This window comes from Paraburkholderia steynii (assembly GCF_900100565.1).
Taxonomy (GTDB): Bacteria; Pseudomonadota; Gammaproteobacteria; order Burkholderiales; family Burkholderiaceae; genus Paraburkholderia; species Paraburkholderia terrae.
Genome location: NZ_FNDI01000001.1, coordinates 395,013 through 510,355, shown reverse-complemented (window position 1 = coordinate 510,355; position 115,343 = coordinate 395,013). Strand labels below are relative to the sequence as shown.

Annotated in this window: 91 protein-coding genes and 2 tRNA genes (1 of these 93 only partly in view); 56 read left to right on the top strand and 37 right to left on the bottom strand. The window is 62.9% G+C overall.

Features of this window, described 5'->3' with window-relative positions; genetic code table 11:
* The 6 genes in view from BLT65_RS02275 to BLT65_RS02250 are tightly spaced (at most 30 nt apart) and all read left to right on the top strand, a layout consistent with a single transcriptional unit that may run on beyond the window.
* A protein-coding gene (locus tag BLT65_RS02275; RefSeq protein WP_091774423.1) for an iron-containing alcohol dehydrogenase crosses the window boundary here: on the top strand, positions 1-175 show its 3' end. The gene continues 974 nt to the left of window position 1, outside the view; 175 of the gene's 1,149 nt are visible here — the last part of the coding sequence; its start codon lies off the left edge, out of view; the stop codon is at positions 173-175.
* A gap of 30 nt (positions 176-205) precedes the next feature.
* Positions 206-670, top strand: a complete 465-nt coding sequence (locus BLT65_RS02270) for an acyl-CoA thioesterase (RefSeq protein ID WP_091774421.1) — start codon at positions 206-208, stop codon at positions 668-670.
* Between the two features lie 3 nt (positions 671-673).
* Complete coding sequence (locus BLT65_RS02265; protein WP_091774419.1) at positions 674-1,612, top strand: branched-chain amino acid ABC transporter permease; 939 nt, start codon at positions 674-676, stop codon at positions 1,610-1,612.
* On the top strand, positions 1,605-2,864 hold the full coding sequence (locus tag BLT65_RS02260) for a branched-chain amino acid ABC transporter permease (protein WP_091774417.1): 1,260 nt from the start codon (positions 1,605-1,607) through the stop codon (positions 2,862-2,864). The genes BLT65_RS02265 and BLT65_RS02260 overlap by 8 nt, the downstream gene beginning before the upstream one ends.
* Complete coding sequence (locus tag BLT65_RS02255; protein ID WP_091774415.1) at positions 2,861-3,640, top strand: ABC transporter ATP-binding protein; 780 nt, start codon at positions 2,861-2,863, stop codon at positions 3,638-3,640. Before BLT65_RS02260 ends, BLT65_RS02255 begins: the two co-directional genes overlap by 4 nt.
* Positions 3,637-4,350 carry an ABC transporter ATP-binding protein gene (locus BLT65_RS02250; RefSeq protein ID WP_091774413.1) on the top strand — a complete coding sequence of 238 codons (714 nt, stop codon included), beginning with the start codon at positions 3,637-3,639 and terminating at the stop codon, positions 4,348-4,350. Before BLT65_RS02255 ends, BLT65_RS02250 begins: the two co-directional genes overlap by 4 nt.
* Before the next feature lie 898 nt (positions 4,351-5,248).
* Here BLT65_RS02250 and iolB read toward each other — a convergent pair.
* The 7 genes from iolB to BLT65_RS02215 form a co-directional block, all read right to left on the bottom strand.
* Entirely contained in the window at positions 5,249-6,055 is an 807-nt protein-coding gene (iolB, locus tag BLT65_RS02245) for a 5-deoxy-glucuronate isomerase (protein WP_091774411.1), read from the bottom strand.
* The gene (gene iolE, locus BLT65_RS02240) at positions 6,052-6,972 is read right to left on the bottom strand and encodes a myo-inosose-2 dehydratase (protein WP_007750008.1); all 921 of its coding nucleotides are present in this window, start codon (positions 6,970-6,972) and stop codon (positions 6,052-6,054) included. The genes iolB and iolE overlap by 4 nt, the downstream gene beginning before the upstream one ends.
* A 10-nt stretch (positions 6,973-6,982) precedes the next feature.
* Positions 6,983-8,920 (bottom strand): 3D-(3,5/4)-trihydroxycyclohexane-1,2-dione acylhydrolase (decyclizing), encoded by a 1,938-nt coding sequence (gene iolD, locus BLT65_RS02235; RefSeq protein ID WP_091774409.1) that lies wholly within the window; start codon positions 8,918-8,920, stop codon positions 6,983-6,985.
* Complete coding sequence (locus tag BLT65_RS02230; RefSeq protein ID WP_091774406.1) at positions 8,917-10,929, bottom strand: bifunctional 5-dehydro-2-deoxygluconokinase/5-dehydro-2-deoxyphosphogluconate aldolase; 2,013 nt, start codon at positions 10,927-10,929, stop codon at positions 8,917-8,919. The genes iolD and BLT65_RS02230 overlap by 4 nt, the downstream gene beginning before the upstream one ends.
* A gap of 50 nt (positions 10,930-10,979) precedes the next feature.
* Positions 10,980-11,783 (bottom strand): ATP-binding cassette domain-containing protein, encoded by an 804-nt coding sequence (locus BLT65_RS02225; RefSeq protein WP_091774404.1) that lies wholly within the window; start codon positions 11,781-11,783, stop codon positions 10,980-10,982.
* A gap of 13 nt (positions 11,784-11,796) precedes the next feature.
* Positions 11,797-12,978 carry an ABC transporter permease gene (locus BLT65_RS02220; RefSeq protein ID WP_091774402.1) on the bottom strand — a complete coding sequence of 394 codons (1,182 nt, stop codon included), beginning with the start codon at positions 12,976-12,978 and terminating at the stop codon, positions 11,797-11,799.
* A 193-nt stretch (positions 12,979-13,171) separates the two neighbouring features.
* Positions 13,172-14,227, bottom strand: coding sequence for a sugar ABC transporter substrate-binding protein (locus tag BLT65_RS02215; protein WP_035990315.1), 1,056 nt, complete (start codon positions 14,225-14,227; stop codon positions 13,172-13,174).
* 281 nt (positions 14,228-14,508) lie between these two features.
* On the opposite strand from BLT65_RS02215, the gene BLT65_RS02210 reads away from it, so the two are divergent.
* From BLT65_RS02210 to BLT65_RS02195, 4 genes are all read left to right on the top strand, one after another.
* Positions 14,509-15,390, top strand: a complete 882-nt coding sequence (locus BLT65_RS02210) for a MurR/RpiR family transcriptional regulator (RefSeq protein ID WP_035990317.1) — start codon at positions 14,509-14,511, stop codon at positions 15,388-15,390.
* Positions 15,383-16,402 carry an inositol 2-dehydrogenase gene (gene iolG, locus BLT65_RS02205; protein WP_042307043.1) on the top strand — a complete coding sequence of 340 codons (1,020 nt, stop codon included), beginning with the start codon at positions 15,383-15,385 and terminating at the stop codon, positions 16,400-16,402. The genes BLT65_RS02210 and iolG overlap by 8 nt, the downstream gene beginning before the upstream one ends.
* Positions 16,402-17,421 (top strand): Gfo/Idh/MocA family oxidoreductase, encoded by a 1,020-nt coding sequence (locus BLT65_RS02200; RefSeq protein ID WP_091774400.1) that lies wholly within the window; start codon positions 16,402-16,404, stop codon positions 17,419-17,421. Before iolG ends, BLT65_RS02200 begins: the two co-directional genes overlap by 1 nt.
* A 127-nt stretch (positions 17,422-17,548) precedes the next feature.
* On the top strand, positions 17,549-17,779 hold the full coding sequence (locus tag BLT65_RS02195) for a sulfurtransferase TusA family protein (RefSeq protein WP_035537843.1): 231 nt from the start codon (positions 17,549-17,551) through the stop codon (positions 17,777-17,779).
* Between the two features lie 816 nt (positions 17,780-18,595).
* On the opposite strand, the gene galU is transcribed toward BLT65_RS02195, so the two are convergent.
* Both galU and BLT65_RS02185 read right to left on the bottom strand, forming a co-directional pair.
* Positions 18,596-19,477, bottom strand: coding sequence for a UTP--glucose-1-phosphate uridylyltransferase GalU (gene galU, locus BLT65_RS02190; protein ID WP_007576550.1), 882 nt, complete (start codon positions 19,475-19,477; stop codon positions 18,596-18,598).
* Positions 19,478-19,541: 64 nt separating this feature from the next.
* Entirely contained in the window at positions 19,542-22,415 is a 2,874-nt protein-coding gene (locus BLT65_RS02185) for a valine--tRNA ligase (RefSeq protein WP_091774398.1), read from the bottom strand.
* 214 nt (positions 22,416-22,629) lie between these two features.
* Here BLT65_RS02185 and BLT65_RS02180 point away from each other — a divergent pair, with 214 nt between their 5' ends.
* Together BLT65_RS02180 and BLT65_RS02175 are read left to right on the top strand one after the other, a co-directional pair.
* Complete coding sequence (locus BLT65_RS02180; RefSeq protein WP_042317009.1) at positions 22,630-24,996, top strand: UvrD-helicase domain-containing protein; 2,367 nt, start codon at positions 22,630-22,632, stop codon at positions 24,994-24,996.
* Complete coding sequence (locus tag BLT65_RS02175) at positions 24,993-25,781, top strand: 5'-methylthioadenosine/adenosylhomocysteine nucleosidase (RefSeq protein WP_091774396.1); 789 nt, start codon at positions 24,993-24,995, stop codon at positions 25,779-25,781. Before BLT65_RS02180 ends, BLT65_RS02175 begins: the two co-directional genes overlap by 4 nt.
* 24 nt (positions 25,782-25,805) lie before the next feature.
* On the opposite strand, the gene BLT65_RS02170 is transcribed toward BLT65_RS02175, so the two are convergent.
* Both BLT65_RS02170 and BLT65_RS02160 read right to left on the bottom strand, forming a co-directional pair.
* Positions 25,806-27,713, bottom strand: a complete 1,908-nt coding sequence (locus BLT65_RS02170; RefSeq protein ID WP_091774394.1) for a propionate--CoA ligase — start codon at positions 27,711-27,713, stop codon at positions 25,806-25,808.
* A gap of 1,077 nt (positions 27,714-28,790) precedes the next feature.
* On the bottom strand, positions 28,791-30,041 hold the full coding sequence (locus tag BLT65_RS02160) for an MFS transporter (RefSeq protein WP_042317320.1): 1,251 nt from the start codon (positions 30,039-30,041) through the stop codon (positions 28,791-28,793).
* Positions 30,042-30,500: 459 nt separating this feature from the next.
* Between BLT65_RS02160 and BLT65_RS02155 the strand changes: the two genes are divergently transcribed.
* A complete protein-coding gene (locus BLT65_RS02155; protein WP_091774389.1) occupies positions 30,501-32,168 on the top strand; it encodes a methyl-accepting chemotaxis protein in 1,668 nt (555 codons plus the stop codon).
* An 869-nt stretch (positions 32,169-33,037) separates the two neighbouring features.
* Here BLT65_RS02155 and BLT65_RS02150 read toward each other — a convergent pair.
* The 4 genes from BLT65_RS02150 to BLT65_RS02135 are packed head-to-tail and all read right to left on the bottom strand — an operon-like array spanning position 33,038 to position 37,925.
* Entirely contained in the window at positions 33,038-33,898 is an 861-nt protein-coding gene (locus BLT65_RS02150) for an efflux RND transporter periplasmic adaptor subunit (RefSeq protein WP_091774387.1), read from the bottom strand.
* 13 nt (positions 33,899-33,911) lie between these two features.
* Positions 33,912-34,112 (bottom strand): DUF1656 domain-containing protein, encoded by a 201-nt coding sequence (locus tag BLT65_RS02145; RefSeq protein WP_091774385.1) that lies wholly within the window; start codon positions 34,110-34,112, stop codon positions 33,912-33,914.
* The gene (locus tag BLT65_RS02140; protein WP_091774382.1) at positions 34,102-36,330 is read right to left on the bottom strand and encodes an FUSC family protein; all 2,229 of its coding nucleotides are present in this window, start codon (positions 36,328-36,330) and stop codon (positions 34,102-34,104) included. The genes BLT65_RS02145 and BLT65_RS02140 overlap by 11 nt, the downstream gene beginning before the upstream one ends.
* Positions 36,331-36,344: 14 nt before the next feature.
* Positions 36,345-37,925, bottom strand: a complete 1,581-nt coding sequence (locus tag BLT65_RS02135) for an efflux transporter outer membrane subunit (RefSeq protein ID WP_091774380.1) — start codon at positions 37,923-37,925, stop codon at positions 36,345-36,347.
* A 163-nt stretch (positions 37,926-38,088) separates the two neighbouring features.
* On the opposite strand from BLT65_RS02135, the gene BLT65_RS02130 reads away from it, so the two are divergent.
* Both BLT65_RS02130 and BLT65_RS47090 read left to right on the top strand, forming a co-directional pair.
* Positions 38,089-39,027: a LysR family transcriptional regulator gene (locus tag BLT65_RS02130; RefSeq protein ID WP_054934275.1), complete on the top strand. Its 939-nt coding sequence runs from the start codon at positions 38,089-38,091 to the stop codon at positions 39,025-39,027.
* 171 nt (positions 39,028-39,198) lie between these two features.
* On the top strand, positions 39,199-39,360 hold the full coding sequence (locus tag BLT65_RS47090; RefSeq protein ID WP_167306437.1) for a hypothetical protein: 162 nt from the start codon (positions 39,199-39,201) through the stop codon (positions 39,358-39,360).
* Between the two features lie 18 nt (positions 39,361-39,378).
* Here BLT65_RS47090 and BLT65_RS02125 read toward each other — a convergent pair whose 3' ends face one another.
* The 4 genes from BLT65_RS02125 to wrbA all read right to left on the bottom strand — a co-directional run bounded on the left by BLT65_RS02125 (position 39,379) and on the right by wrbA (position 42,824).
* On the bottom strand, positions 39,379-40,212 hold the full coding sequence (locus BLT65_RS02125) for a metallophosphoesterase (RefSeq protein ID WP_091774378.1): 834 nt from the start codon (positions 40,210-40,212) through the stop codon (positions 39,379-39,381).
* A 27-nt stretch (positions 40,213-40,239) separates the two neighbouring features.
* Positions 40,240-41,667, bottom strand: a complete 1,428-nt coding sequence (locus BLT65_RS02120) for an FAD-binding oxidoreductase (RefSeq protein WP_091774376.1) — start codon at positions 41,665-41,667, stop codon at positions 40,240-40,242.
* Positions 41,668-41,796: 129 nt separating this feature from the next.
* Positions 41,797-42,225, bottom strand: a complete 429-nt coding sequence (locus tag BLT65_RS02115) for a DUF2069 domain-containing protein (protein WP_091774374.1) — start codon at positions 42,223-42,225, stop codon at positions 41,797-41,799.
* Positions 42,222-42,824 (bottom strand): NAD(P)H:quinone oxidoreductase, encoded by a 603-nt coding sequence (wrbA, locus tag BLT65_RS02110; protein ID WP_091774372.1) that lies wholly within the window; start codon positions 42,822-42,824, stop codon positions 42,222-42,224. Before wrbA ends, BLT65_RS02115 begins: the two co-directional genes overlap by 4 nt.
* Before the next feature lie 109 nt (positions 42,825-42,933).
* Between wrbA and BLT65_RS02105 the strand changes: the two genes are divergently transcribed.
* Positions 42,934-44,250 (top strand): YihY family inner membrane protein, encoded by a 1,317-nt coding sequence (locus BLT65_RS02105; RefSeq protein WP_091774902.1) that lies wholly within the window; start codon positions 42,934-42,936, stop codon positions 44,248-44,250.
* A gap of 67 nt (positions 44,251-44,317) precedes the next feature.
* Here the strand turns inward: BLT65_RS02105 and BLT65_RS02100 are convergent, their stop codons facing one another.
* The 3 genes from BLT65_RS02100 to BLT65_RS02090 form a co-directional block, all read right to left on the bottom strand.
* A complete protein-coding gene (locus BLT65_RS02100; protein WP_042311265.1) occupies positions 44,318-44,641 on the bottom strand; it encodes an Mpo1-like protein in 324 nt (107 codons plus the stop codon).
* Between the two features lie 133 nt (positions 44,642-44,774).
* Positions 44,775-45,620, bottom strand: a complete 846-nt coding sequence (locus BLT65_RS02095; RefSeq protein WP_091774370.1) for an alpha/beta fold hydrolase — start codon at positions 45,618-45,620, stop codon at positions 44,775-44,777.
* Positions 45,617-46,966 carry an O-acetylhomoserine aminocarboxypropyltransferase gene (locus BLT65_RS02090; RefSeq protein WP_091774368.1) on the bottom strand — a complete coding sequence of 450 codons (1,350 nt, stop codon included), beginning with the start codon at positions 46,964-46,966 and terminating at the stop codon, positions 45,617-45,619. Before BLT65_RS02090 ends, BLT65_RS02095 begins: the two co-directional genes overlap by 4 nt.
* Positions 46,967-47,274: 308 nt before the next feature.
* Between BLT65_RS02090 and BLT65_RS02085 the strand changes: the two genes are divergently transcribed.
* The 4 genes from BLT65_RS02085 to BLT65_RS02070 all read left to right on the top strand — a co-directional run bounded on the left by BLT65_RS02085 (position 47,275) and on the right by BLT65_RS02070 (position 52,627).
* Positions 47,275-47,742 (top strand): CBS domain-containing protein, encoded by a 468-nt coding sequence (locus tag BLT65_RS02085; RefSeq protein WP_035991317.1) that lies wholly within the window; start codon positions 47,275-47,277, stop codon positions 47,740-47,742.
* A 169-nt stretch (positions 47,743-47,911) separates the two neighbouring features.
* Positions 47,912-49,849 (top strand): MFS transporter, encoded by a 1,938-nt coding sequence (locus BLT65_RS02080; RefSeq protein WP_091774366.1) that lies wholly within the window; start codon positions 47,912-47,914, stop codon positions 49,847-49,849.
* A gap of 143 nt (positions 49,850-49,992) precedes the next feature.
* On the top strand, positions 49,993-51,093 hold the full coding sequence (gene aroC, locus BLT65_RS02075; RefSeq protein WP_091774364.1) for a chorismate synthase: 1,101 nt from the start codon (positions 49,993-49,995) through the stop codon (positions 51,091-51,093).
* A gap of 70 nt (positions 51,094-51,163) precedes the next feature.
* On the top strand, positions 51,164-52,627 hold the full coding sequence (locus tag BLT65_RS02070) for a tetratricopeptide repeat protein (protein ID WP_091774362.1): 1,464 nt from the start codon (positions 51,164-51,166) through the stop codon (positions 52,625-52,627).
* A 78-nt stretch (positions 52,628-52,705) separates the two neighbouring features.
* Here BLT65_RS02070 and BLT65_RS02065 read toward each other — a convergent pair whose 3' ends face one another.
* The gene (locus BLT65_RS02065; protein WP_091774360.1) at positions 52,706-54,379 is read right to left on the bottom strand and encodes an electron transfer flavoprotein-ubiquinone oxidoreductase; all 1,674 of its coding nucleotides are present in this window, start codon (positions 54,377-54,379) and stop codon (positions 52,706-52,708) included.
* A gap of 187 nt (positions 54,380-54,566) precedes the next feature.
* On the opposite strand from BLT65_RS02065, the gene BLT65_RS02060 reads away from it, so the two are divergent.
* Together BLT65_RS02060 and BLT65_RS02055 are read left to right on the top strand one after the other, a co-directional pair.
* Positions 54,567-55,343 (top strand): SDR family oxidoreductase, encoded by a 777-nt coding sequence (locus BLT65_RS02060; RefSeq protein ID WP_035990385.1) that lies wholly within the window; start codon positions 54,567-54,569, stop codon positions 55,341-55,343.
* Positions 55,344-55,549: 206 nt separating this feature from the next.
* Entirely contained in the window at positions 55,550-55,978 is a 429-nt protein-coding gene (locus tag BLT65_RS02055) for an acyl-CoA thioesterase (protein ID WP_091774358.1), read from the top strand.
* 67 nt (positions 55,979-56,045) lie between these two features.
* Here the strand turns inward: BLT65_RS02055 and BLT65_RS02050 are convergent, their stop codons facing one another.
* Positions 56,046-56,591 (bottom strand): PAS and helix-turn-helix domain-containing protein, encoded by a 546-nt coding sequence (locus tag BLT65_RS02050; protein ID WP_042311283.1) that lies wholly within the window; start codon positions 56,589-56,591, stop codon positions 56,046-56,048.
* Positions 56,592-56,905: 314 nt separating this feature from the next.
* Between BLT65_RS02050 and BLT65_RS02045 the strand changes: the two genes are divergently transcribed.
* From BLT65_RS02045 to BLT65_RS01970, 15 genes are all read left to right on the top strand, one after another.
* Positions 56,906-57,610: a CoA transferase subunit A gene (locus BLT65_RS02045; RefSeq protein ID WP_007585457.1), complete on the top strand. Its 705-nt coding sequence runs from the start codon at positions 56,906-56,908 to the stop codon at positions 57,608-57,610.
* A gap of 2 nt (positions 57,611-57,612) precedes the next feature.
* Positions 57,613-58,254 (top strand): CoA transferase subunit B, encoded by a 642-nt coding sequence (locus tag BLT65_RS02040; RefSeq protein WP_042311285.1) that lies wholly within the window; start codon positions 57,613-57,615, stop codon positions 58,252-58,254.
* A 192-nt stretch (positions 58,255-58,446) separates the two neighbouring features.
* Positions 58,447-59,367: an alpha/beta fold hydrolase gene (locus BLT65_RS02035; RefSeq protein ID WP_091774899.1), complete on the top strand. Its 921-nt coding sequence runs from the start codon at positions 58,447-58,449 to the stop codon at positions 59,365-59,367.
* 106 nt (positions 59,368-59,473) lie between these two features.
* Positions 59,474-59,827 carry a RidA family protein gene (locus BLT65_RS02030; protein WP_035990403.1) on the top strand — a complete coding sequence of 118 codons (354 nt, stop codon included), beginning with the start codon at positions 59,474-59,476 and terminating at the stop codon, positions 59,825-59,827.
* 61 nt (positions 59,828-59,888) lie between these two features.
* Positions 59,889-62,129, top strand: coding sequence for a RelA/SpoT family protein (locus BLT65_RS02025; RefSeq protein WP_042311355.1), 2,241 nt, complete (start codon positions 59,889-59,891; stop codon positions 62,127-62,129).
* A 98-nt stretch (positions 62,130-62,227) separates the two neighbouring features.
* Positions 62,228-62,304 (top strand) — tRNA-Val (locus BLT65_RS02020).
* A gap of 282 nt (positions 62,305-62,586) precedes the next feature.
* Positions 62,587-64,494: a threonine--tRNA ligase gene (gene thrS / locus BLT65_RS02010; protein ID WP_042311288.1), complete on the top strand. Its 1,908-nt coding sequence runs from the start codon at positions 62,587-62,589 to the stop codon at positions 64,492-64,494.
* A gap of 48 nt (positions 64,495-64,542) precedes the next feature.
* Entirely contained in the window at positions 64,543-65,067 is a 525-nt protein-coding gene (gene infC / locus BLT65_RS02005; RefSeq protein ID WP_079482295.1) for a translation initiation factor IF-3, read from the top strand.
* Between the two features lie 251 nt (positions 65,068-65,318).
* Complete coding sequence (rpmI, locus tag BLT65_RS02000; protein ID WP_006052501.1) at positions 65,319-65,516, top strand: 50S ribosomal protein L35; 198 nt, start codon at positions 65,319-65,321, stop codon at positions 65,514-65,516.
* Between the two features lie 29 nt (positions 65,517-65,545).
* Positions 65,546-65,905, top strand: coding sequence for a 50S ribosomal protein L20 (gene rplT / locus BLT65_RS01995; protein WP_004192938.1), 360 nt, complete (start codon positions 65,546-65,548; stop codon positions 65,903-65,905).
* A 160-nt stretch (positions 65,906-66,065) separates the two neighbouring features.
* Complete coding sequence (gene pheS / locus BLT65_RS01990) at positions 66,066-67,079, top strand: phenylalanine--tRNA ligase subunit alpha (RefSeq protein WP_167306436.1); 1,014 nt, start codon at positions 66,066-66,068, stop codon at positions 67,077-67,079.
* 169 nt (positions 67,080-67,248) lie between these two features.
* Entirely contained in the window at positions 67,249-69,681 is a 2,433-nt protein-coding gene (pheT, locus tag BLT65_RS01985) for a phenylalanine--tRNA ligase subunit beta (protein ID WP_091774354.1), read from the top strand.
* A 54-nt stretch (positions 69,682-69,735) separates the two neighbouring features.
* Positions 69,736-70,146 carry an integration host factor subunit alpha gene (locus tag BLT65_RS01980; protein ID WP_042311292.1) on the top strand — a complete coding sequence of 137 codons (411 nt, stop codon included), beginning with the start codon at positions 69,736-69,738 and terminating at the stop codon, positions 70,144-70,146.
* 54 nt (positions 70,147-70,200) lie between these two features.
* Positions 70,201-70,605, top strand: a complete 405-nt coding sequence (locus BLT65_RS01975) for a MerR family transcriptional regulator (protein ID WP_090835402.1) — start codon at positions 70,201-70,203, stop codon at positions 70,603-70,605.
* 72 nt (positions 70,606-70,677) lie between these two features.
* Positions 70,678-70,754: transfer RNA gene (locus BLT65_RS01970), tRNA-Pro, on the top strand.
* Between the two features lie 154 nt (positions 70,755-70,908).
* Here the strand turns inward: BLT65_RS01970 and BLT65_RS01965 are convergent.
* Complete coding sequence (locus tag BLT65_RS01965; protein ID WP_091774352.1) at positions 70,909-71,193, bottom strand: DUF3303 domain-containing protein; 285 nt, start codon at positions 71,191-71,193, stop codon at positions 70,909-70,911.
* A gap of 802 nt (positions 71,194-71,995) precedes the next feature.
* On the opposite strand from BLT65_RS01965, the gene uvrA reads away from it, so the two are divergent.
* The 3 genes from uvrA (at position 71,996) to BLT65_RS01950 (ending at position 80,116) form a co-directional block, all read left to right on the top strand.
* Positions 71,996-77,905, top strand: a complete 5,910-nt coding sequence (gene uvrA, locus BLT65_RS01960; RefSeq protein ID WP_091774350.1) for an excinuclease ABC subunit UvrA — start codon at positions 71,996-71,998, stop codon at positions 77,903-77,905.
* Positions 77,906-78,337: 432 nt separating this feature from the next.
* On the top strand, positions 78,338-79,297 hold the full coding sequence (tehA, locus tag BLT65_RS01955) for a dicarboxylate transporter/tellurite-resistance protein TehA (protein WP_091774348.1): 960 nt from the start codon (positions 78,338-78,340) through the stop codon (positions 79,295-79,297).
* A 114-nt stretch (positions 79,298-79,411) separates the two neighbouring features.
* On the top strand, positions 79,412-80,116 hold the full coding sequence (locus BLT65_RS01950) for a glutathione binding-like protein (RefSeq protein WP_091774346.1): 705 nt from the start codon (positions 79,412-79,414) through the stop codon (positions 80,114-80,116).
* 71 nt (positions 80,117-80,187) lie between these two features.
* On the opposite strand, the gene BLT65_RS01945 is transcribed toward BLT65_RS01950, so the two are convergent.
* The 5 genes from BLT65_RS01945 to BLT65_RS01925 form a co-directional block, all read right to left on the bottom strand.
* Entirely contained in the window at positions 80,188-82,305 is a 2,118-nt protein-coding gene (locus tag BLT65_RS01945; RefSeq protein WP_091774344.1) for a phosphocholine-specific phospholipase C, read from the bottom strand.
* 76 nt (positions 82,306-82,381) lie between these two features.
* Positions 82,382-82,720: a hypothetical protein gene (locus tag BLT65_RS01940; protein ID WP_091774895.1), complete on the bottom strand. Its 339-nt coding sequence runs from the start codon at positions 82,718-82,720 to the stop codon at positions 82,382-82,384.
* A 465-nt stretch (positions 82,721-83,185) separates the two neighbouring features.
* Positions 83,186-84,040 (bottom strand): alpha/beta fold hydrolase, encoded by an 855-nt coding sequence (locus tag BLT65_RS01935; protein WP_208545718.1) that lies wholly within the window; start codon positions 84,038-84,040, stop codon positions 83,186-83,188.
* Between the two features lie 8 nt (positions 84,041-84,048).
* Positions 84,049-85,647 (bottom strand): benzoate-CoA ligase family protein, encoded by a 1,599-nt coding sequence (locus BLT65_RS01930; RefSeq protein ID WP_091774340.1) that lies wholly within the window; start codon positions 85,645-85,647, stop codon positions 84,049-84,051.
* Between the two features lie 70 nt (positions 85,648-85,717).
* Positions 85,718-86,197: a DUF4863 family protein gene (locus BLT65_RS01925; protein WP_091774338.1), complete on the bottom strand. Its 480-nt coding sequence runs from the start codon at positions 86,195-86,197 to the stop codon at positions 85,718-85,720.
* 281 nt (positions 86,198-86,478) lie between these two features.
* Between BLT65_RS01925 and BLT65_RS01920 the strand changes: the two genes are divergently transcribed.
* The 4 genes from BLT65_RS01920 to boxA all read left to right on the top strand — a co-directional run bounded on the left by BLT65_RS01920 (position 86,479) and on the right by boxA (position 92,088).
* Complete coding sequence (locus BLT65_RS01920) at positions 86,479-87,441, top strand: helix-turn-helix transcriptional regulator (RefSeq protein WP_042311312.1); 963 nt, start codon at positions 86,479-86,481, stop codon at positions 87,439-87,441.
* Positions 87,442-87,588: 147 nt separating this feature from the next.
* Positions 87,589-89,259: a 2,3-epoxybenzoyl-CoA dihydrolase gene (gene boxC, locus BLT65_RS01915; protein WP_208545726.1), complete on the top strand. Its 1,671-nt coding sequence runs from the start codon at positions 87,589-87,591 to the stop codon at positions 89,257-89,259.
* 115 nt (positions 89,260-89,374) lie between these two features.
* Entirely contained in the window at positions 89,375-90,802 is a 1,428-nt protein-coding gene (boxB, locus tag BLT65_RS01910; RefSeq protein ID WP_091774334.1) for a benzoyl-CoA 2,3-epoxidase subunit BoxB, read from the top strand.
* 35 nt (positions 90,803-90,837) lie between these two features.
* Positions 90,838-92,088: a benzoyl-CoA 2,3-epoxidase subunit BoxA gene (boxA, locus tag BLT65_RS01905; RefSeq protein WP_091774332.1), complete on the top strand. Its 1,251-nt coding sequence runs from the start codon at positions 90,838-90,840 to the stop codon at positions 92,086-92,088.
* A 13-nt stretch (positions 92,089-92,101) separates the two neighbouring features.
* Here the strand turns inward: boxA and BLT65_RS01900 are convergent, their stop codons facing one another.
* Entirely contained in the window at positions 92,102-92,824 is a 723-nt protein-coding gene (locus BLT65_RS01900) for a TetR/AcrR family transcriptional regulator (RefSeq protein WP_091774892.1), read from the bottom strand.
* Between the two features lie 366 nt (positions 92,825-93,190).
* Here BLT65_RS01900 and BLT65_RS01895 point away from each other — a divergent pair, with 366 nt between their 5' ends.
* From BLT65_RS01895 to BLT65_RS01845, 11 genes are all read left to right on the top strand, one after another.
* On the top strand, positions 93,191-94,468 hold the full coding sequence (locus BLT65_RS01895) for a Zn-dependent hydrolase (protein WP_091774330.1): 1,278 nt from the start codon (positions 93,191-93,193) through the stop codon (positions 94,466-94,468).
* 108 nt (positions 94,469-94,576) lie between these two features.
* The gene (locus tag BLT65_RS01890; protein ID WP_091774328.1) at positions 94,577-95,926 is read left to right on the top strand and encodes an NAD(P)-dependent oxidoreductase; all 1,350 of its coding nucleotides are present in this window, start codon (positions 94,577-94,579) and stop codon (positions 95,924-95,926) included.
* 61 nt (positions 95,927-95,987) lie between these two features.
* Entirely contained in the window at positions 95,988-97,301 is a 1,314-nt protein-coding gene (gene preA / locus BLT65_RS01885; protein ID WP_091774326.1) for an NAD-dependent dihydropyrimidine dehydrogenase subunit PreA, read from the top strand.
* 39 nt (positions 97,302-97,340) lie between these two features.
* Positions 97,341-98,840, top strand: a complete 1,500-nt coding sequence (locus BLT65_RS01880; RefSeq protein WP_091774324.1) for an NCS1 family nucleobase:cation symporter-1 — start codon at positions 97,341-97,343, stop codon at positions 98,838-98,840.
* 49 nt (positions 98,841-98,889) lie between these two features.
* A complete protein-coding gene (gene hydA / locus BLT65_RS01875) occupies positions 98,890-100,341 on the top strand; it encodes a dihydropyrimidinase (RefSeq protein WP_091774322.1) in 1,452 nt (483 codons plus the stop codon).
* Positions 100,342-100,689: 348 nt separating this feature from the next.
* Positions 100,690-101,472 (top strand): amino acid ABC transporter substrate-binding protein, encoded by a 783-nt coding sequence (locus tag BLT65_RS01870; protein WP_042311329.1) that lies wholly within the window; start codon positions 100,690-100,692, stop codon positions 101,470-101,472.
* 21 nt (positions 101,473-101,493) lie between these two features.
* Positions 101,494-102,171: an amino acid ABC transporter permease gene (locus tag BLT65_RS01865; protein WP_007585514.1), complete on the top strand. Its 678-nt coding sequence runs from the start codon at positions 101,494-101,496 to the stop codon at positions 102,169-102,171.
* A 3-nt stretch (positions 102,172-102,174) separates the two neighbouring features.
* Positions 102,175-102,942, top strand: coding sequence for an amino acid ABC transporter ATP-binding protein (locus BLT65_RS01860; protein WP_007740224.1), 768 nt, complete (start codon positions 102,175-102,177; stop codon positions 102,940-102,942).
* A gap of 128 nt (positions 102,943-103,070) precedes the next feature.
* Positions 103,071-103,520: a hypothetical protein gene (locus BLT65_RS01855; protein ID WP_042311361.1), complete on the top strand. Its 450-nt coding sequence runs from the start codon at positions 103,071-103,073 to the stop codon at positions 103,518-103,520.
* 124 nt (positions 103,521-103,644) lie between these two features.
* Entirely contained in the window at positions 103,645-103,875 is a 231-nt protein-coding gene (locus BLT65_RS01850) for a hypothetical protein (protein WP_007585520.1), read from the top strand.
* A gap of 501 nt (positions 103,876-104,376) precedes the next feature.
* Positions 104,377-106,482, top strand: coding sequence for a YadA family autotransporter adhesin (locus BLT65_RS01845; protein WP_091774320.1), 2,106 nt, complete (start codon positions 104,377-104,379; stop codon positions 106,480-106,482).
* 91 nt (positions 106,483-106,573) lie between these two features.
* On the opposite strand, the gene BLT65_RS01840 is transcribed toward BLT65_RS01845, so the two are convergent.
* Both BLT65_RS01840 and BLT65_RS01835 read right to left on the bottom strand, forming a co-directional pair.
* Complete coding sequence (locus BLT65_RS01840) at positions 106,574-107,893, bottom strand: DUF3443 domain-containing protein (RefSeq protein WP_091774318.1); 1,320 nt, start codon at positions 107,891-107,893, stop codon at positions 106,574-106,576.
* An 11-nt stretch (positions 107,894-107,904) separates the two neighbouring features.
* Positions 107,905-108,384 carry a DUF2844 domain-containing protein gene (locus BLT65_RS01835; protein ID WP_091774316.1) on the bottom strand — a complete coding sequence of 160 codons (480 nt, stop codon included), beginning with the start codon at positions 108,382-108,384 and terminating at the stop codon, positions 107,905-107,907.
* Positions 108,385-108,872: 488 nt separating this feature from the next.
* Here BLT65_RS01835 and bamC point away from each other — a divergent pair, with 488 nt between their 5' ends.
* A complete protein-coding gene (gene bamC / locus BLT65_RS01830; protein ID WP_042311338.1) occupies positions 108,873-110,096 on the top strand; it encodes an outer membrane protein assembly factor BamC in 1,224 nt (407 codons plus the stop codon).
* Positions 110,097-110,853: 757 nt separating this feature from the next.
* Here bamC and BLT65_RS01825 read toward each other — a convergent pair.
* The 4 genes from BLT65_RS01825 to BLT65_RS01805 all read right to left on the bottom strand — a co-directional run bounded on the left by BLT65_RS01825 (position 110,854) and on the right by BLT65_RS01805 (position 115,060).
* On the bottom strand, positions 110,854-111,828 hold the full coding sequence (locus BLT65_RS01825; protein WP_091774314.1) for a DMT family transporter: 975 nt from the start codon (positions 111,826-111,828) through the stop codon (positions 110,854-110,856).
* Positions 111,829-111,957: 129 nt separating this feature from the next.
* Positions 111,958-113,556, bottom strand: a complete 1,599-nt coding sequence (locus tag BLT65_RS01820) for an L-lactate permease (protein WP_091774312.1) — start codon at positions 113,554-113,556, stop codon at positions 111,958-111,960.
* Between the two features lie 352 nt (positions 113,557-113,908).
* Positions 113,909-114,526, bottom strand: coding sequence for a hypothetical protein (locus tag BLT65_RS01815; protein WP_091774310.1), 618 nt, complete (start codon positions 114,524-114,526; stop codon positions 113,909-113,911).
* A gap of 321 nt (positions 114,527-114,847) precedes the next feature.
* Positions 114,848-115,060 carry a glycine zipper 2TM domain-containing protein gene (locus BLT65_RS01805; RefSeq protein ID WP_091774306.1) on the bottom strand — a complete coding sequence of 71 codons (213 nt, stop codon included), beginning with the start codon at positions 115,058-115,060 and terminating at the stop codon, positions 114,848-114,850.
* Positions 115,061-115,343 lie beyond the last annotated feature (283 nt).

The following is a 115,343-nucleotide window of genomic DNA, read 5'->3' as shown; positions in this document are numbered from 1 at the left end:
GTTGCACGACATGACTGCGCGCCTCGGACTGCCGACGGGCCTGAAGCAAATGGGCGTCGACGAAAGTGCGTTCGACAAGGTCATCAAGGGCGCGCTCGCCGATCATTGCCACAAGACGAATCCACGCGAAGCGACGGCCGACGATTATCGGCGGATGCTGATCGAGTCGATGTAAGCGCCGTTCCTTCATCCAACCGCACACGACATGAACAAACCCGCTCCCGCGCCGCGCACGGCTTATCCGCACTTCCTGTCCATTGCCACGCGCTGGATGGACAACGACGTCTACGGTCACGTGAACAACGTCGTCTATTACAGCTACTTCGATACGGTCGTGAACGAGTATCTGATCCGCAGCGGCGTGCTTGATATCGAGCACGGCACGACGATCGGCCTCGTCGTCGAGACGCAGTGCAACTACTTCGCGCCGATCGTGTTTCCGGATCGTATCGATGCGGGCCTGCGCGTCGTGCGGCTTGGCACGTCGAGCGTGCGTTACGAAGTGGGGCTTTTCAGGGAAGGCGACGCCGAGCCCGCTGCGCAAGGGCATTTCGTGCATGTCTATGTGGATCGCGAAACGCGGCGTCCTGTTGCCTTGCCCGACAGGCTGCGCGCGGCGCTCGAACCGTTGCTCGTCGTGGAAGGCGTGCAAGACGCGCAAGCGGGCTGACGCGTGCAGTCGTTCGTCATCGATGTGCTGAATGGCGTCAGCTACGGCTTGTTGCTGTTCATGTTATCGGCGGGATTGACGCTGATTTTCAGCATGCTCGGCGTGCTGAACTTCGCGCACGCGAGCTTCTACATGCTCGGTGGGTATGTCGGCTTTTCCGTCGCGGCGCGCGCGGGGTTCTGGTGGGCGCTCATCGTCGCGCCGCTCGTCGTCGGGCTGATGGGCGCGGCGCTCGAACGGTGGCTGCTGCGGCGTGTGCGGCCTCACGGGCATCTGGCAGAGTTGCTGCTGACATTCGGCGCGGCCTATCTGATCGGCGAAGGCGTCAAGCTCGTCTGGGGCTTGCAGGCGCTGAGCGCCACGGTGCCGACAGCGCTCGATGGCCCGCTGCTCGATGTGTACGGCGTCGCGTTCTCGCGCTATCGCGCGTTCATGATGGCCGTCGCGATTGCGATGCTGGTTGTGTTGCACGCGGTGCTGCGCGTGTCGAAAGCGGGGTTGATCGTGCGCGCGGCGCTCACGCATCCGCACGCCGTCGAAGCGCTCGGCCACGACGTGCCGCGCGTCTTCACGGGCGTGTTCGCGGCGGGTACGGCGCTCGCCGCGCTGGCGGGCGTGATCGGCGCGCCGCTGTTCGTGCTCGAACCGGCGATGGCTGAATCGGTGGGGTCGATCGTGTTCGTCGTGGTTGTGATCGGCGGGCTGGGGTCGCTCGGCGGCGCGCTGGTGGCGTCGCTGGTGATCGGCTGCGTGCAGACCTTCGCGGTCGCTACCGATATTCCGCTTGGCGAGCTGTTCGGCGACTTCGACAACGCATTGCCCGCTGCATGGAGCGCGCTGACGCTCGCGCAACTCGCGCCGCTCGTGCCGTATCTGCTGCTCGTCGCCATGCTGGCCGTGCGCTCGCGCGGCTTCTTCGGACAACGCGACGACGATGCGTGACGTAAATCAGCCACACGACGTACAGCCCGCTTCGCCGCGTAGACCGACATTGCGCGCCGCGTTGCCGTGGGCCGCGCTCGCGGCGCTGCTCATCGTGCCACCGTGCATATCGACGCAAAGCTGGCTCGTCGCCTGGCTCGCGCAGACGGCCGCGATGATCGTGTTCGCGCTGTCGTACAACCTGCTGCTCGGCGGCGCGGGGCTGTTGTCGTTCGGGCATGCGGCATCGTCGGGCATCGGCGCGCTGATCGCCGCGCATCTGTTCAATCGCGTCGGCGTGCCGTTGCCGCTGCTGCCGTTGATGGGCGGCATCGGCGGTGCGCTGTTCGGTGCGCTGTATGGCCTGGTTGCGACGCGCCGCGCAGGCACCGCGTTCGCGATGATCACGCTCGGCATCGGCGAACTCGTCGCGGCGGCCGCCTGGACCTTGCCCGACTGGTTCGGTGGCGAAGCAGGTGTCGCGATCGACCGCACGGCGGGCATCGCGGTGCCGGGTTTTACGTTCGGCCCCGCGCGCGAAGCCTATGCGCTGATCGCGTTGTGGTGCGCGCTCGCCGTGATCGCGATGTACCTGCTGTCGCGCACGCCGTTCATGCGGCTCGCGAATGCCGTGCGCGACAACCCGGTGCGCGCGGCGGCTATCGGTTGCTTTCCGCGTCGTGTGCGTTACGACGTCGTTGTGTGGTCGTCGTTTTTTGCGGGCATCGCGGGGACGCTCGGGCTGATCAATGTCGAACTGGTATCGACGGAAAGCGTCGGCATGTTGCGCTCGGGTTCGGTGCTGATCGCGACGGTGATCGGCGGAAGCGGGGCGTTTTTTGGGCCGGTGGCGGGTGCCGTCGTGCTGACGTTTTTCAGCGTCGTCGTGGCGAGCACGACGCGCGCGTGGCTGCTGTATCTCGGGTTGTTCTTCGTGGTCGTGGTGGTGTGCGCACCTGACGGCATCGCGGGTTGGATGCGGCGTCAAACCGCCCGTATTTCACGCGATGGCTGGCGCGTCTGCCTGCCGTGGTTTGCTTGCCGGATGGCGAGCGTATGCGCGTGGTCGCTTGCCGTCGTGCTGTGCGTGCAATGGGCGTACGCGCAACGCTTCGACACGGACGAGCGCGCGAGTCTTTTCACGACAATCGATCCTCTGTGGCTCACGGCATCCGTGCTGTGCCTCGCCGCGATTGGCTGGCTGACGATGCGCGTGGCTGCGCGTATCGGCGGAAAGCTCAACGACGAAACGCGCGCGGAGGTCAGCGAATGATTCCCGCCATCGCCGTGCGACGTCTCGACAAGCGCTTCGGCGCAACGCGCATTCTGCGCGGCGTCGATCTCATGGTCGAGCCGCACGAACGTCACGCGCTGATCGGTCCGAACGGCGCGGGCAAATCGACGCTCTTCAACCTGATCGCGGGCGCGGTGCGGCCGAGCGCGGGCCGCATCGAACTGTATGGCGCGGACATCACGCGCCTCGCGCCTGCGGCGATCTGCCGTCGCGGACTCGCTCGCAGTTTTCAGACGACGAGTTTCTTCGCGAAGCTCAGCGTCTTCGACAACCTGCGTTGTGCCGCGCAGATCGCGAATCGCGACCGCATGCGCTGGTGGCAGCGCTATACCGCGACGCGCGAGGGTGACGAGCATGCCGAGCAAGTGCTGGACGCTGTCGGTCTGGGCGAACGTCGCGACGTGATCGCGGGCACGCTGAGTTACGCGGACCAACGTGCGCTCGATCTGGGGCTGGCGCTAGCGAGCGGCGCGCATACGCTGCTGCTTGACGAGCCGACGGCGGGCATGAACCGCGCCGAGGCGGCGCGCGCCGTCGAGCTGATCCGCGCGGCGACGGCGGGCCGCACGCTGTTGATGGTCGAGCACGACATGGACGTCGTGTTTGGTCTCGCGGATCGCATCAGCGTGCTCGTGCAAGGCCAAGTGATCGCGACGGGCGCGCCGGACGCGATTCGCGCCGATCCCGCCGTGCGTGCGGCCTACCTGGGCGATATCGGCGACGCTGGTGACGCCGCTCGGGCAGCCGCGCGATGAACCCATTGCTGGAGATTCGCGATCTGCGCGCATGGTACGGCGCGAGCCAGGCGTTGCACGGCGTGGACTTGCATATCGAAGCGGGCGAAGCCGTCGCGCTCGCGGGCCGCAACGGTTCGGGCCGTTCGACGCTGGCGAAGGCGATCATGGGTTTCGTGCGTACGCAAGGCGTGGTCCGTTTCGTCGGACAGCCGCTTGAAGGCCGGCGTGCGTTCGAGATCGCGCGGCTCGGTATTGGCTATGTGCCCGAGCAGCGCGATGTATTTCCGACGCTGACGGTCCACGAAAACCTGCAACTGGGCCTCAAGCCGCGCAACGGCAGACGCGCTGCGCGCTTCACACTCGACGACGCGCACACGCTCTTTCCCGTGCTGCGCGAACGTGCGCGAACGAAGGCGGGCACGTTGTCGGGCGGCGAGCAGCAGATGCTTTCGGTGGCGCGCGCGTTGCTGGGTGACCCTGATCTGATCGTGATCGACGAGCCGACGGAAGGACTCGCTGGTCTGGTCGTTACGCAGCTTGCAGCGGCATTGGAGCTGCTGCGCGAGCGCGGGGTCGCGATGTTGTTGATTGAGCAGCGGCTTGTGATTGCAGATCGGATTGCTAGCCGTATCGCCGTGATGGGGCATGGTGAGATCGTGTTCGACGGATCGCTGGAATTGTTTCGGGCGCGGCCCGACGTGGCGCGTGAATGGCTTGGCGTGGGGTGATTTCGGATCGCATTACTTCGGTTCTCTGTTTTGGCTTGCACGGCCGTTTGGTTTTTGCTGGTATTCGCGATGCCGTTGGGTTTATTTGATGTTTCGCTGGGATCCGCGTTATGCCTCGTGGTGCGGCGGTTTGGTTGTTCTAATCTGTGCGCTGGCATCCGCGCTTTGTTAGCGTGCTTCACGCGTCGCCCCTGTGCGGGGCGGCACCTACTTTTCTTTGCCGCCGCAAAGAAAAGTAGGCAAAAGAAAGCGGCTAACACCGCCAATTTTTCTTCTTGCCTGAGGGCCCCCAACCGGCCTTACGCTTCACACGGCAATCACGTGACTCATGTTCGTTGCCAACGCTGTGAATGAACGCCTCACCCACGTCACACACATCCGTACACGTGTTAGCGGCAGCGAATGGTATGTGCCGCCCAGGTGGCAAACTGTGTGTAGGTTGTCGCGGCGTATAGCTCGGCGCTCTTACATCAAGGCGTGCGCTATCGGTCCGAAGTGATGCGTGTGGAGCACAAGGGGCCGACACACAGTTTGCCACTTGGGCGGCGGTGGACTATCTGGCATGGCATGGTGTCGTGCGGGTGTCTGAAGCGGGTGAGGCGCACCGCAGGAGCGCTGGCAACGAACGTGGGTCACGTGATTGCCGTGTGAAGCGTAAGACCCTTTGGGGGCCCTCAGGCAGGAAGAAATGTTGGCGGTGTTAGCCGCTTTCTTTTGCCTACTTTTCTTTGCGGCGGCAAAGAAAAGTAGGTGCCGCCCCGCACAGGGGCGACGCGTGAAGCACGAAGGCAAAGCGCGGATGCCAGCGCACAGGCTAGAACGACCAAACAGCCGGGCCGCGAAGGCAAAGCGCGGATGCCAGCGAAAAACCAAACCAAACAGCGTCGCAGACCAAAACCTAACCCTTAGCATCCCGCTCAACAATCCACTCATGCCTCGGATCATTCTTGAAATGCCAGGTACGAGTCGGCCCAGCCATGACATTAAGATAATAAGAGTCATACCCATAAGGCACAACGACAGGATGATACCCACGCGGCACCATCACGACATCGTGATCCTCAACTGCGAGAGACTCATCGATATCCCGCTCATCGGTATATACACGTTGGAAAGCAAACCCTTGCGGCGGACTAAGCCGATGATAATAAGTCTCTTCAAGAAAGCTTTCCGCAGGAATATTATTGGTATCGTGCTTATGCGGCGGATAGCTGGACGAATGCCCACCCGGCGTACGCACCTCAACCACGAGCAGCGATTCAGCAGTCTCAGTCTGCGGAAGAATATCGCACACATACCGCGTATTCGCGCCCTTACCCCGCACTGACCGCTTCATCTGCGAAGACTCGATCAATCGCGCAGGGTATTCGCCCTTGGCAGGCGCACTAGCCACACCCACCTCCGCACGCCGGTTAGCGCGAACAATAGCCCGCACACCAGGCGGCAAATAAACCGCCACAGGCGCGCTGTCCTCGAACACGCTGTCACGCGAACCAAGCCCAGTCCACGTCTGCGCATCGGTTTCAATATCGACGGCACCCGCCATCACAACAATACACACCTCACGCGACGCTTCCAGCACATGCACGACCTCGTTCGGCTCCATCCGGTAAGCGGCGAAACCAACATACTTCCAGCCCGCCGTTTCAGGCGTCACGCGCGCGATCGTCTGGCCCTCGCGCTGTGCCTTCACAAGCAAACTCATGCTGCCTCCTGTGCGACATCGAGGGGCGCATCGACGAGCGTGCGCAACGTGCGATAACCCTTCTGCGCATAAGCATACGACGGCGCGACGGCCGGGTCCTGCTCCGCCTCGACGACAAGCCAGCCGCGATAACCATGACGCTTGAGCGTATCGATAATCGCGGAAAAATCGACGGCGCCGTCACCTGGCACCGTGAACGCGCCCGCAATCACCGCATCGAGAAAACTCCAGTTGCGATTGCGCGCGAGCTTCATCACGGCAGGGCGCACGTCCTTGCAATGCACGTGACACACACGGCCGACATGCCGGTTGAGCACCGCAAGCGCGTCGCCGCCCGCAAACGTGATGTGGCCCGCGTCGAACAGCAGGCCGACATCGTCGGTAGTCAGCGCCATCAGACGATCGACGTCGGCGGCAGTTTCGACATACGCGCCCATGTGATGGTGATACGCGACGCGCACGCCCTTGCTCAATGTATAGCGTGCAAATTCATTCAGGCGCTTTGCGTACGTGTTCCATTGCTCATCGGTGAAAAAGCGCGGCCGCTGATACAACGGCAACGGCGAGCCCTGGATCGTGTTATGCACTTCGCCGTAGACCATCACCGTCGCGCCGTTCTTCGCGAGCAACTCCAGATGCGAATCGGCGGCCTTGCACTCGTCCTCGATGCTGCGGCTGAAATCCGCGAGCCGTCCCGAATACCATCCGGACACGAGCGACAAATCATACTGTTTGAACAACGCCTTCAACGCCTCAGGCTCGCGCGGAAACTTGTTGCCAAGCTCGAATCCCTGATAGCCGATTTCGCGTCCTTCCGTGAGCGCGACGTCGAGCGGCGTCTCGCCGCCGAGCGACGGCAGATCGTCGTTCATCCACGACAGCGGATTGATGCCGATGCGTACTTCGAACTGGCTCATGTGCGCTTCCTCACTCATTGTCTTTGCTACGCGCGCTGATATGCGCTTCGTAATCGGCGCGTGCCTTGCGCACGCCTTCGCGCTGCGACACTTCGGGCACCGCGACTTCCCACCACCAGCCGCCTTCGTCCGTCGTGCGCGCGGCGTCGGTGTCGATGCAGACCAGGTACGTGCGGTCCGCAGCGCGGGCACGTTGCATTCCCGCTTCGAGTTCCTGCACGTTCGCGACGTGCTCCGCTTGCGCGCCCATCGCACGCGCGTGCGCGGCGAAGTCGATGGTCGGTGCGCCGGGCGCGCCTTGCACGCAGTCGTCGAACATGTTGTTGAACGGCGCGCCGCCGCAGGCCTGCTGCAAGCGGTTGATGCAGCCATAGCCGCGATTGTCGAGCACCACGACGATCAGCTTCGCGCCCAGCATCACGGATGTAGCGATCTCGCTGTTCATCATCAGATAGCTGCCGTCGCCGACCATCACGATCACTTCGCGTTCGGGCCGCGCAAGCTTGGCGCCGAGTCCGCCGGCGATCTCGTAGCCCATGCACGAATAGCCGTATTCGACGTGGTACGCGCCGGGACGTCCGGCGCGCCACAGCTTGTGCAGTTCGGCGGGCAGCGTGCCCGCTGCGCAGACGACGATGTCGTCCGTCGTCGAGTGCTCGCTCGAACGCTGCACTGCGCCGATCACGTCGGCGTCGTAGGGAAGGGCGTTATCGCGTTGCGGCGCGTGCGTGAGCTTCTGCACGATGTCGCGCCATTCGTTCGCACGCTGCTGCGCGCGCGACGTCCACGCTGCGTCTGCTTGCCAGTCTTCGAGTCGTGAGGACAACGCTTCGAGCGCAAGCCGCGCATCGGCCTCCACGATGCAGCCACGATGCTTGATGGCGTCGAACGCATTCGCGTTGATGCCGATCACCCGCGCGTGCGTGAAGAGCGTGTTCGAACCCGTCGTGAAGTCCTGCAGACGCGTGCCGACAGCGAGCACGCAATCGGCTTCGTGCGCGATTTCATTTGCGCCGGGCGATCCCGTCACGCCGAGCGAACCGAGATTCAGCGGATCGTCCCACGCGAGCGCGCTCTTGCCCGCCTGCGTCTCCGCAACGGGAATGCCATGGCGCGTCGCGAATGCTTTCAATGCGTCGGTTGCATGGCCATAGAGCACACCGCCGCCCGCGACGATCATCGGTTGTTTCGCGTTGCGCAGAATCGCTAGCGCTTCGTCGAGTTCATGCTCGACGGGCGCGGGCGCATGCAGCTTCACCACGCGCGGCGCGAAGAAATCGGCGGGGTAGTCGTACGCGGTGGCCTGCACGTCTTGCGGAAGTGCCAGCGTAACGGGACCGCACAGCGCGGCATCCGTCAGCACACGAATCGCGCGCGGCAATGCGTTGAGCAGTTGCGCCGGATGCACGATGCGATCGAAGTAGCGCGACACGGGCTTGAACGCATCGTTCGCGGAAATGCCGCCGTCGTGGAAGTCTTCGACCTGCTGCAACACTGGGTCCGGCGCACGCGACACGAAGACATCGCCGGGCAGCAGCAACACAGGCAAGCGGTTCACATGCGCGAGCGCCGCTGCCGTGACGAGGTTCGTCGCGCCGGGGCCGATGGAAGTCGTGACGGCCATCATCCGTCGCCGGAAGTTCGCCTTCGCGAAGGCGATCGCGCTGTGCGCCATCGCCTGTTCGTTGTGCGCGCGATAAGTCGGCAGTTCATGTCGATACTGATAGAGCGCCTCGCCGAGGCCCGCGACATTGCCATGCCCGAAGATCGCGAACACGCCGCCGAACAGCGGCTCAGTGCCCGTGCCGTCTTCCGTCTCGACGCGTTGCGCGGCGAGATAGCGGACCACGGCCTGCGCGGCCGTCAGACGGATCGTGCCGTCCGCCGACACCTGCGCGGCCGTTTCAGGCGAGGTCGTCACATCGTGATGCAACGCACGTTGGTTCATGCTGCCTGCTCCTGACGGATGGTATGCGAACCCGCCGCATGCGCTGTGCCACGGCTTTCGCGCCACGACCGGATCAGCGTTTCGAACGTGCGGCGCACGCGGGCGATCACTTCGTCGTCGTCGATCTGTCCCGCGAGCCATGCCTGGCTCGCCTCGTAATGTATCGTGCGGCCGACCGTGAAGCCCTTACAGGTCTTCGATTGCGCTGCCGCGCGGAAGCCTTCGATCATCTGCTCGACGGGCGCCGACAGACCGAGCAGCACGACGCCGCGGCAGTACGGATCGCGTTCCTGGATCAGCGCATCGACAGCTTGCCACTGCGACGCTTCCATCGGTTCGAGCTTCCACCACTCCGGATAGAGGCCGATGTTGTAGAGCCGCTTCAACGCGCGATAGACGATATCCGGTCCGCCGGGCAAGCTCTTCGGCGGAATCACTTCGAGCAGCAGTTCGTGGCCGGACTCCTGCACGGCATCGTAGAGCGCGCGCAGTTGCGCTTCCTGTTCGAGGCGCTGTTCGATCGGCTCATCGGGATGAAACTGGACGAGGCACTTCACCACATGCTCGCGCGGCCAGCTGGCGAGCGTCGTGCCGATCGAGCGTCCGTGATCGAAGACGAGTGGCACGGAACCCGGCAATTCGACGGGCCGGCCGATCCACCAGCCGCGGCCTGTGGCTGCGTTCAACGCATCCTGGCCGTAGCGATCGTCGATCAGCACTGCCGCCTTGCCTTGCAAGCCGAGTGCCTCTTCGGTTTGCGCGACGGCTTCGACGAACAGGCTCTTCAGCTTCGAAATGCGCGAGAGGTCCGCGCCGGTCTGCTGCGCAAGTTCGAAGAACTGGTTGCGGTGATCGAAGGCGAAGCCGAGCACTTCGTCGTAGGTCTTGCGCGCGGGTGTCACGCGATGCAGTCGCGCGAGCGTCGCGTCGCGATCGGGGCGGCGCATGCGCGCCGGGTCCGCTTTCGCTTCGCGCAGGAAGTAGTCGAGTTCGGCGGGCGTCGGCATCGCGGGCGCGCAGCCGTGGCGTGACACGACCAAGGCGCCGCTCGCATTCGCCGCGCGCGCGCAGGCTTCGAGCGGCTCATCGCGCAGCCAGCCCGACAGGAAGCCGGATGCAAACGCATCGCCTGCGCCGAGCACGTTCAGCACTTCGACTTCGACGCCGCCTTGAATCGGCGCATCGTCGATCGAAGCGGGCACGTCGCCGTCGATGATCTGGCAGCCGAGCGGCCCGCGCTTCACGACGAGCGTCGCGGGCGTCACCTTGCGTACTTCCCTGAGGCATTCGATCAGCGAATCCTTGCCGCCCGCAATCCGGAACTCTTCTTCGGTGCCGATCACGAGATCGAAGAGGGGCAGGATGCCTTGAATGTGCGCGCTTACGCTTTCGTTCGCGACGAAGCGGGTCTCGCCATCGGCCTTGCCTGTGAGTCCCCACAACACCGGGCGATAGTCGATGTCGAGCACGGTGCGCACGTCGTTGCTGCGCGCGTATTCCAGTGCGCGACGGCTCGTGCGGTTCACCTGTTCAGTCGAGAAGTGCGTGCCCGTAATCAGCAGCGCTTTCGATGACGCAATGTAGGCATCGTCGAAGTCCGCTTCGTCGACGGCCATGTCCGCGCAATTCTCGCGATAGAAAATCAGCGGGAACGTGTCGCGGTCTTTCAGGCCGAGCAGTACGAGTGCTGTGAGCCGTTCCTGATCGACACGCACGTGGCTGACGTCGCAGCCTTCCTTCGTCAGCGTCTCGGTGAGGAAGCGGCCCATGTGGTCGTTGCCGACGCGCGCGAGCATCGACGCGTTCAGGCCGAGCCGCGCGCAGCCGAACGCGATGTTCGCCGATGAGCCGCCCAGATACTTCGCGAAGGTCGAGACGTCTTCGAGGCGTGAGCCAACTTGCTGCGCGTACAGATCGACGGCAAGCCGGCCTAGACAGATGATGTCGCGGCTGCGGCCCGCCGCGAAGCGGCTCGCGTTCTGAGGCGTGGGTTTACTGGTAAGAGCCATGAGTGTGTCCTGAGTGTGCTGGCAGCATATGAGTGCGACGTCTGCGTCAATCAGATCGTCGCGCCTTCGAGTTCGCCGATCATCTTCTGCATTTCGGCGCCGCCCGCCATCATGTCGAGCACTTCATCCTTCGTAATGGTTTCTTTCGTGTACGTGCCCATCGACTTGCCGCGGTTGAGCAGCGTGAACGAATCGCCGATCGGGTACGCGTGATGCACGTTGTGCGTGATGAAGATCACGGAGATGCCCTTCGCGCGCGCCTTGTGAATCAGCTTGAGCACGTTAAAGCTCTGCTTCACGCCGAGCGCGGCCGTCGGTTCGTCGAGAATCAGCACGCGTGCGCCGAAGTGAATGGCACGCGCAATCGCGAGACACTGCCGTTCGCCGCCCGACATCGTGCCAATCGGTTGATGCGGGTCGCGCACGTTGATGCCCATTTCAGCGAGCTTTTCGCGTGCGATGGTCGCGCTCGTTTCGAGGTCCATCACGTTGACGAGGCCGAAGAGCTTTTTCTGCGGCTCGCGTCCCATGAAGAAGTTGCGCGCGACGGAAAGCAGCGGCACCAGCGCGAGATCCTGATACACGGTCGCGATGCCCATATCGAGCGCATCGCTCGGCGATTCGAACAGCACTTTCTTGCCGTCCACCAGATAGTCGCCAGAAGAGGGCTGATGCACGCCCGCGAGCGTCTTGATGAGCGTCGATTTGCCCGCGCCGTTGTCGCCGAGCAGGCAGTGGACTTCGCCGCGCCGCAGGCGCAGCGTGACGCCCGAGAGCGCGATCACCTTGCCGAAGTACTTGCTGACGTTTTCGAGCGACAGGATGATGTCGTCTTGCTTGAGAGTGTCGGACATGGTCGTCTCCCGATTACGATTGCGCGACGCGACGGCGCACATAGTGGTTGAACAGCACCGCGATCAGCAGCATCACGCCGAGGAACACGCGGAACCAGTCCGAACTGACATTCGTATAGGTGATGCCGATCTGCACGACGCCGAATATCAGCGCGCCGAAGCAGGCGCCCACCACCGAACCATAGCCGCCCGTCAGCAGCGTGCCGCCGATCACCGCAGCGATGATCGCCTCGAATTCCTTTTGCAAGCCACGGTCGGCAGCAGCGGAACCGATGTCGCACACTTGCAGCACGGCAAACAGGCACGAGCAGAACGCAGTCAGCACGAACAGGGAAATCTTCACGCGGCGCACAGGCACGCCGACATTCTTCGCAGCGTTCGCATCACCGCCGACAGCGAGCACCCAGTTGCCATAACGCGTCTTCGCAAGGACGAACGCACCGACTGCCGCGAGCGCGAACCACCACAGCAGCACTTTCGGAATACCCGGCACGAGCGGCTGGCCGTTTTCGAGCAGCGAGCCGATGCCCATATGCGCGAGATTCGTGAAGAGTCCATGCAACGCCACGCCATGGAACAGGAAGTTGGTGATGGCGTCGGATTGCGCGAGATCGCCGACACCAGAGATGATCGTGCGGTCAGCGACCATGATCGACAGTGCAAGCGTCAGGCCACGCAGGATGAACAGGAACGCGAGCGTCACGATGAACGACGGCAGGCGCGTGCGCATCACCAGATAGCCGTTCAGTGCGCCGAGCGCCATCGATCCGGCGAACGCGAAAATGATGGCCGCCCAGATCGGCCAGTGAAAGTAGACGGACGGAATCGCGACCATCATGCCCGCGAAGCCAATCATCGAGCCGATCGACAGATCGAACTCGCCCGCGATCATCAGCAGGCACGCGCCGACGGCGAGAATGCCGAGGTAAGCGGAGACCTGCGACCAGTTCATCACGCCGTCGAGGTTGAACATCCCCGAGTTGCCGGCGCTGATCGCGAACACGAGGAACACGAGCACGGTGCCGGAGATCGCGGCAAATTCCGGCCGGTTCAGCAGATGCCCGAAGAACGATTCCTTGCGGACGCGCTCGTCGCCGGGCAATGCCGGTGCGGCGGATTGCGCATCGGCGCCCGGCGCATCGCTGCCCGGTGCGTCGTGACCATGCGTTGGATAGTGTTTGCCGGCTACGCCCATGATGTCTCCAATGTCGGCTTTGCTGTGCGTTCACTCGTGTGAGTGGCGAGAGGCGCAGAAAGCCGTTAAACGACGCGGTCGGGGCACCCGACGATGGCGGCTGAATCTGCACGAAAAAGCGTGCAAAAGTCCGCCGGGGTCGCGCTGTGCTGGCGCGCCCGGTACCGCGTATGACTGACTAGAGGAAAGGCCGTTAGCGGTACTGGCCCGCGTACTTGATGACCTTGTCGATATTCGCCTTCGTGATGAAGCCCGGACCGGAACGGATGTTCTTCGGCCCATACGACGGCTCGAGGCCGTAAGTCTGCAGGCGTTCCTTGAACTTCGGATTCGCTTGCAGGATTTGCCGGATCTTCGTCGGATCGGTCGTGTGTTCTTTCTTCACGATCGCCAGCACGGCGACGGCGATATAGCCTTGCAGATACGGCTGCTGATCGATTGCAAAATTGATCGTGCCGTCCTGGATGCCCTTCGCAATATCGTCCGAGAAGTCGAACGTGGCGAAGTAGATCTTGCCTGCGAGGCCCATCTGCTGCACGGCCTTGATCGTCGCCGAAGCGGGCGTCGGCCCGAGCGTCAGAACCGCGCCCGTATTCGGATGATTGCGCAGATACGCGCTAACCTTCGACTGGATTTCCGTCGGGTCCTGGCCGGAGTCGATGGTCGAGGTCTTGTAGTTCACGCCGAGCGCGTCGGCAAAGCCGCGGCAGCGTTCGAACGAAACGACGTTGGTGGCGAAGTGGTTCACGCACAGGAACGACTTCACGCCCGCAGCCTTGGCCTTTTCGCCTGCTGCCTTGCCTGCCACGTATTCCGGCTGACCGATATGCATGATTGCGCCGAGCTGCGCGCTCTGTTCTTCCGTACCGGAGTTGATCGTGACGAGGGGAATCTTCTTGCCCGTGACCTTGCCGAGCGAGCTCTTCAGCACGTCGAAGTCGGCGATGGTGACGATCACGCCGTCGTAGTTGCGCGCCGCAGCCTGTTCGATCAGGCGCGACATGTCGGCGAGATCGCCGTTAGGAGGGTTGCGGTAGTCGGTTTCGACGTTGAAATCCTCGTCGGCCTGCTTGATCGCATTCTTGATCGTGTTCCACCACGAGTCCGAATCGGGCGCATGGCTGATGAGCACGAACTTCGCGTCCGCCGCCTGCGCCGTCGATGCCGCCGTCATCGCGCCAATGCCCGCCGCCAGCGTCAGCGCTGCTGCCAGAACCTTGAACGAAGCCTTGCCATTGCAAAGTCTCATTGTCTCCACCTTTGTCTGTTCGTATTTGAAGGGAGCGTATGACGCTTTGCGAGGTGAGGCCGGTTCGCCGTTGCGTCATCGCTCAGGACCAAGATTAGGCCAACTTTTTGAGACTTGCAATGAAAATTTCATGTCAAAGAAAAATGGAAAATCCATTCCATTTGCTTTCGGTTGTGCCTATACTCCGCAACGTCGGGACAGTGCATTGCCATTCCCTGTAAGCCTTGCGGGACGGGATTTTGCGCTGCAAAAAAGCACACGGAAGCACAGAGGTAAAGACCATGGCGGAAGACAGCACAGAAGAGTTGCCGAGCGTCGAAGAATTGATGCAGCGCATCGCGGAAAACTACGAATCGTTGCCGCGTCAGTTGAAGAGCGTCGCGACGTATCTGGAGCAGCATCGATCGAGCGTGATGGTGGATCGCACCAGCGACATTGCGGCGAGTTGCGGCGTGCATCCGTCGGCCGTGGTGCGCTTTGCGCAGCGTTTCGGTTTTTCGGGTTTTTCCGATCTTCAGGCCGTGTTCCGTCAGGCTTACACGACGCAGGGCGCGTCGTCGCAGAGTTATCAGCAGCGCATTCGCAAGCTGATCGACGAAAAGCCGGGGCGGCTGTCGGGCGGCAGCGTCGCGCGCGAGTTCGTGGCGGCGTGCCGCGATGGACTCGACGAACTCGAAGGCTCGCTCGACGACGCGCAGTTCGACGCCGCCGTGAAGATGCTGCAGCACGCCGACAACATCTATGTGATCGGCGTGCGGCGTTCGTTCCCCGTCGCGAGCTACATCGTCTACGCGTTGCAGCACACGCCCAAGCGCGTGCATCTCGTGTCGGGTTTCGGCGGGATGTATCGCGAGCAGATTCGCAGCGTGAAGAAGGGCGACGTCGTGATCGCGATCAGCTTCGCGCCGTACGGTAAGGAGACGCAGCATTGCCTGCGCGTCGCGCATCACCATCAGGCAAAGACGCTCGTCATTACAGATAGCCAGCTGTCGCCGCTTGCGCGTTATGCGAGCACGCAGCTGTATGTGAAAGAGGGCAGCGCGTTTGCATTCCGCTCGCTGACCAGCACGATTTGCCTGTGCCAGGCGCTGTTCATCGCGCTCGCGTACAAGCTGGAATTGAACGTAGAAGAGTCGACAGACACTGGAGGATACGATGACTGATGTGGCAGGCAAGACAATCGACGTAGCAGTGTTCGGCGCAGGGCGCATCGGCAAGATCCATGCGTCCAATCTTGCGCGGCAGCCGGGCGTGCGGCTCAAGTACGTGGTCGACGTGAACCGCGATGCAGCGGCTGCGCTCGCGGCGCAATACGGCGCGCAGGTCGCGGATATCGATGGTGCGATGGGCGATGCGTCGGTGGGCGCGACCGTGATCTGTTCGAGCACCGACACGCACGCCGATCTGATCCTGCAATCGGCGGCACAGAAGAAGCATGTGTTCTGCGAGAAGCCTGTCGACCTGACGCTGGAGCGTGCGCGCGCGTGCGCCGATGCGGTCGCGAAGGCGGGCATCGTCTGCATGATCGGCTTTCAGCGCCGCTTCGATCCGACGTTTGCTGCGCTGAAGGCGCGCATCGATGCGGGCGAGATCGGCACGCCGGAAATGCTCGTCGTGACGAGCCGTGATCCGGGCGCGCCGCCTGTCGAGTACATCAAGCACTCGGGCGGCATCTTCAAGGACATGCTGATTCACGACTTCGACATCTTCCGCTGGATTCTCGATGACGAAGCGGACACGCTGCATGCGACGGGCAGTTGCTTGAGCGATCCCGCGATTGCCGATGCGGGCGATATCGATTGCACTGCGGTGACGATCCGCACGAAGCGCGGGCGTCTGTGCCAGATCAACACGTCGCGTCGCGCTGCGTATGGCTACGACCAGCGCTTCGAACTGCTCGGCAGCGAGGGCATGCTGCAGGCGGGCAATGTGCGTCCGACGGAAGTCACCGCGTATTCGAAGACGGCTGTATCGAGCGACGTGCCCGAGCATTTCTTCCTTGAACGCTATCGCGCCGCGTATGCGCTCGAAATCGCGCATTTCTTCGAGGCTGTCACGCAAGGCAAGCCGGTGCGCACGACGGTCGCCGATGGTCTGAAGGCGCTCGAACTCGCCGAAGCGGCGACGCGTTCGTGGCGCGAAGGGCGCGCCGTCAAGCTCAACGAGGCGCTGTGATGAGCGGCCCGCTGCGGATTGGTGTGGTTGGGCTGGGGCGGCTCGGCAAGCGGCATGCGGAGAACCTCGCGTATCGCGTGTCGGGCGCGGCGCTGGTGGCTGCGTGCAGTCCCGTCGAAGAGGAACGCGCGTGGGCGCGCGCCACGTTGCCGGCGCCGCGTCTTTACGACGACTATCACGCGTTGCTCGAAGACCGAGACGTCGATGCTGTATGGCTTGTGACGCCGTCCGCGTTGCACGCGCAGCAGATCATCGATGCGTTGCGCGCCGGCAAGCATGTGTTCTGCGAGAAGCCGTTGTCGCTTGATCTGGCGGAGTGTGAGCGGGTGATCGCGGAGGCGCAGCGTCATCCTCAGTTGCAGGCGACCATTGGCTTCATGCGGCGTTTCGATCCGAGCTATCGCAATGCGTTCGAGAAAATCGAAGCGGGTGCGATTGGCCGGCCTTTCATGGTGCGCTCGCAGACGTGCGACCAGAACGATCCCGAAGGGTTTTTCGTGCGCTTTGCGCCGACTTCGGGCGGGATTTTTCTCGACTGCACGGTGCATGACATCGATGTCGCGCGATGGCTGCTCGGCATGCCGAAGGCGACGCGCGTCTATGCGAGCGGCGTGATCGCGTTGCACGAAGGGTTGCGCGAATTCGGTGACGTCGACAATGGCGTCGCGATTTGCGAGTTCGAAGGCGGGCGCATGGCGATGTTTTACGCGTCGCGCACGCTGGCGCACGGCAACGATACGGGCAGCGAGGTGATCGGCACGGCGGGCGTGCTGTATGTCGGGCGCAATCCGCGCGCGAACCGTGTCGAAATCGCTGACGCGAGCGGGATTCGCAACGAATGCACGCCGACGTTCTTCGACCGTTTCGAGGATGCGTTTTTGTGCGAGGCGCAGGCGTTCGTCGCGGCTGTGCGGCAAGGCAAGCAGAGCGGGGCGACGTTGGCGGATGCGATGGAGGCGACTCGCATTGGGTACGCGTTGCGTGAGTCGCTGGCGAGTGGACGTTCTGTTGATCTGTAGCGGCGCGCACGCCCGGGCTGTTGCGGCTTGGGCGTGGGTTGAGCGCTTGCGTTAGAATTTGACCCTTCTGCATGAGCGCCGTAAATCCAGCACGAGCGCCGGCTTACGAAGGGCAACGTCGATGGAAATTCAGATTCACAAGGAAGTGGATGCACGCGGTCTGAACTGTCCGCTGCCCATTCTGCGCGCCAAGAAGGCGCTGGCCGATATGGAAAGTGGTCAGATTCTCAAAGTGCTGGCTACGGATCCCGGCTCGCAGCGGGATTTTGCTGCGTTTTCTAAGCAGACTGGGAATGAGATTGTTGAGGTGACGACTACGTCGGATAAGGTTTTTGTGTTTTTAATGCGGAGACGGTAGGGGTTTTTGCCTGCGGCGCGGTTGGTTTTTTGGTGGCATCCGCGAGTTGTCGTTTTGCTTCGGGCGTTGCCGTGTGGTGTATTGGCCTTTGCGGTGGCATCCGCGATTTGTTAGCGTGCTTCACGCGTCGCCCCTGTGCGGGGCGGCACCTACTTTTCTTTGCCGCCGCAAAGAAAAGTAGGCAAAAGAAAGCGGCTAACACCGCCAGCCCGTGTTCTTATCCACGGGCCCCCAACGTCCCCACGCTTCACACGACAGTGCCCTGGTCGGTGCTCGTTGCCAACGCTTCGAATGAACGCCTCACCCACTTCAGACACCCACACAAGAACTAGCGGCAGCGAATGGTACGTGCCGCCCAGGTGGCAAACTGTGTGTAGGTTGTCGCGTCGTATAGCGTGGCGCTCTTACAGGGTGGAGCGCGTGCGCTATCGGTCCGAAGTGATGCGTGTGGAGTACAAGGGGCAGACACACAGTTTGCCACCTGGGCGGCGGTGGACTATCTGGCACGGCATGGTGAAGCGCGGGTACGAGAAGCGGGTGAGGCGCACCGCAAGAGCGCTGGCAACGAACATGGGTCACGTGATTGCCGTGTGAAGTGTAAGACCGGTTGGGGGCCCTCAGGCAAACACAAGAATTAGCGGTGTTAGCCGCTTTCTTTTGCCTACTTTTCTTTGCGGCGGCAAAGAAAAGTAGGTGCCGCCCCGCACAGGGGCGACGCGTGAAGCACGAAGGCAAAGCGCGGATGCCGGCGCAGAGCCACAACGCGGATGCCTGCTCAAGAACAAACAAACCACCCAGCCGTCGCAGACAAAAAAATCAACCTTCCAGCACTGGCGACCGAGTCCGCAAATACTCTTCAAAGTCAGCAGCCACTTCCGGATGCCGAAGCGCAAACTCAACAGTAGCCTTCAGGTATCCCAACTTGCTACCGCAATCAAACCGCGTCCCGTGGTACTTATAAGCGAGCACCTGCTCATCAGCGAGCAACGACTGAATCGCATCGGTCAGCTGCAATTCACCGCCAGCGCCCGGCTTCAACGCCCGAATATGATCAAAAATGCGCGGCTTCAAAACATAGCGCCCAACCACCCCAAGGTTAGAAGGCGCAACCTCAGGCGCCGGCTTCTCCACGATGCCTGACATCTTGATGATGGCGTCTTCCCACTCCTTGCCATCGACGATCCCGTACGAGCTCGTCTCCGATGCCGGAATCTCTTCAACCCCGATCACCGAGCTGTGATAGTGATCGAACACCTCGATCATCTGCTGCATCACAGGCGGCTTGCCGTACAGTAAATCGTCCGCGAGGATCACGGCGAACGGGTTGTCGCCCACCAGCTTTTCCGCGCACAGCACAGCATGGCCCAGACCGAGCGCCTCCGGCTGACGTACGTAAAAACAGTCCACATGGCTCGGCTTGATGCTGCGCACGAGCTCCAGCAGCTTCGCCTTGCCGCGTGCTTCCAGTTCCGCCTCGATTTCATACGACTTGTCGAAATGGTCCTCGATCGCCCGCTTGCTGCGGCCCGTCACGAAGATCATCTCGGTGATGCCGGCTGCCATCGCTTCCTCGACCGCGTACTGGATCAGCGGCTTGTCGACGATAGGCAGCATCTCCTTCGGGCTGGCCTTGGTGGCAGGGAGGAAGCGGGTACCGAGACCCGCGACCGGAAAGACCGCCTTTGTAACTTTTAGCATGTGTGTACCCTGCGTCCTCTGGTTTGGGATGCGCGCCGGTGGCTCGGCGCGCATGCAGCGTCAATCAGGCAGGCAAACGCGACAGTTGTGCCGTCAGCTTGCCAATCGTGGTCTGGTATTCTGCCAGCCTTTTCTGCTCCTGCTCAACGACCGCCGGCGGTGCTTTTGCCACAAAACTCTCGTTCTGCAGCTTGGCGTTACATTTCGAAACTTCTGCGCTCAGTCTCGCAATCTCTTTTGACAGCCGCTCGCGCTCGGCGGCGACGTCGATCTCCACCTTCAGCACCAGCTTGTCCGTCCCTACGATAGCAATCGGCGCGCCATGTGCCTGCGCATCCAGCGTCGCTTCGTCGGCGATGATCTGCACTTCGGACAAACGCGCCAACGCCTGCGCGTAAGGCGCAAACGACGCCAGACGCTCCGCGTTGCCCGTCACCAGCAGCGGCACCTTCGTCGCCGGCGACAGATTCATCTCGCCGCGCAGGTTCCGGCACGCGTCGATCACGGCTTTCAGATCGGCGGTCCACTGTTCGGCCGATTCGTCGATCTTGCCCGGCTCGGCGATCGGGTAGGGCTGCGTCATGATCGACGCCTCGCCTTCCGCACGGCCATCCGGGTACTTCGCCGCGAGCGGCGCCACCTTTTGCCACAACGCTTCCGTAATGAAAGGAATCACCGGGTGCGCGAGACGCAGCACCGTTTCGAGCACGCGCAACAGCGTGCGGCGCGTGGCGCGCTGCTGCTCGGGCGTGCCCGTCTGGATCTGCACCTTCGCCAGTTCGAGATACCAGTCACAGTATTCGTCCCACACGAACTTGTATAGGGCGTTTGCCACATTGTCGAAACGATAGTCGGCAAAGCCCTTTTCGACGTCGGCTTCGACGCGCTGAAGCAGCGACACGATCCAGCGGTCGGCTTGCGAGAAGTCCGTGTAGCCGCCGGGGCCGCAATCGCCCGGTTGGCACGCGCCCGGCTTCGAGAAGCCGCAGTCGTGGCCTTCGCAGTTCATCAGCACGAAGCGCGTCGCGTTCCACAGCTTGTTGCAGAAGTTGCGATAGCCTTCGCAGCGCGCGAGGTCGAAGTTGACGTTGCGGCCGAGCGTCGCCATCGACGCCATCGTGAAGCGCAACGCGTCCGTGCCGAACGCGGGAATGCCGTCGGGGAATTCCTTGCGCGTCTTCTTTTCGATCGTCGCCGCCTGCTTCGGATTCATCAGGCCCGTGGTGCGCTTTGAGACAAGCGCATCGAGGTCGATGCCGTCGACGATATCGATGGGGTCGAGCGTGTTGCCCTTGCTCTTCGACATCTTCTGGCCTTCGGCATCGCGCACCAGACCATGCACGTAGACGGTGTCGAACGGCACCTTGCCGGTGAAGTGCGTGGTCATCATGACCATGCGCGCGACCCAGAAGAAGATGATATCGAAGCCCGTCACCAGCACCGACGAAGGCAGAAACGCCTTCAGTTCTGGCGTCTCGTTCGGCCAGCCGAGCGATGAGAATGGCACCAGCGCCGATGAGAACCACGTGTCGAGCACGTCTTCGTCGCGCTTGAGCGAGCCCTTGTAGCCTTGAGCGTCAGCCTTCGCGCGTGCGCCTTCTTCCGTCTTCGCGACAAAGATTTCGCCGTTCTCGCCGTACCACGCGGGAATCTGGTGGCCCCACCACAATTGACGCGAGATGCACCAGTCCTGGATGTTCTCGAGCCACTGGTAGTAGGTGGTCGTCCAGTTTTCCGGCACGAACTTGATCTGGCCGTTGCGCACCACATCGAGCGATGTTTCCGTGATCGACTTGCCCGGATTGAAGGTGCCTTCCGGCGCGGGCTTGGTCATGGCGACGAACCATTGGTCCGTGAGCATCGGCTCGATGACGACGTTCGTGCGGTCGCCGCGCGGCACCATCAGCTTGTGCGGCTTGACGGATTCGAGCAGCCCGAGCGCTTCCAGATCCGCGACGACCTGCTTGCGCGCGTCGAAGCGGTCCAGACCGCGATACTTTTCGGGCGCGTTGTCGTTGATCTTCGCGTCGAGCGTGAGGATTTCGATCTGCGGCAGCTTGTGGCGCTGGCCGACCTGATAGTCGTTGAAATCGTGCGCGGGCGTGACTTTCACGACGCCCGTGCCGAATTCACGGTCCACGTAGTCGTCGGCGATGATGGGGATTTCGCGGTCCGTGAGCGGCAGCTTGACGGTCTTGCCGATCAGATGCGCGTAGCGCTCGTCTTCCGGATGAACCATCGCGGCGACGTCGCCGAGCATGGTTTCAGGGCGCGTCGTGGCCACCGTCAGATGGCCCGAGCCGTCCGCGAGCGGATACTGGATGTGCCACAGGTGGCCGTTTTCTTCCTCGCTGACCACTTCGAGATCGGACACGGCCGTGAGCAGCACCGGGTCCCAATTCACGAGGCGCTTGCCGCGATAGATCAGACCCTGTTCATACAGGCGCACGAACACGTCGCGCACGGCGGCCGACATCTTGTCGTCCATCGTGAAGTATTCGCGCGACCAGTCGATCGATGCGCCCAGACGGCGCACCTGGCCCGTAATCGTCGAGCCGGACTGCTGCTTCCATTCCCACACGCGTTCGGTGAATTTCTCGCGGCCGAGGTCATGGCGCGATACGCCCTGCGCATCCAGCTGACGCTCGACGACGATCTGCGTCGCGATGCCCGCGTGGTCCGTGCCCGGCACCCACAGCGTGTTTTCGCCAAGCATCCGGTGGTAGCGGGTCAGGCCGTCCATGATCGTCTGGTTGAACGCGTGGCCCATGTGCAGCGTGCCCGTGACGTTGGGCGGCGGCAACTGGATCGAGAAATTTTTGCGGCCCGGCTCCATGGTCGGAGCGGCGTAGCCGCGTTTTTCCCATTCGGGGCCCCATTGGGCCTCGATCGTCTGCGGCTCGAAACTCTTGGCCAGCGTGCTGTCGCTTGTCGTCATCGTCAAAATCTGCCGGAAAATGCGTGGAAAGATGCCTGAAACCTTGAATTATAAAGGGATGCGGCAGCGGCGGGCCGCGCTCGCCTGCGCGCCTGCGCATTACGGGCGCGAGTGGCTGCGGAATCGGGGGCGAAAATCGCGCGGCGGGCAGCGTTGCCCCACGGTCTTATAATGACGGACCACCCGCCGCAACCGTAGTCTCTTCTCGTCATCCATGCCCGAACTGCTCGCGAACCTGAACCCCGAACAACACGCCGCCGTCACGCTGCCGAACGAACCGGCGCTCATTCTGGCGGGCGCAGGCAGCGGCAAGACGCGCGTGCTGATCACGCGGATCGCGTGGCTGATCCAGCAGGGTCTCGCGTCGCCGCCGACCATTCTCGGCGTCACCTTCACGAACAAGGCCGCGCGCGAAATGATGTCGCGCCTGTCGGCGCTGCTTCCCATCGACACGCGCGGCATGTGGATCGGCACGTTCCACGGACTGTGCAACCGGATGCTGCGCGCGCATTTCCGCGACGCCGGTCTGCCGCAGACCTTCCAGATTCTCGATACGGCGGACCAGCTTTCCGCGATCAAGCGCCTGATGAAGGGCCTGAATATCGACGACGAGAAATATCCGGCGAAGAACCTGCAGTACTTCATCAACAACGCGAAGGAGCAGGGGCTGCGGGCGAAAGACGTCGACGCGACCGACAACTTCAACCGCAAGTTCGTCGAACTGTATGAAGCGTACGACCAGCAATGCCAGCGCGAAGGCGTCGTCGATTTTCCGGAACTGCTGTTGCGCTGCTACGAACTGCTGTCGTACAACCCGCCGCTGCGCGCGCATTACCAGGCTCGCTTCCGTCATATCCTCGTCGACGAGTTTCAGGACACGAACAAGCTGCAATACGCGTGGCTCAAGCTGCTGGCGGGCGAGCACAACGCGATCTTCGCGGTCGGCGACGACGACCAGTCCATCTACGCGTTCCGCGGCGCGAATGTCGGCAACATGCGCGACTTCGAGCAGGAGTTCAAGGTTCGCAACCTGATCAAGCTCGAACAGAACTACCGCTCGCACGGCCATATTCTCGATGCCGCGAATCATCTGATCGCGAACAATTCGCGGCGGCTCGGCAAGAACCTGCGCACCGACGCGGGCCACGGCGAGCCGGTGCGGGTCTACGAGGCGGCGACGGATTCGCAGGAAGCCGGCTGGATCGTCGAAGAGATTCGCGCGTTGATCAGCACGGGCGCGTCGCGCAGCGAGATCGCCGTGCTCTACCGGAGCAACGCGCAGTCGCGGACGATCGAACATACGCTGGTGAACGCGGGCATTCCGTATCGCGTGTATGGCGGTTTGCGCTTCTTCGAGCGCCAGGAAGTGAAGCACGCGCTCGCGTATCTGCGTCTGATCGACAATCCGAACGACGACACGGCGTTCGCGCGGGTCGTCAATTTCCCGACGCGCGGCATCGGCGCGCGCTCGATCGAACAGCTGGCGGACGCGGCGCGTCTGTACAACACGTCGATGGCGGTGGCGATTCCGTACGTGACGGGCAAGGCGGGCACGAGCCTTGGCGGGTTCGCGAACCTGATCGCGAAGATGCGCGCCGAAACGGCGCAGATGAGCCTGCCTGAAACGGTCGAATACGTGGTGCGGGCAAGTGGCCTGTCCGAGTTCTATCAGAACGAGCGCGAGGGTCAGGACCGGCTCGAAAACTTGCAGGAACTGGTGAACGCGGCGACGGCCTTCGTCAGTGAAGAAGGCTACGGCCTCGACACGCCCGCGCGCTCGATTCCGCTGCGCCCGGGCGCGACGGCGGCGCCCGAACTGGTCGTTGCGACGGACGATCCGGGTGTCGACGTTCTCGACGCCGAGAATCCCGCCGATCCCGCGCAAAACCCTGACACGATGACGCCGCTCGCGGGCTTCCTGTCGCACGCGTCGCTCGAAGCGGGGGACAACCAGGCGCAAGCCGGCCAGGAAGCCGTGCAACTAATGACGGTACACGCGGCGAAGGGCCTCGAATTCACGGCGGTTTTCATCACCGGCCTCGAAGAAGGGCTGTTCCCGCATGAGAACAGCGCGATGGAAACGGACGGCCTCGAAGAAGAGCGCCGCCTGATGTATGTGGCGATCACGCGCGCGAAGGAGCGCTTGTATCTGTCGTTCGCGCAGAGCCGGATGCTGCACGGCCAGACGCGCTACAACATCCGCTCGCGCTTCTTCGACGAATTGCCGCAGGAAACGCTCAAGTGGCTCACGCCGAAAGTCGAAGCAGGCGCGCGCTGGGGCGGCCGTTCCGATAACGCGGGCTGGGGCCGCGACTGGTTCTCGCGGCCGGACCGCCAGCAGGGTTATGGCGGCGGCGCGTCGACGGTGCCGAGCGCGCCTTTGCCCGCGTTTGCGAACGAGCAGCGCGCGGCGGACACGGGTTTCCGCGTCGGCCAGCAGGTATTCCACACGAAGTTCGGCGAAGGCACGGTCACTGCACTCGAAGGCGGTGGCGCCGACGCGAAGGCGCAGGTCAAGTTCAAGCGACACGGCGAGAAATGGCTCGCGCTGGCCGTCGCGAAACTGCAGGCGGTCGAATGAGCGCGCTGCCGTCCGAAGCGACGATTCCGCGCCGTCCACTCGGCGTGATGGCGGCGCTACCGGAGGAACTCGGTGATCTCGTCGCGGCGATGCGCGCCGAGGGTGCAGTCGAAACGATCACGCACGGCAAGCGCGACTATCACATCGGCACGGTACACGGCGCGCCGTGCGTCGTGACGCTGGGGCGCGTCGGCAAGGTCGCGGCGGCGGCGACCGTGAGCGCGCTGATACATGCGTTCGATGTCGAGGCGGTGGTGTTCACGGGCGTTGCGGGCGGTGTCGGGCCGACGGTGCGAATCGGCGATATCGTCGTGGCCGAAACGTTGATGCAGCACGATCTGGATGCGTCGCCGCTTTTCCCGCGCTTCGAAGTGCCGCTGCTCGGCATCTCGCGCTTTGCCGCCGACGCGCCGTTGGCGGCCGCGTTGGTCAGCGCGTGCGAGCGTTTCGTCGAAGAAGAGGGCGCGGCGCTGTCGCAGCGTTTTCTGACGGAGGCGGTGCCGACGGTGCATCGCGGCTTGATCATCAGCGGCGACCAGTTCGTCGCCAGCGCGACGTCCGTCGATCTGTTGCGGGCCGCGTTGCCCGATGCGCTCGCTGTCGAAATGGAAGGCGCGGCGATTGCACAGGTCTGCTATGAGTACGGCGTGCCCTGCGCGATCGTGCGGACCATTTCCGATACGGCGGACGCGCATGCGCCCGCGTCGTTCGTCACGTTTCTGACCGAGCTGGCGGGCACGTATTCGAGCGGGATTCTCAGGCGGTTTTTGTCGGCGCGCGGTTGAGACGCGCGCCGTTTTTCACGCGACTTACTTCGCGCTGAACGCGGCGGCGACGGCATCGCGAATCTGCTGCAATGCCGATGGGTCTTCAATAGTCGGCAGATCGCCGGGATCGCGGCCTTCGGCGAGTGCCGCGATCGCGCGGCGCAACAGTTTGCCGGAGCGCGTCTTCGGCAGCATCGACACCAGCACGACATGCGCGGGCCGCGCGATCGCGCCGAGTTGGCGATCCACGGTCGCGCACAGTTCGGCGGAGAGTTTTACACGGGCTTCATCGGACTCGTACGCACCGGCGTCGCGCACGACGACGAACGCCACGGCTGCCTGTCCTTTCACCTGATCCGTCACGCCGACCACGGCGACTTCCGCGACCGCCTTGTGCGCCGACAGCGCCTCTTCGATTTCGCGCGTGCCGAGGCGATGGCCCGCGACGTTGATCACGTCATCGGTGCGGCCGAGGATCGTTACGTAGCCGTCTTCGTCCTGAATGCCCCAGTCGAATGTCGAATAGAGCTGCTGGTTCGGCACGCTTTCCCAATACGTTTTGACGAAGCGCTTGTCGTCGCCCCAGACGGTCGACATGCAGCCCGGCGGCAACGGATAGCCGAGCGTGATGACGCCTTTTTCTCCCGGCGCGCACGGCTCGCCCGTGTGCTCGTTGCGCAGCGTCAGGTCGTAGCCGTAGCAGGGCACGCCCGGCGAGCCGAGCTTTTGCGGCAGCGCTTCGACACCGCGCTGGATCGCGAGAATCGGCCAGCCGGTTTCCGTCTGCCAGAAGTTGTCGACGACGGGCTTGCCGAGGGCATCGGAGATCCACGAAGCGGTTGGCTCGTCGAGCGGTTCGCCAGCGAGGAAGAGCGTACGCAGGCTCGACAGATCGGCCTGTTTCAGAAGCGCCGGGTCCTGCTTTTTCAGCACACGGATGGCCGTCGGCGCCGTGAACATCAGATTGATTTTGTGCTGCTCGACGAGCCGCCACCAGATGCCGCCGTCGGGACGAATGGGCGTGCCTTCGTACATGACAGTCGTGAGGCCCGCGATCAGCGGCGCGTAGACGATGTAGCTGTGGCCGACCACCCAGCCGACGTCGGACGCGGTGAACATCGTGTCGCCCGGCTTGCCCTGGAAGATGTACTCCATCGATGCCGCGAGCGCGACCGCATAGCCGCCGACATCGCGCTGCACGCCTTTTGGCTTGCCCGTCGTGCCGGACGTATAGAGCACGTACGAAGGTTCCGTCGATTCAAGCCATTCGCATGGCACGTGCGCGTCGAAGAATTGCTCGCGCAGGGGCTCGTACGCGACGAGATACGGGGCGTTCAGGCGCTCGGGTGCCAGTTGCCGGTCGATCAGTAGCACCTTGGGCGTCTTGTGCGTCGCGCGCGATAGCGCTTCGTCGACGAGCGGCGTGTAGTCGATCACTTTGCCTGCGCGCGCGCCGGCATCGGCTGTGACGATCAGCGCGGGTTTTGCGTCGTCGATACGCGCGGCGAGATTTGGCGCGGCGAACCCGCCGAACACCACCGAGTGGATCGCTCCCAGGCGCGCGCATGCGAGCATTGCGAACACGGCTTCGGGGATCATCGGGAGATAGATGAGCACGCGGTCGCTGCGCTTGACGCCGAGCGAGCGCATCACGGCCGCCATCCGGTTCACTTCGGCGTGCAGATCGGCATAGGTGTAGCGGCGCTCGATGCCCGTTTCCGTCGATACGTAGACGAGCGCGTTCTGTTGCGCGCGCTGCGCGAGGTGGCGGTCCACCGCGTTGTGGCACAGGTTCGTTTTGCCGCCGACGAACCAGCGTGCGAAGGGCGGGTTTGAGCGGTCGAGGACGGTGTCGAATGGGGTTTGCCAGTGGATGCGGTTGGCCTCTTCGCGCCAGAATTCTTCGGGGGATTCGATTGAGCGGCGGTGGAATTCGCGGTAAGTGGTCATTGGGCGTGGCCCCTCCAGGCTGTGGCTTTTCGCTGGCGCGCGGGTTTGCACAGGATAGTGCAGGGGGGTGTTGGCGGCAACGCGGGTAGACCAGGGGTTCGGTTTGGGTTTTGGTTTTGGTTTTGTCTGCGACGCTGGGTGCTTGATGGGGCTCGTTGATGGTGTTCACGGTTTGGTTTTTTTGCCTTTGCGCTGGCATTCGCGAGTTGTCGTGCGGTGTATTGGCCTTTGCGCTGGCATCCGCGATTTGTTAGCGTGCTTCACGCGTCGCCCCTGTGCGGGGCGGCACCTACTTTTCTTTGCCGCCGCAAAGAAAAGTAGGCAAAAGAAAGCGGCTAACACCGCCAGCCCGTGTTCTTATCCACGGGCCCCCAACGTCCCCACGCTTCACATGACAGTGCCCTGGTCGGCGCTCGTTGCCAACGCTTCGAATGAACGCCTCACCCACTTCAAACACCCGCACACCTGCTAGCGGCAGCGAATGGTTTCTGCCGCCCAGGTGGCAAACTGTGTGTAGGTTGTCGCGGCGTATAGCGCGGCGCTCTTACAGGATGGGACGCGTGTACTATCGGTCCGAAGTGAGGCGTCTGGCGCACTTGGGCCGACACACAGTTTGCCACCTGGGCGGCGGTGGACTATCTGGCAAGGCATGCTGAAACGCTGGGGCGTGAAGCGGGTGAGGCGCTCCGCAAGAGCGTTGGCAACGAACATGGGTCACGTGATTGCCGTGTAAGCGTACGACCGGTTGGGGGCCCTCAGGCAAACACAAGAGCTGGCGGTGTTAGCCGCTTTCTTTTGCCTACTTTTCTTTGCGGCGGCAAAGAAAAGTAGGTGCCGCCCCGCACAGGGGCGACGCTTGAAGCACGAAGGCAAAGCGCGGATGCCAGCGCAAACGCCAAAACACCGAACGGCGAAGCGCGGATGCCAGCGCAAACGCCAAAACACCGAACGGCGAAGCGCGGATGCCAGCGCAAAGGCAAGCACGCGCGGGCAACACATGAAGCACGAAGGCAAAAAAACCAAACCGCTCGCGCCGCGAATCCACCCCGCGGCAAGCGAGCAAACAAAAAACCACCATCAGGCTTTGACCTTCTTCCCCTCAACATCCGGCAAAAACACAGTCAAGATCCCGAGCAACGGCAAGAACGAGCACACCTTATACACATAGGCGATGCTAGTCGCGTCAGCCAGTTGGCCAAGCACGGCGGCGCCGATCCCGCCAAGCCCAAAGGCAAACCCAAAGAACAACCCGGCAACCATCCCGACCTTACCAGGAATGAGCTCCTGCGCATAAACGAGAATCGCCGAAAACGCCGACGCCAGCACGATACCGATAATGACGGTCAGCACCCCCGTCCAGAACAGATTCGCATACGGCAGCAACAGAGTGAATGGCGCAACGCCAAGAATCGACACCCAGATCACATACTTGCGCCCAATCCGGTCGCCAACCGGACCACCAATCACCGTACCCGCCGCAACAGCAGCAAGGAAAACGAACAGATGCACCTGCGCGGCCTGCACGGGCAGATGGAACTTGTCGATCAGATAGAACGTGAAGTAGCTATTGATGCTGGTCAGATAGAAGTACTTCGAGAACACCAGCAGGACGAGAATGCTCATCGCGAACGCGACCTTGCCACGGGGCAGCGCCGCATGCGCAACCTGCCCGGCGCGCGCTTTCTTGGTCGCGGGATGATGCTTGTACCAGCGGCTGATATACGTGAGCACGAGAATCCCGACGAGCGCCGCCGCCGAAAACCACGCAATGCTGCGCTGGCCATGCGGAATCACGATCAGCGCCGCGAGCAGCGGCCCGAGCGACGAGCCAGCGTTGCCGCCCACCTGAAACAGCGACTGCGCAAGCCCATGCTTACCGCCCGACGCCATGCGCGCCACGCGTGACGATTCCGGGTGAAATACAGACGACCCACAGCCAACCAGCGCCGCCGCGATCAGCAGCACGCCGAAGCTCGGCGCCACCGACATCAGCAGCAGGCCCGACAGCGTAAAGCCCATGCCGACGGGCAGCGAGTACGGCTTCGGATGCTTGTCCGTATAAATGCCGACCAGCGGCTGCAGCAGCGAGGCCGTGATCTGATACGTCAGCGTGATCAGGCCGATCTGCCCGAACGACAGCGAGAAGTTCGCCTTCAGCATCGGATAAATCGCAAGGATCAACGACTGAATCATGTCGTTCATCAGATGCGAGAAGCTGATTGCGCCAAGGATCGAATAGACGGTCTTCGCTTGCGGCCGGGGGGCGGCAGGAGCTGAAGCTGAAGCGGCGGCGCCAGCCAGGGCGCCTTTGTCGAGGCTGGTTTCCATGAGGTCGGTCAGGAGAGGGTGGCTCGGAAGCAGACGCCGGCAGTTGCGGCAAGACCGTCGGCGACAGCAGATGTTTTTAGCGTTTGATGAAGTGTAGTGTGTCTCCCTTCAATTGTCCGGCCAAGTTTTGTCGTGATTCGGACATCTGTTGGCGCGTCAAATGAGCGATCGTGCCTGTTTTTTGTGCGGCGGATGCAGTCGGCGGCACCGGGATGGCGCGTCGCCTGCCGAATTAGAGCGAAAGCCATCGCGCAAAACGTGGGAAAACACGCCCAACGAATTTTGGCCAATGTATAAATCCGACGCGGCGCGCTACCCACAAGGCGGCGCGCGCAGGACCGGGAAAATTGCCGGACGGACGGCCTCAAGAACGCCGCCGGCGATGCCGTCAACCCGGAGAGAAAAGCAGCAATGCCGGAACTGACCTTTCCGGCAGCACGACAAGCGGGGACGAGAAATATGAAAGCAGTTTCGCTGGGTGGCCAGACGGGCGCGGGTTTCGTGCCGGATGGTGAAGCGGTGGGAGGACGGCCGGGTTCGGGCAAACGGCCGGCAGGCGGCAGGATGCGCGGCTGGTCGGTGAAGACGACCTTGCGGTTCGCCTTTGCGGTGCTGCTGGCGGGCACGCTGGCGATCGGCGTGTTTTCGCTCGCGCAGATCAGCCGGCTGAACGGGCAGATGCGCTCGATTTACGAGCAGGGCCATATCGCGAGCCGGGCTGCGGAGGAGGCGCGTGGCTACCTGTTGCGTTCGAGCCGAGCCCAGAAGATGCTGCTGACGGCGACGACCGCGAAAGAACGCGACGAGCTCGGTGCCGATATCGACAAAGGGCTGACGGGTCTGTCGGCCGAACTCAATACGCTCCAGCAATACGCCGATTCCGCCGCCGCCACGGCGCAGCAGAAGAAGTTCGCTGCCGCGATCGGCGTGTGGAGCGGGCATATGCGCGATTTCGTCACGCTCGTGAAGGCGCAGCCGCTCGACCTGTCGCAGATGAACTGGCAGGTCGGCACGACGGACGTGTCGCTGCTCGTCGAGACGGGCAAGCTCGAGAAGCTCGTCGATGAGCTGGTCGCGCAGCGCGGCACGGCCGCGAAGGCGACGATCGACGCGTCGTCGTTCATCTATCAATCGTCGTTCGTGATGATGGCCGTGATGACGATCGCGCTGATCGTGCTCGCGTTCGTCATCAGCGAGTGGGTCGTGCGGCGTCTCGCGCGCCAACTGGGCGGCGAGCCGGTGTACGCGAAGGAGATCGCGAGCCGTATCGCAGCGGGCGATCTGTCGAACGACATCGCGCTCGGCAAGCGCGACAACGGCAGCATGCTGTCCGCGCTGCGCGACATGCAGAACGGCCTGTCGTCGACGGTCTCGCATATCGCGGCGAGCGCGGAGGCGATCGCCGCCGCGTCGGGGCAGATCTCGATGGGCAATCTCGACCTGTCGCAGCGCACCGAGCAGCAGGCGATGGCGCTCGAACGGACGGCGAGCAGCATGGAGGAGTTGACGTCGACGGTGCGTCAGAACGCGGACAACGCGAAGCAGGCGCGCACGCTTGCCGACAATGCGTCGTCGATTGCGGAGAAGGGCGGCGACGTGGTTGGCCGCGTGGTCACGACGATGGGCCAGATCAACGACAGCGCGAAGAGCATCGGCGACATCATCGGCGTGATCGAAGGGATAGCGTTTCAGACGAACATTCTCGCGTTGAATGCCGCCGTCGAGGCGGCGCGTGCGGGCGAGGAAGGACGTGGGTTCTCGGTGGTGGCGGGTGAGGTGCGCAACCTCGCGCAGCGCAGCGCCGCGGCCGCCAAGGAGATCAAGACGCTGATCAGCGCGTCCGTCGAGCGGGCGAGCAACGGGTCTCAACTCGCGCAGGACGCCGGGCAGACGATGGACGAAGTCGTCAAGGCCGTGAAGCGTGTGACGGACATCATGGGGGAGATTTCGGCGGCTTCCGCCGAGCAGAGTTCGGGGATCGAGGAGATCAACCTCGCGGTGTCGCAGATGGATGCTGGAACTCAGCAGAATGCTGCACTCGTTGAGCAGGCTACTGCCGCTGCGCGGGCGTTGGATGATCAGGCGCAAGCGCTGAAGGTGGCGGTGGCGAAGTTTTCCCTGCGGTGAGGGGTGTTTTGTCTGCGACGCTTTGGTTTGCTTGTGTTTGAGCTGGCATTCGCGTTACGGTGTTTGCTGTTCAAGCGTCGCCGTTTGGTGATTTGGCCTTTGCGGTGGCATCCGCGATGCGTTAGCGTGCTTCAGGCGTCGCCCCTGTGCGGGGCGGCACCTACTTTTCTTTGCCGCCGCAAAGAAAAGTAGGCAAAAGAAAGCGGCTCACACCGCCAACATTTCTTCTTGCCTGAGGGCCCCCACAGGTTCTTATGCTTCACACGGCAATCACGTGACCCACGCTCGTTGCCAGCGCTCGTGCGTGCTCATCACCTGCTTCACTCATCTGCGTTACAGCATGCCATGCCAGATATTCCACCGCCGCCCAGGTGGCAAACTGTGTGTAGGCGTTCGCACCATAAACGCACCACTCCGGACCGATAGCGCACGCGTACCACCCTGTAAGAGCGCCACGCTATACGACGCGACAACCTACACACAGTTTGCCACCTGGGCGGCGCAAACCATTCGCTGCCGCGAGCCTAAGTTCGGGTGTTTGAAGTGGGTGAGGCGCTCATTCAAAGCGTTGGCAACGAACGCGAACAGCAATGCTGCCGTGTGAAGCGTAAGACCCTTTGGGGGCCCTCAGGCAAGAAGAAAAATTGGCGGTGTTAGCCGCTTTCTTTTGCCTACTTTTCTTTGCGGCGGCAAAGAAAAGTAGGTGCCGCCCCGCACAGGGGCGACGCTTGAAGCACGAAGGCAAAGCGCGGATGCCAGCTCAAAGGCCAAATCACCGACCGGCGACACTTGAAGCGCGAAGGCAAGGCGCGGACGCTAGCGCAAACAAACGCAAACCACCCAGCGTCGCAGACAATCAAATCAAAAGATCACGAAGGCGTAACAACAACCGTACACGTCGTCCCCGCCGAAAGCAGAACCCCTTCAGGCACAGAATCAATCTTCACCCGCACAGGCACCCGCTGCGCCAACCTCACCCAGTTAAAAGTCGGATTCACATCAGCCAGCAGCTCCCGGCTCTGCGGATTATCGCGATCATAAATCCCGCGGGAGATACTCTCGACATGCCCCTTCAGCGTGCCCCCGCTCATCAGCCGGATATCGGCCTTATCCCCGACCTTCACATGCGGCAGCTTCGTTTCCTCAAAATACCCATACACCCAGAACGAATTGCTATCCACGACAGCCAGCTTTGCTGAACCCGAAATCGCATAATCCCCGCGATACACGTTCAGATTCGTCACATACCCATCAACCGGCGACACAACACGAGTACGCTCCAGATTGAGCTTCGCCGCATCCAGCGCGGCAAGCGCCTGCTGATACTGCGCCTCGGCGGCAGACGCCGTATGCGTCGCGTTCTCGCGGTTTTCCTTCGACACCACGAGACTATCCATATCCGCACGCCGCTGCGCATCGTCACGCCGCATCTGCAATTCAGCCTTGCGCGCGGCAACAGCAGCCTGCGCCTGCTCGACGGCAATCTGATAGTGCGATGGATCGATCTGCATCAACAGATCGCCCTTGTGAACGAACTGGTTGTCGCGCACGGGAAGTTCGACCACGGCGCCCGATACATCCGGCGCAATGTTGACGACTTCGGCGCGCACGCGGCCATCGCGCGTCCACGGCTCGTCCATGTAATGCACCCACAGGGCACGCCCGATCAAGATCGCGACGACGAACACGATGCCCGTCGCGATAAACCCAATGATGTTTCTGATTGTCATGATTCGACTCGGATCAACGATAAACGGCGAGGCCCAGCACGCCGCACACACACACGAGCAAGCTCGCGCGGAACAGGGACGGGTGCCACACGACGCGATACAGGCCCGTCCACGCTATCGCGCGGTCGACCAGCCAGGTGATCGCGGCGCCCGCAATGAACAGCAGCACGATGGCGGGCACGTAGGCGTCCAGAACGGCAATCTCACGTGGCATGGCGAACTCCTTGTGGCGCATCGCTGTTCGTGTCGCTCGCGTCGTTGGCTTGCGCCAGCGGCGATTGCGGATCGAGCAGCGCGCTCCGGATGAAATGCAGGTGACTCAAAATGCGTTGCAATTGATGACGCTCGTCGCGCGGCGGTGTGAAGGTCGAAAGCGTCTGCTGTACGGCGGCGATCGCATCGGATGTCGCGGCCAGCGCGTTATCGAGGCGGGCGGCGCGAGGGCGCTCGAACAGGCGGCTCACGGCGGCGCAGGTCGCGCGCAGACTGACGCGCCACGGCATCGACGGCGCATAGCGCGCATCGCGCGGCAGCGTCGCGACTTCACTGCGCAAGTCGATCACGGCATTGCCGATCTCCAGCACCGCGAACATCCAGCGCATCGTGTCGCGCTTCACGTCGGGCTCGCTGGCCGCCAGCGCGTTGATCTGATGCATCAGGTCGCGCGCGCCGCTCTCGAAGCGCGTCCGTAGCCGCCACAAACGTCCGATCCGGCCGCGGCACGCCAGCACCACCTGCGCGCGCAGATCGGCGAGCAGCCGGTTGCGCAGCCACGGCGTCGACGGCGGCAGCAGCACCGCGAACGCGATCGACGCAACCAGCATCGAAAGCGCGAGCGCAATGGCATCGTTGATGAAGCCGCTCGGATCGTAATGAATCACGTTGTCCGGGCCCGCGAGAAAGCAGAAGAAAATGCAGTAGCCGACGCCGTAGCCCGCGAGCTTCGGCCGCGTCGTCATCCACACGCCGAGCGCGAGGAACGGTGTGAGCGCGGCGCACAGCAGCGCAAAGCCGTCGATATGCGGATAGATGCCGAACGTCAGCAACAGCGCGAGCGTCGACGACAGGATCGTGCCCGCCGCCATCTGGAACGCGGTGCGCGTCGGATACGGCGACGACGACGCGAGCGCGCACACGGCGGCCGCATTCAGCGTCAGCGTCGAGCCGCTCGGCCACGCGGTTGCGATCCAGAACGCGCCGAGGATCGCCATCACGATCGCCGCGCGCAGGCCCGCGACTCCCGCTGCGATGCCGTTCGTCTTCGGCTCGTAACGCTCGATCCAGCGCTCGCGCTCGTGTGTCGCGACAGCGAGCGATGCATACGTCGCTGCGTACGCGTGCAGATCGTCGACGAAGCGGTAGAGCAGTTCCGCGCCCGTGTCGAAATCGAGCAGTGGCACGTCGGCGTCGCTTTCGAGTACGGCGCGGGTCGCGCGCACGCGCTTCGGCAACTCTGCCTTGAACGCTTCGAGTTGCGCGGCTGCGTGCGATGCGTCGGTGGCCGTCAACACCGGCTCGCCCGACTTGCTCAGCAACGGCGAAATCTCGCGGAAGTACGGCTCGAGCGCAGCGACGGCGGCCGTCGCGCCCGCTGCGCCGGATGCACCGGACACACGCAGGCGGTTCATCAGCTGATGCAGCGCGTGAAAGCGCGTCGATACCGTCATGAACTCGCTGTTCAGGCGCGACAGCCGTCCGCTGCGCATCCGCGAATCGGGGCTTTCAAACACGGCGACGCTGCGCACGGCCTCGAAGCCGACGATATCGGCGACGAACTTCGCGTTGGTGTCCTCGATGCGCGCGCGATCGGCCTGGCCCGAGAGCGCCGCGCACACGTAATCGACGAATGACGAGAAGCGCGCGCGCACTGTGCTGCGCATCTGCTCGCCCGCGTGTTCGGGAAACACGAGCGCGCTGACGACGCCCGAGCACAGAATGCCGACCACGATTTCCGCGACCCGAGTCAGCGCCGACATGAACGCGCCATCGGGATGCTGCGAAGCGGGGATGCCGATCAGCGCCGCCGTATAACCGGCAAGCACGAAGCCGTACGAGCGAAAGTTGCGGTTGCGCGCCGCGCCCGCCGTGCAGATGCCGACCCAGATCGCCGTCGAAATGATGAACAGCTCCGGCTGCTGCGAAAACAGTCCGATCAGCGCCATCATCACGACGAGTCCGATCAGCGTGCCGCAAATCCGGTAGAAGCTCTTCGCGATCACCATCCCGCTTTGCGGCTGCATCACGATGAACACAGTCGTCATCGCCGTGCGCGGCTGCGGCAGGTCTAGCTTCATCGCGATGCCGAGCGCGAGGAAGCACGCGGCGAGCGCCTTGAAGAGATAAATCCAGGTGCGGCCGTCCGTGCGCGCCCAGTCGACGAACGCGGCGTAGAAAGCGCTGGGCGTGCGGGGCGTGGAAGGGTTCGAGGACATCGGCGGCGCTCCCGTCAGTGGGCGGCCGGCGTGCCGGTCGAAGCGCTGTTCATCGCGCTGGCGGTGGCTTTGTCGTCCGGTTTTGCGTCATCGCTCTTCTTGCCCTTGCCCTTGCCATGCGCAGGCAGCACGTCCTTTTGCGAAGGACCGTCGGCGGGATCGATCACGCCGCCGCCCAACGCCGTCACGAGCGTCGCGTGTGCCTGCAACTGTCCGGCCTGCACCTTCGCGACGCCTTCTTGCGCGCGCAGCAGCTGCGTCTGCGCAATCAGCACGTTCACATAATCGGTCAGGCCGCGCCGATAACCTTCGCGTGCCAGTTGATAGGTCTTGTTCGCCGTCGCGACGGAACGGTTCGCATCCTTCAATTGAGTATCGAGCGAACGCATCCGCACGACCTGATCGGCGATTTCCTTCAGCGCACCGACGATCGACTGGTTGTATTGCTCGACGGCCACGTCGTAGCCCGCCGAAGCCGCGCCCAGTTGCGAGCGCAGGCGTCCGCCCGTGAAGATGGGCAGCGACAGCGCCGGGCCCGCCGTCCAGCCGCCCGCCTGGGACTTCAGGAAGCCGAACAGCGGCCCCATTGCCGCATAGCCGCCAACTGACGCGAGCAGATCGATATTCGGATAGAAGTCTGCCTTCGCGACGTCGATGCCGCGCGCCTGCGCGGCGACCGTCCAGCGCGCCGCGACGATATCGGGGCGATGGCCGATCAGCTCTGCGGGCATCGTCGACGGCAGGCCGGCGAAGGCGGACAGCGCGATCTGCGGGCGCGTGATCGAATCGCCCGCGCCGGGGCCTTTGCCCGCGAGCGCGGCCAGCTGGTTGCGGCCGAGCGCGATTTCTTCTTCGATCGCGTCGATCTGGCGTTCGTACTCGGGCAGCGGCGTTTCTGCCTGCGCGACTTCGAGCTGCGTGCCGATGCCGCCTTTCAGCCGCCGGTTGGCGAGCGCGGCAACCTGTTCCTGCTGTTCGAGCGTCTGTTTCGCGATATCGAGCAACGCATAGTTCAGCGACATCTCGATATAGGCGCGCACGATGTTCGATTCGAGTTCCAGCTGCGCCGCGCGGTAATCGGCGGCACGCGCGTGCGCGATGTCGAGTGCTTCCTCGGCGGCGCTCTTATCCTTGCCCCACAGATCGAGGTGATACGACAGGCCGAGTTCAGCCGTGTTGTTCCACGACTGCTGGCCGGCCAGCTCGCCCGGACCGTAGAAGACGTTGTCTGGCCACTGCTTGCGCTGAATCTGCATGCTGCCGTTCACCTGCGGCAGCAGCGCGGACTTTGCGACGCCCGCGAACGACTGCGCCTCACGTACGCGTGCCTGCGCCGCCGCGAGCGTCGGACTGCCCGCCTGCGCCTGTTCGATCCACGCGTTCAGTTGCGGATCGTTATAGGCGCGCCACCAGTCGGCGGCGGGCCATTGCGCATCGGTATCGGCCGCGCGGATGGCGGCGCCGACGTCGAGCGAGGCGGGCTCGGTGCTGGTCGATTGGGGCGCGATGTGTCCCGTGCTCGCGCAGCCGGCGATTATCAACGAGATCGTAAGAACCGACAGCGCGGCGATCCCTTTTGTTACCGGAAACTGCACGATTTGCTCCCCAAATGGCTATAGAACCTTGTAGGGGATTATATTTTTTGATCAATTAGCGAATAACCCGCAAGGGTGTAACGCATACTTACGGAGAATGAGATAATCGTCTTTCCAAATCGTGCAACAATCCTTCCCGTACTGAAAGATTTGGGTGTAAATCATGGATACGCTTCAGAACATGCGCGTATTTGTCCGCGTCGTCGAAGCAGGCAGCTTCACGGGCGCGGCCCAGCATCTGAACACGACGACGGCTTATGCGTCGCGCGCCGTGTCCGATCTGGAGGCGCATCTGCGCACGCGTCTGTTGAACCGCACGACGCGCCGCATCGCGCTCACGGAGGCGGGCGAGCGCTATCTGCAGCGCTGCGAGCAGATTCTCGCGTACGTCGATCAGGCGGAAGCCGAAGCCAGCGACGCCCACGCGCGTCCCTCGGGCAAGCTGAAGGTTCACGCGATGACGAGCTTCGGCCAGCACTACGTAGTGCCCGCCGTGAGCCGCTATCAGCAGCGCTATCCCGACGTGCATCTCGAGCTGACGCTCGCGCAGCGCATGCCCGATCTGCTCGACGAAGGCTATGACGTCGCGGTCGTGCTCGCGCAGAGCTTGCCTGATTCGGGGCTGGTCTCGCAGCGCCTCGGCAGCGCGTTCAGCGTGGTGGTCGCGTCGCCGGATTATCTGGAGCGCAACGGCGTGCCGCAGACGCTGTCGGATTTGCGCGGCCACACGTGCCTGCAAATGATCACACCCGTGATGCCCGCCGACGAATGGACTTTCGACGGCCCGAACGGGCAGGAGACGCTGCACTTGGGCGCATCCACTTTCCAGATCAACGTCGCGGAAGCGATGGCCGTGGCGGTGCGCGAAGGCATGGGCGTCGCCGTGCTGCCTATCTATTCGGCCATTGCCGGCCTGCGCAGCGGCGAACTCGTGTGGATTCTTCCGGAATATATCTCGCAGGAAATGAACGTGTACGCGTTGTACCCGTCGCGGCAGTATCTGGACGCGAAGATTCGCACGTGGGTCGAGTTTCTGCGCGACGAACTGCCGCCGACGCTCGCCGCGGATCAGGCCGAACTGCGCAAGTTCGCGCGCACTTGAAATAGCGCGTGCATGGCGCGATATGGGTGGAGCAGCCTTTTGACGGACTGTTACATCCCGCTGTCGCGTCGCAACACTTCCTTACTTCCTCGCGGCATCGGGTTTGCTAACGTGTCATTCAAGGCCGGCATCTTTCGGCACGCAAGCACATCTGGAATCGAAGAGGACAACATGGATACGAATCTGCTGATGATCGGCGTCGCCGTCATGCTCGGACTGATTGGCGTTGCCGCGTCGCGCGATCTGCTGCGACGCCTGCGGCCGCAGCCGCGTCTCGTGCCGATTCGCGTCGACGAGCGGCAGCGTCGCGCGCGCGATATCAGCGGGCGTTGATCGCTGCTTACGACGCCTTTAGATTTCGACCACTTTGTCCCACGTGAACGCCGCGTTTTCGAGCGCCCGCGTGCGCCGGTCGAGATACCCGCGCGGGTTACACACGACGCGCGCGCCGTTTTCTACATAATCGAATGCCGTATGCGTATGACCGTGTATCCACAGCGTCACGGGCGCGCGCACCAGCGACGGCAGATCATTGACAAAGCCCGCTGACACGACGTCGTCCGCATAACGCTCGGCGAGACTGCGCCGGTGCGGCGCATGATGCGTGACGACAATCGTCTTGCCCGCGAACGGTTTCGCCAGTTCCCCTTCCAGCCACGCGCGCGCGTGACGGTGGAGCGCGATCGTATCGGCGGCCGTCAGGTTGCGCGGCGTGTTGTCCTGCAGCGCGCCCTGGCCACCCGAGTCGTTTCCCGCTGTCCATGTCACCTGAATCAGCCCGCGATAATCGAGCATCACGCGCTCGGCCGCTGCGATCGACGCGGCGCGCGATTCTTCATCATTGCCGTAAAGATCGAAGTCGGTCCACAGCGTCGTGCCGAGCACGCGCCACTGTCCGAGCGGATCGACGAGCGTCGCGTTGTTGAGAAAGTACACGTTGTCGACGCTCGCGGCGGCGTCGTGCATCGCCGCTTCGAGCGCGCCGAACTCGCCGTCGTAATACTCGTGGTTGCCCGGCACGTAGACGACGGGCACCGCGCCGTCGAACGTTTCAGCCGCCCAGCGCAGGCCTTCGGCGTGATTGTGGATGTCGCCTGCCAGCACGACCAGATCGGCGTCCGCATGCGGAATGATTTCCGGCTGGTCGGATTCGAGATGCAGATCGGACAGCACGCGAATTTTCATATACGCCTCTCGCCAGTTCGGATGCTATTAGCGTAGCACCTTGCCGGGATTCATCAGGTTCAGCGGATCGAACGCGGTTTTCAGGGTCTTCATCAGACGCACCTCGATATCCGATTTGTAATGCGCCGATTCGTCGATCTTCAACTGACCGATTCCGTGCTCCGCGCTGATGCTGCCGCGATGCCGATGCACGCTGTCGTAGACGATCTGATTCATCGTGTGCTGATACTGGTCGAGAAACTGCTTCGCATCGCCGCCTTCGGGCGCCTGCACGTTGTAATGCAGATTGCCGTCGCCGAGGTGACCGAACGTCACCATCCGCGCGCCGGGTGCGGCCTTCGCGATCAGCGCATCCGTTTCTTCGATGAAATGGCCGATGCGCGAAATCGGCACCGCGATATCGTGCTTGATGTTCAGCCCTTCTTCGGCCTGCGCCAGAGGAATGTGCTCGCGCAGATTCCAGAATGCCTGCGTCTGCGCGAGATTTTCCGCGACCACAGCATCTTCGACGAGACCGCTTTCGAGTGCCGTTTCCATCATCCGCTCGAAGAGCGCGCGCGCGTGCTCTTCGCTTTCGCTATCCGACAGTTCGAGCAGCACGATCTGCGCGTGCGGCTCGGCGAACGGATAGCGCATCTGCGGAAAATGCCGGTTCACGAGACGCAGGCAGAAATCCGACATCAACTCGAAGCCCGTCAGAAGCGGTCCGGCGTGACGCTGCGCGAGCGACAGAAAATCCAGCGCGGCATGCGCCGAAGGCAGCGCGGCGAGCGCCGTCACGCGCGCGGCCGGCTGCGGATGCAGTTTCATCACGGCCGCCGTGATGATGCCGAGCGTGCCTTCCGCGCCGATGAAGAGGTCGCGCAGATCGTAGCCGGTGTTGTCCTTGCGCAGTCCGCGCAGTCCATCCCACAGCTCGCCTTGCGGCGTCACGACTTCCAGCCCGAGACACAGCTCGCGCGTGTTGCCATAGCGCAATACCCCCGTGCCGCCCGCGTTCGTCGACAGATTGCCGCCGATCGTGCAACTGCCTTGCGCCGCGAGGCTCAGCGGGAACAGACGTGCCGCCGCTTCGGCGCGCGCCTGCACGTCGGCGAGTACGACGCCTGCTTCGACGGTGATGGTGTTGTTGTGCGGATCGACGTCGCGCACGCGATTGAGCCGCCTGAGACTCAGCACTGCTTGCGCGCCGCTGGTGTCGGGCGTGGCGCCGCCCACGAGGCCCGTATTGCCGCCTTGCGGCACGATCGCGACACGATGTTCGTTCGCGAGCCGCACGATCGCGGCGACTTCTTCTGCCGTCGACGGGCACAGCACCGCGCACGCGCTGCCCGTGTAGCGGCGGCGCCAGTCGGTGAGATAGGGCGCGGTGTCGTGCGGATCGGTAAGGACGTGCGCGGCGCCGATCGCGTCGACGCACGCGGCGATGAAGTTCGATGAAGCTGCGGAGTTCATGAATGGTCGGTCAGAGCGGGTAGGGCGTGTTCGGCTGGTGCGTGATTCGACGACGGCGGTTGATGCAGGTTGATGCATTGGATGCGCGGCGCGGCGCGGCCAGGGCTGTGGCCGCACCGCGCCGGACAATCAGACGGGCCCGCTGGCCGCGCCGTTTTCACTGCGCGCATGACGCTTCGCCGCGCGCTTGAACGGCGCGACATAAACGAGTGCGCAGACGAAGAACGCGACGGCGAGGATCACCTCGCACCAGCCGAGCCGGGCGCTCAGGCCACGATCCGACATACCGCGCACGATGCCTTCCATCAGATACAGCAGGCTCAGCATCGATGCCCACTGCAACGTGTAAAGCCGTTTGCGCCACACGCCGGGCAGCGCGAGCAGCAGCGGCACGGCCTTGAGCACGAACAGCGAGCCGCCCGCGCGCAACGGCGCGAGCCACCATTCCCACGCGACGCACAGCGCAATCAATGCAATGAGCGCAACCAGCGCGCCCGTTGCGGCGGCGCGGTTGCCCTGCGCGCTGTCACGGGAAGCTGCGTCGCGCGCCGTGTTCATGGCCGCTCGCTCATCGAGGCGGCAGTGCGCGCGATTCGCGAGCCAAGCGCAATTGCGAGTGTTTTTTCGTCGGCGGAAATGCCGTGGCCGGCCGAGTCCGCACGCGCGAAGTGCGATGCGCCATAGGGCGTGCCGCCCGTTTGCGTCGTCGTGAGCGTGCTTTCGGTATAGGGAATGCCGAGGATCAGCATGCCGTGATGCAGGAGCGGCAGCATCATCGACAGCAGCGTCGTTTCCTGGCCGCCGTGCAGGCTGCCCGTCGACGTGAACACGCACGCAGGCTTGCCCGCGAGCGCGCCCGACAGCCACTGCGGCGTGGTGCCGTCGAGGAAGTATTTGAGCGGCGCGGCCATGTTGCCGAAGCGGGTCGGCGAGCCGAGCGCGAGTCCCGCGCACTCTTCGAGATCGCGCAGTTCCACATACGGCGGGCCTTCGGCGGGAATGTCGGGCTGCGTGGCTTCGCAGACCGTCGAAACGGGTGGCACCGTACGCACGCGCGCTTGCATGCCGGAAACGCTATCGATGCCGTGCGCGATGGCCAGCGCGAGTTCGCGCGTGGCGCCGTGCCGGCTGTAGTAAAGCACGAGGATGTCTTTCATAGGCATTGGCAGTGAACGGGTATTATAGGGGTGGGTTCGCTGGCGGTGCCGCGAGATTGGCGACGCGCTCGATGCCGGCGCGTGCACTGAAGTGGAGGAGGTCGGTTTGTTGTCCAGGTTGCGTCTCGATCTCGACGCGCTCAAGCGTCTCGCGGAGTTTGGCGCGAAGCGCAGCGGCGAGGATCGCATTCCTCAGGTTGCGGGCAGTCTCACCTTCACGACGATGCTTTCGCTGGTGCCGCTCGCGACGGTCGCGTTCGCGCTGTTTACCGCGTTTCCGATCTTCGCGCAGTTCCAGATGTCGCTGCAGACCTTTCTCGCCGACCATCTGATGCCTGACCAGGTCAGCAGCCAGATCTTCAAATACCTGAACCAGTTTGCATCGAAGGCAAAGGGGCTGACCACGGTCGGCATGATCATCCTGTTCGTCACGTCCGTGATGACGATGATGACGATCGAATCCGCGTTCAACGTGATCTGGCGCGTGCGCAAGGCGCGCCCGTTCGCGCAGCGCGTGCTGGTCTACTGGTCGATCCTGACGCTCGGGCCGATTCTGATCGGCGTGAGCCTGTCGATCTCCTCGTATCTGTTCACGCAGTCCATGACGTACACCGCCGCGCAGCGAATCACGCCGCTGATCGAATGGGCGCTGGCGGGCGCTGCGTTGCCGCTGACGGTGCTCGCGTTCACGCTGATGTATGTGTTCGTGCCGAACTGTCGGGTGGAGTGGCGCGATGCCATCGTAGGCGGCGTGACGGCTGCGATCGCGTTCGAACTGGCCAAGCGCGGCTTCGGTTTCTACATCCGGCGCATTCCGACTTATACGGCTGTGTACGGCGCATTTGCCGTCGTGCCGCTCTTTCTTCTGTGGATGTACCTAAGCTGGTTCATCACGCTCGCAGGCGCGATGATCGCGTCGGCGCTGCCGGCAATCCGCACGGGGCAATTCCATCGTCCCGACTTTCCGGGCAGCGATCTGCTCGATTCGCTCGAATTGCTCGCGCGGCTCGTCGAAGCGCGCGATGCGGGCACGCACGGCTACACGGTGCCGGAACTCGCGCGCGCACTGCGCCGCGATATGGAAACGACGGTGCGCCTGTTGCAGCGGCTCGAAGCGATCGACTGGATCGTGCAACTCGATGAAAACGGCCAACGCCCGCGCTTTCTGCTGATCGCGAACCCGACCCAGATCACAGTGGAGCGGCTTTTCGACCTGTTCGTGATCGACCGCGCGGAACTTGCATATCAGCTGAATCTCGCTTCGACGCATGTGGATAGCGCCATGCTGCTCGCTGCGCTCGATAACGACGCGCTCAAGGTGAACCTCTCGACCTTGCTGGCGGCGCGCGCCGCTTCGCGCGGCGCTGCGCAACCGGATCAGGCGGGCGTGCATGACGCGGCTGCGTTGCCCCAGCAGACGGCTTGAGCGCTCTCGGGCTTTGGGGCGCTCGCGCATCGTTCGTGGTGCCTGAGCCGCGTTGCGCCGCTCGCCGCTATAGCGAAATGCGCCCCGTGCAGATGTCCTTGAACATCACCCAGTCGCCCATCAGGCTGTAAATGGGATGCCGGAAGGTCGCCGGCCGGTTCTTCTCGAAGAAGAAATGGCCGACCCACGCAAACCCATACCCGCATATCACGGCTGCCGGCAGCCATAGCCAGTCGCCCGTCGCGAGCGCCATCGCGACGAATCCGATCACGCCCAGCGATCCGACGAAATGCAGCCGCCGCGACACCGTGTTGCGATGCTCGGTCAGATAGTACGGATAGAACTCCGCGAAGCTGCCGAAGTGCTCGTCGTGCGTTGTCTGATGGCTCATGATCGCCTCCGTTGCCTGCCTGCGCGAGCGCCGTCGCGCTGCCCGATCCGGTCAGGCATGGATTCATTGTGCTGCTATCGTCAGACGCGCGCAACCTGGCCGTTCGGCATATGGTGCGCGCGCTTCGGGGCGGTTAGTGTGATGCCTGTACACGGTTCGAAGCGTGGGCTGTCGCAAACGCGTAAAGCGCGTCAAGTGTCGCGTCGGGCTGCTCGGACATCAGCGCATGGCCGGCGTCGAGCGTGATGGTGTCGACGGGCACGTTTGCGCCGCGCAGCGCGTCGGCGACGGCTTTGGCGGCGCGCGGCGGCGTCATCACGTCGCGCCTGCCGACGATCAGACGCGTGGGGCAGCTCACCTGCGCGGCGCGCGCGAGGCCGTCCGTGTACGCATTGCAGGCGCTGAAGTCGGTGTGAAAGAGTTGTGGCTCGCCTGTCGCCGAGACGCGCTCCATCAGCCGCTGGTTCATGCCGTGCAGCCAGAAGCCGGGCGCGGGGCAAGACGGTTTCGCAGCGAGCGTCGAATGCGACCACTGGTTGACCATGTCGATGGCTTCCGGCTCGCGCTCGCGCGCGGCATCGAGCAGCGCGTCGGAGACGGCCATCGGCACGGCCGTCGCGACGAGCGCCAGATGCGTCGCGCGTGACGGGTAGCGGGCCGCGAAGTCGAGGGCGACGAGCGAGCCCATGCTGTGCCCGGCGACGAACGCGCGCGCCACGCCCACTGCGTCGAGCAACGCCGCGAGCCAGTCGGCCATCGCGCCGATGCTGGTCAGCGCCGGGCCGGCGCTGCGGTGATGGCCGGGCAGGTCAACGGCCAGCACGCCGAAACCGTGATGCGCGAAATAGCGCGTTTGCAGCGCCCAGACGCTGTGATCGTGTTCGGCACCATGAATGAAGACGGCGGCGGGCAGGGCGGCGTCGAATGCCTTGCCGCCCGTGTAGACGTAGGCCGGTTTGCCGTTGACGTCGACGATCATGCGGACTCCTTGCGCGCCGGACCGGCGGGCTTCGAGGCGGCTTGTTGCGCAGCGCTGCCCGCGGATTTCTGCGCGGCTTTTAGCGCGCGCTTGAGATCGTCGATCAGGTCGTCGGGGTCTTCGAGGCCGATCGAAAGACGTATCGTGCCTTCCGCTATGCCCGCGGCGGCTAGCGCGGCGGCGTCCATGCGGAAGTGCGTCGTCGACGCGGGATGAATGACGAGCGAGCGGGCATCACCGACGTTCGCCAGATGCGAGAACAGCGACAGCGCTTCGATGAACGCGCGGCCGGCGGTGCGGTCGCCACGCAGGTTGAAGCTGAACACGGCGCCCGCACCGCGCGGCAGCAGGCGCTGCGCGAGCGCGTGATCCGGGTGGGTCGACAGTTCGGGATAGGCGACTGATTCGACAGCGGCATGGGCGGCGAGGAATTCGACCACCTTGCGTGTGTTCGCGACGTGGCGTTCCATGCGCAGCGGCAGCGTTTCGATGCCCTGCAGCAGTTGCCACGCCGCTTGCGGATGCAGACACGCGCCGAAGTCGCGTAACCCTTCGCGGCGGGCGCGCAGCAGGAACGGCGCAACGGTGCTTTCCTCGGCGAACACCATGCCGTGAAAGCCTTCGTACGGCTCGGTGAATTCCGGGAAGCGTCCGGACGCGTCGAAGTCGAACGTGCCGCCGTCCACAAGCACGCCGCCGATCGTCGTGCCGTGGCCGCCGAGGAACTTGGTCGCGGAGTGGTAGACGAAATCCGCGCCGTGGTCGAACGGCTTGAGCAGATACGGCGTCGTAAAGGTCGAATCGACCAGCAAAGGCACGCGATGCTCGTGCGCGATCTGCGCGACAGTAGCGATATCGAGCACGTCGAGGCCCGGGTTGCCCAGCGTTTCGCCGAACAGCAGTTTGGTGTTCGGGCGCAGCGCGGCGCGCCACGCGTCGATGTCGCCCGGCTTCACGAACGTCGTTTCGATGCCGAAGCGGCGCAGCGTGTAGTTGAGCAGGTTATGCGAGCCGCCATAGAGCGCACTCGACGCGACGATGTGCGAGCCCGCGCCCATCAGCGTTGCGATCGCGAGATGCAGCGCGGCCTGGCCGCTCGCCGTGCCGATCGCGCCCGCGCCGTTTTCGAGCGCGGCGACGCGCTCTTCGAATACGGCGACCGTCGGGTTCGAGATGCGCGAGTAGACATGGCCCGCGCGCTCCATGTTGAAGAGCGCGGCGGCGTGATCGGAGTCGCGGAACGTGAAGGACGTGGTCTGGTAGATGGGCGTCGCGCGCGCGCCCGTCGCGGGGTCGGGGGCGGCGCCCGCATGCAGCGCAAGCGTGTCGAAACGGTTGGCGGACATCGTGGACGGCCGGACCTCGACAGCCCGGCGAAGGTGAGAGTGGGGGCCATCGTATCATCGTGCCGCGCGCGAACCACTCGGTTATCGCCCGTATTACGTTTGTATGGAAGGGTGTGCCGGACAGGCGCGAACCGGCCGCCCGGCGCGCCCGCCGCAGCCGCCCGCAGGTCCGCGAGCGCCGCCTGCCGAGCGTTCGCTGGCGCGCTCCCGGCGGTGGTTGTGCGCTTTCTTTTTGTGGGCCTTTCCGCTACGATCGAAAGACAGTCAGGCCTTTTTTTGCTTCAGAAGGCTTCATCAGGAGACAAATCATGCGCGTCAGCGACATTCTCAAGCTCAAGGGCAACACCCTTTTTACCGTCACGCCCGATAGCCCGCTCAATGAAGCCGTCAACACGATGGCCGAGCACGATATCGGTTCGCTCGTCGTGATGGAATACGGCGATCTCGTCGGCATGCTGACGTTCCGCGAGATCATTCTCGTGCTGAGCCGCAATGGTGGCAGCGTCGGCGGCAGCACGATCCGCAAGATCATGGACGATCACCCGCTCACCTGCACGCCGGAAACGGATGTCAACGAAGTTCGCCGCATGATGCTCGAACATCACGTGCGTTATCTGCCCGTCATGGAAAGCCGCAAGCTGATGGGCGTGATTTCGTTCTACGACGTCGCGAAGGCGGTCGTCGAAGAGCAGGGCTTCGAGAACCGGATGCTGAAGGCCTATATCCGCGACTGGCCCGCGGAAGATGAGCCGCAGCAGGAGCAGCCGTCGCGCTGAGCGAGGCTCGGTGTCGGCTCAATTTGCAGATGAGGCCTGCCGGCATGCCGCTGTCGCATGACTGAACTATCCTCGAAGCGCGCGCGATCAGCGTGCGCTTTTTTTGTGTCCGCCAGTTCCGCAAAGCGGTTGTGAATCCGGGCAGAAACTGCCCAACATCCATCTCTCAATGAACGATCGTCCGTTGTCTACCGCCCAACAGCAAAGGCGCACCGCGCGTGAACACGGTTCGCAGTTCCGGCTGTTGCGCGAGCGCCGTTTCGCGCCGTTCTTCTGGACGCAGTTCCTCGGCGCGATGAACGACAACGTGTTCAAGATCGGCTTCACGTCGCTCGTCACGTATCAGGCCGCGCGCTTCTCAGGCGTCAATGCGGATACCGCGGCCTTTCTGATTTCCGCGATCTTCATTCTGCCGTTTGTCTTGTTCTCGGCGACCTCTGGTCAGATCGCTGATAAGTACGACAAGGCGATGCTCACGCGCTTCGTCAAGACATTCGAGATCGGCGTGATGCTGGTCGGCGGCGCAGGCTTCTGGCTGCACAACGCCGTGCTGCTGTATCTGTGTACGTTCCTGATGGGCGTCCATTCGACGGTGTTCGGCCCCGTCAAGTACGCTTACTTGCCACAGCATCTGGACAGATCGGAGCTGGTCGGCGGCAACGGCATGGTCGAGATGGGCACCTTCGTCGCGATTCTGTTCGGCACGATTCTGGGCGGCGCGGCGGCGGGCTCGGACGCGCACGGCGCGGCGATCCTCGCGTTCGGCTGCGTGGCGATTGCGCTGATTGGACGCGTCGCGTCGGGCTTCGTGCCGCCGTCGATGCCTTCTCAACCGGACTTGCGCATTAACTGGAATCCGATCAGCGAAACCTGGCGCAATCTGAAACTGGCGCGTCAGAACCGGACGGTGTTTCTGAGCCTGCTTGGTATTTCCTGGCTGTGGTTCGTTGGCGCGACGTTCCTGTCTTCGTTCTTCCGGTTCGCGAAGGACGTGCTGTCCGCCAATCCCGATGTCGTGACCGTGCTGCTCGCAACCTTTTCGATCGGCATCGGCACCGGGTCGCTGCTGTGCGAACGGCTGTCGAAGAAACGCATCGAAATCGGGCTCGTGCCGCTCGGTTCGATCGGCATCAGCGTGTTCGCAATCGACCTGTTCTTCGCGAGCCACGCGCTGCCGGGCGTCTCGCATCTGCTGACGGTCGGCGAATTCATGGCCTTGCCCGCACACTGGCGCGTGCTCGCCGATCTGTTCCTGCTGGCGATGTTCGGCGGCTTCTACAGCGTGCCGCTCTACGCGCTGATCCAGAGCCGCAGCCAGCCGAGCCACCGCGCGCGGATCATCGCGGCGAACAATATCCTCAACTCGCTGTTCATGATCGTGTCCGCGCTGATGGCCGTCGCGCTGACGTCGGCGGGTGTCGGCATTCCGGGGTTGTTCCTCGTGACGGCGCTGCTCAACGTGGTGGTCGCGATCTATATCTATTCGCTCGTGCCCGAGTTTCTGCTGCGCTTCGTCGCCTGGCTGCTGGTACACACGTTCTACCGGATGCGCCTCGTGCATGCGGAGCGCATTCCCGAAGAGGGCGCGGCCGTGCTGGTGTGCAATCACGTGAGCTATGTCGACGCCATTGTCATCATGGCGGAAAGCCCGCGGCCGATTCGCTTCGTGATGGATCACCGGATTTTCCGCACGCCGCTTGTCGGCTGGCTCTTTAGACACGCTAAGGCGATTCCGATCGCCCCCGCGCATGAAAACCCGGAAATGCTGAAACGTGCCTATGAGGCCTGCGCGAAAGCGCTCGACGACGGCGATCTCGTCTGTATTTTTCCCGAAGGCAAGCTGACACGAACGGGCGACATGAATCCGTTCCGCCATGGCGTGGTGGAGATTCTGCGACGCAAGGCCGTGCCCGTCGTCCCGATGGCGCTGCGCGGGCTGTGGGGCAGCTTCTGGTCGCGCAGCACCGATGCCCGTTTCCCGCGGCCGCTCCAGAAGGGCGTGATGAGCCGTCTGACGCTGGCCGTCGGCGAGCCGCTCGAACCGGCCGACGCGACGCCGGAACGTCTGCAGCAGGTCGTCACCGAGCTGCGCGGCGCGCGCAAGTGAGGCTGTGCGCCTGAACCGTCTGGCGGAAGGCGCGACGCTTTCGTCCATTCGTCCTATTACCACCAGCCAGGCCGCAGCGCGCCACGCCAGCGCGGCCGGGCTGGCATAATGACGGTCTCCCCGCATTTCTTTGGACGACGCTCATGTCCGGCAATACCCTCGGTACGCTCTTCACCGTCACGACCTTCGGCGAATCGCATGGCCCGGCCATCGGCTGTGTGATCGACGGCTGCCCGCCGGGCATGCCGCTCGTCGAGGCCGACATCCAGTTCGAACTCGACCGCCGCCGGCCCGGCACGTCGCGTCATGTGACGCAGCGCCAGGAAGAAGACAAGGTCGAGATTCTCTCGGGCGTCTTCGAAGGCAAAACGACGGGCGCGCCCATCGCGCTGCTGATCCGTAACACGGACCAGCGCAGCAAGGACTACGGCAACATCGTCGAAACGTTCCGTCCTGGCCACGCCGACTACACCTACTGGCAGAAGTACGGCATTCGCGACCATCGTGGCGGCGGCCGTTCGTCTGCGCGCCTGACCGCGCCGACAGTGGCAGCGGGAGCCGTCGCGAAGAAATGGCTGCGCGAGAAATTCGGCGTGGAGATTCGCGGCTATATGGCGGCGCTCGGCGAGATCGACGTGCCGTTCGTCGACTGGCAATACGTGCGCGAAAATCCGTTCTTCGTGCCGAATGCCGATATCGTGCCGCAGCTCGAAACGTATATGGATGAACTGCGCAAGGACGGCGATTCGATCGGCGCGCGCATCAACGTGGTCGCGTCGGGCGTGCCCGTGGGCCTGGGCGAGCCGCTGTTCGACCGCCTCGACGCCGACATCGCGCACGCCATGATGGGCATCAACGCGGTGAAGGGCGTCGAGATCGGCGCGGGCTTCGAAAGCGTTCGACAGCGCGGTTCCGTGCATGGCGACGAACTGACGCCGGAAGGCTTCGTGGGCAATCATGCGGGCGGCGTGCTCGGCGGCATTTCGACAGGACAGGACATCACCGTGTCGATCGCCATCAAGCCGACGTCGAGCATCCGCACGCCGCGCCGTTCGATCGATAAAAACGGCCAGCCCGCCGTCGTCGAAACGTTCGGCCGACACGATCCGTGCGTCGGCATTCGCGCGACGCCGATCGCCGAGGCGATGCTTGCGCTCGTGCTGATCGACCACGCGCTGCGGCACCGCGCGCAATGCGGCGACGTCACCGTCGATACGCCGAAGATCGCTGCCAGCGCGCCCTGACTTGCAACGCCATTCGGCGTAAGGTCGAAGATATCCGGCAAACTCGCTGGTTCCCGACGGGGCGGTCAACATGAACACTATCGATCCTACCGCCGCCGATCCGCTCGCGCCGCTGCGTGCGCGCACGGCCTTGCCCGACGCCGTCGCGACCGACTGGTTCGCGCTCGGCAACGCGCTCCTTGAACGTGCAAACGGCGACACGGCGCTGCTGCGCGAAGCCGTCGATGCGCTGATGCGGGCGCATCGGCTGGACGCGAATTGCGACGCCAGGCTATTGCACAGCATCGCGCAGACGGCTTTCATCCTGCGCGACTGGGCGCTTATCGAATCTTCCACCGCACTTCTGCTGGCGCGCGACGCCAACGATGCGAACGCGCTCGTCTGGCGCGCGGCCGCCGTCCAGGAGCGCGACGATTTCACCGAAGCACAGCGCCTGCTGCACGAAGCGGCGCGCGCGGCGCCCGGCAATCACATCGTCTTGCACAAGCTCGCGTTGTGCATCAAGGAACAAGGCCGTTTCGGCGAAGCGGAAGCGCTATTGCGCCGCGTGCTGGAGCTGACACCGAACAACGCGCACGCACTTTTCGATCTGTCGGAACTGGAAGTGCGCGCGGGGCGTTACGCGCAAGGCTGGCTCGACTACGAAGCACGCATCGCCTTCGCGCACGATTCGAACGCCGCGCGGGCTGCGCTCGCCGCTATTAGCCCGAACTGGCGCGGCGAGTCGCTGGCGGGGAAGACGCTCGTCGTCTATGGCGAGCAGGGTAACGGCGACTGCCTGTGGTCGGTGCGCTTTCTACCGCTGCTCGCCGAGCGCGCGCAACGTGAGGGCGGCCGCGTGATTTTTGGTTACGCGGGGCCGATGCAGCATCTGTTTGAACGCATGCTGCCGGATGGCATCAAGATCGAAACGAGCCTCGACACGAAGCCCGATTATCACTGTGGGTTGATGAGCTTGCCGCTGCGTCTGGGCATCAACGATCCGTCGGTGTGGGGACGGCCGTATCTGAGCGCCGATCCCGCGCTTGCCGGCGCATGGCGCGAGCGCGTCGCTGGCGCCACGGTGGCGGGAAATAAGAAGATCGGACTTGTCTGGAACGGCAATCCCGATCACATCCGCGACAGGCGGCGCTCGGTGCCGGCTCATGAGATCGCGCGAATTCTGGATGTGCCGGGTGTGACGTTCTTCGCGATTTCACCGGGGCGCGAGCAGACGGTCGGACAATGGCGCACGAAAGGCATCGATATCGTCGATCTGACGCCGCAGTTCACGGCCGGTTTCGACGACGTCGCCGCGCTGCTAGTCAATCTCGACGCGCTCGTCACCATCGACAGTGGTCCCGCGCATCTGGCGGGCGCACTTGGCGTGCCCACCTGGCTGATGCTCGATCACGTGTCCGCATGGTTTTGGGGCGAGGAGACGGAGCGTACGCCGTGGTATCAGACAGTCGAGCTGTTTCGTCAGCCGTCTGCTGGCGCGTGGGAGGCTGTGCTCGAACGCGTGCGTGCCCGGCTTGAAGCGCTGGCGGAGTGAGCCGGAAAATTTTCGCAACGTCATGTGAAAACGCCGCTCATCGAGCGGCGTTTTGCTTTACGGGCGACGCGGTTTGCGTCACATGTTCGGATAGTTTGGACCGCCGCCGCCTTCGGGCGTCACCCACACGATGTTCTGCGTCGGGTCCTTGATATCGCAGGTTTTGCAGTGGACGCAGTTTTGCGCGTTGATGACGAGGCGCTCGCTGCCGTCGTCGTTCTTCACGAACTCATAGACGGCGGCGGGGCAGTAACGGCTTTCAGGGCCTGCATAGGTTTGCAGGTTGACCTTCACCGGCACCGTCGGGTCCTTGAGTGTCAAGTGCGCAGGCTGATTCTCTTCGTGATTCGTGTTCGAGATGAACACCGACGACAGGCGATCGAACGTGAGCTTGCCATCCGGCTTCGGATACTCGATCGGCGTGCATTGCGATGCCGGTTTCAGCATCTCGTGATCCCAGTGCTGGTGGTGTAGCGTCCACGGCACGTTGCCGCCCAGCAACTTCTGTTCGATGCCGACCATCAACGTGCCGAGGTACAGGCCCTTGCTCATCCACTGCTTGAAGTTGCGCGCGCGATAGAGTTCGGTGTGCAGCCACGAGGTCTTGAACGACTCGGGATACGCGGTCAGTTCGTCGCTATGGCGGCCTGCCTGTACGGCGTCGAACGCGGCGTCGGCGGCGAGCATGCCTGTCTTGATTGCCGCGTGCGAACCCTTGATCCGCGACGCGTTGAGGAAGCCAGCGTCGTCACCAACCAGTGCGCCGCCCGGAAAAGCGAGCTTGGGCAGCGACAGCAGGCCGCCCGCTGTGATCGCCCGCGCGCCATACGACACGCGCTTGCCGCCTTCGAGGAACTTGCGGATTTCCGGATGCGTCTTGTAGCGCTGGAACTCCTCGAACGGCGACAGATACGGATTCGAATAACCGAGGCCGACGACAAAGCCCACCATCACCTGGTTATTGTCGATGTGATACAGGAACGAGCCGCCGTAAGTCTGCGTATCGAGCGGCCAGCCGGCCGTGTGGATCACGAGGCCGGGCTTGTGCTTTGCCGGATCGATTTCCCACAGTTCCTTGATGCCGATGCCGTAGACCTGCGGATCGGCCCCGTCGCGCAGCTTGAATTTGTCCGACAGTTGCCGGCCGAGATGTCCGCGCGCGCCTTCGCAGAACAACGTGTACTTCGCGTGCAGTTCCATGCCGAGCTGGAAATTTTCGGTCGGCTCGCCGTCCTTGCCGATGCCGAGATTGCCCGTCGCGACGCCTTTGACCGAACCGTCCTCGTTGTACAGCACTTCAGCGGCAGCAAAACCCGGAAAAATCTCGACGCCCGCCGCTTCGGCCTGTTGTCCCAGCCAGCGCGTGACGTTCGCGAGACTGATCACATAGTTGCCGTGATTTTTGAAATTGTCCGGCAGCGCCCAGTTCGGCACCGATTTCGCCCCCGTTTCGGAGAGAAACAAAAATCGGTCTTCCGTCACTTCAACGTCCAGCGGCGCGCCTTTTTCCTTCCAGTCCGGAATCAGTTCGTTCAGCGCGCGCGGGTCCATCACGGCGCCCGAGAGGATATGCGCCCCAATTTCCGAGCCTTTTTCGAGCACGCAGACGCCGATCTCGACGCCTTTTTCCGCAGCACGCTGCTTCAGGCGAATGGCCGCCGACAGGCCCGCCGGGCCGCCGCCGACGATCACCACGTCATATTCCATCGACTCGCGCGGGCCGTATTGCTCGATCAGACTTGCGGGGGTCATTGATGCTCCTCTTACCGTTAGAATGCTTTTTTCGGGATCGTATTGTCAGCGAACGATCCTTGCGCTGCAACACAATGAGGCGAGATTAGCACGATCGTTCTATTATTGTGAACTGGGAATTACGCCATGCCCTGCGCGATGCGTGGACATGTTATCCCGTCACATCCACGTTCCAAGGAAAACGACAATGGGCCGTTCGATCAATCTGGAAGGCAAGGTGGCGCTGATTACGGGCGCGTCGAGTGGACTCGGCAAGCGGTTTGCCATGGTGCTGTCGCAAGCGGGCGCCAAGGTCGTGCTGGCAAGCCGACGAATCGAACGCCTGAAGGAGTTGCGCGCCGAGATCGAGGCGTCGGGCGGCGCGGCGCACGTCGTTTCGCTCGATGTGACCGATTATCAGAGCATCAAGTCGGCCGTCGCGCATGCCGAGACCGAGGCGGGCACGATCGATATCCTCGTCAACAACTCGGGCGTCTCGACGACGCAAAAGCTGACGGAGGTGACGCCCGCCGACTTCGAATACGTGTTCGATACGAACACGCGCGGCGCCTTCTTCGTCGCGCAGGAAGTGGCCAAGCGAATGATCATGCGTTGTGGCGCCACTAACAAGCCGTCGTACCGGATCATCAATATTGCCTCGGTGGCGGGCTTGCGCGTGCTGCCGCAGATCGGGCTTTACTCGATGAGCAAGGCGGCCGTCGTACATATGACGAAGGCGATGGCGCAGGAGTGGGGCCGGCACGGCATCAACGTGAACGCGATCTGCCCCGGTTACATCGATACCGAGATCAATCATCATCACTGGTCGACCGATCAGGGGCAGAAGCTGATTTCGATGCTGCCGCGACATCGCGTCGGCAAGCCGGAAGATCTCGATGGGCTGTTGCTGCTGCTCGCCGCCGACGAATCGCAGTTCATCAACGGCTCGGTGATCGCCGCCGACGACGGCTTCGGCCTGTCGTGAAGGGCGCGAACCCGCTGAAAACCACGCGTTTCGCGACGCTCGGAGCAGAAAAACGCGAAACGCGCGATCATTGACACCCTTGTGCAACGTCCGCATCGCGCGGCGCGTTGCGCAGTCGAATCTGGCCGCCGCGCCATGCAGTGCGGCCAAAGCAGAGTGCGGCCCAGCCGTTCCGTTTCCCCGATTTAAACCGTAGAAGAAGTGCAATGAGCGATTACCACCCTGTTTTTGAGTTGTCGATGCCGATCCGTTGGGGCGACATGGACGCATTCGGCCATGTGAACAACACGGTCTATTTCCGTTACATGGAGCAGGTGCGGATTTCCTGGTTCGAGCAGCTCGGCATCGCCGGCGGCAATGGCGAAGGGCAGGGACCCGTGATCGTCAACGCATCGATGGAATTTCTGAAGCAGCTGCACTATCCGGGCGACGTGATCGGCCGCATGACGGTCGGCGTGCCGGGGCGCAGCAGCTTCGACACGGGCTTCGAGCTGTATCGCGCGGACGATCCTGACACGCTGTATGCGCGCGGCAATGCGAAGTGTGTGTGGATCGACTACGCGGCGGGCAAGTCGGTGCCGATTCCGGATCTGCTGCGCTCGACAATCGAAAGCGCTCATCTCGTGAAGGCCTGAGCGTCATCCGCGCGCGCCGGCTGTCACGACCGGCGCCGCTCCCCGCTCCCCGATTTGCAAGCGGAAGTCAGTTTCCGAGCAGGCGCTGCAACAGTTCCGTCGCGTTGCCCGTGTCATATTTTCGCATCAGCCGCGCGCGATAGACGTCGACGGTACGCGAACTGATGTCGAGAATCCGGCCAATCTGCTTACTCGTTTTCCCCGTCACCAGTTGCGCGGCGATTTCGCGCTCGCGCGGCGTCAGTTCGACGGCGACGCGCCGTGTCGCGCTGAGATCCTCGAAAGTCCAGACGCCCGCTGCGTGCGGCATCGCGCGGTCGAGCGAGCGGCCCGTCACGTGGCACCAGAACAGCTCGCCGTTGGCGCGCTTCATGATGCGGTCGTCGGCGTAGCTGCCTTGCGCGGTCATGATGGGCGGAATGCGTTCGCCGATGCGCTCAAACTCGTCGGGCGAGGGATACAGCACCGCGAACGATTGCCCCAGCAACGATTCGCGCGAGCGGCCGAAGATCGCGGCCAGCTGGTCGTTGCAGTCTTCGATGATCCGTTCGCGCGACAGGACGAGACCGATCGGCGCGAGATGAAAAGCGGTTTGGTAATCCAGTTCGGGCATGAAATCAGCGCAGAGTGCGGTACGAATACTTATGTATTTTTGCGTATTGTGCCGCAAGGCCGCCGCATCGTACCCTTTCGGCACATCACAAGATGCGCGGTTGGCGTGCGTGAGCACCGGTTTGCAATGTTTTGCACATGTCACGCCACCGTTCGCCGCAGATGACTAGAATGGCGTGTCGGGCCAGGCCTGAAGCGCCCCGGCAAGCGGTTCAGGTCGCGCGAAAGCGCACAGGAACACGCAGCCAGTCGATATAAGAACGGCGTCGCATCGATCCGGATTTTCGGGTATCCAATCAAGGAAGGGACACACTGATGAACAAAGTCTACGCAAGCGCGGCGTCCGCGCTCGAAGGCATCGTCAAGGACGGCCAGACATTCGCTGTCGGCGGCTTTGGCCTGTGCGGCATTCCCGAAGCGCTGATCGCCGCCCTGCGCGATTCGGGCGTCAAGGGCATCACCTGCATCAGCAACAACGCGGGCGTCGACGGCTTCGGCCTCGGGCTGCTGCTGGAAACGCGCCAGATCAAGAAAATGATCTCGTCGTACGTCGGCGAGAACAAGGAATTCGAACGCCAGTACCTGGCGGGCGAACTCGAGCTGGAATTCACGCCGCAAGGCACGCTCGCCGAAAAGCTGCGTGCGGGCGGCTCGGGCATTCCGGCGTTCTTCACGAACACGGGCTACGGCACGATCATCGCGGACGGCAAGGAAACGCGCCAGTTCGGCGAGAACCACTACGTGCTGGAACATTCGCTGACGGCCGACGTCGCGCTCGTCAAGGCATGGAAGGCCGACAAGTCGGGCAACCTGATCTACCGTCGCACCGCGCGCAACTTCAACCCGATGTGCGCGATGGCCGGCAAGATCACGGTCGTGGAAGTCGAAGAGATCGTCGAGACGGGTGAACTCGATCCGGACGCGATCCACACGCCGGGCATTTTCGTGCAGCGTATCGTGTTGAACGCGAACCCCGAAAAACGTATCGAACAACGCATCGTCCGCGCGAAAGGAGAATGACCATGGCTTGGAATCGTGACCAGATGGCCGCGCGCGCGGCGCAGGAACTGCAGGACGGCTTTTACGTGAACCTCGGCATCGGCCTGCCGACGCTCGTCGCCAACCACGTGCCCGCGGGCATGGAAGTGTGGCTGCAATCGGAAAACGGCCTGCTCGGCATCGGCCCGTCGCCGTATGAAGAAGAAGTCGACGCCGATCTCATCAACGCCGGCAAGCAGACCGTGACGACGCTGCCCGGTTCGTCGATTTTCTCGTCGGCCGATTCGTTTGCGATGATTCGCGGCGGCCACATCAACCTGGCCATTCTGGGCGCCATGCAGATCAGCAAGAAGGGCGATCTGGCGAACTGGATGATCCCGGGCAAGATGATCAAGGGCATGGGCGGCGCGATGGACCTCGTCGCGGGCGTGAAGAAGGTCGTCGTGCTGATGGAGCACGTCGCGAAGGGCGACCAGCACAAGATTCTCGAGGAATGCACGCTGCCGCTGACGGGCGTGGGCGTGGTCGACCGGATCATCACCGACCTCGGCGTGATCGACGTGGTCGATGGCGGCCTGAAGCTGGTCGAACTGGCCGACGGTGTCACTGTCGACGAGATCAAGGCGAAGACGGGCGCGCCGCTCGATACGAGCGCAGTCGGCTGATTTGTTTCATCCGGCTTCACGCCGGATTGGATTGACGTGGAGCGGGTGCGATGCAGGTCGCGCCCGCTTTTCATTTGGTTTTGTGCTTTTGTCCTATGCCGTTTGACCGATGAGTGATCAAGGCGAAGCGGTTTAGAATCGATCGTGTTCCGTGCGCGTTTGCACGCTGCCTTTTCGATCGAGGGAATCCTGATGACCGCCACGCCCTTCGCCGTTTCGTCTGCAATCGATTCCGCCGTGCCCCGTCAGCGCTACGTTCAATGCGCGAGCCCTGCGGGCCTGCATCGTATCGCGTACACCGAATGGGGCGCGCCCGACAACCCGCGCGTGCTGGTCTGCGTGCATGGCCTCACGCGTTCGGGTCGTGACTTCGACCGGGTCGCGGCGGCGTTGTCGTCGGTGTATCGCGTGGTGTGTCCTGATGTGGTCGGGCGCGGCTTGTCGTCGTGGCTTGCCAATCCCGCTTACTACGCGATTCCGCAGTATGTCGGCGACATGGTCACGCTTGTTGCGCGGCTCGGTGTGGAGTCGGTGGACTGGTTCGGCACGTCGATGGGTGGGCTGATCGGCATGGCCTTCGCCGGGCTGAAAGACTCACCCATTCGCAAGATGATCGTCAATGACGTCGGCCCGCATGTCGAGCCGGTCGCGCTCGAGCGTATCGGCAGCTATCTGGGGCAGCCGGTGTCGTTCGCCACGCAGCAGGAAGTGATCGATCATGCTGCGTTGCTCGCGCAATCGTTCGGGCCGTTGACGCCGGAAGAGTGGCGCGAGATCAATTCGCCGCTCGTGCATGAGCGTGACGGCGCATGGCGCTTTCGCTACGACCCGCGCATCGCGGAGCCGTTCACGAAGACCACGCCCGAACTGACGGCGCTCGGCGAGGCGGCGCTGTGGCACTCGTTTGCGGCAATCGAGGGGCCCGTGCTCGTCGTGCGCGGCGAGCAATCGGATCTGCTGTCGCGCGAAACCGTCGCGCAGATGATCGAGAAGGGGCGCAATGTGTCGAGCGTCGAAATCCCCGGTGTGGGCCATGCGCCAGCCTTTCTCTCCGCTGATCAGATTGATATCGTGAAACGGTTCTTTATCGGGGACGGCGCTGACGCGTCATAATATGAGATTGGCGCGGCGGCGTTGACCGATCTTGAAGGATCGGACGCACGCATAACGCATCGCCGCACAGCCTCGTTTTTTATTATCTCAACGGACAGGACATTTCATGGCAGTCATTCGTCATCACGTCGGCAAGCGTCTTTCGGAAACCGCTGTGCATAACGGCACGGTCTATCTTGCTGGCCAGATCGCCGAGGACACCGATCAGGACATCGTCGGTCAAACGCGCGAAGTGCTGGGCCACATCGACCGTCTGCTCGGTGAAGTCAACAGCGACAAGTCGCTGCTGCTGTCGGTGCAGATCTACATTTCGGACATGGTGCATTTCGCCGGCATGAACGCGGCATGGGACGAGTGGGTCGCGCAAGGCAACACGCCGCCACGCGCAACGGTCGAGGCGAAGCTCGCCAACCCGAAGTGCCTCGTCGAAGTGGTCGTCGTCGCCGCGCAGCGCAGCTAGGCACGCCATCGCGTTTCAAGCATTTGTCTGAGCGCCCGCGTATGCCGTGGGCCGCCGCATGATGAACACCGACACCGTCACGACCGCTCCGAACCCAACGCCGTCCTTCGACGACGCACTCGCGTTCGTGCGCGAGCACGCGGGCGATGCGCGCCTGTCGTCGGGCGAGCCGCTCGCCGACCATGCCGCGGGCACGGCCGCTATCATGCGCACGCTGAACGTCGATCCGCCTGCAGTGCTGGCGGCAGCGTTGTTCTCGCTGACGCCGCATCTGGCGAATCCCGAGCAGACCATCGCCGACAATTTCGGCGAGGAAGTCGCGCAACTGGTCGGCGACGTGCGCAAGCTGCTGCGGCTCGGCACCGTGAGCATGCGTGCGGCGCAGAACGCGATGCCCGAAGCCGGCCGCGATGCGCAGGCCGCGCGCCGCGCGCAGGTGGAGGCGCTGCGCAAGATGCTGCTCGCATTCGCGCAGGACATCCGCGTCGTGCTGATCCGGCTTGCTTCGCGGCTGCAATCGTTGCGCTATTACGCTGCGGCGAAGATCACGCCTACCCCTGACGTGGCGCGCGAGACGCTCGATATCTACGCGCCGCTCGCAAACCGGCTCGGCATCTGGCAATTGAAGTGGGAACTCGAAGACCTCGCGTTTCGCTTCGAGGAGCCGCAAACTTACAAGCGGATCGCGAAGCTGCTCGACGAGAAGCGCGTCGAGCGCGAAACCTATGTGTCCGAGGCGATCGCGCAGCTGCAACGGGAGCTGGCGGCCGCGCATATCAACGCCGAGGTGAGCGGCCGGCCAAAGCATATCTACAGCATCTGGCGCAAGATGCGCGGCAAGGAACTCGACTTTTCCGAGCTCTACGATGTGCGCGCGTTTCGCGTCATCGTGCCGGACATCAAGGATTGCTACACGGTGCTCGGCATCGTACACAACCTGTGGCAGCCGGTGCCGAGGGAATTCGACGACTACATTTCGCGGCCCAAGCCGAACGGCTACAAGTCGTTGCACACGGTCGTGATCGGCGATGACGGCCGCGCGTTCGAAGTGCAGATCCGCACGCAGGAAATGCATCAGTTCGCCGAATATGGCGTGGCTGCGCACTGGCGTTACAAGGAAGCGGGCACGCGCGGGTACGGCGGCCAGTTCACAGCCAGCGAGAAGTACGACGAGAAGATCGCATGGCTGCGTCAGCTGCTTGCGTGGAAGGACGATGTGTCCGAAGGCAAGCCCGGTGAGAAGGGCGCTGCCAGACCGTGGGAGCAGCTTCGCCAGGCGACGCTCGACGACGACCATATCTATACGCTTACGCCGCAGGCGCGTGTGCTTCCGCTGCCGCAAGGTGCGACGCCGCTCGATTTCGCGTATCACCTGCATAGCGAACTGGGACATCGTTGCCGCGGAGCGCGCGTCGACGGTGCGATGGTGCCGTTGAACACGCCGTTGCAGAACGGGCAGACGGTCGAGATCATCGCGGTGAAAGAGGGCGGTCCGTCGCGCGACTGGCTCAATCCGCAGCTCGGCTATCTGCAAAGCAACCGCGCGCGCCAGAAGGTGCGTGCGTGGTTCAATGCGGTCGAAGTGCAGGAGAACATCGCAACGGGGCGTGCGATGGTCGAAAAGACCTTGCAGCGCGAAGGCAAGACGTCGGTCAATCTCGATCAGCTTGCTGCGAAGCTTGGTTTCAAGTCCACCGACGATCTGTTCTCGGTGGTCGGCAAGGAAGAGTTCAGCTTGCGGCTCGTCGAGCAGGCGCTGAACGATGCGCCGCCCGCCGAGCCCGTCGTCGAAGCGCCCGAGCAGTTCGAGAAGCGCAGCAGCGGCGCGAGCGTCGCGCATGGCGCGTCGACGGGTGTGCTCGTCGTCGGCGTCGATGCGTTGCTCACGCAGCTCGCGCGCTGCTGCCGCCCAGCGCCGCCCGACGACATCGCGGGTTTCGTCACGCGCGGCAAGGGCATGTCGATACATCGCAGCGATTGCCCGACGTTCCAGCGCATGGCCGAACGCGCGCCGGAACGCGTGCTGCAAACGGCCTGGTCCGCGGACGTGATGAGCGGACGCGGCAAGTCGGTCTATCCCGTCGATCTCTCGATCGAAGCCACCGACCGGCAAGGTCTGCTGCGCGACATCTCCGAAGTCTTCGCGCGCGAGAAGATGAACGTGGTCGGCGTAAAGACGCAGTCGCGGCGCAACGCGGCGTTCATGCAGTTCACGGTGGAAGTATCGAGCGCGGCGCAGATCCAGCGCGCGTGCGCGATGTTGGGCGAAGTAGCGGGCGTCGTCAGGGCCACGCGCAAATGAAGATGCTGGCCCTGCGCGAAGCCGGCATTTGGATTTTGATGTCGCCGCATAAAAATGCTTGCCAACTTTCTCTACGCTCCATATAATCTCGTTTCTCTAGGCTCGTAGCTCAGCTGGTTAGAGCACCACCTTGACATGGTGGGGGTCGTTGGTTCGAGTCCAATCGAGCCTACCAACGAATCTGAAACTTCGGCTTGCCGATGTTTCGCAAACGCAAGTAGCAATGAGCGCTTCGGCGTAAATGGCGAATCAAGCGAACATGGTTATGACACCGCGAACGTTGACCGGAACTGTTTCGGAGCGACGCTAGTCGAGGACCACTTTCGCCCTTGTTGTTTGCTGCAGTTTGCAGAAAAGTGAATGCGGCCCCTCGAAAGCGGGGCCGCATTTTTTTTGTCCGCATTTTTGTCTTTACGTCTTGTTGCCTGTGCCGCCGGCCGGCATTACGGAGAACGCAATGGTTTCGATACGACTGCCCGATGGTTCTGTTCGACAGTACGAGCATCCCGTGACCGTCGCCGAAGTGGCGGCCTCGATCGGCCCTGGTCTCGCGAAGGCGGCGCTTGGCGGCAAGATCGACGGTGAACTGGTCGATACGTCCGCGCTGATCGATCGCGATGTCTCGCTCGCGATCGTCACGGACAAGGACGCCGATGGCCTCGACATCATTCGCCATTCAACGGCGCATTTGCTCGCGTACGCGGTGAAGGATCTCTTTCCCGAGGCGCAGGTGACGATCGGGCCGGTGATCGACAACGGTTTCTACTACGACTTTTCGTATAGCCGTCCCTTCACGCCCGAAGATCTCGAGAAGATCGAAAAGCGCATGCAGGAACTCGCGAAGAAGGACGAGCCGGTGTCGCGCCGCGTGGTGTCGCGCGATGAAGCGGTCGAGTACTTCAAGAGCATCGGCGAAAAGTACAAGGCTGAGATCATCGAATCGATTCCCGCCAGCGACGAGATCAAGCTGTACTCGCACGGCGGTTTCACGGACCTGTGCCGCGGTCCGCACGTCCCGTCGACGGGCAAGCTGAAGGTCTTCAAGCTGATGAAGCTCGCGGGCGCGTACTGGCGTGGCGACTCGAAGAACGAGCAGTTGCAGCGTATCTACGGCACGGCCTGGACGAAGAAGGAAGATCAGGACGCGTATTTGCACATGCTCGAAGAGGCGGAAAAGCGCGATCACCGCAAGCTCGGCAAGCAGCTCGACCTGTTCCACATGCAGGACGAGTCGCCGGGCATGGTGTTCTGGCATCCGCGCGGCTGGACGTTGTGGCAGCAGGTCGAGCAGTACATGCGCCGTCGCGTGAACGATGCGGGCTACCTCGAAATCAAGACGCCGATGATCATGGACCGCTCGTTGTGGGAAGCGTCGGGTCACTGGCAGAACTATCGTGAAAACATGTTCACGACGGAGTCGGAAAAGCGCGACTACGCGATCAAGCCGATGAACTGCCCGGGTCACGTGCAGGTGTTCAATCATGGCTTGCGTTCGTACCGCGATCTGCCGCTGCGTTATGCGGAGTTCGGCTCGTGCCATCGGAACGAATCGTCGGGCGCGCTGCACGGTCTGATGCGTGTGCGCGGCTTCGTCCAGGACGATGCGCATATTTTCTGTACCGAAGACCAGTTCATCAGCGAATCGATCGCGTTCAATACGCTTGCGATGAGCGTCTATAAGGATTTCGGCTTCGACAACGTCGAGATCAAGCTGTCGTTGCGTCCCGACGCGCGCGCGGGTACGGATGAAACCTGGGATCGCGCGGAGCAGGGTCTGCGCGATGCGCTGACGGCGTGCGGCGTGAGCTGGGAAGAATTGCCGGGCGAGGGCGCGTTCTACGGTCCGAAGGTCGAATATCACATCAAGGATGCGCTCGGCCGTTCGTGGCAATGCGGTACGCTTCAGCTCGACATGGTGCTCCCGGAGCGCCTCGGCGCCGAGTACGTGGCGGAGGACAATAGCCGCCGCCGCCCGATCATGCTGCACCGGGCAATCGTCGGATCAATGGAGCGTTTCCTCGGCATTCTGATCGAGCACCATGCCGGTGCAATGCCTGCCTGGCTGGCGCCGATGCAGGTCGTCGTGATGAATATCGCGGAAAGTCAGGCGGAATACGCACAATCTCTGGCCCAATCGTTGCAAAAACAAGGGGTTAGAGTGGAGGCCGATTTGCGCAACGAGAAGATTAGCTATAAAATACGCGAGCACACGCTGGAGAAGGTCCCGTATTTGCTGGTCGTCGGCGACAAAGAGCGTGATGCACAAACGGTAGCCGTGCGTGCCCGTGGCGGCGTCGATCTGGGCGTGATGTCCCTCGATGCCTTCAGCGAGCGTCTGCGCCAGGACGTGCAGACGTTCAAGTAACCACTAGGCAGCGCGGCTCGTTTTTTTAATTTTTAGAGGAAACGTAACATCGCTACTGATAAGTCGTCGCATCGCATCAACGGTGAAATTACAGCACCCGAGGTGCGTCTGGTCGGGATCGACAACGAACCGCTCGGCATCGTAAAACTGGCTGATGCTTTCCGCCTGTCGGAACAGCAGGACGTGGACCTGGTTGAAATCGCGCCGCAAGCGGTTCCGCCCGTCTGCCGCCTGATGGACTACGGCAAGTTCAAGTACCAGGAAGCGAAGAAGCAGCACGAGGCCAAGCTCAAGCAGAAGGTCATCCAGGTCAAGGAAGTCAAATTCCGGCCGGGTACGGATGACGGTGACTACAACGTCAAGCTGCGCAATCTCGTCCGCTTCCTTGAAGATGGCGACAAGACGAAGATCACGTTGCGTTTCCGTGGCCGCGAAATGGCTCACCAGGAAATCGGCATGCGCATGCTCGAGCGTCTGCGGACCGATCTGGATGAAGTCGGTCAGGTCGAGCAGATGCCGAAGATGGAAGGCCGCCAGATGATCATGGTGCTGGCACCGAAGAAAAAGAAGTAAGCAGACGTTTGTTGCGCATCTCAATGTGCGCGGCGCGTTTGTCGGAAAGTTTGAGTCGCGCGTCGTCGAAGGCGGCGTGTGCAAGCAGGTTTCGGAATGCGCTCGCAGTTTTACAGCGTGCGTTCTTCCTGAAAAGCAGCGGTCAGCAGCTCAGGCCGTCTGCATACCAAGTGGAGTGGGTTTCAAAGGGCGGATGAGGGCTTTCTGGGCCAACCGCACACCCATGTCCATCAAATAATGGAGTAGTTGTCATGCCGAAGATGAAGACCAAGAAGAGCGCTGCAAAGCGCTTCGTGGTTCGTCCGGGCGGTACCGTCAAGCGCGGTCAAGCCTTCAAGCGCCACATTCTTACCAAGAAGACCACCAAGAACAAGCGTCACCTGCGCGGCTCCACGGCAGTTCATGATTCCGATCTGAACTCCGTACGCGCGATGCTGCCGTTCGCCTAACCCTTAACCGACACTCATAGGAGCGAAACATGCCTCGAGTCAAACGTGGGGTTACCGCACGGGCCCGCCACAAGAAGATCATCAACCTGGCCAAGGGTTACCGCGGCCGCCGCAATAACGTCTATCGCATCGCCAAGCAGGCGGTTATGCGCGCAGGCCAATACGCCTACCGCGATCGCCGCAACAAGAAGCGTGTGTTCCGCGCACTGTGGATCACGCGTATCAACGCGGCGGTGCGTCAGCACGACATGACGTACAGCGTGTTCATCAACGGCCTGAAGAAGGCGTCGATCGAACTCGACCGCAAGGTGCTGGCCGACATGGCTGTGTTCGACAAGGCTGCTTTTGCTGCGATCGTCAAGCAGGTGAAAGCCGCCGTTGCAGCCTGAGTGCGCTGTTAGCATCTAGTACTGCGTGGTTCGTTGCAGCGGACAATCCGGTAGTCTCGGTGACGCTGCAACAAAAAACGGGGCTCCTCACCGAGCCCCTTTTTTGTTGGTCGAGCCAGTTTTACTTCGATTGAATACTGACGTTGAAAAGATGGGATCAATGGATCTGGACCAGATTGTCGCCGACGCAAAAAGCGCCTTTGAACAAGCCTCCGACGTCACCACGCTCGAAAACGAGAAGGCACGCTTTCTCGGCAAGTCGGGCGCACTGACGGAACTGTTGAAGGGTCTCGGCAAGCTCGATCCCGAAACGCGCAAGACGGAAGGCGCGCGGATCAACATCGTCAAGCAGCAGGTCGAAGCCGCGCTGACGGCGCGCCGCCAGGCGCTTGCCGACGCGCTGCTGAACCAGCGTCTCGCCGCCGAAGCCATCGACGTCACCTTGCCCGGCCGCGGCGCGGGCACGGGCAGTCTGCACCCCGTGATGCACACGTGGGAGCGCGTCGAACAGATTTTCCGTACGATTGGTTTTGATGTGGCCGACGGCCCGGAGATCGAAACCGACTGGTACAACTTCACGTCGCTGAACAGCCCGGAAAACCATCCGGCGCGTTCAATGCAAGATACGTTCTACGTCGACGGCAAGGATGCCGAAGGCCGTCCGTTGCTGCTGCGCACGCACACCAGCCCGATGCAGGTCCGCTACGCGCGCACCAACACGCCGCCTATCAAGGTGATCGTGCCCGGCCGCACGTACCGCGTGGACAGCGACGCGACGCACTCGCCGATGTTCAACCAGGTCGAAGGCCTGTGGATCGACGAGAACATCAGCTTCGCCGACCTGAAGGGCGTCTACTCCGACTTCCTCAAGAAATTCTTCGAGCGCGACGATATTCTCGTGCGCTTCCGTCCGTCGTACTTCCCGTTTACCGAGCCGTCAGCCGAGATCGACATGATGTTCGAGCATGGCAAGAACGCCGGTAAGTGGCTCGAAATTTCGGGCTCGGGTCAGGTTCACCCGACGGTGATCCGCAACATGGGCCTCGACCCCGAGCGCTATATCGGCTTTGCATTCGGCAGCGGCCTCGAGCGTTTGACGATGCTGCGTTACGGCGTTCAGGACCTGCGTCTGTTCTTTGAAAACGACCTGCGCTTCCTGCGCCAGTTCGCCTGAGGCGAGCCTAAGCGTAGAGCGCGAGCCAACAGGCTTTAAGCACGCGACGAGAGCGGCATGGCATTCGGCAACCTGAGTGCCACGCCGCAAACAGCGCCTCCGGCTTGGTGCCGACATTGTCGACATACTGCCCGGATGCGGACACAACCTGTTTAGAACGTACAGAACCATGCAATTCCCGGAATCCTGGCTCAGAACCTTTGTCGATCCGCAACTGACGACGGACGAGTTGTCGCACGCCCTGACGATGGCCGGTCTCGAAGTGGAAGACCTGCGTCCCGCTGCGCCGCCGACGTCGAAGATCGTCGTGGGCCGCGTGCTCGAAGTCGTCAAGCACCCGGACGCCGACAAGCTCAACGTGTGTCAGGTCGACGCCGGCACGGGCGCGACGCTGAACATCGTGTGCGGCGCGCCGAACGTGTCGCCCGGCATCAAGGTGCCCGTCGCCTTGGTGGGCGCGCAACTGCCGCCCGCCGAAGAGGGCGGCGCGCCGTTCGAGATCAAGCTGTCGAAGCTGCGCGGCGTACAGAGCGAAGGCATGCTGTGCTCGGCGCGTGAACTGAAGCTGTCGGAAGATCATAGCGGCCTCTTGATCCTGCCGGAAGATACGCCGATCGGCCAGGATATCCGCGAAACGCTGAACCTCGACGACACCGTGTTCGAGATCAAGCTGACGCCGAACAAGGCGGATTGCCTGTCGGTGTTCGGCGTCGCACGCGAGACGGCCGCGATCACGGGCGCGCCGCTGCGTCCGCTCGACATCAAGCCCGTCGAGGTCAAGCTCAACGAAACGCTGCCCGTCAAGATTTCGGCGCCGGACCTGTGCGGCCGTTTCTCGGGCCGCGTGATCCGTGGCGTCAACGCGCGCGCAAAGTCGCCGGCGTGGATGGTCGAGCGTCTCGAACGTTCCGGTCAACGAAGCATTTCGGCGCTGGTCGACATTTCGAACTATGTGATGCTCGAACTCGGTCGTCCGTCGCACGTGTTCGATCTGGACAAGATTCACGGCAGCATGGACGTGCGCTGGGGCAAGCCCGGCGAGTCGCTCAAGCTGCTGAACGGCAACACGGTCGAAGTGGATGAAACGGTTGGCGTGATCGCCGACGATCACCACATCGAAAGCCTCGCGGGCATCATGGGCGGCGACAGCACGGCCGTCACGCTCGATACGACCCACATCTATCTCGAAGCCGCGTTCTGGTGGCCCGATAGCATTCGTGGCCGTTCGCGCCGTTATAACTTCTCGACGGACGCGGGCCATCGCTTCGAACGGGGCGTCGACTATTCGACGACGGTCGAGCACATCGAACGGATCACGCAGCTGATTCTCGACATCTGCGGCGGCGAGGCCGGCCCCGTCGACGATCAGATCGTCAACGTGCCGAAGCGCGAGCCCGTCAAGATGCGTGTCGCGCGCGCGAACCGCATCATCGGCGTGGCGATCAGCGCTGACGAAATCGCGCAGATCTTCACGCGCCTTGGCTTGCCGTTCGACCGCCAAGGCGACGACTTCCTCGTGACGCCGCCGCCATATCGCTTCGATATCGAAATCGAAGAGGACCTGATCGAAGAAGTCGCGCGCATTTACGGCTTCGAGAAGATTCCGGCGAACCCGCCCGTCGCGCGCAGCGAGATGCGCCGTACGAACGAAACGCAACGCTCCGTTCACACGCTGCGTCACGCGCTCGCGGCGCGCGATTACGCGGAGACAGTGAACTTCAGTTTCGTCGATGCCGAATGGGAGCAGGATTTCGCGGGCAACGACAAGCCGGTGCGCCTGTTGAATCCGATCGCGAGCCAGCTGTCGGTGATGCGCACTACGCTGTTCGGCAGCCTGATCAACGTGCTGCGCCATAATCTGAACCGTCGCGCGGACCGCATTCGCGTGTTCGAAGCGGGCCGCGTGTTCCTCCCGGACGCATCGATCAAGGCGGGTGAACTGGCCGTCGAAGGCTTCGCGCAACCGAAGATGTTCGGCGCGCTCGCGTATGGTCCCGTGGTCGAAGAGCAGTGGGGCGCGCAAACGCGTGCCGTCGACTTCTTCGACGTGAAGGGCGATCTCGAAGCGTTGCTGGCCCCTGCCGTCGCGCGCTTCGTGAAGGCTGAACATCCTGCGTTGCACCCCGGACGTAGCGCGCGCATCGAAATCGATGGCCGCGCCATCGGCTGGATTGGCGAACTGCATCCGCGCTGGATGCAGAAGTACGACCTGCCGCATGCGCCGATCCTGTTCGAAGTGGAAGCAGAGGCGCTGATGCAGCGCGCGCTGCCGACCCCGACGGAAGTGTCGAAATTCCCGCCCGTGCGGCGCGATATCGCGATCGTCGTTGATCAGAAAATCGAAGTTCAGGCGCTCTTTGACGAGATGCAAAAGGCGCTTTCGGACGAGGCTTGCAAGACCATTCAAAGGGTTGCGCTTTTCGATGAATTTCGTGCAAAATCAAATACTTCCGGCGGGCTGGCAGTACACGAGAAAAGCCTTGCGTTCCGTGTAACCTTGCAAGATACTGGTGGCACCCTTCAGGATGAAACGGTCGATCTGGCCATTCAGACTCTGGTGGATCGTCTTGCTCGAGTATATGGCGCCCGGTTGCGCGGATAACCGATAACGGCTGTTCCGCAAGTTCCGTTCAGGTTGACGCGCCATTTGACAGATATGAATGAAATGAACTCGAGTGATTTCGAAGCCCTTCTTACGGCGCAGCGTAGCGCCATGATCCGCGATATCCCTACCTCAACCTCCAGCGCGTCGGGCGAAGCGCCGACGCTCACCAAGGCTGAGCTTGCCGAGCTGCTGTTCGACAACGTCGGGCTCAACAAGCGGGAAGCGAAGGACATGGTCGAAGCATTCTTCGAGGTAATTCGCGACGCGTTGGAGAGTGGCGACAGCGTCAAGCTGTCCGGCTTCGGCAACTTCCAGTTGCGCGACAAGCCACAGCGTCCGGGCAGAAATCCGAAAACGGGCGAGGCGATTCCTATCGCCGCGCGCCGCGTCGTGACGTTCCACGCAAGTCAAAAGCTGAAGGCGCTGGTTGAGAACGGCGCTGAAGAGAGCTTCGCGCGCTGATCGATTCGCGCGCCCGCGCAACCACTACGACGGTTATCCGACCGCTAACTGACGATGACAGCGACGATCGAAAAAGTCGTCTTGCCTCCGATTCCCGCGAAGCGCTACTTCACGATCGGTGAAGTCAGCGAACTATGCGGTGTGAAACCGCATGTGCTGCGGTATTGGGAGCAGGAGTTCACGCAGTTGCGTCCGGTGAAGCGCAGGGGCAATCGCCGGTACTACCAGCATCATGAGGTGCTGCTGATCCGGCGGATCCGTGAACTGCTGTACGAGCAGGGCTTCACGATCAACGGCGCGCGCAACCGGCTCGATGCGCATGGCGCTGGTCAAGCCGCGGAAGGCGAGGGCGAAGTGGTCGAAGGTACGGTCATGCAACCGACTGCGACCACGGCCACGGTCGATGTCGATCAGTTGCGCAAGGAGTTGCTGCAAGTGATCGACCTGCTCGGGCATTGAACGATTTAGTTGTATCGAGATTGATTGTTGCAGTTCTATTCGTCAGAAGGCTCTGTTATACTTTCGTTCTTTCGGGGCGTAGCGCAGCCTGGTAGCGTACCTGCATGGGGTGCAGGTGGTCGGAGGTTCAAATCCTCTCGCCCCGACCAGAAAGACAAAAAGGACTTACGGTGTCATGCCGTAAGTCCTTTTTTCTTTTGCGCCGCCGTTCTGCGCGTGTTCCGGATAAACATCGAACTGCATCGTCATCCTGATTAATCGATGTCCCGCGGGATCAACGCGATCGCCAAACGCAGCAGCACCTCACTTCTGCGCCAGAAACGCACCCAACGCTGCCCCGAGTTCCTCGTCGGTGACGGCGGGCGAAATCCTGAACGTAAAGATATCGCCCCATTGCAGCATCCATGCGGCCATCGGTGCGGTGCTGTCGGACTCGACGATCGCGCAGCCGCTCAACTCGCCGATCGAATGCCAGCGTCCAAGCATCGTGATGCCATCGGGCGGTAGGGCGCCGCCCGTTTTCATGAAGCGCTCGACGGCCGATTGCTGTGCTGTTGGCTGCCCGTTCCACTGAACAATGAACTTCATTGCGCACCTCCACTTCAATCGCGGCGATGCCGGCCAGTGGCGAGCCGTCACCGGGACGGGCGCTGCGGATTGCGGCGCTCGGGAGCCCGCACCGCGTGCAGATTCATCCTACTGAATCCACAACCCGATGCCGCCACCTCGGCGTTCCAAAGAATGATAGGCACCCCGCATCGAACTTCCAGCCGCAAGCACGGAGTATTTGAGGGGCTTCTGTGCGCCTTACCGCATCCCGTCCAGCAAGCGCGTCGCGCTTTAAGTTTCCGTTAAGCCTGCGCTCATACATTGTTCGAGCGTTCGGACGATGCATGAGGTGCTGCGAGGAGTCGTCCGACGCTTCGTGGTCCGCCGGGGGGCGAACCAGACGAAGACCATCGTCGATGCGCATTCGACCGCCGCAAGGTGACAGATGGCGTGTGGTAAGCGGCCGCGCGGCCTTCGCCCGAAGGCTGTGGGGGACGGCCATTCGAACCCGGTGCTCCACCGGGTTTTTCTTTTGCGTTGCGCGTCGGCACATGACGCACGCGGCGCGAGCCTGCGCCAGGATTGACTCGATTCCACGCTGAACCGCACGAAGTTCACCGCGTCACACATTGGTCATTTGGCTTATGCCGTTCGCAGCGTTATCGTCGTGCAATCGGCGTGCAAAACTGTATAAACATACAGTATAGTATTCACCTATCCGGCGCGGCGGCCACCAGCTATCTCGGCTACGCGCGCCGCACGAACTTCGCCGCACGAGCACGCGTGGCCGCAAACGGCCGGCCATCATGCCCCGGCCAACTCATTCAGACGGACAGGCAAATTGTCATCTAACGGAACGATCCGAATTCGTGGCGCACGCCAGCACAACCTGAAGAACGTCGACCTTGACCTTCACACGGGCGAAATGACCGTCGTGACGGGGCCGTCGGGCTCGGGCAAGTCGAGTCTCGTGTTCGACACGCTGTATGCCGAAGGGCAGCGGCGCTACGTCGAAACGTTCAGCGCGTACGCCCGCCAGTTTCTCGACCGGATGGACCGGCCGCAGGTCGACCGCGTCGACGGTGTGCCGCCCGCCATCGCCATCGACCAGACCAACCCGGTGCGCAGTTCCCGCTCCACGGTCGGCACGATGACGGAACTGAACGACCACTTGAAGCTGCTTTACGCGCGTGCGGCGGAACTGTTCGACCGCAAGACCGCTCAGCCGGTCCGGCACGATTCGCCGGAGACGATTTACTCCGACCTGGACGCCCGCACGACCAATGACGACCCGCGCATCGTCGTGACTTTTCCGGTCGAGCTACCGGAATCGACGAGCGAGGCGGAAGTCGAGCAATGGCTTTCCGCGAGCGGCTATACGCGTGTTCAGGCGCAGCGCGAGGTCGCGTCGCCCACAGGCATGCGCAAGGTGCTCGACGTCGTGGCCGACCGTTTCCGTCTGCATCAGGTCGAAAAAGCGCGTGTGGTCGAGGCTATCGAGGCGTCGCTCAAACGCGGCGGCGGGCGCGTCAACGTCTACGTGCTGTCGCAGTCTCAAGAGGGCGAAGAAGCCGAGCCGCCGATCTGGCGCTTCTCCACGGGGCTGCACAATCCGGACAGCGATCTTCGCTACGCCGATCCGCAGCCCGCGTTGTTCTCGTTTAATTCGGCCTATGGCGCGTGCGATACATGTCGCGGCTTCGGGCGGGTGATCGGCGTCGATCTCGGCCTTGTGATTCCGGACGAGCGCAAGACGCTGCGCGGCGGCGCAATCAAGCCGATGCAGACGCCCGCATGGAAGGAGTGTCAGGACGACCTCATGCGCTACGCGGCGAAGGCCAACATTCGCCGCGACACACGCTGGTCCGAGCTCACGGAAGCCGAGCGCGACTGGGTGATAAACGGCTCGCCGGAATGGGACGGCGAGTGGCAGAAACAGTGGTATGGCGTGAAGCGCTTCTTCGGCTATCTGGAGTCGAAAGCGTACAAGATGCATATTCGCGTGCTGCTGTCGAAGTACCGTAGCTACACGCCTTGCGAGACGTGCGGCGGCGCGCGCCTGAAGACGGAATCGCTGCTGTGGCGACTAGGTTCGAAACAGAATGCGGACGGAGTGCTGGAGGCGGCACGGCGTTTCATGCCGCGCGGAGTCGACTGGAATCGTGCGCAGCTCGAAGCATTGGCGGGGCTGACGGTACACGACCTGATGCTGCTGCCCATCGAACGCATCCGACGCTTCTTCGACGAGATCACGTTGCCGAGCGCGCTGCTCGACGACGCGCTGAAGCTGTTGCTCGCCGAAGTGCGCACGCGCCTCAAATATCTGTGTGACGTCGGCCTCGGCTACCTCACGCTCGATCGTCAGAGCCGTACGCTGTCGGGCGGCGAAGTGCAGCGGATCAACCTGACCACGGCACTCGGCACGTCGCTGACCAAGACGCTATTCGTGCTCGACGAGCCAAGCATCGGCCTGCATCCGCGCGACCTGAACAGAATCGTGGAAGCGATGCATCGGCTGCGCGATGCGGGCAATACGCTCGTCGTCGTCGAACACGATCCTTCCGTGATGCTCGCCGCCGATCGCCTGATCGACATGGGCCCGGGCCCGGGCGAGCGCGGCGGCACGATCATCTACGACGGCGCGCCGGACAAGATCCGCTCGGCGGGCACGCTGACGGGCGAGTATCTCGGCGGACGCAAGCACGTCGCGGATGCCGCGCACTGGGCACGTCGGCCGGTCGACACAAGCACACCGCGCATCGTGCTCGAAGGCGCGCGCCAGCACAATCTACGCGACGTGACGGTCGACATTCCGTTGCAACGTCTCGTGTGCGTGACGGGCGTATCAGGGTCCGGCAAGTCGACGCTGATCCAGGACGTCTTGTATCCCGCGCTGGCGCGGCAACTCGGCAAGGCGACGGAATCGCCGGGCGCGCACCGCAGTCTGACGGGCGTCGAGCAGATCAGCGACGCCATATTCGTCGACCAGTCGCCGATAGGCAAAACTACGCGCTCGAATCCCGCAAGCTACGTCGGCGCTTTCGACGAAATCCGCAAGCTGTTCGCGAAGGCGCCGCTCGCGCTGCAACGCGGTTATGGCGCGGGCGTGTTCAGCTTCAATTCCGGCGACGGCCGCTGCCCAACCTGCGGCGGTTCCGGCTTCGAACATATTGAAATGCAGTTCCTGAGCGACGTCTATTTGCGTTGTCCGGACTGTGACGGCAGCCGTTACCGGCCCGAAGTGCTCGAGGTGAAGATCGAGCGCGCCGGTCGCGCGCTGAGCATCGCGGACGTGCTCGAACTGACCGTGCACGAGGCGGTCACCCTGTTCGCCGCGGATGGCGAAGTGCTGCGCGTGTTGCAGCCTATCGTCGATGTCGGTCTCGAATACGTGAAACTGGGCCAGCCGGTGCCGACGTTGTCGGGTGGCGAGGCGCAGCGTCTGAAGCTCGCGGGCTTTCTGGCGGAAACCGCTCAGGCGAAGACGGCACGCAGTGCGAAGCAGGTGCCGGCGGCGCGCCTCTTCATGTTCGACGAGCCGACCACTGGCCTTCACTTCGACGATATCGCCAAGCTGATGCAGGCGTTCGGCAAGCTGCTGGCGGGCGGTCATTCGTTGATCGTGATCGAGCACAATCTCGACGTGATCCGTGCGGCTGACTGGCTGATCGATCTCGGTCCCGAAGGCGGCGATGCCGGCGGCATCGTCGTGTGCGCGGGTACGCCGGAAGACGTCAAGCAATGCCAGGGTTCGCACACAGGCGAAGCGCTCGTGCAATACGACCGCGCGATGGGGCTCGCCATCGAGCCGACCGAGGCGGCCGAAAAGGCGGAAGCCGCCGCACATGGCATGCCGCTCCAGACGGCGCTGACCGCGGCGCGCGCGCGGCGTGCGGTGGAAGGCGAAGACGTCGTGCGTATCGTCAATGCGCGCGAGCACAACCTCAAAGCGCTCGACGTCGATATTCCACATGGAAAGTTCAACGTCATCACAGGCGTCTCCGGTTCGGGCAAGTCGACGCTCGCATTCGACATCCTGTTCCACGAAGGGCAGCGCCGGTATCTGGAATCGCTGAATGCCTATGCGCGTTCCATCGTGCAGCCCGCCGGCCGGCCCGAAGTTGACGCCGTGTATGGCATCCCGCCCACCGTTGCGATCGAGCAGCGTTTGTCGCGCGGGGGCCGCAAGAGCACGGTCGCGACGACATCGGAGGTATGGCACTTCTTGCGTCTGCTGTACGTGAAGCTCGGCATCCAGCATTGCATTCACGACGGCGCGCCCGTCACGTCGCAAAGCGTCGAGTCGATCGTCGCGCAGTTGATGCGCGATCACAAAGGTGATCATGTCGGACTGCTTGCGCCGCTCGTCGTGAACCGCAAGGGCGTCTATACCGACCTCGCAAAGTGGGCGAAAGCGCGCGGCAATTCGCACTTGCGTGTCGACGGCGAGTTTGTGCCCGTCGATCCGTGGCCGAAGCTCGATCGTTTCCGCGAGCATACGATCGAATTGCCGGTTGGCGACGTTGTGGTGTCGGCGGACAAGGAAGCCGAACTGCGTCGTCTGCTCGACGAAACGCTCGAAGCGGGCAAGGGCGTGATCCATCTGCTCGCGCCGCTCGACGGCCTCGAACACGCGATGACCCGCAACGGGCCGACCGCGCATGTCGGCGAAGTGAAGGTGCTGTCGGTCAAGCGCGCGTGTCCTGTGTGCGGCACCAGTTATCCCGAACTGGACCCGCGCATGTTTTCGTACAACAGCAAGCACGGGTGGTGTTCCACATGCGTCGGCACGGGTCTCGCACTGACCCGCGAACAGCGCGCCGCCTATGACGACACGGTCCTGGTCGACGACAACCGCGGCCGCGAACAGACTTTGCCGTCGGACGAGCAGGAACCGGAGGGCGTCGTCGACGAGCCGTGTCCGGATTGTCACGGCACGCGTCTGAATCCGTCCGCTCGCGCTGTATCGTTCAGCGAAACGTCGATCGTCGACGTGGCGCAGTGGACCGTGACGGATACGCGACGCTGGATCGATGAACTCGAACTGACCGGGCGCGATGCGGAAATCGCACGCGACGTGATCAGTGAAATCGGCAGCCGCCTGCAGTTCCTTGAAGAAGTGGGTCTTGGTTATCTGAGCCTCGACCGGGCAGCGCCGAGTCTGTCGGGCGGCGAAGCGCAACGCATCCGTCTCGCGGCGCAGCTTGGCAGCAATCTGCAGGGCGTCTGCTACGTGCTCGACGAGCCGACCATTGGTTTGCATCCGCGCGACAACCAGATTTTGCTGAACGCGCTGCGCAAGCTCGGCGACAAGGGCAACACGCTAGTCGTCGTCGAGCATGACGAGGACACCATACGCCGCGCGGATCACATCATCGATATTGGTCCGGGCGCGGGCAAGCGCGGCGGCACGCTGGTCGCGCAGGGGCGCGTCGGCGATCTGTCCGCGCAGTCGAATTCGCTGACAGGTCAGTTTCTCGCACAGCCGATTCTGCATCCGTTGCAAGCGCGGCGTCCTGTTTCGCTCGCAACAAAACGCGCGCCCGCCGTGCCGGAGAGATGGCTCACCGTGCATGGCGCAACGCTGCATAATCTGCGCGACGTAACCGTCGGCATTCCGCTCGGGCGTCTCGTCGCCGTGACGGGTGTGAGCGGGTCAGGCAAGTCGACTCTCGCGCGCGATGTGCTAATGACGAATCTGCTCGATGCCGTCGGCCGGTCGGTGCTGTCGTCGCCCGCCGTGCGCCGCGCGCGCAAGGCCGCGCAAACGGATGAGGCGCCCGCTGCGAACCGTCGTTCGAGCGTGCTCGCACGCAGCGCGCCCCGGCCGTCGCTGAACGTCGCGCATGCGTGGCAGGGCTGCGAATCGATTAGCGGCTTCGAGCCGATCGACCGCGTGCTCGAAGTCGACCAGACGCCGATTGGCAAGACACCGCGCTCGTGTCCTGCCACGTACATTGGCGTATGGGACACCATCAGACGTCTGTTTGCAGATACGCTTGAAGCGCGGGCGCGTGGCTACACGGCATCGCGCTTCTCGTTCAACACGGGCGACGGCCGTTGCCCGGCGTGTGAAGGACAAGGCGTGCGCACGATCGGCATGAGCTTCCTGCCCGACGTCAAGGTGCCGTGCGATGTGTGCCATGGTCAGCGCTTCAATCCGGAAACGCTCGCGGTGACGTGGCGCGGCAAGAATATCGGCGACGTGCTGACGATGGAAATCGACGAAGCCGTCGACTTCTTCGCGCCGATGTCGAACATCGCGCACCCGCTGCAACTGATGAAAGACGTCGGCCTTGGCTATCTGACGCTCGGCCAGCCGTCGCCGACGCTGTCGGGCGGCGAGGCGCAGCGCATCAAGCTGGTCACCGAACTCAGCAAGGTGCGTGACGACATCACACGCCGCGGACAAAAGGCGCCCCACACGCTGTACGTGCTCGACGAACCGACTGTCGGCCTGCATATGGCCGACGTCGCGAAGCTGATTCGCGTGCTGCATCGGCTCGCTGACGCGGGGCACAGCGTTGTCGTGATCGAGCACGATCTCGATGTGATCGCCGAAGCGGACTGGATCATCGATCTCGGACCCGAGGGTGGTGTGGGTGGCGGCTCGATCGTCGCGTCGACAGATCCCGAAGGCCTGGTGCGCGTCGCGGCGAGCCATACGGGACGGGCTCTGGAGCCGGTACTCGCAAGGGTAGCGGGTGACGCTGGCGAACAAGTAGAGGGCGCGCGTGTGAGTGCAGGCTGACGTAGCAAAGGCGGCGCGGCGGCGTCGTTCGACACGATGCCGCGCGCGTCAGGGTGAGGCTATCAAGCGCCTCGCATAGCCCTGAAACGTTGACGCACCGCCCGCGCCTGGTCTCGCCCGCGCAACCATCGCGCTCGAAACCGGGCGCGGCGGAAACACGTCTGCGACACGTTGCCACAACGATTGCCGCACAGGGCTCAGGCCATCCGGTAATCGATCAACGGGCCGACGCCGTCCCGCGGGCGGCTGACGGCCCTACCGCCCGCATGTCGACGCACTTCGACCAATCCTTCTGTCGGGCACGATCCACGTATCGACTGCATACTTCGGGCAATTTCGCGCGAACGGATCGAGCGTGCGTGCATGGCTACGCATGCTCGCTTTCCCACTGCGCCGCAACGCGTTTCGCACGCAGTCAGATCAACCCGCAACATGAAAAGCACCTCGATTTCCGCTTCGCTCTTCAGCATCGTGCTCGGTCTGTCCGGCCTCGGCCAGTCATGGCGGGTCGCTGCGCGAATGTGGCATGTGAGCGCCGCCGTTGGCGAAGCGATCCTGCTGCTTGCGACGCTCGTCTGGTGCGGACTGTTGATCACCTATGTGCTGCACGCGTTGCGCAATCCCGCCGAAGTCGTCGACGAGTTCAAGCATCCCGTCGCGGGCGGCACAGCCGCGCTGCTCGGCGTGTCGACGCTGCTGATCGTGCAGGCCGTCTTCCCGTATTCCCGCGGACTTGCAGCGGCGCTCGCCGTGGCAGGGCTCGCGTGGCATCTGAGTTTCGCGCTATGGCATACGGGCATGTTGTGGCAGGGCGGGCGCGACATGCTCGACACGGCGCCCACGCTCTATCTGCCGACCGTCGCCGGTAACTTCACAGGCGCGGCGGCGCTCGCCACGATGGGCCGTCCCGAATGGGGCTGGCTGCTGTTCGGTGCGGGCATTTTTTCGTGGCTCGCAATCGAGCCATTGATCATCTATCGCTTGTGGCACGGTGCCGCGCTGCCGCCCAAGCAGCGGCCGTTGCTCGGCATCCAGTTCGCGCCGCCCGTCGTCGGCGCGGCGGCTGCGCTGGTGTTGCAGCCGGGTTCCGTCGATCACTGGATCGTGATGCTGCTCGGCTATGGTCTGTTCCAGATGCTGATTGGCTTGCGGCTCGGCGGCTGGCTGACGAAGCATCCGTTCGCGCCGTCATGGTGGGCGTACACGTTCGGTGTCGCGTCGGCGGCGCTCGCGTGCATGAAGCTCGCGCACGCGGGCGTGCCGCCTGCCCAGACGCTGTCGGTGCCCGTGTTCGTCGGCGCGAATCTGTTCATCGGCTATCTGAGCGTGCGTACGCTGGCGCATCTGTTCGATCCGTCGGAGACGCAGGCGCGGATATCGCGTATCGATTGAGGGAGACCGCACGACGTTGCGCCCGCGAGCCTCATCCGTCCAACCGCAAGCAAAGCGCACTCAACCCGTCTATATTGGTCCCTGTTTTCCGACTTAAGCTCACAAGGACCTTTCATGCCTGACCCATCCATTTTCCCGATCGCGAAAAAGTGGCCCGCTGCGCATCCCGAGCGCATCCAGTTGTACTCGCTGCCGACGCCCAACGGCGTCAAGGTGTCGATCATGCTGGAAGAAACGGGTCTCGCGTACGAACCGCATCTGGTGCGCTTCGATACGAACGATCAGCTGTCGCCGGAATTCATGTCGCTCAATCCGAACAACAAGATTCCCGCGATCATCGATCCGAACGGCCCCGATGGCGAGCCGCTGCCGCTCTTCGAGTCGGGCGCGATCCTGATCTATCTCGCGGACAAGACGGGGCAACTGATGTCGCAGCGCGCGTCGGACCGCTACGAGACGATTCAATGGGTGATGTTCCAGATGGGAGGGATCGGACCGATGTTCGGTCAGGTCGGTTTCTTCCACAAATTCGCGGGCAAGGACTACGAAGACAAGCGTCCGCGCGAGCGCTACGTCAACGAATCGAAGCGGCTGCTCAGCGTGCTGAACGAGCGGCTCGCGACGCGCAAGTGGATCATGGGCGACGACTACACAATCGCCGATATCGCCACGTTCCCGTGGGTGCGCAATCTGGTCGGCTTCTACGAGGCTTCCGATCTTGTCGGCTTTGAAGACTTCCCGCATGTGAAGCGCGCGCTCGACGCGTTTCTGGCGCGTCCTGCCGTTGTGCGAGGGTTGGACATTCCGAAGCGTGCGTAAGCGCAGATAATAAAAAACCCGTGCCGTAGACACAACGGCACGGGTTTTCGTTTTGAGCTGCGCTAGATCGCTTACTGCCCGCCCAGCGCCGGATCGCTCATGCTCGGCTTGCCCGTCTCGACGTGACCCGCAAAACGGCGCGTGAACGACGCGTCGCTATCGACGGTGATCGTCAGGTCGTACCAGCCGTACACGTGACGCAAATCGAGATTCACGGTATCGCTGTCGCCGCCGCGCACCGTGTGCGTGAGCGGCTTGCCCGAATCGTACGCATTGACGATCTTGAACTGGCAGCGCGTGTTGCCGTCGTTCTTCAGACGCAGTTGCAGATTGCCGTTCGCGACGTCGTAGCCCTCTGCGACTTCCGGATTCGCGCGATCGTGGCTGTTCCAGAAATGCTGCGCCACCTGCTTGCCGGCAAAGCGACGCAGGAAGCCATTCGGCCCGTGTACCGTGAAATCATACGAACCATCTGCCTTCACCGGCAACTGATCGACTAGACGCTTGCCCGCTTCGACCGTGTACGTGCGCGGCGCGTCGGCGCTCAGCGCTTCGAACACGAGGAAGTTCGCGCCGGCGTCACCCGTGTTGACGAAGCGCATCGAGAGCTTGCCGCTGTTGTCGTCATTGATGCGGACGAACAGCTCATACGGCACCGCGCGCGCCGGACGCACGCCGGGCTCCTGCTTCGGCACGGAGCCGACGGCGGGCGGCAGCGGCACGTAGTCGGGGTGACGGTTCTGATCCTGCGGCTTGTACGACGCGGTGGACGGCAGCGTCGGGAACGCATCGTTCGGGTTCTTGAAGTTGAACGCCGACGTCAGATCGCCGCACACCGTGCGACGCCATGGCGTGATGTTCGGCTCCGACAGCTTGTGGCCATGACCGAAGCGCGCTTCGATGAACTGGATCACGGACGTGTGATCGAATACTTCCGAGCACACAAAGCCGCCCTTCGACCACGGCGACACGACCAGCATCGGTACGCGCGGCCCGAGGCCATACGGACCGGGGGCGTATTTGCCGTTGTTGCCGCCGGGATAGATTTCGTTGGTGGTGTCGACGGTTGAAAGTCCATTCGCACTCGACGAAGGCGCAAACGGCGGCGACACGTGATCGAAGAAGCCGTCGTTCTCGTCATAGTTGATGAGCAGCGCGGTCTTGCTCCACACCTCGGGGTTCGACGTGAGAATCTGCAAGACCTGATCGACGTACCACGCGCCGTAGTTCGCAGGCCAGTTCGGATGCTCGGAGTAGGCTTCCGGCGCGACGATCCACGACACCTGCGGCAACTGGTTGCTCTGCACGTCCTTGCGCAGCACGTCGAAGTACGTGCCGCCCGCCGACACGTTCGTGCCCGTGCGCGCCTTCTCGTACAGCGGATTGCCCGGCTGCGCGTTGCGATACTGGTTGAAGTAGAGCAGCGAGTTGTCGCCGTAGTTGCCGATATACGGATTGTTCGTCCAGCCCCACGATCCATTTGCATCCAGGCCCGTGCCGATGTCCTGATAGATCTTCCACGAAATGCCCGCTGTTTCCAGCACCTCGGGATACGTCGACCAGCCGTAACCCAGTTCCGAGTTGTCGACGACGGGGCCGCCGCCCGAGCCGTCGTTGCCGACCCAGCCTGTCCACATGTAGTAGCGGTTCGGGTCGGTCGCGCCCATCAGCGAGCAGTGGTATGCATCGCAGATCGTGAACGAGTCGGCCAGTTGATAGTGGAAGGGGATGTCGTCGCGCGTGAGGTACGCCATCGTCGTCGTGCCCTTGTTCGGCACCCACTGGTCGTTGCGGCCGCCGTTCCATGCGCCGTGCGTCGTCGGCCAGTCGTGCGGCAGGTCTTGCAGGAACTGCAGGCCGAGATTCGGCGCCGTCGGACGGAACGGCAGCACTTCGCCGACGCCGCCCGCCAGCGGTTGATGCCACACCGGTTTGCCGTTCGGCAGGTTGATCGCGCGCGTGTCGCCGAAACCGCGCACGCCTCGCAGCGTGCCGAAGTAATGATCGAACGAGCGGTTCTCCTGCATCAGCACGACGATGTGCTCGATATCGCGGATGCTGCCCGTCTTGTTGTTCGCGGGAATCGCGAGCGCATTGCGGATGCCGAGGGGAAGCATCGTCAATGCGGTGGCGGAGCCGGCTGCCTGGGCGGCGGCTCGCAGAAAATCACGGCGGTTTTTTGAAGTCATGTTGCCTTTGATCGTGAGGGAAGAAACGGTAAGGGGCGGCATCCACGCGGGGGCATGGAGCCTGACTGGGCAGAACTCAATCGACGGTGTGAATCACGGGTGGTGCGAGAACGACGGAATCGGCTGCGCTGGCACCGCCGGGGGATGCGGTTTGTGCCTGCGCGGAAGGGGATTGCGGTGTTTGAAGCGTGGTGCCGGCGGCCGACGTGGATTGCGTGGGCGGGGCGTTGAATGTCGTCGCGAGGGCGGGCTGTTGCTCTCGTTGTGTCTGTTGCTGCTGGTTCTGTTCTTGCGACGCCTGCATCGACGAGTCGTCACTGCATGCCGTGACGGCGATCGATGCCGCGATGACGGCGAGCATCCAGTGCAATCGCTTGCGTTGCGGGCTATGTGCAGTTTTGTGCAGAGCGGGCATCGTCATCCTCCGGCGCCATGCTTGAGAGACGCGTAACGATAGCCATCGTGTGTGTAGCTATTGTGAAGCGTGAGGCGACGAAAGAAATGCAGAGCGAGCGCGGAAGGAAGTGCAGAAAGATGCGTGTAAGGATGCGCGACAGTGCGCGTGTGCATCGATGTGCAGCAGAGCGCGCTGCATCCGATGCATCGCGCATTCCCTGTGACGGTTCAATGACTTGAGTGCGTTATCGGCACGTTGTCCACAAGGTTGGTCACGGAAAATGTGGACAACCTCGCGGCGTGTCCGCGCGCAGAAACAGCGTGCGCGCTGACGCGAGGTGGATGCAGCGCGTGCAATCTGAATTGCATCAATGAGTTGAGCGGGTCTTGCTCAGGTTACCCACAGGCTTATGAACGGTTTCTGTGGAGAACTACGGTGCAATGCATTGCTGCGCTCTCAAGCCGGCTTGCTTCGCTCGCCGATTCAAGCCTGTACAGTGGCGTCGCGCTTATTGATGAAATCGACGATCGTATCGTTGAGCGCTTGCGGCGCATCGCGATGGGGCGAGTGCCCACAATTGTCGAGTTTCGCCAGTTGAGTGTGTGGCGCGCGCTGTGCGATCGTGTCGATTTGCGCCATCGTGCCGTAATGATCGTCGTACCCCTGCACGGCAAGCAACGGGCAGCGAATGTATTCGAGTTCATCGGCGATGCTCCACGACCGGAACGCGTCGCTTAGCCATATGTCGTTCCAGCCATAGAAGGCCGAATCGACGTCGTCGTGGTGACGCGCCAACTTGCTACGCAGATCCGATTGCTCGTAGGCCGTCTTCGCCTCCGCGATACTCGCGACGGAAATGTCCTCGACGAAGACATGTGGGGCAACCACAACGGCGCCGGCCAGTGCATCCGGAAAAGCGGCAGCATAAAGCAGCGTGATTGATCCGCCGTCGCTGTGACCAATCACCCACATGCGTTTTCTTTCCTCGGCGCTCACATCGAGTGCATCGAGCAGCGCGGGCAGGATGTCGCGCGCCTGCACCGACATGAAATCGACTGGCAATTTGACGTGATGCGGACGCGGCGTCGAACGCCCATAGCCCGGGCGCGAATACACGAGGCCGCGCATGCCGAGTCTGTCGCACACGCTCTGCGGCCAGTCCTTCCACATCGCGACGGAGCCGAGCCCCTCGTGCAGGAACACAGCGAGCGGCGTATCGGCCAGCTGCGCGTTGAGCCAGCGGTATTCGATATCCAGCGCGCCGCGTTGCGCGGTCGCAGGCAACGCAACCGACGCGCTACGGGCGTCTTCGCGCAAGGTCGTGACAGGTTCGGCCATTCCGTTCATCAGCTGTTGAGCTGTTCCCGCAGTTTGAAACGTTGAATCTTACCGGTTGCCGTCTTCGGCAGATCGTCGACGAAGACGATATCGCGCGGATACTTGTGCGGCGCGAGCTTGTCCTTGACGAACGACTTGAGTTCATCCGCGAGTGCTTCGCATGCATCGGCATTTTGTTTCAGCACGACGAATGCACGCGTTTTCACGAGGCCGCCGTGATCGACCCCGACGACGGCGGCTTCGAGCACGGCAGTATGTTGCACGAGAACCATTTCCACTTCGACGGGCGACACATACTGGCCGCTCACTTTCAGCATGTCGTCGCTGCGGCCTGCATATTGATAGCAGCCGTTCGGCAAGCGGCTGTACTTGTCGCCACTGCGAATCCACTCGCCCAGGAAGGTTGCGCGCGACTTTTCGCGGTTGCTCCAGTACATCAGTGCGGCGCTCGGACCCTTGATGAACAGATCGCCGACTTCACCGTCGGGCACGGAATGACCCGCCTCGTCGCGTAACTCCACTTCATATCCTGGCACTGGGCGGCCCGTTGTTCCGTACTCGACTGCACCTGGGCGATTCGACAGAAAGATATGCAGCATCTCTGTCGAGCCGATGCCGTCGAGAATCTCGCAGCCGAAGTGCGCGGTGAAGCGCTCGCCGATCTCGCGCGGCAAGGCTTCGCCCGCCGACGCGCAGACTCGCATCGCGACCTGCTCGCGCGGCGGCAGATTCGGCGACACGAGCATGCTCGCGTACAGCGTCGGTACGCCGTAGAAGATCGTCGGCCGATGCTCGACGAGCCGCCTGAAGATGGCGTCGGGTGTCGGACGCTCGGCCATCAGCACGGCCGACGCGCCGACCGAAAGCGGAAACGTCAGTGCATTGCCGAGGCCGTAGGCGAAGAACAGCTTGGCGGCGGAGAACACCACGTCGCGTTCGCTGATGCCGAGTATCGGCTTCGCGTAGAGCTCTGCAGTCCAGTACAGGTTTGCATGCGTATGCACCGTGCCTTTCGGTTTGCCGGTTGAACCGGATGAATACAACCAGAACGCGATGTCGTCGCCGTTACATGCATTGGGTTTCATCGACGGCTCGGCACCGTCGATCAACTGGCCAAGCACATACGTTGGCGGCGGATCGATCTGCACAGGCTGCGACACGATCAACAGACAGCCGTCGTGTTCCGCCTCGCTCATCGCTTTTTCGACATTCGGCAGCAACGCGCCCGATGCGATCACGGCCCGCGCGTGGCTATGCGTGAGCATGTACAGATAGTCGGCGGACGTCAGCAGCGTGTTCGCGACCACGGGCACGACACCCGCATAAAGCGCTCCGAGAAACGCGACGGGCAATTCGGCCGTGTCGAGCATCACGAGCAGGATGCGCTCTTCGGAATGCACGCCGAGCGAGCGCATCGCGCTAGCGAAGCGGCGCGCGCGGTCTTCGAGCTGCGCGTAGGTGGTGACGCCGGCATCGTCGATATAGGCGGGCTTGTCGGGCCGCACGTCATTGAGGCGAAACAGATGCGACGCGAAATTGAACTGCGCGGGCGGCGCCGCGACGTTCGGTGCGGGCTCGCGCGGGTGCGATTCCAGCAAGGCTTGCATGTTTCCTCCGGCGAGTTGAGGCGGAGTGCATGGGAACGGAAAAGGGGACGTGAAAGCGCGTGAGGGCGCTTCAGGCAACGCTGGCGTCCCGCGTGAATTCGATTGCACCTTGCGGCAGCAGATACAGTACGAGCGCCTGACCTCGCGCGACCGTCGGCCGATGCGCGCTGCCGGGACCGTACACGCACCAGCCGGCCGGATGACCGTCGAAGGTCGCGCCTTCAGTGCGCGGCATGATCAGATCGATTTCGCCGTGTGGATGCACGTGATGCGGACCGGCAATGTCCTGCATGTCGACGACGTCGACTGAAAAGCCGTGCGTGTCGGGTGTGGGTTTGATGACGCGGCCGTAGCGGATGCCGTCGTGCTCGCGATTACACAGCCAGCCCTCGGCGACACCCGCGCGGCATGCGTCGGCGAGTTCGTCGTAAGTCGCACTGCCTGCGGGCCAGGTCGCGTTGAGCCACCCGGCTAGCGACGCGTCGAGCGGGCGGCCGTCCAGTTGCGCGGTCACGCCTGCAATCAGACGCTGAAAATCCTGAGGGGACATGCTTGCCTCCTGTCGACCTGAACCGGCGTATCGAACGAAGCCAGCGCTTTCGCGCTTGCTTGCTCGCGCCTCGCCCAGGTCTCATGCAAGATGATTTTGCTGCCGGTCGATACGCACCTTAGTTCATGTGCTGGTCCGCCGAGCGTCTCCGATTTTGCCTATGCCATCCGGTGGAGGGCTTTCGGCGTTGTTATTGCATCGATATGCGGCGAAAATTAACCGTTCACCTTGAGCATGTCAAGCACTATAGTACATATACCTAGTCGATGAGGCTCCGCGACATGAACCAAACTTACTCCGACGCTGCGGCGAACGCTCCGTCAACCCCGCGCCCAGACGACGAAGCGCCGAAAGCCGAGCGCGAAGAACGCGATCCGTTCCTGACCGCGATGGGCGAGCGCGTGCGCCTGCTGCGCGCGCGCCGCGGGATGACGCGCAAGACGCTAGCGTCGGAAACGGGCTTGTCCGAGCGGCATCTCGCGAATCTCGAGTCGGGCGTCGGCAACGCATCGGTGCTAGTGCTGCGGCAAATCGCGGCCACGCTGAACTGCCCCCTCGCCGAAGTGATCGGCGACGAAACCACGTCATCCGCCGAATGGCTGCTGATCCGCGAACTGCTGCAGGGGCGAGACCAGGCGGCTCTGCAACGCGCGCGGGTCGCGCTGTCGGAGATGTTCGCGCAGGCGCCGCGCGATCCGCATCGCAAGGACCGCATCGCGCTGATCGGCTTGCGCGGCGCGGGGAAATCGACGCTCGGCCGCATGCTGGCGCAGGAGCGCAAGGTGCCGTTCATCGAGATCACCAAGGTGATCCAGCAGATGGCGGGCTGTCCGCCGGCGGAAATCCATTCGCTGTACGGCGCGAGCGCGTATCGCCGCTACGAGCAGCGCGCGCTCGAGGCGGTGATCGGCGAGCACGAGCGCGCGGTGATCGCGTCGCCTGGCGGGCTGGTGTCGGAGCCGGCTACCTTCAATGCGCTGTTAGCTCACTGCTTCACCGTGTGGCTGCAGGCCACCCCGGAAGAGCACATGCGCCGGGTTGTCGCGCAGGGTGACTTGCGGCCGATGTCGGGCAACAAGGAGGCGATGGAAGACCTCAAGCGCATCCTTGCGGGCCGCGGCGAACTGTACGGCCGCGCCGACATGACCTTCGATACCAGCGAACGCACGCTGGCCGACGCCTATCTGCAACTGCGCGACCGCCTCGCCGCACGGCTCGCTGCTGAACTGGGTGACGAAACGTAATGCTTGTGCCGCACTCGGCTCGGAGCCAATCCAAGTAGGTGATAACCCGTTTACATGAAGTAAAGTGCTTTACATGGCTGTGACGATGCACTATTTTTCTCTAAAACAATCTGCATCCGTCTCAGGAGACGCCCCATGTCCGCAGCCATGTTCCCGGCAGAGACCGCCGCCGTGCGAGTCGACTACCGCACCGATCCCTCGCAGTACAAGCACTGGAAGCTCTCGTTCAATGGTCCGGTCGCGACGCTCGGTATCGACATCGCTGAAGACGGCGGCATCCGCGACGGTTACAAGCTGAAGCTGAATTCATACGACCTGGGCGTCGATATCGAACTGCACGATGCACTCCAGCGCATCCGCTTCGAGCATCCGGAAGTGCGGACGGTCGTCCTCACGAGCCTGAAGGACCGCGTGTTCTGCTCGGGCGCAAACATCTTCATGCTCGGCCTGTCGTCGCATGCATGGAAGGTCAACTTCTGCAAGTTCACCAACGAAACCCGCAACGGCGTCGAGGATTCGTCGCGTCATTCGGGCCTGAAGTTTCTTGCCGCCGTCAACGGTGCGTGTGCAGGCGGTGGATATGAACTGGCACTCGCGTGCGATGAGATCTATCTGATCGACGACCGCTCGTCGTCGGTGGCGCTGCCAGAAGTGCCGCTGCTCGGCGTGCTGCCAGGAACGGGCGGCCTCACGCGCGTCACCGACAAGCGCAAGGTGCGGCACGATCGCGCCGACATTTTCTGCACCGTGGTCGAGGGCATCCGCGGCGCGCGTGCGAAGGAGTGGCGTCTCGTCGATGAAGTCGTGAAGCCGAACCAGTTCGAGCAGGCGATCGCGGCACGTGCATTGGAACTCGCGCAGCAAAGCGACCGTCCAGCGGATGCGCAAGGCGTAGCGCTGACGCGAATCGAGCGCACGGATCGTGACGACGGCCTCACGTATGCGACGCTCGACGTAACCATCGACCGGGCGAAACGCACGGCCACGTTCACGGCCAAAGCGCCCACGACTGAACAGCCGACGGATATCGACGCCATCGTTGCGAAGGGTGCGAACTGGTGGCCGCTGCAGTTCGCGCGCGAACTCGACGACGCGATCCTGTCGATGCGTACGAACGAGCTCGATATCGGCACGTGGATCCTGAAGACAGAAGGCGACGCGCGCGCGGTGCTCGCCGTCGATGCCACGCTGCTGCAACACAAGGACCACTGGCTGGTGCGCGAAACGATCGGCCTGTTGCGCCGCACGCTTGCGCGCATCGACGTGTCGTCGCGCTCGCTGTTTGCGCTGATCGAGCCGGGTTCGTGCTTTGCGGGCACGTTCGCCGAGTTCGCGTTTGCCGCCGACCGCACCTACATGGCCGCGCTGCCCGCGAACGAAGATGAAGAGCCTGCGATCACGCTGTCGGAAGTCAACTTCGGTCTGTATCCGATGGTCACGCATCAGTCGCGACTCGCGCGGCGCTTCTACGAAGAGACGGAACCGCTCGATGCCGTGCGCGCGAAGATCGGCCAGCCTGTGAAAGCAGTGGAAGCCGAGCGTCTGGGTCTCGTCACAGCGTCGCCGGATGACATCGACTGGGCCGACGAAATCCGCATCGCGCTCGAAGAGCGCGCGGCGATGTCGCCGGATGCACTGACGGGCATGGAAGCGAATCTGCGTTTCAACGGCCGCGAGACCATGGAGACACGCATCTTCGGCCGTCTGACGGCGTGGCAGAACTGGATTTTCAACCGGCCGAATGCGGTGGGCGAGAAGGGCGCGCTCAAGGTCTACGGCAAGGGCAGCAAGGCGCAATTCGACGTATCGCGCGTGTAGACCCACATCGCGCCCGCATCACACCGTCGCACCGATCCGAAGCCTCTCGCCAGCCGAATAAACGCGAACCAACGCGACCGAATGCGAACCATCGCACCGCGCTCAAGGAACCGACATGTCCACGATCAACTACACCGACAAGATCCCGAACAACGTCAACCTCGCCGACGACCGCGCGCTGCAACGCGCGCTCGAGCAATGGCAGCCGAACTTCCTGTCATGGTGGGGCGACATGGGCCCCGATGGCTCGCATGACTTCGACGTTTATCTGCGCACGGCGACCAGCGTCGATCCTGGCGGCTGGGCGCATTTCGACTACGTGAAGATGCCTGACTACCGCTGGGGCATTTTTCTCACACCCGGCGATCAGGATCGCAAGATCAACTTCGGCGAGCACAAGGGCGAAGCGGCGTGGCAGGACGTGCCGGGAGAGCATCGCGCGAACCTGCGCCGCATCATCGTCACGCAAGGCGATACGGAGCCGGCTTCCGTCGAGCAGCAGCGTCACCTCGGTCTCACGGCGCCATCGATGTACGACCTGCGCAACCTCTTTCAGGTGAACGTCGAGGAAGGCCGGCATCTGTGGGCGATGGTGTATCTGCTGCATCGTCATTTCGGCCGCGACGGGCGCGAGGAAGCGGAAGCGCTGCTCGGCCGCCGCTCGGGCGACGACGACAACCCGCGCATTCTCGGCGCGTTCAACGAGAAAACGCCCGACTGGCTCGCGTTCTACATGTTCACGTACTTCACGGATCGCGACGGCAAATTCCAGTTGAGCGCGCTCTCCGAATCTGGTTTCGATCCGCTTGCGCGGACCACGAAGTTCATGCTGACGGAGGAAGCGCATCACATGTTCGTCGGTGAATCGGGCGTGTCGCGTGTCGTGCAGCGCACCGCGCAGGTGATGAACGAACTGAAGACGGATGACGCAAGCAGGATTCGCGCAGCCGGCGTGATCGATCTGCCCACCATCCAGCGTTATCTGAACTTCCACTACTCGGTGACGATCGACCTGTTCGGCGCGGATCATTCGTCGAATGCGGCGACGTTCTACAGTTCGGGCCTCAAGGGCCGCTACGAGGAAACCAAGCGTGACGACGACCATCAACTGAACGGGCAGAGCTACAAGCTGCTCGATGTCGCGGACGGTAAGCTGGTCGAACGCGAAGTACCCATGCTCAACGCGATGAACGAAGTGCTGCGCGACGACTACATCAAGGATTCCGTCGCGGGCGTCGGACGCTGGAACAAGGTGTTAGAGAAGGCCGGTATCGACTTTCGCCTGACTGTGCCGCACAAGGCGTTCAACCGGCAGATCGGCACCTTTGCGGGCACGCGTGTGTCGCCCGATGGCCGCGTAATCAGCGAGGCCGAATGGGCAGCGAACGAAGCGAAATGGCTGCCGACCGCGGAGGATCGCGCGTTCGTCGCGTCGCTGATGGGGCGCGTCGTCGAGCCCGGCAAGTTTGCGAACTGGATCGCGCCGCCCGCGATGGGCATCAACCGCCAGCCCGTCGATTTCGAATACGTGCGCTTCAACTGAACGCAACGTAAAGCAAAGCAAAAGGCAGAACCATCATGAACGCGCCCGTACCGGTCGAAATTCTCAAGCAGCATCTGATCGATCCGGAGATCTGCATTCGCTGCAACACATGCGAAGAGACCTGTCCGATCGATGCGATCACGCACGACGGTACGAATTACGTCGTGATGCCGGACGTGTGCAACGGCTGCATGGCGTGCGTGCCGCCGTGTCCGACGGGCGCGATCGACAACTGGCGCTCGGTGCTCAAGGCAGACGCCTATAGCATCGACGAGCAGTACACGTGGGACGTGTTGCCGGAGCAGGGCACGATGGCGTTGCCGTCTTCAACCGAGACACCGGCGCAAGAAAACGCCGCGAGCGGCGACAGCACCGACGAAGCGCAAGGCATCGAAGTCGATACGGTGCGCGGCGCAGTGGTGCCGCCGTGGTCCGCCGCACGTCCGTATGTGAATCTCTACACGCACAAGAATCCGACGACGGCCACGGTCGTCGGCAACTATCGGCTGACGGACGAGAAGACGCAAAGCGATATCCATCACATCGTGCTGGATTTCGGTTCGATGCCGTTCCCTGTCCTCGAAGGACAGTCGATCGGCATTCTGCCGCCGGGCAGCGCCGCAGATGGACGCGCGCATCATGCGCGCCAGTATTCGATTGCCAGTCCGCGCGACGGCGAGCGGCCCGGCTACAACAATGTTTCGCTAACCGTGAAGCGTGTCACCCAGGACTATCAGGGCGACGCGGCGAACGGCGTGTGCTCGAACTATCTGTGCGACCTGAAGAAGGGCGACGTGGTCAACGTGATCGGCCCATTCGGCAGCACGTTCCTGATGCCGAACCATCCGAACTCGCATCTGCTGATGATCTGCACGGGCACGGGTTCCGCACCGATGCGCGCGATGACCGAGTATCGGCGCAGGCGCAGGCTGAAAGGCGCAACGGGCAAGCTGATGCTGTTCTTCGGCGCGCGCACGAAGGAAGAGTTGCCTTATTTCGGGCCGTTGACGAATCTGCCGAAAGACTTCATCGACACGAATCTCGCGTTTTCACGCACGCCGGGCGAGTCGAAGCGCTACGTGCAGGACGCAATGCGCGAGCGTGCCGTCGACGTCGCGCACTTGCTGCGCGACGACAACACCCACATCTACGTGTGCGGGCTGAAAGGGATGGAAGACGGCGTGTTGCAGTCGCTGAAGGACATCGCCGATCAGCATGGCCTCGAATGGGACGTGCTGTGGCAGCGGCTCAAGCGCGAAGGGCGCCTGCATCTGGAAACATACTGAGCGCGCACCGGCCTCAGTTCTTCGCCGACGCAGACTTCGCCCCGCACGCGCGAATCACGAGTTGTACGACCTGCTCCGTGGTGGCGTCGAAGGCCTTTTGCGAGAACGCGCGCTTGCCGCCCAGCGCGCGTATCTGCGCGTCGAAATCCGCATAGTGCTGCGTCGTGGCCCAGATCATGTACATCAGCGTTTGCGCATCCACGTCCGCGAGCAGGCCGCGCGCGATCCAGTCGTCGATGACAGTCACGCGGGTATCGAGCCACGGCTTCACGCGCTGCTCGAGAATGTCGAGCATGTGGTCCGCCCCGTGAATGATCTCGTTCGCCCACACCTTCGAGCCGAGCGGCCGTCGCCGCGACAACTCCATCTTCGCGCGCACATAGCCGCCGATTGCTTCGACGGGATCGTCGCTGCCTTCGAACGTATTCGCCGCCCGATGCCAGTCTTCGAACAGGTCTTCGAGCACGCGCCGGTAGAGCGCGAGCTTGGTCGGGAAGTAGTAATGGACGTTGGCTTTCGGTAAGCCTGCGCGCTCCGCGATCATCGCCGTGCTCGCGCCCTCGAAGCCGCGCTCCGCAAAAACGGCTTCCGCACACGCCAGAAGATGCGCTTCATTGCTCTCACGAATGTGAGCCTTGCGCCGCCGCAAAGGGGCGGGCGCTTCGTCGTTGCCGGTCTCGCTCACTGCCGTGTCGTCGTGTCTCATCGTTAGCCTTTGTGCCGCGTCGCGCTTCATTCTAGCCGCTCGTGCCCCGATCGACATCAACGCATTCGCCGTTTCATTACGCGTGCAGAAAATCATGCTGCGTTGCAATGGCATGGTTCTCGCTCTCGTGTTCATCTGTTCCCGTTCGCACGAAAGACATTGATTTGATGTTTTTAATCGGCTACAACCTGTCCAATCGGACAGGATTCGCAGAGCAGCCGGCGGCCAGGGTTTACCGCTAAAACGAAGGCCTGGAAAACATGCACGCCGATTGTGCGCCCATGCCCCAAAGCGAATTCGAACGCGCCGCCGATGCACCAGTTTCACTTCGTCGCGAGAGGACGCAAAGCCGCTCGCGGTTGAACTGCAAAGCGTGTTGATCCAGAGGAGCAACGAATGAATGCGGTATCCGAAGCGTTGAAGCAAGGACTCGATACGTCGATCACCGTCAACGGCAAACGTCTGTGGGACAGCCTGATGACGATGGCGAAAATCGGCGCGACGCAGAAGGGCGGTGTCTGCCGCCTCGCGCTGACCGATCTCGACAAAGAGGGACGCGACCTGATCGTCAGCTGGGCGAAGGAAGCGGGCTGCACGGTCAGCGTCGATCAGATGGGCAACGTGTTCATGCGGCGCGCTGGCGTGAACCCGAATGCGCTGCCCGTGATGACGGGTTCGCACGCGGACTCGCAACCGACAGGCGGCCGCTTCGACGGCATCTACGGCGTGCTCGGCGGGCTTGAAGTGATTCGCAGCCTCAACGATCGCGGCATCGAAACCGAGCACCCGATCGAAGTCGTGATCTGGACCAACGAAGAAGGCTCGCGCTTTGCGCCCGCGATGGTGGCGTCCGGCGTGTTCGCAGGCGTCTTCACGCTCGACTACGGTTTGTCGCGCAAGGACGTCGACGGCAAGACGATCGGTGAAGAACTCAAACGCATCGGCTATGCGGGCGACGTGCCGTGCGGTGGCCGCCCGCTCCACGCGGCGTTCGAATTGCACATCGAGCAGGGGCCGATACTCGAAGCAGAGCACAAGACGATTGGCGTCGTCACCGATGCGCAAGGCCAACGCTGGTACGAAATCACGCTGACGGGCCAGGAGGCGCACGCGGGCCCGACGCCGATGCCGCGTCGCAAGGATGCGTTGCTGGGCGCGGCGCGGGTGGTCGATCTCGTCAACCGTATCGGTCTCGATCACGCGCCGCTCGCGTGCGCGACGGTCGGCATGATGCAGGTGCATCCGAACTCGCGCAACGTGATTCCAGGCCGCGTGTTTTTCACCGTCGATTTCCGTCATCCCGACGATGCCGTGCTGGCAAAGATGGACGCCGCGCTGCGCGAAGGCGTCGCGAAGATCGCGGGCGGCATCGGCCTCGAAACACAGCTCGAACAGATCTTCTACTACGAGCCCGTCAAGTTCGACGCGGTATGCGTGAAGTCCGTGCGCGCCGCTGCCGAGCGTTTCGGCTATCCGCATCGCGACATGGTGTCGGGCGCGGGTCATGACGCGTGCTATCTGTCGCAGGTGGCGCCGACATCGATGGTGTTCGTGCCGTGCGTGGATGGTATCAGTCACAACGAAATTGAGGACGCGACGCCCGAATGGATCGAGGCGGGCGCGAACGTGTTGCTGCACGCGATGCTGGAGCGCGCCTGCGAACCGGCATCGTAAAGAGCCTGATCACGCTGTAACGCTGCACTCATAAAACACGCCGTCCCGGCTTCGTTCACGCGAAGCCGGCAGGCACGGCTACGTCCTCACTTTGACGAAGGAACGCGTATGGCCATCAAGCAAACGGGCGACATCGCGGCGCAGCGCTTGTCGTCCGAACAGCTCTCATGCGAATTCGCCGACATTGCGCCGCTGCTCGATCCCACAGCCGCCGCAGCAGCCGCGAGCCGCTGTCACTACTGCTACGACGCGCCGTGTGTGCAGGCGTGTCCGACGCAAATCGATATCCCGAGCTTTATCCGCAAGATCGGCAACGGCAATCTGAAGGGCGCCGCGACCGATATCCTTTCGGCGAATCCATTGGGCGGCATGTGCTCGCGCGTGTGTCCAACCGAAATCCTCTGCGAAGGCGCGTGCGTGCGCAATCACCAGGATGCGAAGCCCGTCGCGATTGGCGCGTTGCAGCGTCACGCCACCGATTGGGCGATGGCGCGCGATGCCGTGAAGTTCACGCGCGCGCCGGATAGCGGACGGCATGTGGCCGTCGTCGGCGCGGGCCCGGCGGGATTGGCGTGCGCGCATCGTCTGGCTGTTGCGGGTCATCGCGTGACGATCTATGACGCGCATGACAAGGGCGGCGGCCTCAACGAATACGGCATCGCCGCGTATAAAACGGTCGATGACTTCGCGCAGCGTGAAGTGCAATGGCTGTTGTCGGTAGGCGGCATCGAATTGAAGACGGGTGTGAAGCTGGGCAGTGACGTATCGCTCGATTCGCTGCGTCAACAGCACGACGCCGTGTTTCTCTCGATCGGCCTGACCGGTGTGCGCGCTCTCGCACTCGAAGGCGAAGCACTGAACGGCGTGATGAACGCCGTCGATTTCATCGAGCAGGTACGTCAGGCGAGCGATCTCGCGACGGTGCCGGTTGGCCGCCGGGTGATCGTGATCGGCGGCGGCAATACGGCCGTCGATGCCGCCGTGCAAAGCCGCAAGCTCGGCGCGACGAGCGTGACGATGGTGTATCGGCGCGGCGTCGAGTCGATGAGCGCGACGTGGGCCGAGCGCGATTTCGCGCAGACGCAGGGCGTGACGCTCATCACGTATGCGAAGCCTGTGCGATTGATCGGCAGCGACGGAAATGTGACGGGCGTTGAATTCGAACGCACTGCGAGCGACGGCAGCGCGGAGCGCTTCACGCTCGAAGCGGACATGGTGCTCAAGGCAATCGGCCAGACGCTCGTGAGCGTCGGCCTCGATCACGAACTGTTGACGCTCGATCAAAGCCGCATCGCAGTCGACGCCGATCTGCGCACGTCGCTGGACAAAGTCTGGGCGGGCGGCGATTGCGCGGCATCGGGCGGCATCGATCTGACCGTGCAGGCGGTGCAGGACGGCAAGCTCGCGGCGGCATCAATCGACGCGGCGTTCGCGCTCGCCGCCGTCAAGGCGGCCTGAAGCGACAACGCAAGCACGCATCACGCGAAAACGACAAAACCGAATCCCCACGGAGCCGAACATGGCTGATCTTCGCTGCACGATTGCCGGCATTACTTCGCCGAATCCTTTCTGGCTCGCGTCCGCGCCTCCAACGGACAAAGCCTACAACGTCAACCGCGCGTTCGAAGCGGGCTGGGGTGGCGTCGTATGGAAGACACTCGGGCTCGACCCGCACGTGGTCAACGTCAGCTCGCGTTACGGCGCCGTGCAATGGAACGGCCAGCGCATGGCGGGCCTGAACAACATCGAGCTGATCACCGACCGGCCGCTCGACGTCAACCTGCGCGAGATCAAAGAGGTCAAGCGCGACTGGCCCGACCGCGCGATGATCGTCTCGCTGATGGTGCCGTGCAACGAGCGCGACTGGAAATGGATTCTCCCGCTCGTCGAAGACACGGGCGCCGATGCCGTCGAACTCAACTTCGGCTGTCCGCACGGAATGAGCGAGCGTGGCATGGGCTCCGCTGTCGGCCAGGTGCCGGAGTACATCGAGATGGTCACGCGCTGGGTGAAGGAAGGCACGAAGCTGCCGTGCCTCGTGAAGCTCACGCCGAACATCAGCGACATCCGCATGGGTTCGCGCGCCGCATACAAGGGCGGCGCGGACGGTGTGTCGCTGATCAACACGATCAACTCGATCGTCGCTGTCGATCTCGACCAGATGGCGCCGATGCCGACTGTCGATGGCAAGGGCACGCATGGCGGCTACTGCGGCCCGGCTGTGAAGCCGATCGCGTTGAACATGGTCGCTGAAATCGCGCGTGATTCAGAGACCCCGGGCTTGCCGATCTCTGGCATCGGCGGTATTTCTACGTGGCGCGACGCGGCCGAATTCATGGTGCTCGGCGCGGGCAGCGTGCAGGTGTGTACGGCAGCGATGCACTACGGCTTTCGCATCGTCTCCGATCTCGCGGACGGCCTGTCGAACTGGATGGACGAAAAAGGCTACGCGACGCTCGACGACATTCGCGGCCGCGCGGTGCAGAACGTGACGGACTGGAAGTACCTGAACATGAAGTACGACATCAAGGCGCGCATCGATCAGGACAAATGCATCCAGTGCGGCCTCTGTCATATCGCCTGCGAAGACACCTCGCATCAGGCGATCACACGCGAGAAGGACGGCAAGCGTCATTTCGAAGTGGTCGATGCGGAATGCGTCGGGTGCAATCTTTGCATGCATGTGTGTCCCGTCGAGCAATGCATCACGATGGAGCGCGTCGATAGCGGCGAGTACGCGAACTGGACCACGCATCCGAACAATCCGGCGCGAGTCGTTGCGGACGCAGCTGAAACAACGCACGCACAGGAACACGCGGCAAAAGCGGCCTGAACTTCAACAATCAAAGAGCGATCAAGTGGAGATCCATCGATGAAGCAGACAGCGCAATCCGCCGATACGACTCACGCCGGCAGCAGTCTATACAACGAAGACCTCGCGCCGACGGGCCCCGCGCAGCGCACGTGGAAGTGGTATCACTTCGCTGCGCTTTGGGTCGGCATGGTGATGAACATCGCGTCGTACATGCTCGCGGCCGGTTTGACGGAAGAGGGCATGTCGCCGTGGCAGGCGGTGCTGACGGTATTGCTCGGCAACCTGATCGTACTGGTGCCGATGCTGCTGATCGGACACGCGGGCGCGAAGCACGGCATTCCGTACGCGGTGCTGGTGCGCTCGTCGTTCGGCACGCAGGGCGCGAAACTGCCCGCGATGCTGCGCGCGATCGTCGCGTGTGGCTGGTACGGCATCCAGACGTGGCTCGGCGGCAGCGCGATCTATACGCTACTCAACATCCTGACGGGCAACGCGCTGCACGGCGCGGCGCTGCCGTTTCTCGACATTTCGATCGCGCAGCTCGCGTGCTTTCTCGCGTTCTGGGCCTTGCAGATCTACTTCATCGTGCATGGCACCGATTCGATCCGCTGGCTCGAAAGCTGGTCGGCGCCCATCAAAGTCGTGATGTGCATCGCGCTGGTGTGGTGGGCAACGTCGAAAGCGGGCGGTGTCGGCTCGATGCTGTCCGCGCCTTCGCAATTCGCGCCGGGCGGCAAGAAAGAAGGGCTTTTCTGGATCACGTTCTGGCCGAGTCTCACGGCGATGGTCGGCTTCTGGGCGACGCTTGCGCTCAACATTCCCGACTTCACGCGTTTTGCGAAGACGCAGCGCGACCAGATCGTCGGCCAGTCGATTGGGCTGCCCGTGCCGATGGCGTTGCTGTCGGTGATCTCGGTGGTCGTCACGTCGGCGACGGTCGTGATTTACGGCAAGGCGATCTGGGACCCGATCGATCTGACCAGCCGCATGACGGGCATCGGCGTCGGCGTTGCGCTGATCATCCTCACGCTCGATACGATGTGCTGCAATCTCGCGGCGAATCTGGTCGGCCCCGCGTATGACTTTTCGAGCCTGTGGCCGAAGGGTATTTCGTATCGCGCGGGCGGGATGATTACCGCGACTATCGCCATCGTGATGATGCCGTGGAAGATTCTCGCGACCACGCAGGGCTACATCTTTACGTGGCTCGTTGGCTATTCGGCGTTGCTCGGGCCTGTTGCGGGCATTCTGATGGTCGATTACTTCTTCATTCGCGGCACGCGGCTCGACCAGCGCGAACTGTTCGACGAGAACGGTGAATACAGCTACACGGGCGGGTGGAACATCGCCGCTGTCGTCGCGCTGGTGATCGGCGTGCTGCCGAATCTGCCGGGCTTTTTGCATACCGCATTTCCCGCGTCGTTTCCGAATGTGCCCGCGTTCTTCAATACGCTTTACACGTATGCGTGGTTCGTGGGACTGGCGCTCGCCTCCATCGTGTACGGCACGTGGATGAAGATGCGCCGCAGTCCCGGTGCGAGCATGGCGAGCGCGTGAGTCACACACGACCCGCGCGGTTCTGATGAATTAATAGAGGAGGCACCCGATGACAACCCTGATTCGCGGCGGCACGGTAATCGATTCGGACCGCACGCACAGAGCCGACGTGCTGATCGCGGACCCGCAGGACGGCGGGACGATCCTGCAGATCGAACGCACGATCGATCCGCCCGCGGGCGTGAACATCGTCGATGCGCACGACCAGTATGTGATGCCAGGCGGCATCGATCCGCACACGCACATGGAACTGCCGTTCATGGGCACGACGGCCAGCGACGATTTCTATACGGGCACGGCGGCAGGCTTGTCGGGCGGCACGACGAGCATCATCGACTTCGTGATTCCCAGCCCGAAGCAGCCGCTGATGGATGCGTTCAAGGAGTGGCGCGGCTGGGCCGAGAAGGCATCTAGCGACTACGGCTTTCATGTGGCCGTGACATGGTGGGACGATTCCGTGTATCGCGACATGGGTACGCTGGTGCATGAGCATGGCGTGTCGAGCTTCAAGCACTTTATGGCGTACAAGAACGCGATCATGGCTGACGACGAAGTGCTCGTGAACAGCTTCTCGCGTTCGCTCGAACTCGGCGCGCTGCCCACCGTTCACGCGGAGAATGGCGAACTCGTATTCCAGTTGCAGAAGCAGTTGCTCGCGAAGGGCTTCAAGGGACCGGAGGCGCATCCGCTGTCGCGTCCGCCCGAAGTGGAAGGGGAGGCCGCGAATCGCGCGATCCGCATTGCCCAGGTGCTCGGCGTGCCTGTGTACATCGTGCATGTGTCGTCGAAAGAAGCCGTCGAAGCGATTTCGCGTGCGCGTAACGAAGGGCAGCGCGTGTTCGGCGAAGTGCTGCCGGGGCATCTGGTGATCGATGAATCGGTGTATCGCGATCCCGACTGGACGCGCGCCGCCGCGCACGTGATGAGCCCGCCGTTCCGCACCAGCGAGCATCGCGAGGCTTTGTGGCGCGGGCTGCAATCAGGCCAGTTGCACACGACGGCCACCGACCACTGCGTATTCTGCGCGTCGCAGAAGGCGATGGGCCGCGAGGACTTCACGAAGATTCCGAACGGCTGCGGCGGTGTCGAAGACCGGATGTCGGTGTTATGGCATGAGGGTGTGAACCAAGGGCGCATCACGCCGAACGAGTTCGTGCGGATCACGTCGGCGAACGCCGCGCAGATCTTCAACCTGTATCCACGTAAGGGCGCGGTGCAGGTCGGCGCCGACGCCGATCTCGTCATCTGGGACCCGGCGGCGACGAAGACGATCTCGGTGAAGACGCATCATCAGAAGGTCGACTTCAACGTGTTCGAAGGGATGACGGTGCAGGGCGTCGCGATGCATACGTTCACACGCGGCGCGCATGCGTGGGCCGATGGCGATCTGCGCGCGCAACGTGGCGCCGGGCAGTATCTCAAGCGTCCGCCGAACGCCGCCTATTACGATGCCGTGCGGGTCGCGAACAAGCTGAAGGAGCCGCATCCCGTCGAGCGCTAACGGCGTTGGCGTACACGCTTTGTCGCGTTGCAGCACGCGCGGCCGCCCCGCATTTTCGCAGCGGGAGCGGCCGTTTTCGTTTTCGGGTATGCTTTCGCGCCTCGTGGCAGGCCACATGCGACATGCGGGCAACAGTAAGGCCCCATGGTCTGCAGGGGTTTGGCCTGCCACCGTATACTGCGCACAACCCAAGAAATCGGTCCGGTTTATTCCGCCTCGGCATATGAATAAGCCTTCAAATGCGTTGTGGAAATAAGGACCGTTTGCTACAGTCCGCCCACGCTGCCGGACGGGTGTTCCTGCAGACAACACGCAAAACCGGACAAAACGAACCTCGGAGCACACTCTATGAAGTCGATTCGATCCCTTCTGCTGATCGGCCTGTTGCAAGTCGCAACGGCGACGGCCGCATTCGCCGCTGACGACCTCGCGAAGATCAAGTCCGCCGGCGCCTTCAAGGTCGGTACGGAAGGCACCTATGCGCCGTTCACGTACCATGACTCGTCGAATCAGTTGACGGGCTTCGACGTCGATATTGCCCGCGCGATCGCGGCCAAGCTGGGTGTGAAGGCAGAGTTCATCGAAGGCAAGTGGGACGGCCTGATCGCCGGTCTCGACGCGAACCGCTACGACGCCGTGATCAACGAAGTGGCCGTGACCGACGCGCGCAAGCAGAAGTACGACTTCTCGGACCCGTACATCGTGTCGCACGCCGCGCTGATCGTGGCCTCGAACAACACCACGATCAAGAACTTCGACGACCTGAAGGGCAAGAAGTCGGCCAACACGCTGACCAGCAACTTCGGCAAGATCGCCGCTGCGCACGGCGCGGAAGTGATCCCCGTGCAAGGCTTCAACGAATCGATCGACCTGCTGACGTCGGGCCGCGTCGACGCGACGGTCAACGACTCGCTGTCGTTCCTCGACTTCAAGAAGCACAAGCCGGATGCGAAGGTGAAGATCGCCGCCATCGATACCTCCTCGGACAGCTCGGACCATTCGGCCGTCCTGATCCGCAAGGGCAATCCTGATCTGCAGGCCGCCATCAACAAGGCGCTGGCAGAGATCAAGGCCGACGGCACGTACGCGAAGATCTCCGAAAAGTACTTCGGCAAAGACGTTTCCAAGTAAGCGACAAGGCGAGTCTGAATCATGCCTGCATGGTTGCACCTGATGGGTGAATCGCTGTGGCCGCTGCTTTATGCGGGCCTGGTGTTCACCGTGCCGTTGACGCTCGTGTCGTTTGCGATCGGGATCGCGCTCGCGTTCATCGTGGCGCTGGTCCGGCTGTTTGGGCCGGGCTGGTCGGTAGCGATCGTGCGCTTCTATGTGTGGCTGTTTCGTGGCTCGCCGCTGCTGGTCCAGCTGTTCGTCATCTTCTATGGCTTGCCGAATGTCGGGATCGTGCTCGATCCGCTGACGGCCGCCATCATCGGCTTCTCGCTGAACGTCGGCGCGTATAACTCGGAAGTGATACGCGGCGTGATCGAGTCGATCCCGAAAGGGCAGTGGGAAGCGGCTTATTCGATGGGCATGACGCGCGGCCAGGCGCTGCGCCGCGCGATCCTGCCGCAGGCGGCGCGTGTCGCGCTGCCGCCGCTGTCGAACTCGTTTATCGCGCTCGTGAAGGACACGTCGCTGGCCGCCGTGCTGACCGTGCCGGAAATTTTTCAGGCCGCGCAGCGGATTGCGTCGGTGACTTACGAGCCGCTCATTCTCTATACGGAAGCCGCGCTGATCTATCTGGTGTTTAGCTCGGTGCTGTCGTCCGCGCAGGTGCGCCTCGAACGCCGCTTTGGCCGTCACGCGCTTTTCACGTCGGGTAACTGAACGATGATCCGCCTCGAAAAAATCGAAAAGTATTTCGGCGATCATCGCGTGCTGAACAGCGTCGATCTCGCGCTCGCGCAAGGCAACGTGACGGCGCTGATCGGCCCGTCGGGCAGCGGCAAAAGCACGCTGCTGCGCTGCGTGAACCTGCTCGAAATTCCCGAAGCTGGCTCGCTGGAACTCGGCGACCAGCGTATCCAGTTCAGCCGCACGGAGAAGCCGTCGAAGGAAGCCGTGCTCGCGATGCGTCGCCGCACAGGGATGGTGTTCCAGAACTTTCAGCTGTTCCCGCATCGCACGGTGATCGAGAACGTGATGGAAGGGCTCCTCACCGTGCAGAAGTGGGACCGCGAACGCGCGCGAGTGCGCGCGCTCGAATTGCTGGAGAAGGTCGGCATCGCGCACAAGGCCGATGCGTGGCCTGTCACGCTATCGGGCGGTCAGCAGCAGCGCGTCGCGATTGCGCGCGCGCTTGCGCCTTCGCCGGAAGTGCTGCTGTGCGACGAGCCGACTTCCGCGCTCGATCCGGGCCTTGCCGCCGAAGTGGTCGAAGTGCTGCGCCAACTTGCGAAAGAAGGCATGACGATGCTGATGGCGACGCACGATCTGCGGCTCGCGGCATCGATCGCGCGCAACGTCGTGTTTCTGAGCAACGGCTCGATCGTCGAGCAAGGCCATTCGCGTGACATCTTTACGCGGCCGCAGCAGCCGGAAACCGCGAGCTTCGTGTCGACGCTCACGCAGAGCCTGCCGGATAGCTGGGAAGACTGAACGGCTGTCTGTCGTGCATCGTTGCAAGGGCGCCTGCGAGTGCCCTTGTTTCTTTCCGGCGCCCGCGCTTCATGCTGGCTGCGGACAGCTACGCTACAATGGCCGTCGCCCCGAATGATGGAAGATCGATGAAGACCCGCACTCCTGTTATCGCCTGCTGCATGGTTGCCGCCGCTTTGTCCGCGGGCTGCGCGGCCGTGTACAAAAACACGAGCGCATGCGAGCAGACGATGCGGCAGTCGGCGAGCGAGCTTTCCGGCCGCGACACGCTGAAGGTGACACACGCGGGTTCGGGCATTCATGGCAGCCGCGTGGTCGTCGAAGGCACGCTCGAGCATCCGCAGACGGCTTCGGAAGCCGCCGTCGCGAAGCCGCCCAACACCAACATCCTGGAAGCCGGGTTGCTCGCGCCCGTGGTGGCCGCGATCGCGAAGTCCAAGCCGCCAACCACCGCGGTGCCCGCCGCAGCCGAATGCACGTACGATGCGAACGGCCAGCAGAGCGCGTTCCGCTGGCTGGCGCCGGCACGCCTCGCGAAAGACACGACGCCCGACGACGGAACGCACTCCGACGAGTGATGCGGGCGGTGTCTCTTCGGGGGCACCGTTGCGGCAGTCCCGCCCACGTTTGCGCCATGTTGCAATGCACGCACTCCCGCCATGCTAGGATTTCCGCGTGCAATGCAGATGTCAGGAGGGCAGCATGGACGGCTTCGTCAGACATCAGATTGAAGGCGCATCCGTCGATATCGACGTAGTGCCCGTCACGCCGCGCGGCTACTGCGCGCGCTTTCGCATCTTCCGCGACGCGGCCGACAAACCCGAATGGCATCAGGTCCATGTGTCCGGCAGCGTGTTCGATACCCCTGAAGAAGCCGAGGAAGCCGCACGTTCAATGGCGCTCGAACAGGTATTGGCGGGCGGCGGCTCGTAGCGCGGCCCGGTCTCGTTGCCACCAGGGCGCGTAGCCCGAATTCTTTCTCGCCGGTTTTCGTCCGGCCCGTTCGCGCACTGTCGTCGCGCGCTTTCCTTTGCTTATCGCCGGGTTCGCTTCGTGTGGCTTGCATGGCCGCTCGACGCGCGTCGCTCCGCCGCTCGAAGAATTCCGACTTTGGGAGTTTTCTTGTATTGACGGTTGAACCGTCTCCGTAGGATTTGCCTGTCGTAACCGACATCGAAGAAGTGTCGGTGCGTAGGAGGCATCCTTGCGGATGCGTAGGCGCAATCGTTTTCAAATGCTGCGACCATATTGTTTCGGTATGCGAAGCGAGTGCGCTACGTCCCGCACGTTGCCACATTTTGGGGAGAGAGGTTGTTACCCGTACCAAGGTTTTGGATGAGCAATTTGCAAAGTGGAACAGGTGTTGGATGTGAGCGGGCTTCTTCGCCGGGTCGCTGCACGAATGGGCGTTTCGCACGACGCGGGTATGCTGGCATGGCCGTCGCGATCAGTGTGGGCACGATGGCAGCGGCGCCGCAGGCGGTGCGCGCTGCTTCCGTCACCGACTACATCGCGGTGAGCAACAACGTAATGACGGGCGCGCCCACTACGGCAGCGAACACCCTGAACACAATGGCCATCGGGCCGTCCGCGAATGCGTGGGGCGACAATGCGCTGGCTGTCGGAGCCGGGGCGGGCGCGGCGCGCACGGGATCGACTGCGATCGGCTCGCTATCGGCTGCATTGGCTGTGAACTCGGCGGTGATCGGTTATGGCGCGTCGACAGGCTTCGATGCGGACCGGGCGGTGTCGATCGGCTATATGGCGACGGCGGACGGCAGTGACTCACTCGGGCTCGGTTCGTTTTCAATCGCAACGGGGCAGCGCTCGCTCGCCTTTGGCTTCAACGCCTTTACCGGTTCGAACGCCGCAGACAGTCTGGCGCTGGGATCGAACACCCTTGTCCTCGTAGACGGCGCTGTCGCGTTGGGCGCGAACGCGAAGGCCGACCGGGCGAACACGGTGTCGGTGGGCAATGCAACGCTGCAACGCCAGATCGTCAACGTCGCGGCCGGCACGGCCAACACGGACGCGGTCAACGTCAGTCAGTTGCGGGACGCTGTGTCGTCAGGTTTGGCGGATGCCGTGACGTATGACTCGTCCGCGCATGACGCCGTCACGCTGGGCGGCGTGACAGCAGGTGCGCCCGTGCGGCTCGGCAACGTGGCCAACGGCGCAGTCGATGCTGCCAGTCACGACGCGATCAACGGTAGTCAACTGTATGGGCTGAGCGCAAGTGTTGCGTCGGCGCTAGGCGGCGGCGCGTCGGTGTCGCCAGATGGAACGGTCGTGGCGCCGACCTATCGCGTCGGCGGCAGCGTGTTTCGCAATGTCGGCGACGCACTCGGCAATCTCGATACCCGGGTTACGACCAACACCAGTGCGATCAACGACCTCAACATCGCACTCGGCAACGTGATCAACAATGGCGTCGAGCCGCGCTACTTCCACGCCAATTCGACACTTGCCGACTCGCTGGCAACAGGCGCGGAGTCCGTCGCGATCGGCGGCGGCGCACAGGCCGCGTTTTCGAATTCGGTCGCGCTCGGTTCGAACGCGGTGGCGGATCGCGCCAATTCGGTGTCGGTGGGATCGGTGGGTAACGAGCGGCAGATCACGCATGTCGCCGCGGGTACGGCCGACACCGACGCGGTCAACGTCGCCCAGTTGAAGCAGGCGGGGCTCGTTGACGGCAATGGCCATATGGCGAGTGCGGTGGTCTATGACAACACGGACGGCCAGGTCGACTACGCGAATGTGACCCTCGGGCAAGGTGTGGCGGGCGGCACCGTCATTCACAATCTGGCCAATGGCGTGCTTGCTGGCGACGCCATCAACCTCAGTCAGTTGAACGACGCAATGAACCGGGTCATCAACGTGCAAACGGCGTCTACGCCATTCGTGAGCGCGAATGGAGACGCCGCGACGGAAGCCGCATCCGCGACAGGTACGCATGCTACGGCGGTAGGCGCAGCCGCCGTCGCGAATGGCGATCAGTCGACCGCGATCGGCGGCGGCGCGCAGTCCAATGCTGCCGCAGCGACGGCCGTAGGCGCACAGGCCGTCGTCAATGGCGCAAACGCTTCGGCGTTCGGCGCGAGTAGCCAGGCCACTGCCAGCGGTTCGGTTGCGCTCGGCGCGGGCTCGGTGGCGGATCGGGCGAATACCGTATCGGTCGGTCAGGCGGGCAGCGAGCGGCAGGTTGTCAATGTCGCGCCCGGCACGCATGGCACGGATGCCGTCAACCTGAACCAGTTGAATGCGGCTGTCGATCAGACCTATCAGTCGATCAACGATCTCGACCGAAGCACGCGAAAGGGCATTGCGTCCGCTTCTGCCTTGCAGATCGTTACGCCCTATCTGCCAGGGCGCACGACGCTCAATGCCGGTGTCGCCGGCTATCGCGGCCAGGCGGCATTCGGGCTAGGCGTGTCGCGCTGGAACGAGAAGGGGACGATCAATCTCAATGCAGGCGTAGCGTCGTCGGGCAGTAACAGCACCATTGTGCGTGCAGGTATCGGCATCGTGCTCGGCAACTGACTCCGGTGAGCTGGCGCGGGTGTCCGTCTCTTCGACACCCGTGCCAAACATCGCGCTACGACCGCTCATCAACCGCACGTGAGCGGCAGGTTCAAAACGCGTAGAACGGTCCCTTGCCAGCGGAAGTCAGTCGCGATTCGATCGCGGTGTAGACGCGCCGTCCGAAGAAGAACGGCAGCCCCCAGTCGAACGCGTTCGAGGGGCCGCCAAGGTTATTGAACGCATAGTTTTGGGTGGCAAACAGCGTTTGCGCGTTGGCAATCGAAAATGCCGGCGCAGCTGATGCACCGTTGGTGCCCGTCACCGTCGCCGTCAGCGATTGCGTCGAAGCGGGGCACCACCAGAAACCGCAACGCGCGAGCGTCGTGCTCGGGAAGAACAGGCCGTTTGAACCGCTGTCGAAAAAGCTTTGTGAATAGGGTTGTCCGTTGAGGGAGGTTGTCACATAGCCACTCGTCGTGTTGGCCTTCAGCACGGTCGCGTTGCCGAGCGTGTTGTTGGCCTGCGTGCCGATGCCGAAGATCATCGATCCATTCAACGTCGCCGCGCCGTTCGGACCCACGGCGGGCAGGTCGAGCACGATGCCGTTGTTGTCGAGCGCAAACTGGCTGATGGGGTTGGCCACCTGTTGAGCAAGGGGCTGCCTGGTCGATGTACATGAGCCCGTCGGGTCGCACGCATAGTACCAGCGAGGCAAGGCCGACGTGATACAGCCGCCGCCGCAATCGGCGGAAAACAGGCCGACGCCGAGAATGCCGTTCACGCGCAGCGCGCTGGGCGTCATCATCGGCAAGCCTGAAGCGGCGCAGTCGGACGGCACCGTCGGGACGGAAGGGTCGGCGATTACCTGGATCGCGATGCCGGGCGCGAGCTGGCTGGCCATGCGGACATCGGCTGTGCGTACGGCGCCCCAGGTAAAGCCCGTGCCGAACACGCTGCATTCCCCGTTGAGCGTGTTGGCTGTGCCCGCAGGCGGTGTGGCGGGCACGGCTGGCAGCTCGAGGCTCGCCGGCAATTGTGAGGCGAGCACGCGCAGGCCCTGCGAACCCGTATCGACCTGCACGTTGTCGATCGTCACGCAATTCGACGTACCGGGCACGCATACCGTCACGCTCGTCGTGAGCATGTTGCGGGTCTGCGTGGGCGTCGACGTGACGACCACGGGATGAACGTTGGGGATCGTCGATTGCTGCACCGTCGCGACGGGGGCGCTCGCGGGCGCGGGCGCGCTGGCCGATGGTGTGCTGCTGGCCGTTGCGCCAGGCGAAGCGGGTGTTGACTGGGGCGAATTGCCGGTCGTGTTCGTCGTGCTGGAACCGCCGCCGCCGCATCCCGCTAATGTGGTCAGTGTGGCGAGCGTAACGATCGTGCCCTGCGCAAAACGAACTGCACCCATCAGTACGTTATTCATGGGAAATCCCGTCAGCGCAGATCGGCGAGCGAAACGTCGGCGGGAAGGGCAGCCGGCAGCCACGCCCGACCGACATAACTGCGCATCTGTCCACCCGATTCAACGATGACGTCCGGTTGCTCGACGCGCGACGCATGAAGAAGTCCCGTCGCGTCGAACTGTTCCGCCGCCTTCGCGCGATACCGTTCTGCATACGGGCCTAGCATTCGCGTGAGGTCCGGCATGGTCGGGCCTTGCCACGCGTAGGCGAAGATCAAACCGTCGCCAGTCGCGTACTCGTTGATGGTCGTGCCACCTGCATCGACGCTCGAACGCACCCGCACTGCGCTGCCCGGCAAAACGCGCTGTGTCGGGTTGCCGGTGACCTGGGACGCGGGCATCGTGCCGCCGAGCTGGGCGCGCGCGTCGCCGGCAGCGAGCGTGTTCGCGCACAGCGCGAACACGACGGATGTGGCGATGGCGGTCGCTGGATGAGTATTGTTGAATGACATATGGCAACTCCCTCGGACCCTCGGGTTTCTTTTTGAGATCGTTAATTCAAGATAGCACCGGGGTTTTGAGATGAGATTTGCGACCGCAGAAACGTCGCGTGCGCGTCTCAAAATGCGACATCCCGACCATGCACATTTAGTTCATGGGAATCAATGACATAGAGCAAGTCGATTGAGCGTTTCCGTTGCCCAAAACACTGTGTCGGAATGTTAAATATCAAGCCAAAAACCGTTCCAAAATGCAGACTTCCCGGTTCATTGTGAGATGATGCGTGCGGTTTTTTGCGGCGCGGGGGCGGCCGACGCGGAAGTTCGCAATTCGAACACCCGACGCAGCAGGCGGACGGGTCAATCAGGCCTCGATTGAAAGCAAAATGACGCGCGGTAAGCCGCGCTTTTTGCACTTCGTGTCGCCGGGCCGGTAAAATGATGGGTTAGTCCACGGACTTGCCGTGGCTTCCGTGGCTTATAGGAAGGATTCCTGGAACATGACTGAACTTCGTCTCACCAAGCGGTTTGCAGCATTGCTGATGGCAGGCGGTCTGGTCGCCGGCTGCGGCACGTCGTCGCCGAACAAGATCGACTACAAGAGCGACTCGAAATCGAAGGAAGTGTCACTCGCTGTTCCGCCGAACATGCTCGAGGAAACCGCAGACCAGCGTTCGCTGCCGCCGCAAAGCGGTCAGACCTCGCTGTCCACGTTGCAGCAGGTGCAAAGCGATGCGCCGACCGCGGCAGTGGTCGCACCCGCCGTCAGCGGCATGCATATCCAGCGCGACGGCACGGAAAGCTGGCTCGTGCTCGACAACCAGAGCCCGGACAAGGCGTGGCCGCAAATCCGCCGTTTCTGGCAGGAACAGGGCTTTCTGCTCGTCGTCGACCAGCGCGACAAGGGCGTGATGGAGACGGACTGGAACGAAACGCATCCGTCCATCAACGACGGCCTGATCCGCAGCACGCTGTCGAAGGCGATGGGCAACTCGTACGTGACGGCCGAGCGCAACAAGTACCGCACGCGTCTGGAAGCGGCGCCGAACGGCGGCACCTATGTGTTCATCAGTCAGAAGGGCCTGCGCGAAGCGCTCAGCGGCGCGAACAACGACACGAGCAAGTGGGAACCGAAGCCGAATGATCCCGCGCTCGAAACCGAATACCTGAAGCGCCTGATGGCGACGCTCGCCAAGAACGACACGGGCACGCGTACGGCAAACGCGGCGGCAGATGTCTCGCCGGCCGGCTCGCAAACGCCGCCTAACGCGGCGGCGGGCGGCGCGAAATCGGCGGCGGCCGCAACGGCTGCGCAGAACGTCGCGCTGGCCGGACAAACGCCTGTGCGGGATCCTTCGTCGGCGGATACGTCGGCGCAGTTCTCGTCGACGGAACTGACGCTGGGCGAGCCATATGACCGCGCGTGGCTGCGCGTCGGTCTTGCGCTCGACCGCAGCAATTTCACCGTCGACGACCGCGATCTCACGCGCGGCATCTACTTTGTCCGCTATGTCGATCCGAAGGACATGACGTCGGCCGAGCAGGGCTTCTGGAGCCAGGTGTTCCACGGCCGCAAGGAAAAGGTCGCCAAGCAGTATCGCGTGAACGTGCGCGCGGTGACGCCGAACCAGACGCGTGTTGCCGTCGTCGACGACAAGGGCGACGTCGATTCGTCGCCGCAAGCAAAGCAGATCATGTCGCTGATGGTTGATCAGTTGCATTGACGCTGATGGCCGCGCGCCTCGCGCGGCCACGCAAAAAGCCCGCGTGACGGACATCGTCACGCGGGCTTTTTTTATGGCGTCGCATTTTGCCCGACAGCTTCTTCCAGTCGAAGCGAAGCGCACGTGCATGCGTCTTGCTCGGACGTCGATCAGGCCAACATGAAAAGGAGACCGGCCATGTTCGACGTCATGCCGTACTGGATGTGGGTTGCGAGCCTGATCGTGCGTGCTCGCGGTGATGTGCGGCGCAGCGCTGTCGTTCGAACCTTCGAAGTTTCGCGCGGCGCGCCGCGGACTTCACGGACTCCGCAAACTCCATTGAGCATGATCCACGCTGGGCCGCGCTCGAGTCGCGGCCCGCGCGTAACGCGCGCCACACCCGGCGGCCGGCAGCGCTCTCACTTTCGATTCTCCACACCAAATCAAACACTTGTGTGAACAACGCGCCGCGCGTGATTGGCGCGCTTGCTGCTGTCAACTGTCCCGAACTTGACGAAATAGCTCGCAAAGCCTGATGCAGTCTGGATTTGCGGGAAGTTTGACCGTACATCTGTCCAGGCTTTGCGCCCGCTGCGGATCGATGTGCTTATCGCCAGATATGGACGGGCGTCTGCCAGCGCCCGTCTCGGTGGCCCCGTCGCCGATCGTCGTAGGGCGGCGGTTTCGCCCGCGCTTCATGGTTGGAGCGCGGGTCATCTTTTGTACTGCCGCCGTCGCCGCCGTTACCAGGAAGCGCAGCGAAGAGCAGGCCAGCGAATCAGCAACGCTCGTTCACGCCGCGTCCGCCGAAGCCTGGAATGCGCTTGACTACGCCCGTTGCGAGCGCGGTGCCGATGAGAATCACCGCACAGCCCTCGATCATGCCCATCGACACGTGCTCGCCGAGAAACAGCGCACCCCACAGGATGCCGAAAATGGGGATCACGAACGTCACGGTGATCGCACGCGCGGGACCGGCGACGGCGATCAGATGGAAGAACAGCATATAGGCGATGCCCGTACACGCGACGCCCAGCGCGATCACCGAGCCCCATGCATTCACGGACGGCGCGACCGCGGGCCACGTCGCCACGGCCAGCGGCAATACCACGATCGTCGCGCCGATCATCGTGCCCGTCGCGACCGTGAGCGCGTCGACGCCCGTCAGATGCTTCTTCGTGTAGCTGGCCGCGATGCCGTACAGCAGCGTCGCGCCGAGCGCGGCGGCGGCCGCGAGCGCCGTCGTGGCGGGAGAGATGTTAGTGCCGCTCGGCGTGGCGATCTGATCCCAGACGAGCATCAGCACGCCCGCGAAACCGATCGCGAGACCGATAGTACGCAGCACGCTCAGACGGTCCTTGAGCCACACGAAGGCGACGACGGCGCCCCACAGCGGCGTCGTGGCGTTGATCACGGAGGTGACGCCCGCCGACAGCGTGATCTCCGCATACGCGAACAGACAGAACGGCGCGGCGGAATTGAGAACGCCGACCACGAGCAACGGCAGCGCGCGCGTGCCCAACGTCGCCGCCGACTCGCGCAACGGACGCCGCGCGACGAGCACGACCAGCAGAAACAGCGCGCCGATGCCGACGCGTAGCGCCATCAGCGGCGCGACCCCGAAGTCGCTCACGCCAACGCGAATGAACAGGAACGACGCGCCCCAGAGGGCCGCGAGGATGAGAAGCTGGAGGATGTTGACTGGATTCATCGTGAAGGTGTCGCGCGCAGTTGAGTCGCGATGCGTACGCATGCTAACACCGGGATTACGCGCGTCGTTTCACGATGAGATGAAACAGCAAGAATCGACAATCCGCCTGTCAGGATTGACGCTATCAGGCGGGCGCGCGTGCGCGGCGCCCGCTCTGGCAACGCCCAGGCGTCAATGCGGAATCATCCATTGCAGCACGTTCTGCTGCAGCCACACGAGAATGCCGAGCAGGACGGTCAGCAGGATCGAATGCTTGAACGTCTTCGCGAACACGAAGCCTTCCTTACCCTTGAGATCGGTCGTGGCGACGCCTGTGGCAATGTTCTGCGGCGAGATCATCTTGCCCATCACGCCGCCCGACGAGTTGGTCGCGGCCATCAGCACCGGGTTCAGGTTCAGCTGATTCGCTGCAACCACCTGCAGGTTGCCGAACAGCGCGTTGCCCGACGTGTCGCTGCCCGACAGGAACACGGCGACCCAGCCGAGGAACGCCGACACCAGCGGGAAGAACGCGCCCACGGACGCCACGCCGAGACCCAGCGTGTAGTTCATGCCCGAATAGTTCATCAGGTACGCGAGGCCGACGATGGTCGCCACCGTCAGGATGGCGATGCGCGTCTGCACCCATGTATCGACGATCGCGCGGCCGAAGTCCCCGGGTTTCAGCTTGACGACGAACGCCGTGATGAGCGCCGCGACGAGAATTGCGGTGCCTGTCGCGAGCGGCTGGAAGTCCCAGATCGCGCCATACGGCGCGTTGTAAAGCGTGATGAAGACGGCCTTGTCGAGACCCGGCCACGGCACTTTCACGTCGCCGATCATGAAGATCTTCGCGATCGTCCAGATGATGACGACAGCCGACACGATCAGCCACGGATACCACCCCTGCGCGCCCGTGATCTTGCCGCGCGTCTCGTTCACGCGATCGACATTGATGGCGAACGCGGGATCGGCAGCGGGGCGCCAGACGCGCAGGAAGGCAATTGTCAGGATCAGCGAAACCAGTGAAGACAGCACGTCCGTCAGGCTGTAGTTGATGAAGTTCGACGTGAGGAACTGCGTCAGCGCGAAACTGCCGCCCGCCACCAGCAGCACGGGCCATACGCGCAGCATGTTGCGAAAGCCCGCGTACACGCCGATCACGTAGAACGGCAGCAGCAGCGCGAAGAACGGCAACTGGCGGCCGACCATTTTGGCGAGGGAATCGACGGGCAGGTGGGTGACCGCGCCGAGTACCGTGATCGGCACGCCCAATGCGCCGAACGCGACGGGCGCCGTGTTGAAGATCAGCGTGAAGGTCAGCGCTTCGAGCGGCGGGAAGCCGAGCAGGATCAGCAGCGAACTGGTGATCGCGATCGGCGTGCCGAAGCCCGAAATGCCTTCGAACAGCGCGCCGAACGAAAAGCCGATCACGACCAGCACGATGCGCCGGTCGTTCGGCAGATTGTCGATCATCCACATGCGGAAAGCGGCGAAGCGGCCCGAATACTGCGCGATGTTGTAGAGCAGGATCGCGGTGACGACGATCCACATCACGGGCCAGCAGGCAAACACCGCGCCCGCCGCGACGGAATCGAGCGCGAGTCCGACGGGAAAGTGCCAGCCGACGATCGCAATCAGCAATCCGACGACGAGACCAGCCAGCGAAGCCTGCCACGCCGGGCGACGCGCCCAGCCGAGCAGCACGAGCACGACGAGAATGGGCAACGCAGCAACGAGGAACGATGGCAACAGCGAGTTGCCGATAGGAGTCAGAAACTGGTGGAACATCACGTCTCCATCATTGTTATTCGATTCGACGCGAGGACTGCACCTACGCGGCGAAGCGGCAGGGCTGGACGGATGAAAGCGGCGTAGCGCGGAGTGGGGAAGCTGGGGAACGCGCGACGTCGGATCACGCAATTAAACAGATGTTGCACAAGCAACCGCCAGCATAGAGCGCTGGCGATTTCAGTCAAGCAGGGAAAACGAAGAAGGTTGTTGCGGGAATAGAAGTGGGTGCTGAATCGTAGCGTGGGTCTTTGTTGGCGTATCGTTAGCGTTCGTTGGCGTATCGTTAGCGTTCGTTGGTGTCCACGGAACCGGGCGCGCGTGCTTCGACGCGTGCCGCATTCGATACGGCTCAGTGCGAGCGCCCGTGGCCGCCGCTAGCCCAGCTGTTGCCGCCGCCACCCCAGCCGCCATGACCGCCGCCCCAGCCAGCATGGCCACCGTTCCAGTTGCCGTGGCCGCCGCCCCAGTAACCGTGTCCGTTGCCGCCCCAGTAGCCATGGCCGCCCCAATAGCCGCGATGTCCCCAGTAGCCATAGTGGCCGCCGCAACAACCGCCCCAGTAGCCGAAGCTCAGCGAGATCGACGGTCCCCACCAGCCGGGCCAGCCGTAGTAGGGATAACCGTACGGATAGGCAGGATACGCGACAGGGTAATAGGCAGGCGCGGCGTAAGCGGGTGCAGCGTCATAGGCTTGGGCGGCCGGATAAGACGCGCTATCGCCGGGCATCGTGAATTGCGCCTGCGCGTAGGCTTGTGCGGGATCGCCGGCCGGATAGCCAGGTCCGACGGGCATCTCTTGCTGCGTTGCCGCCGTCGGCACGGTGGGGTAAGCGGGGTAGGCGGGATAGTACCCGTAGCCGGGATAGTAGCCGTACGGCGCATAGTAGTAGCAGCCGGACAGCACGCCCGACAGTGCCAGCGCTGCAACGGCGCTGGCGGCGCGCATCGTTGCATCGAGCGGATTCATGACGTGCTCCTGATGATCTCCAGCGCCCATTGATAGCGCGCTTATCCATTGAGCTTACGTCAGCATTTCATCGTACACGTCACAAAGTGGTAACGGCGTGTTTCATGCACGATCAATGAAAGGACATGTCCGGCGCGTACGTGCGCGCCGGACTTTGCCCATCTCCCTTCGGCTTTGAATTCCCGCGCCCGCAACTTCGCCGGCGCGGTATTCGAAGCCGTTTGCCTGCATCGCCTTCGACGGCGATTTGTCGTATTTCATCTTCCGTGCGAATCGCTCGATATGAGCGCGCTCGCACTTCATTCAATGGTTCGCGCTACGTCACTTGCCGACCTGGTTGCCGATCACGCCGCCGACGGCCGCACCACCCAGCGTTGACAGCGCGTTGCCGCCGATCACCGCACCCGCTGCGCCGCCCACGCCCGCGCCGATGGCCGTATCGCGTTGCCGCGTGGTCATGCCGTCGCATGCGGAGAGACTTGCCACCACGGCTATGACGGTAGCCAGCGCACCGATTCGATGGAAGGTTTTCATGATTGCGTCTCCCTGATGTTCGTATCGACGGGACTCGCAAATCGCGGTCCCGATCTGGTGATTCGATGGTATCGCCGGGTGCCGTTTCTGTTTGTATGGGCTTGTCAGTAAAGTGTCGGTTTCGTAATCAAATGTTTCGGGGGTGGTTTTTGGTTTCGGGGTTGGTTTTTGCTGTCGCATTCGCTTTCGCTTTCGCTGGCATCCGCGATTCGTTAGCGTGCTTCACGCGTCGCCCCTGTGCGGGGCGGCACCTACTTTTCTTTGCCGCCGCAAAGAAAAGTAG

Excerpts from the sequence above, each read along its gene's own strand:
- boxA (WP_091774332.1), top strand. The coding sequence starts at position 90,838 with ATGAACGCGCCCGTACCGGTCGAAATTCTCAAGCAGCATCTGATCGAT.
- BLT65_RS01895 (WP_091774330.1), top strand. The coding sequence starts at position 93,191 with ATGAATGCGGTATCCGAAGCGTTGAAGCAAGGACTCGATACGTCGATC.
- BLT65_RS01820 (WP_091774312.1), bottom strand. The coding sequence starts at position 113,556 with ATGTTCCACCAGTTTCTGACTCCTATCGGCAACTCGCTGTTGCCATCG.
- BLT65_RS02230 (WP_091774406.1), bottom strand. The coding sequence starts at position 10,929 with ATGGCTCTTACCAGTAAACCCACGCCTCAGAACGCGAGCCGCTTCGCG.
- BLT65_RS01975 (WP_090835402.1), top strand. The coding sequence starts at position 70,201 with ATGACAGCGACGATCGAAAAAGTCGTCTTGCCTCCGATTCCCGCGAAG.
- BLT65_RS01930 (WP_091774340.1), bottom strand. The coding sequence starts at position 85,647 with ATGCAAGCCTTGCTGGAATCGCACCCGCGCGAGCCCGCACCGAACGTC.
- BLT65_RS02250 (WP_091774413.1), top strand. The coding sequence starts at position 3,637 with ATGAACCCATTGCTGGAGATTCGCGATCTGCGCGCATGGTACGGCGCG.
- BLT65_RS02130 (WP_054934275.1), top strand. The coding sequence starts at position 38,089 with ATGGATACGCTTCAGAACATGCGCGTATTTGTCCGCGTCGTCGAAGCA.
- BLT65_RS01855 (WP_042311361.1), top strand. The coding sequence starts at position 103,071 with ATGAAGACCCGCACTCCTGTTATCGCCTGCTGCATGGTTGCCGCCGCT.
- BLT65_RS01835 (WP_091774316.1), bottom strand. The coding sequence starts at position 108,384 with ATGTCATTCAACAATACTCATCCAGCGACCGCCATCGCCACATCCGTC.
- BLT65_RS02220 (WP_091774402.1), bottom strand. The coding sequence starts at position 12,978 with ATGGGCGTAGCCGGCAAACACTATCCAACGCATGGTCACGACGCACCG.
- pheT (WP_091774354.1), top strand. The coding sequence starts at position 67,249 with ATGCAATTCCCGGAATCCTGGCTCAGAACCTTTGTCGATCCGCAACTG.
- BLT65_RS02030 (WP_035990403.1), top strand. The coding sequence starts at position 59,474 with ATGGCAGTCATTCGTCATCACGTCGGCAAGCGTCTTTCGGAAACCGCT.
- BLT65_RS01870 (WP_042311329.1), top strand. The coding sequence starts at position 100,690 with ATGAAGTCGATTCGATCCCTTCTGCTGATCGGCCTGTTGCAAGTCGCA.
- BLT65_RS01805 (WP_091774306.1), bottom strand. The coding sequence starts at position 115,060 with ATGAAAACCTTCCATCGAATCGGTGCGCTGGCTACCGTCATAGCCGTG.
- BLT65_RS02095 (WP_091774370.1), bottom strand. The coding sequence starts at position 45,620 with ATGATCGTCGACGTCAACGGCAAACCGGCCTACGTCTACACGGGCGGC.
- BLT65_RS02040 (WP_042311285.1), top strand. The coding sequence starts at position 57,613 with ATGGCTTGGAATCGTGACCAGATGGCCGCGCGCGCGGCGCAGGAACTG.
- BLT65_RS01890 (WP_091774328.1), top strand. The coding sequence starts at position 94,577 with ATGGCCATCAAGCAAACGGGCGACATCGCGGCGCAGCGCTTGTCGTCC.
- BLT65_RS02155 (WP_091774389.1), top strand. The coding sequence starts at position 30,501 with ATGAAAGCAGTTTCGCTGGGTGGCCAGACGGGCGCGGGTTTCGTGCCG.
- iolG (WP_042307043.1), top strand. The coding sequence starts at position 15,383 with ATGACTGATGTGGCAGGCAAGACAATCGACGTAGCAGTGTTCGGCGCA.
- BLT65_RS01850 (WP_007585520.1), top strand. The coding sequence starts at position 103,645 with ATGGACGGCTTCGTCAGACATCAGATTGAAGGCGCATCCGTCGATATC.
- BLT65_RS01950 (WP_091774346.1), top strand. The coding sequence starts at position 79,412 with ATGCCTGACCCATCCATTTTCCCGATCGCGAAAAAGTGGCCCGCTGCG.
- BLT65_RS01945 (WP_091774344.1), bottom strand. The coding sequence starts at position 82,305 with ATGACTTCAAAAAACCGCCGTGATTTTCTGCGAGCCGCCGCCCAGGCA.
- BLT65_RS01815 (WP_091774310.1), bottom strand. The coding sequence starts at position 114,526 with ATGAATCCGCTCGATGCAACGATGCGCGCCGCCAGCGCCGTTGCAGCG.
- boxC (WP_208545726.1), top strand. The coding sequence starts at position 87,589 with ATGTTCCCGGCAGAGACCGCCGCCGTGCGAGTCGACTACCGCACCGAT.
- BLT65_RS02060 (WP_035990385.1), top strand. The coding sequence starts at position 54,567 with ATGGGCCGTTCGATCAATCTGGAAGGCAAGGTGGCGCTGATTACGGGC.
- tehA (WP_091774348.1), top strand. The coding sequence starts at position 78,338 with ATGAAAAGCACCTCGATTTCCGCTTCGCTCTTCAGCATCGTGCTCGGT.
- BLT65_RS02255 (WP_091774415.1), top strand. The coding sequence starts at position 2,861 with ATGATTCCCGCCATCGCCGTGCGACGTCTCGACAAGCGCTTCGGCGCA.
- BLT65_RS01935 (WP_208545718.1), bottom strand. The coding sequence starts at position 84,040 with ATGGCCGAACCTGTCACGACCTTGCGCGAAGACGCCCGTAGCGCGTCG.
- BLT65_RS02125 (WP_091774378.1), bottom strand. The coding sequence starts at position 40,212 with ATGAAAATTCGCGTGCTGTCCGATCTGCATCTCGAATCCGACCAGCCG.
- BLT65_RS02225 (WP_091774404.1), bottom strand. The coding sequence starts at position 11,783 with ATGTCCGACACTCTCAAGCAAGACGACATCATCCTGTCGCTCGAAAAC.
- pheS (WP_167306436.1), top strand. The coding sequence starts at position 66,066 with ATGGATCTGGACCAGATTGTCGCCGACGCAAAAAGCGCCTTTGAACAA.
- iolD (WP_091774409.1), bottom strand. The coding sequence starts at position 8,920 with ATGAACCAACGTGCGTTGCATCACGATGTGACGACCTCGCCTGAAACG.
- BLT65_RS01940 (WP_091774895.1), bottom strand. The coding sequence starts at position 82,720 with ATGCCCGCTCTGCACAAAACTGCACATAGCCCGCAACGCAAGCGATTG.
- rplT (WP_004192938.1), top strand. The coding sequence starts at position 65,546 with ATGCCTCGAGTCAAACGTGGGGTTACCGCACGGGCCCGCCACAAGAAG.
- BLT65_RS02045 (WP_007585457.1), top strand. The coding sequence starts at position 56,906 with ATGAACAAAGTCTACGCAAGCGCGGCGTCCGCGCTCGAAGGCATCGTC.
- BLT65_RS02140 (WP_091774382.1), bottom strand. The coding sequence starts at position 36,330 with ATGTCCTCGAACCCTTCCACGCCCCGCACGCCCAGCGCTTTCTACGCC.
- BLT65_RS02185 (WP_091774398.1), bottom strand. The coding sequence starts at position 22,415 with ATGACGACAAGCGACAGCACGCTGGCCAAGAGTTTCGAGCCGCAGACG.
- aroC (WP_091774364.1), top strand. The coding sequence starts at position 49,993 with ATGTCCGGCAATACCCTCGGTACGCTCTTCACCGTCACGACCTTCGGC.
- BLT65_RS01860 (WP_007740224.1), top strand. The coding sequence starts at position 102,175 with ATGATCCGCCTCGAAAAAATCGAAAAGTATTTCGGCGATCATCGCGTG.
- BLT65_RS02055 (WP_091774358.1), top strand. The coding sequence starts at position 55,550 with ATGAGCGATTACCACCCTGTTTTTGAGTTGTCGATGCCGATCCGTTGG.
- BLT65_RS02175 (WP_091774396.1), top strand. The coding sequence starts at position 24,993 with ATGAGCGCGCTGCCGTCCGAAGCGACGATTCCGCGCCGTCCACTCGGC.
- BLT65_RS02200 (WP_091774400.1), top strand. The coding sequence starts at position 16,402 with ATGAGCGGCCCGCTGCGGATTGGTGTGGTTGGGCTGGGGCGGCTCGGC.
- BLT65_RS47090 (WP_167306437.1), top strand. The coding sequence starts at position 39,199 with ATGGATACGAATCTGCTGATGATCGGCGTCGCCGTCATGCTCGGACTG.
- boxB (WP_091774334.1), top strand. The coding sequence starts at position 89,375 with ATGTCCACGATCAACTACACCGACAAGATCCCGAACAACGTCAACCTC.
- BLT65_RS02085 (WP_035991317.1), top strand. The coding sequence starts at position 47,275 with ATGCGCGTCAGCGACATTCTCAAGCTCAAGGGCAACACCCTTTTTACC.
- BLT65_RS02260 (WP_091774417.1), top strand. The coding sequence starts at position 1,605 with ATGCGTGACGTAAATCAGCCACACGACGTACAGCCCGCTTCGCCGCGT.
- BLT65_RS02100 (WP_042311265.1), bottom strand. The coding sequence starts at position 44,641 with ATGAGCCATCAGACAACGCACGACGAGCACTTCGGCAGCTTCGCGGAG.
- BLT65_RS02160 (WP_042317320.1), bottom strand. The coding sequence starts at position 30,041 with ATGGAAACCAGCCTCGACAAAGGCGCCCTGGCTGGCGCCGCCGCTTCA.
- BLT65_RS02035 (WP_091774899.1), top strand. The coding sequence starts at position 58,447 with ATGACCGCCACGCCCTTCGCCGTTTCGTCTGCAATCGATTCCGCCGTG.
- BLT65_RS01880 (WP_091774324.1), top strand. The coding sequence starts at position 97,341 with ATGAAGCAGACAGCGCAATCCGCCGATACGACTCACGCCGGCAGCAGT.
- galU (WP_007576550.1), bottom strand. The coding sequence starts at position 19,477 with ATGCTAAAAGTTACAAAGGCGGTCTTTCCGGTCGCGGGTCTCGGTACC.
- BLT65_RS01845 (WP_091774320.1), top strand. The coding sequence starts at position 104,377 with ATGGCCGTCGCGATCAGTGTGGGCACGATGGCAGCGGCGCCGCAGGCG.
- BLT65_RS01980 (WP_042311292.1), top strand. The coding sequence starts at position 69,736 with ATGAATGAAATGAACTCGAGTGATTTCGAAGCCCTTCTTACGGCGCAG.
- rpmI (WP_006052501.1), top strand. The coding sequence starts at position 65,319 with ATGCCGAAGATGAAGACCAAGAAGAGCGCTGCAAAGCGCTTCGTGGTT.
- BLT65_RS02025 (WP_042311355.1), top strand. The coding sequence starts at position 59,889 with ATGAACACCGACACCGTCACGACCGCTCCGAACCCAACGCCGTCCTTC.
- BLT65_RS02120 (WP_091774376.1), bottom strand. The coding sequence starts at position 41,667 with ATGAACTCCGCAGCTTCATCGAACTTCATCGCCGCGTGCGTCGACGCG.
- BLT65_RS02070 (WP_091774362.1), top strand. The coding sequence starts at position 51,164 with ATGAACACTATCGATCCTACCGCCGCCGATCCGCTCGCGCCGCTGCGT.
- BLT65_RS01840 (WP_091774318.1), bottom strand. The coding sequence starts at position 107,893 with ATGAATAACGTACTGATGGGTGCAGTTCGTTTTGCGCAGGGCACGATC.
- BLT65_RS02050 (WP_042311283.1), bottom strand. The coding sequence starts at position 56,591 with ATGCCCGAACTGGATTACCAAACCGCTTTTCATCTCGCGCCGATCGGT.
- thrS (WP_042311288.1), top strand. The coding sequence starts at position 62,587 with ATGGTTTCGATACGACTGCCCGATGGTTCTGTTCGACAGTACGAGCAT.
- BLT65_RS02215 (WP_035990315.1), bottom strand. The coding sequence starts at position 14,227 with ATGAGACTTTGCAATGGCAAGGCTTCGTTCAAGGTTCTGGCAGCAGCG.
- BLT65_RS02210 (WP_035990317.1), top strand. The coding sequence starts at position 14,509 with ATGGCGGAAGACAGCACAGAAGAGTTGCCGAGCGTCGAAGAATTGATG.
- BLT65_RS02090 (WP_091774368.1), bottom strand. The coding sequence starts at position 46,966 with ATGTCCGCCAACCGTTTCGACACGCTTGCGCTGCATGCGGGCGCCGCC.
- hydA (WP_091774322.1), top strand. The coding sequence starts at position 98,890 with ATGACAACCCTGATTCGCGGCGGCACGGTAATCGATTCGGACCGCACG.
- BLT65_RS01965 (WP_091774352.1), bottom strand. The coding sequence starts at position 71,193 with ATGAAGTTCATTGTTCAGTGGAACGGGCAGCCAACAGCACAGCAATCG.
- BLT65_RS02065 (WP_091774360.1), bottom strand. The coding sequence starts at position 54,379 with ATGACCCCCGCAAGTCTGATCGAGCAATACGGCCCGCGCGAGTCGATG.
- BLT65_RS01900 (WP_091774892.1), bottom strand. The coding sequence starts at position 92,824 with ATGAAGCGCGACGCGGCACAAAGGCTAACGATGAGACACGACGACACG.
- BLT65_RS02270 (WP_091774421.1), top strand. The coding sequence starts at position 206 with ATGAACAAACCCGCTCCCGCGCCGCGCACGGCTTATCCGCACTTCCTG.
- iolE (WP_007750008.1), bottom strand. The coding sequence starts at position 6,972 with ATGAGCCAGTTCGAAGTACGCATCGGCATCAATCCGCTGTCGTGGATG.
- BLT65_RS02170 (WP_091774394.1), bottom strand. The coding sequence starts at position 27,713 with ATGACCACTTACCGCGAATTCCACCGCCGCTCAATCGAATCCCCCGAA.
- BLT65_RS02080 (WP_091774366.1), top strand. The coding sequence starts at position 47,912 with ATGAACGATCGTCCGTTGTCTACCGCCCAACAGCAAAGGCGCACCGCG.
- wrbA (WP_091774372.1), bottom strand. The coding sequence starts at position 42,824 with ATGAAAGACATCCTCGTGCTTTACTACAGCCGGCACGGCGCCACGCGC.
- BLT65_RS01920 (WP_042311312.1), top strand. The coding sequence starts at position 86,479 with ATGAACCAAACTTACTCCGACGCTGCGGCGAACGCTCCGTCAACCCCG.
- BLT65_RS01825 (WP_091774314.1), bottom strand. The coding sequence starts at position 111,828 with ATGCGTACGCATCGCGACTCAACTGCGCGCGACACCTTCACGATGAAT.
- iolB (WP_091774411.1), bottom strand. The coding sequence starts at position 6,055 with ATGAGTTTGCTTGTGAAGGCACAGCGCGAGGGCCAGACGATCGCGCGC.
- bamC (WP_042311338.1), top strand. The coding sequence starts at position 108,873 with ATGACTGAACTTCGTCTCACCAAGCGGTTTGCAGCATTGCTGATGGCA.
- BLT65_RS02145 (WP_091774385.1), bottom strand. The coding sequence starts at position 34,112 with ATGCCACGTGAGATTGCCGTTCTGGACGCCTACGTGCCCGCCATCGTG.
- preA (WP_091774326.1), top strand. The coding sequence starts at position 95,988 with ATGGCTGATCTTCGCTGCACGATTGCCGGCATTACTTCGCCGAATCCT.
- BLT65_RS02180 (WP_042317009.1), top strand. The coding sequence starts at position 22,630 with ATGCCCGAACTGCTCGCGAACCTGAACCCCGAACAACACGCCGCCGTC.
- BLT65_RS02150 (WP_091774387.1), bottom strand. The coding sequence starts at position 33,898 with ATGACAATCAGAAACATCATTGGGTTTATCGCGACGGGCATCGTGTTC.
- BLT65_RS02115 (WP_091774374.1), bottom strand. The coding sequence starts at position 42,225 with ATGAACACGGCGCGCGACGCAGCTTCCCGTGACAGCGCGCAGGGCAAC.
- BLT65_RS01925 (WP_091774338.1), bottom strand. The coding sequence starts at position 86,197 with ATGTCCCCTCAGGATTTTCAGCGTCTGATTGCAGGCGTGACCGCGCAA.
- BLT65_RS01865 (WP_007585514.1), top strand. The coding sequence starts at position 101,494 with ATGCCTGCATGGTTGCACCTGATGGGTGAATCGCTGTGGCCGCTGCTT.